Annotated in this window: 104 protein-coding genes, 2 pseudogenes, 3 riboswitches and 2 other annotated features (1 of these 111 running past the window's edge); of the genes and pseudogenes, 20 read left to right on the forward strand and 86 right to left on the reverse strand. The window is 42.0% G+C overall.

Going from position 1 to position 115,343, the window contains the following annotated elements; translation table 11 throughout:
• A protein-coding gene (locus tag FZC88_RS19045) for a hypothetical protein (RefSeq protein WP_148996053.1) crosses the window boundary here: on the forward strand, positions 1-1,783 show its 3' portion. It extends 293 nt beyond the left edge of the window; the window shows 1,783 of its 2,076 coding nt (coding positions 294-2,076); the start codon falls outside the window, past its left edge; the stop codon is at positions 1,781-1,783.
• Between the two features lie 172 nt (positions 1,784-1,955).
• On the opposite strand, the gene FZC88_RS19050 is transcribed toward FZC88_RS19045, so the two are convergent.
• From FZC88_RS19050 to FZC88_RS19130, 18 genes and pseudogenes are all read right to left on the reverse strand, one after another.
• A complete protein-coding gene (locus FZC88_RS19050; RefSeq protein WP_148996054.1) occupies positions 1,956-2,810 on the reverse strand; it encodes a malate synthase in 855 nt (284 codons plus the stop codon).
• A 448-nt stretch (positions 2,811-3,258) separates the two neighbouring features.
• Positions 3,259-3,498: pseudogene (locus FZC88_RS19055) on the reverse strand (substrate-binding domain-containing protein); the annotation flags it as partial.
• Between the two features lie 246 nt (positions 3,499-3,744).
• Positions 3,745-4,044: a hypothetical protein gene (locus tag FZC88_RS19060; RefSeq protein ID WP_148996056.1), complete on the reverse strand. Its 300-nt coding sequence runs from the start codon at positions 4,042-4,044 to the stop codon at positions 3,745-3,747.
• Positions 4,045-4,188: 144 nt separating this feature from the next.
• Positions 4,189-7,227: an efflux RND transporter permease subunit gene (locus tag FZC88_RS19065; RefSeq protein ID WP_148996057.1), complete on the reverse strand. Its 3,039-nt coding sequence runs from the start codon at positions 7,225-7,227 to the stop codon at positions 4,189-4,191.
• Positions 7,228-7,333: 106 nt separating this feature from the next.
• On the reverse strand, positions 7,334-7,705 hold the full coding sequence (locus FZC88_RS24590) for a sensor histidine kinase (protein WP_262371977.1): 372 nt from the start codon (positions 7,703-7,705) through the stop codon (positions 7,334-7,336).
• Complete coding sequence (locus FZC88_RS19070) at positions 7,696-8,682, reverse strand: sensor histidine kinase (protein WP_262371978.1); 987 nt, start codon at positions 8,680-8,682, stop codon at positions 7,696-7,698. Before FZC88_RS19070 ends, FZC88_RS24590 begins: the two co-directional genes overlap by 10 nt.
• The gene (locus FZC88_RS19075; RefSeq protein ID WP_148996058.1) at positions 8,675-9,352 is read right to left on the reverse strand and encodes a response regulator transcription factor; all 678 of its coding nucleotides are present in this window, start codon (positions 9,350-9,352) and stop codon (positions 8,675-8,677) included. Before FZC88_RS19075 ends, FZC88_RS19070 begins: the two co-directional genes overlap by 8 nt.
• A gap of 677 nt (positions 9,353-10,029) precedes the next feature.
• Positions 10,030-10,968, reverse strand: coding sequence for a ribose ABC transporter substrate-binding protein RbsB (gene rbsB, locus FZC88_RS19080; protein ID WP_148996059.1), 939 nt, complete (start codon positions 10,966-10,968; stop codon positions 10,030-10,032).
• A 10-nt stretch (positions 10,969-10,978) separates the two neighbouring features.
• Entirely contained in the window at positions 10,979-11,932 is a 954-nt protein-coding gene (rbsC, locus tag FZC88_RS19085) for a ribose ABC transporter permease RbsC (protein WP_148996060.1), read from the reverse strand.
• Complete coding sequence (locus tag FZC88_RS19090) at positions 11,925-13,415, reverse strand: sugar ABC transporter ATP-binding protein (protein ID WP_148996061.1); 1,491 nt, start codon at positions 13,413-13,415, stop codon at positions 11,925-11,927. The genes rbsC and FZC88_RS19090 overlap by 8 nt, the downstream gene beginning before the upstream one ends.
• A gap of 18 nt (positions 13,416-13,433) precedes the next feature.
• Positions 13,434-13,820, reverse strand: coding sequence for a D-ribose pyranase (gene rbsD, locus FZC88_RS19095; RefSeq protein ID WP_148996062.1), 387 nt, complete (start codon positions 13,818-13,820; stop codon positions 13,434-13,436).
• Positions 13,817-14,707: a ribokinase gene (gene rbsK, locus FZC88_RS19100; protein ID WP_148996063.1), complete on the reverse strand. Its 891-nt coding sequence runs from the start codon at positions 14,705-14,707 to the stop codon at positions 13,817-13,819. The genes rbsD and rbsK overlap by 4 nt, the downstream gene beginning before the upstream one ends.
• 6 nt (positions 14,708-14,713) lie before the next feature.
• Entirely contained in the window at positions 14,714-15,694 is a 981-nt protein-coding gene (locus tag FZC88_RS19105) for a LacI family DNA-binding transcriptional regulator (RefSeq protein ID WP_148996064.1), read from the reverse strand.
• A 245-nt stretch (positions 15,695-15,939) separates the two neighbouring features.
• Complete coding sequence (locus FZC88_RS19110) at positions 15,940-16,611, reverse strand: 5'-methylthioadenosine/S-adenosylhomocysteine nucleosidase family protein (RefSeq protein ID WP_148996065.1); 672 nt, start codon at positions 16,609-16,611, stop codon at positions 15,940-15,942.
• Positions 16,612-16,929: 318 nt separating this feature from the next.
• Positions 16,930-18,126 carry a M20 family metallopeptidase gene (locus tag FZC88_RS19115; RefSeq protein ID WP_148996066.1) on the reverse strand — a complete coding sequence of 399 codons (1,197 nt, stop codon included), beginning with the start codon at positions 18,124-18,126 and terminating at the stop codon, positions 16,930-16,932.
• 12 nt (positions 18,127-18,138) lie between these two features.
• Positions 18,139-18,975, reverse strand: coding sequence for a MetQ/NlpA family ABC transporter substrate-binding protein (locus FZC88_RS19120; RefSeq protein ID WP_148996067.1), 837 nt, complete (start codon positions 18,973-18,975; stop codon positions 18,139-18,141).
• Positions 18,976-18,986: 11 nt separating this feature from the next.
• Positions 18,987-19,649, reverse strand: a complete 663-nt coding sequence (locus FZC88_RS19125) for a methionine ABC transporter permease (protein WP_148996068.1) — start codon at positions 19,647-19,649, stop codon at positions 18,987-18,989.
• On the reverse strand, positions 19,639-20,664 hold the full coding sequence (locus FZC88_RS19130; protein WP_148996069.1) for a methionine ABC transporter ATP-binding protein: 1,026 nt from the start codon (positions 20,662-20,664) through the stop codon (positions 19,639-19,641). Before FZC88_RS19130 ends, FZC88_RS19125 begins: the two co-directional genes overlap by 11 nt.
• A 119-nt stretch (positions 20,665-20,783) precedes the next feature.
• Positions 20,784-20,888, reverse strand: a riboswitch (SAM riboswitch).
• 749 nt (positions 20,889-21,637) lie between these two features.
• Between FZC88_RS19130 and FZC88_RS19135 the strand changes: the two genes are divergently transcribed.
• Positions 21,638-22,870 carry a helix-turn-helix domain-containing protein gene (locus FZC88_RS19135; protein WP_148996070.1) on the forward strand — a complete coding sequence of 411 codons (1,233 nt, stop codon included), beginning with the start codon at positions 21,638-21,640 and terminating at the stop codon, positions 22,868-22,870.
• 395 nt (positions 22,871-23,265) lie between these two features.
• Here the strand turns inward: FZC88_RS19135 and FZC88_RS19140 are convergent, their stop codons facing one another.
• From FZC88_RS19140 to bla, 11 genes are all read right to left on the reverse strand, one after another.
• Entirely contained in the window at positions 23,266-23,574 is a 309-nt protein-coding gene (locus FZC88_RS19140; protein ID WP_148996071.1) for a hypothetical protein, read from the reverse strand.
• 22 nt (positions 23,575-23,596) lie between these two features.
• Positions 23,597-24,154 (reverse strand): DUF2812 domain-containing protein, encoded by a 558-nt coding sequence (locus FZC88_RS19145; protein ID WP_148996072.1) that lies wholly within the window; start codon positions 24,152-24,154, stop codon positions 23,597-23,599.
• A 12-nt stretch (positions 24,155-24,166) separates the two neighbouring features.
• Positions 24,167-24,475 (reverse strand): PadR family transcriptional regulator, encoded by a 309-nt coding sequence (locus FZC88_RS19150; RefSeq protein ID WP_148996073.1) that lies wholly within the window; start codon positions 24,473-24,475, stop codon positions 24,167-24,169.
• A 336-nt stretch (positions 24,476-24,811) separates the two neighbouring features.
• Positions 24,812-25,450 carry a DUF2599 domain-containing protein gene (locus FZC88_RS19155; RefSeq protein ID WP_187443696.1) on the reverse strand — a complete coding sequence of 213 codons (639 nt, stop codon included), beginning with the start codon at positions 25,448-25,450 and terminating at the stop codon, positions 24,812-24,814.
• Positions 25,451-25,596: 146 nt separating this feature from the next.
• Complete coding sequence (locus tag FZC88_RS19160; protein ID WP_148996075.1) at positions 25,597-26,196, reverse strand: DUF2599 domain-containing protein; 600 nt, start codon at positions 26,194-26,196, stop codon at positions 25,597-25,599.
• A gap of 80 nt (positions 26,197-26,276) precedes the next feature.
• On the reverse strand, positions 26,277-26,699 hold the full coding sequence (locus tag FZC88_RS19165; RefSeq protein ID WP_148996076.1) for a disulfide oxidoreductase: 423 nt from the start codon (positions 26,697-26,699) through the stop codon (positions 26,277-26,279).
• Positions 26,696-27,250, reverse strand: a complete 555-nt coding sequence (locus FZC88_RS19170; protein WP_187443697.1) for a DsbA family protein — start codon at positions 27,248-27,250, stop codon at positions 26,696-26,698. The genes FZC88_RS19165 and FZC88_RS19170 overlap by 4 nt, the downstream gene beginning before the upstream one ends.
• 434 nt (positions 27,251-27,684) lie before the next feature.
• The gene (locus FZC88_RS19175; RefSeq protein WP_222928949.1) at positions 27,685-28,272 is read right to left on the reverse strand and encodes a zf-HC2 domain-containing protein; all 588 of its coding nucleotides are present in this window, start codon (positions 28,270-28,272) and stop codon (positions 27,685-27,687) included.
• The gene (locus tag FZC88_RS19180) at positions 28,269-28,772 is read right to left on the reverse strand and encodes an RNA polymerase sigma factor (protein ID WP_187443698.1); all 504 of its coding nucleotides are present in this window, start codon (positions 28,770-28,772) and stop codon (positions 28,269-28,271) included. The genes FZC88_RS19175 and FZC88_RS19180 overlap by 4 nt, the downstream gene beginning before the upstream one ends.
• Before the next feature lie 277 nt (positions 28,773-29,049).
• Positions 29,050-29,832: a GNAT family N-acetyltransferase gene (locus tag FZC88_RS19185; RefSeq protein WP_148996079.1), complete on the reverse strand. Its 783-nt coding sequence runs from the start codon at positions 29,830-29,832 to the stop codon at positions 29,050-29,052.
• A gap of 807 nt (positions 29,833-30,639) precedes the next feature.
• On the reverse strand, positions 30,640-31,566 hold the full coding sequence (bla, locus tag FZC88_RS19195) for a class A beta-lactamase (protein WP_397541207.1): 927 nt from the start codon (positions 31,564-31,566) through the stop codon (positions 30,640-30,642).
• A 90-nt stretch (positions 31,567-31,656) separates the two neighbouring features.
• Between bla and FZC88_RS19200 the strand changes: the two genes are divergently transcribed.
• Positions 31,657-32,499, forward strand: a complete 843-nt coding sequence (locus FZC88_RS19200) for a sialate O-acetylesterase (protein ID WP_148996081.1) — start codon at positions 31,657-31,659, stop codon at positions 32,497-32,499.
• The gene (locus FZC88_RS19205) at positions 32,496-33,035 is read left to right on the forward strand and encodes a PadR family transcriptional regulator (RefSeq protein WP_148996082.1); all 540 of its coding nucleotides are present in this window, start codon (positions 32,496-32,498) and stop codon (positions 33,033-33,035) included. The genes FZC88_RS19200 and FZC88_RS19205 overlap by 4 nt, the downstream gene beginning before the upstream one ends.
• Positions 33,036-33,315: 280 nt before the next feature.
• Here FZC88_RS19205 and FZC88_RS24595 read toward each other — a convergent pair whose 3' ends face one another.
• The 14 genes and pseudogenes from FZC88_RS24595 to FZC88_RS19275 all read right to left on the reverse strand — a co-directional run bounded on the left by FZC88_RS24595 (position 33,316) and on the right by FZC88_RS19275 (position 47,536).
• Positions 33,316-33,549, reverse strand: a complete 234-nt coding sequence (locus FZC88_RS24595; RefSeq protein ID WP_262371979.1) for an NUDIX hydrolase — start codon at positions 33,547-33,549, stop codon at positions 33,316-33,318.
• A gap of 67 nt (positions 33,550-33,616) precedes the next feature.
• A complete protein-coding gene (locus FZC88_RS19215) occupies positions 33,617-33,895 on the reverse strand; it encodes a hypothetical protein (protein WP_187443699.1) in 279 nt (92 codons plus the stop codon).
• A gap of 185 nt (positions 33,896-34,080) precedes the next feature.
• A complete protein-coding gene (locus FZC88_RS19220; protein ID WP_148996083.1) occupies positions 34,081-35,352 on the reverse strand; it encodes a PucR family transcriptional regulator in 1,272 nt (423 codons plus the stop codon).
• 106 nt (positions 35,353-35,458) lie between these two features.
• On the reverse strand, positions 35,459-37,090 hold the full coding sequence (pruA, locus tag FZC88_RS19225; RefSeq protein ID WP_148996084.1) for an L-glutamate gamma-semialdehyde dehydrogenase: 1,632 nt from the start codon (positions 37,088-37,090) through the stop codon (positions 35,459-35,461).
• 39 nt (positions 37,091-37,129) lie between these two features.
• Entirely contained in the window at positions 37,130-38,047 is a 918-nt protein-coding gene (locus FZC88_RS19230) for a proline dehydrogenase family protein (RefSeq protein WP_148996085.1), read from the reverse strand.
• Positions 38,048-38,354: 307 nt separating this feature from the next.
• Positions 38,355-38,870 (reverse strand): MgtC/SapB family protein, encoded by a 516-nt coding sequence (locus tag FZC88_RS19235; protein ID WP_148996086.1) that lies wholly within the window; start codon positions 38,868-38,870, stop codon positions 38,355-38,357.
• 410 nt (positions 38,871-39,280) lie between these two features.
• A complete protein-coding gene (locus FZC88_RS19240) occupies positions 39,281-40,726 on the reverse strand; it encodes a spore germination protein (protein WP_148996087.1) in 1,446 nt (481 codons plus the stop codon).
• A gap of 66 nt (positions 40,727-40,792) precedes the next feature.
• Positions 40,793-41,212, reverse strand: a complete 420-nt coding sequence (locus FZC88_RS19245) for a CBS domain-containing protein (protein WP_148996088.1) — start codon at positions 41,210-41,212, stop codon at positions 40,793-40,795.
• Between the two features lie 15 nt (positions 41,213-41,227).
• Positions 41,228-42,376, reverse strand: coding sequence for a KdpD-like non-kinase potassium sensor (gene kdpDN, locus FZC88_RS19250; protein WP_148996089.1), 1,149 nt, complete (start codon positions 42,374-42,376; stop codon positions 41,228-41,230).
• 60 nt (positions 42,377-42,436) lie between these two features.
• Positions 42,437-43,012 (reverse strand): potassium-transporting ATPase subunit KdpC, encoded by a 576-nt coding sequence (kdpC, locus tag FZC88_RS19255; protein WP_148996090.1) that lies wholly within the window; start codon positions 43,010-43,012, stop codon positions 42,437-42,439.
• 21 nt (positions 43,013-43,033) lie between these two features.
• Positions 43,034-45,046, reverse strand: a pseudogene (gene kdpB / locus FZC88_RS19260) (potassium-transporting ATPase subunit KdpB); the annotation flags it as partial.
• 132 nt (positions 45,047-45,178) lie between these two features.
• On the reverse strand, positions 45,179-46,849 hold the full coding sequence (gene kdpA / locus FZC88_RS19265; protein WP_148996203.1) for a potassium-transporting ATPase subunit KdpA: 1,671 nt from the start codon (positions 46,847-46,849) through the stop codon (positions 45,179-45,181).
• A gap of 22 nt (positions 46,850-46,871) precedes the next feature.
• A complete protein-coding gene (locus FZC88_RS24770) occupies positions 46,872-46,949 on the reverse strand; it encodes a potassium-transporting ATPase subunit F (protein WP_148996204.1) in 78 nt (25 codons plus the stop codon).
• Between the two features lie 122 nt (positions 46,950-47,071).
• Complete coding sequence (locus FZC88_RS19275; protein WP_148996092.1) at positions 47,072-47,536, reverse strand: hypothetical protein; 465 nt, start codon at positions 47,534-47,536, stop codon at positions 47,072-47,074.
• Positions 47,537-47,900: 364 nt separating this feature from the next.
• Positions 47,901-48,043, reverse strand: a riboswitch (cyclic di-AMP (ydaO/yuaA leader).
• A gap of 240 nt (positions 48,044-48,283) precedes the next feature.
• Here FZC88_RS19275 and FZC88_RS19280 point away from each other — a divergent pair.
• Positions 48,284-48,652 (forward strand): Na-translocating system protein MpsC family protein, encoded by a 369-nt coding sequence (locus FZC88_RS19280; RefSeq protein ID WP_148996093.1) that lies wholly within the window; start codon positions 48,284-48,286, stop codon positions 48,650-48,652.
• Positions 48,653-48,877: 225 nt separating this feature from the next.
• On the opposite strand, the gene FZC88_RS19285 is transcribed toward FZC88_RS19280, so the two are convergent.
• The 4 genes from FZC88_RS19285 to FZC88_RS19300 all read right to left on the reverse strand — a co-directional run bounded on the left by FZC88_RS19285 (position 48,878) and on the right by FZC88_RS19300 (position 52,555).
• Entirely contained in the window at positions 48,878-49,924 is a 1,047-nt protein-coding gene (locus tag FZC88_RS19285; protein ID WP_148996094.1) for a DUF4030 domain-containing protein, read from the reverse strand.
• A complete protein-coding gene (locus FZC88_RS19290) occupies positions 49,911-50,426 on the reverse strand; it encodes an RNA polymerase sigma factor (protein ID WP_148996095.1) in 516 nt (171 codons plus the stop codon). Before FZC88_RS19290 ends, FZC88_RS19285 begins: the two co-directional genes overlap by 14 nt.
• A 368-nt stretch (positions 50,427-50,794) precedes the next feature.
• On the reverse strand, positions 50,795-51,625 hold the full coding sequence (locus FZC88_RS19295; RefSeq protein WP_148996096.1) for a methyl-accepting chemotaxis protein: 831 nt from the start codon (positions 51,623-51,625) through the stop codon (positions 50,795-50,797).
• A 115-nt stretch (positions 51,626-51,740) separates the two neighbouring features.
• Positions 51,741-51,825, reverse strand: a riboswitch (cyclic di-GMP riboswitch).
• A 151-nt stretch (positions 51,826-51,976) separates the two neighbouring features.
• Entirely contained in the window at positions 51,977-52,555 is a 579-nt protein-coding gene (locus FZC88_RS19300) for a GNAT family N-acetyltransferase (protein ID WP_187443700.1), read from the reverse strand.
• 278 nt (positions 52,556-52,833) lie between these two features.
• On the opposite strand from FZC88_RS19300, the gene FZC88_RS19305 reads away from it, so the two are divergent.
• Positions 52,834-53,580: a DUF2087 domain-containing protein gene (locus tag FZC88_RS19305; protein ID WP_148996098.1), complete on the forward strand. Its 747-nt coding sequence runs from the start codon at positions 52,834-52,836 to the stop codon at positions 53,578-53,580.
• A gap of 22 nt (positions 53,581-53,602) precedes the next feature.
• On the forward strand, positions 53,603-53,953 hold the full coding sequence (locus FZC88_RS19310) for a GIY-YIG nuclease family protein (RefSeq protein WP_148996099.1): 351 nt from the start codon (positions 53,603-53,605) through the stop codon (positions 53,951-53,953).
• A 124-nt stretch (positions 53,954-54,077) separates the two neighbouring features.
• On the opposite strand, the gene ileS is transcribed toward FZC88_RS19310, so the two are convergent.
• The 3 genes from ileS to FZC88_RS19320 form a co-directional block, all read right to left on the reverse strand.
• On the reverse strand, positions 54,078-57,170 hold the full coding sequence (gene ileS, locus FZC88_RS19315; protein ID WP_148996100.1) for an isoleucine--tRNA ligase: 3,093 nt from the start codon (positions 57,168-57,170) through the stop codon (positions 54,078-54,080).
• 51 nt (positions 57,171-57,221) lie between these two features.
• Positions 57,222-57,477: a binding site (T-box leader), on the reverse strand.
• Positions 57,478-57,759: 282 nt separating this feature from the next.
• Positions 57,760-57,849: a putative holin-like toxin gene (locus FZC88_RS24255; protein ID WP_219927342.1), complete on the reverse strand. Its 90-nt coding sequence runs from the start codon at positions 57,847-57,849 to the stop codon at positions 57,760-57,762.
• Between the two features lie 326 nt (positions 57,850-58,175).
• On the reverse strand, positions 58,176-58,658 hold the full coding sequence (locus FZC88_RS19320) for an Lrp/AsnC family transcriptional regulator (RefSeq protein ID WP_148996101.1): 483 nt from the start codon (positions 58,656-58,658) through the stop codon (positions 58,176-58,178).
• Positions 58,659-58,869: 211 nt separating this feature from the next.
• On the opposite strand from FZC88_RS19320, the gene FZC88_RS19325 reads away from it, so the two are divergent.
• Entirely contained in the window at positions 58,870-59,811 is a 942-nt protein-coding gene (locus FZC88_RS19325) for a DMT family transporter (protein ID WP_148996102.1), read from the forward strand.
• Between the two features lie 212 nt (positions 59,812-60,023).
• Here the strand turns inward: FZC88_RS19325 and FZC88_RS19330 are convergent, their stop codons facing one another.
• The 11 genes from FZC88_RS19330 to FZC88_RS19380 all read right to left on the reverse strand — a co-directional run bounded on the left by FZC88_RS19330 (position 60,024) and on the right by FZC88_RS19380 (position 69,699).
• On the reverse strand, positions 60,024-60,755 hold the full coding sequence (locus tag FZC88_RS19330; RefSeq protein ID WP_148996103.1) for a class I SAM-dependent methyltransferase: 732 nt from the start codon (positions 60,753-60,755) through the stop codon (positions 60,024-60,026).
• Positions 60,756-60,968: 213 nt separating this feature from the next.
• Positions 60,969-61,259, reverse strand: coding sequence for a helix-turn-helix transcriptional regulator (locus FZC88_RS19335; protein ID WP_148996104.1), 291 nt, complete (start codon positions 61,257-61,259; stop codon positions 60,969-60,971).
• Positions 61,260-61,500: 241 nt separating this feature from the next.
• Positions 61,501-61,932 carry a CBO0543 family protein gene (locus FZC88_RS19340; RefSeq protein WP_187443701.1) on the reverse strand — a complete coding sequence of 144 codons (432 nt, stop codon included), beginning with the start codon at positions 61,930-61,932 and terminating at the stop codon, positions 61,501-61,503.
• An 84-nt stretch (positions 61,933-62,016) separates the two neighbouring features.
• Complete coding sequence (locus tag FZC88_RS19345; RefSeq protein WP_148996106.1) at positions 62,017-62,502, reverse strand: hypothetical protein; 486 nt, start codon at positions 62,500-62,502, stop codon at positions 62,017-62,019.
• Positions 62,503-62,654: 152 nt separating this feature from the next.
• Positions 62,655-63,476, reverse strand: coding sequence for a sugar nucleotide-binding protein (locus FZC88_RS19350; protein WP_262371980.1), 822 nt, complete (start codon positions 63,474-63,476; stop codon positions 62,655-62,657).
• Positions 63,477-63,600: 124 nt separating this feature from the next.
• Positions 63,601-63,786, reverse strand: coding sequence for a hypothetical protein (locus tag FZC88_RS19355; protein ID WP_148996108.1), 186 nt, complete (start codon positions 63,784-63,786; stop codon positions 63,601-63,603).
• A gap of 216 nt (positions 63,787-64,002) precedes the next feature.
• Entirely contained in the window at positions 64,003-64,593 is a 591-nt protein-coding gene (locus FZC88_RS19360) for a YdeI/OmpD-associated family protein (RefSeq protein WP_148996205.1), read from the reverse strand.
• A 38-nt stretch (positions 64,594-64,631) separates the two neighbouring features.
• Positions 64,632-65,003, reverse strand: a complete 372-nt coding sequence (locus FZC88_RS19365; RefSeq protein ID WP_148996109.1) for an iron chaperone — start codon at positions 65,001-65,003, stop codon at positions 64,632-64,634.
• A 93-nt stretch (positions 65,004-65,096) separates the two neighbouring features.
• Positions 65,097-65,642: a GNAT family N-acetyltransferase gene (locus FZC88_RS19370; protein WP_148996110.1), complete on the reverse strand. Its 546-nt coding sequence runs from the start codon at positions 65,640-65,642 to the stop codon at positions 65,097-65,099.
• A 206-nt stretch (positions 65,643-65,848) separates the two neighbouring features.
• Positions 65,849-67,639 carry a YhgE/Pip domain-containing protein gene (locus tag FZC88_RS19375; RefSeq protein WP_316247542.1) on the reverse strand — a complete coding sequence of 597 codons (1,791 nt, stop codon included), beginning with the start codon at positions 67,637-67,639 and terminating at the stop codon, positions 65,849-65,851.
• A gap of 2 nt (positions 67,640-67,641) precedes the next feature.
• Entirely contained in the window at positions 67,642-69,699 is a 2,058-nt protein-coding gene (locus FZC88_RS19380; RefSeq protein WP_148996112.1) for an efflux RND transporter permease subunit, read from the reverse strand.
• Between the two features lie 159 nt (positions 69,700-69,858).
• On the opposite strand from FZC88_RS19380, the gene FZC88_RS19385 reads away from it, so the two are divergent.
• A complete protein-coding gene (locus FZC88_RS19385; RefSeq protein ID WP_148996113.1) occupies positions 69,859-70,425 on the forward strand; it encodes a TetR/AcrR family transcriptional regulator in 567 nt (188 codons plus the stop codon).
• Positions 70,426-70,627: 202 nt separating this feature from the next.
• On the opposite strand, the gene FZC88_RS19390 is transcribed toward FZC88_RS19385, so the two are convergent.
• Both FZC88_RS19390 and FZC88_RS24150 read right to left on the reverse strand, forming a co-directional pair.
• Positions 70,628-71,593 (reverse strand): quinone oxidoreductase family protein, encoded by a 966-nt coding sequence (locus FZC88_RS19390; protein WP_148996114.1) that lies wholly within the window; start codon positions 71,591-71,593, stop codon positions 70,628-70,630.
• Positions 71,594-71,868: 275 nt separating this feature from the next.
• Positions 71,869-72,021, reverse strand: coding sequence for a hypothetical protein (locus tag FZC88_RS24150; protein WP_187443702.1), 153 nt, complete (start codon positions 72,019-72,021; stop codon positions 71,869-71,871).
• A gap of 107 nt (positions 72,022-72,128) precedes the next feature.
• On the opposite strand from FZC88_RS24150, the gene FZC88_RS19395 reads away from it, so the two are divergent.
• Entirely contained in the window at positions 72,129-72,581 is a 453-nt protein-coding gene (locus tag FZC88_RS19395; protein WP_113969746.1) for a universal stress protein, read from the forward strand.
• A gap of 62 nt (positions 72,582-72,643) precedes the next feature.
• Here FZC88_RS19395 and argH read toward each other — a convergent pair whose 3' ends face one another.
• Positions 72,644-74,038, reverse strand: a complete 1,395-nt coding sequence (gene argH, locus FZC88_RS19400; RefSeq protein ID WP_148996115.1) for an argininosuccinate lyase — start codon at positions 74,036-74,038, stop codon at positions 72,644-72,646.
• Complete coding sequence (locus FZC88_RS19405) at positions 74,035-75,246, reverse strand: argininosuccinate synthase (protein ID WP_148996116.1); 1,212 nt, start codon at positions 75,244-75,246, stop codon at positions 74,035-74,037. Before FZC88_RS19405 ends, argH begins: the two co-directional genes overlap by 4 nt.
• A 210-nt stretch (positions 75,247-75,456) precedes the next feature.
• Here FZC88_RS19405 and FZC88_RS19410 point away from each other — a divergent pair, with 210 nt between their 5' ends.
• On the forward strand, positions 75,457-75,774 hold the full coding sequence (locus FZC88_RS19410; RefSeq protein WP_148996117.1) for a hypothetical protein: 318 nt from the start codon (positions 75,457-75,459) through the stop codon (positions 75,772-75,774).
• Between the two features lie 19 nt (positions 75,775-75,793).
• On the opposite strand, the gene FZC88_RS19415 is transcribed toward FZC88_RS19410, so the two are convergent.
• The 8 genes from FZC88_RS19415 to sppA all read right to left on the reverse strand — a co-directional run bounded on the left by FZC88_RS19415 (position 75,794) and on the right by sppA (position 83,687).
• Positions 75,794-76,633: an EcsC family protein gene (locus FZC88_RS19415; protein ID WP_148970923.1), complete on the reverse strand. Its 840-nt coding sequence runs from the start codon at positions 76,631-76,633 to the stop codon at positions 75,794-75,796.
• Positions 76,634-77,243: 610 nt separating this feature from the next.
• Positions 77,244-78,437 (reverse strand): acetate kinase, encoded by a 1,194-nt coding sequence (locus tag FZC88_RS19420; RefSeq protein ID WP_148970924.1) that lies wholly within the window; start codon positions 78,435-78,437, stop codon positions 77,244-77,246.
• 385 nt (positions 78,438-78,822) lie between these two features.
• Positions 78,823-79,809, reverse strand: coding sequence for a class I SAM-dependent methyltransferase (locus FZC88_RS19425; RefSeq protein ID WP_148996206.1), 987 nt, complete (start codon positions 79,807-79,809; stop codon positions 78,823-78,825).
• A gap of 131 nt (positions 79,810-79,940) precedes the next feature.
• Positions 79,941-80,441, reverse strand: a complete 501-nt coding sequence (gene tpx / locus FZC88_RS19430) for a thiol peroxidase (protein ID WP_148996118.1) — start codon at positions 80,439-80,441, stop codon at positions 79,941-79,943.
• Positions 80,442-80,570: 129 nt separating this feature from the next.
• Positions 80,571-81,053, reverse strand: a complete 483-nt coding sequence (gene ytfJ, locus FZC88_RS19435; protein ID WP_148970926.1) for a GerW family sporulation protein — start codon at positions 81,051-81,053, stop codon at positions 80,571-80,573.
• A 15-nt stretch (positions 81,054-81,068) separates the two neighbouring features.
• On the reverse strand, positions 81,069-81,779 hold the full coding sequence (locus FZC88_RS19440; RefSeq protein ID WP_148996119.1) for a DUF2953 domain-containing protein: 711 nt from the start codon (positions 81,777-81,779) through the stop codon (positions 81,069-81,071).
• A gap of 340 nt (positions 81,780-82,119) precedes the next feature.
• Positions 82,120-82,605 carry an RDD family protein gene (locus FZC88_RS19445; protein WP_262371996.1) on the reverse strand — a complete coding sequence of 162 codons (486 nt, stop codon included), beginning with the start codon at positions 82,603-82,605 and terminating at the stop codon, positions 82,120-82,122.
• Positions 82,606-82,676: 71 nt separating this feature from the next.
• On the reverse strand, positions 82,677-83,687 hold the full coding sequence (gene sppA, locus FZC88_RS19450) for a signal peptide peptidase SppA (protein WP_148996121.1): 1,011 nt from the start codon (positions 83,685-83,687) through the stop codon (positions 82,677-82,679).
• 160 nt (positions 83,688-83,847) lie between these two features.
• On the opposite strand from sppA, the gene FZC88_RS19455 reads away from it, so the two are divergent.
• Positions 83,848-84,648 (forward strand): NAD kinase, encoded by an 801-nt coding sequence (locus tag FZC88_RS19455; protein WP_148996207.1) that lies wholly within the window; start codon positions 83,848-83,850, stop codon positions 84,646-84,648.
• Between the two features lie 165 nt (positions 84,649-84,813).
• On the opposite strand, the gene rarD is transcribed toward FZC88_RS19455, so the two are convergent.
• The 6 genes from rarD to FZC88_RS19490 all read right to left on the reverse strand — a co-directional run bounded on the left by rarD (position 84,814) and on the right by FZC88_RS19490 (position 93,589).
• A complete protein-coding gene (rarD, locus tag FZC88_RS19460) occupies positions 84,814-85,731 on the reverse strand; it encodes an EamA family transporter RarD (RefSeq protein ID WP_148996122.1) in 918 nt (305 codons plus the stop codon).
• Positions 85,732-85,804: 73 nt separating this feature from the next.
• On the reverse strand, positions 85,805-87,406 hold the full coding sequence (locus FZC88_RS19465) for an amidohydrolase (protein ID WP_148996123.1): 1,602 nt from the start codon (positions 87,404-87,406) through the stop codon (positions 85,805-85,807).
• Between the two features lie 784 nt (positions 87,407-88,190).
• On the reverse strand, positions 88,191-89,774 hold the full coding sequence (gene mbcS, locus FZC88_RS19470) for an acyl-CoA synthetase MbcS (RefSeq protein ID WP_148996124.1): 1,584 nt from the start codon (positions 89,772-89,774) through the stop codon (positions 88,191-88,193).
• 1,166 nt (positions 89,775-90,940) lie between these two features.
• On the reverse strand, positions 90,941-91,144 hold the full coding sequence (locus FZC88_RS19480) for an alpha/beta-type small acid-soluble spore protein (RefSeq protein ID WP_044339433.1): 204 nt from the start codon (positions 91,142-91,144) through the stop codon (positions 90,941-90,943).
• Positions 91,145-91,229: 85 nt separating this feature from the next.
• Entirely contained in the window at positions 91,230-92,441 is a 1,212-nt protein-coding gene (gene thiI / locus FZC88_RS19485) for a tRNA uracil 4-sulfurtransferase ThiI (RefSeq protein ID WP_148996125.1), read from the reverse strand.
• Positions 92,438-93,589, reverse strand: coding sequence for a cysteine desulfurase family protein (locus FZC88_RS19490; protein ID WP_148970934.1), 1,152 nt, complete (start codon positions 93,587-93,589; stop codon positions 92,438-92,440). Before FZC88_RS19490 ends, thiI begins: the two co-directional genes overlap by 4 nt.
• A 342-nt stretch (positions 93,590-93,931) precedes the next feature.
• Between FZC88_RS19490 and brnQ the strand changes: the two genes are divergently transcribed.
• The gene (gene brnQ / locus FZC88_RS19495) at positions 93,932-95,272 is read left to right on the forward strand and encodes a branched-chain amino acid transport system II carrier protein (RefSeq protein WP_148996126.1); all 1,341 of its coding nucleotides are present in this window, start codon (positions 93,932-93,934) and stop codon (positions 95,270-95,272) included.
• Positions 95,273-95,337: 65 nt separating this feature from the next.
• On the opposite strand, the gene ezrA is transcribed toward brnQ, so the two are convergent.
• Entirely contained in the window at positions 95,338-97,032 is a 1,695-nt protein-coding gene (gene ezrA / locus FZC88_RS19500; protein ID WP_148996127.1) for a septation ring formation regulator EzrA, read from the reverse strand.
• A 657-nt stretch (positions 97,033-97,689) separates the two neighbouring features.
• Between ezrA and hisJ the strand changes: the two genes are divergently transcribed.
• A complete protein-coding gene (hisJ, locus tag FZC88_RS19505; RefSeq protein ID WP_148971034.1) occupies positions 97,690-98,478 on the forward strand; it encodes a histidinol-phosphatase HisJ in 789 nt (262 codons plus the stop codon).
• A 57-nt stretch (positions 98,479-98,535) separates the two neighbouring features.
• On the opposite strand, the gene refZ is transcribed toward hisJ, so the two are convergent.
• Positions 98,536-99,189, reverse strand: a complete 654-nt coding sequence (gene refZ, locus FZC88_RS19510) for a forespore capture DNA-binding protein RefZ (RefSeq protein WP_148970949.1) — start codon at positions 99,187-99,189, stop codon at positions 98,536-98,538.
• Between the two features lie 284 nt (positions 99,190-99,473).
• Between refZ and FZC88_RS19515 the strand changes: the two genes are divergently transcribed.
• Positions 99,474-99,959, forward strand: a complete 486-nt coding sequence (locus tag FZC88_RS19515) for a GAF domain-containing protein (protein ID WP_148970950.1) — start codon at positions 99,474-99,476, stop codon at positions 99,957-99,959.
• Between the two features lie 241 nt (positions 99,960-100,200).
• Here FZC88_RS19515 and megL read toward each other — a convergent pair whose 3' ends face one another.
• From megL to FZC88_RS19530, 3 genes are all read right to left on the reverse strand, one after another.
• Positions 100,201-101,382 (reverse strand): methionine gamma-lyase, encoded by a 1,182-nt coding sequence (megL, locus tag FZC88_RS19520; RefSeq protein ID WP_148996128.1) that lies wholly within the window; start codon positions 101,380-101,382, stop codon positions 100,201-100,203.
• A gap of 166 nt (positions 101,383-101,548) precedes the next feature.
• Positions 101,549-103,381 carry a sensor domain-containing diguanylate cyclase gene (locus tag FZC88_RS19525; RefSeq protein WP_148996129.1) on the reverse strand — a complete coding sequence of 611 codons (1,833 nt, stop codon included), beginning with the start codon at positions 103,379-103,381 and terminating at the stop codon, positions 101,549-101,551.
• A gap of 41 nt (positions 103,382-103,422) precedes the next feature.
• Complete coding sequence (locus FZC88_RS19530; RefSeq protein WP_148996130.1) at positions 103,423-104,031, reverse strand: hypothetical protein; 609 nt, start codon at positions 104,029-104,031, stop codon at positions 103,423-103,425.
• Positions 104,032-104,378: 347 nt separating this feature from the next.
• Here FZC88_RS19530 and rpsD point away from each other — a divergent pair, with 347 nt between their 5' ends.
• Positions 104,379-104,981, forward strand: a complete 603-nt coding sequence (gene rpsD / locus FZC88_RS19535) for a 30S ribosomal protein S4 (RefSeq protein WP_034765742.1) — start codon at positions 104,379-104,381, stop codon at positions 104,979-104,981.
• 654 nt (positions 104,982-105,635) lie between these two features.
• On the opposite strand, the gene tyrS is transcribed toward rpsD, so the two are convergent.
• The gene (gene tyrS / locus FZC88_RS19540) at positions 105,636-106,898 is read right to left on the reverse strand and encodes a tyrosine--tRNA ligase (RefSeq protein WP_148996131.1); all 1,263 of its coding nucleotides are present in this window, start codon (positions 106,896-106,898) and stop codon (positions 105,636-105,638) included.
• A gap of 53 nt (positions 106,899-106,951) precedes the next feature.
• Positions 106,952-107,161, reverse strand: a binding site (T-box leader).
• Positions 107,162-107,348: 187 nt separating this feature from the next.
• Between tyrS and FZC88_RS19545 the strand changes: the two genes are divergently transcribed.
• The gene (locus tag FZC88_RS19545) at positions 107,349-110,291 is read left to right on the forward strand and encodes a transglycosylase domain-containing protein (RefSeq protein WP_148970955.1); all 2,943 of its coding nucleotides are present in this window, start codon (positions 107,349-107,351) and stop codon (positions 110,289-110,291) included.
• Positions 110,292-110,572: 281 nt separating this feature from the next.
• Here the strand turns inward: FZC88_RS19545 and acsA are convergent, their stop codons facing one another.
• Positions 110,573-112,291 carry an acetate--CoA ligase gene (gene acsA / locus FZC88_RS19550; protein WP_148970956.1) on the reverse strand — a complete coding sequence of 573 codons (1,719 nt, stop codon included), beginning with the start codon at positions 112,289-112,291 and terminating at the stop codon, positions 110,573-110,575.
• Between the two features lie 253 nt (positions 112,292-112,544).
• On the opposite strand from acsA, the gene FZC88_RS19555 reads away from it, so the two are divergent.
• From FZC88_RS19555 to FZC88_RS19565, 3 genes are read left to right on the forward strand one after another with little or no spacing between them, the layout of a single operon-like run.
• On the forward strand, positions 112,545-113,177 hold the full coding sequence (locus FZC88_RS19555) for a GNAT family N-acetyltransferase (RefSeq protein ID WP_148970957.1): 633 nt from the start codon (positions 112,545-112,547) through the stop codon (positions 113,175-113,177).
• Positions 113,178-113,213: 36 nt separating this feature from the next.
• Positions 113,214-113,861 (forward strand): acetoin utilization AcuB family protein, encoded by a 648-nt coding sequence (locus FZC88_RS19560; RefSeq protein ID WP_148996132.1) that lies wholly within the window; start codon positions 113,214-113,216, stop codon positions 113,859-113,861.
• A complete protein-coding gene (locus FZC88_RS19565; RefSeq protein WP_148996133.1) occupies positions 113,858-115,033 on the forward strand; it encodes an acetoin utilization protein AcuC in 1,176 nt (391 codons plus the stop codon). Before FZC88_RS19560 ends, FZC88_RS19565 begins: the two co-directional genes overlap by 4 nt.
• The last annotated feature ends 310 nt before the right edge of the window (positions 115,034-115,343 follow it).

Consider the following 115,343-nt stretch of genomic DNA (forward strand, 5'->3'; position numbering starts at 1 on the left):
AATCCAACACCTTGTTCAATCCACAATTGTTCCTTATTATCACGGAAGGTTTGAGGTCAGTTTCTCAAGAGAAATTAGTTTCTTGCCTTTAGAGTTACGAATTTATATATATTCCAACCTATTGTCTATTGAAGCAAGTACAATTAGGCAGCAGTACTTAATGGACAGAATTGCATTAACGCTGCATAAAGCAGGAGAATCTTTCTTAGGTGATGTTGCAATCTTTATTTCATCTTGGTTAAAGTCGATTCTAAGCGAACTCACTTTCCGTCAAAAGTTATCAATCTCTTCATGCCTTGCAAGTGAAATAAAAAGTATTCATGAGGCATCAAAATTACGCGAAAGAATTCTTACTGATGCTCAAATGACCCCAGAAATTGCTGGGCAAGAGTTTTGGTATGGATTCAAGGGCTTTAGTAAATTGACGAATATACATAATGTAGAAGCTGCAAAGATATGCCTTGATATTTTTGCTGTATATTTTGAAGGATCATTCTCTGTAGTTAAAGAGATCCACCCATTACTAATTGAATATTATAAAACTCGTAATTCAACTAAAGTAGATAAACTAATTAAGCAAGAAGGCTTAGACGAGGTGACAATAGTTAGAAGATATTCGAAAATAGATTTAAATTCAAATACAGTTGAAGAGATGGAACTAGAGTATTCTAAGCAGATTGAAGATTACCAGAAACTTTATGTTGAAAAGGTGAATAAAAAATATAAGGAATTTAGTTATCTTTATATTAATCCTTCAAGTCCCAAAATATCCAAAAACACTTTAATGATTCCTGAAAAAATCTCTCAAGAAGAAGCTGTAATACACATCGAAAACCTGGAACATATTCTACGCTTTAAACGAATCACTTTGGCTAATTTTAGTGAATATATTTTAAACCTCAGCTCTTCTTTTATGAATTCTAATAAATGGGATTTAGGAACATTAAATATTATCATTGGATCTTTAAGTGATATATATGGCATGGTGTGGTTCCGAAATATAAAAGATTCCATTCCACTTCTAAGAATATTAGTAAAGATTTTAGGTACTAATACTGAGGACGAAATACATACTATGGGTACTGGATGGCCTGTTTCAATTATTATAGAAGATAGTCGTAATAGTACTATTACGACTAAAAATTTTATTATCTATAAATCTATGAATCAATTTATTAATTCTTATGTCGGGCTAACATATGTTTCTCAAAGTCCTTTATTAATGAGTGAAGATAGCATTGAAGATATAATAAGAATCGAGCAAAACCAACAAATTAATTGGGGAATAATAGAAAAAAGTACCTATTTAACAAAGTCAATGAGACAAAAAAGACTAAAAGCATGGAAAAAGATAAGAGATGAAAGAAATCGCATAATTACAAAACTAACTTCAATTGATCAGGCCCAAGAAATAATAAGCAATTCTAAATCTGAAAATATAACAGAGAAAAACATCGATACTCAAAATTCCTTTTGTCAAAATAAAAAAGTACAAGAAGATTTTTCAAACCTTCCTTATTTCGAAGGCTTCATATTCGAAGGTTTTATTGATAAGAAAAACAATCGATTCATTTGGAGGTATTTTATTAACCATAAAATTAATTTTATTAATATGAATAAGGCTAATATGAACAACCTTAAAGAATATGCTCAAGAGTGTCTCTTAACAGGGAGCCCTTTAATGGTGGAGGGGGATAAATCGAATGAATTATGGGCTGCTTCACACCCAATGCAAATAGAAACAGCATACGACGAGATTTCACAAATTATTAAGCAAATATAATCTATAGTAAATGAATACAAAAAGCAAAAACGGGGTCAGACCCCCAGCTCATTAGGTGTCCAAAAACCACTAAAAGAGACAAGGCGCCCGCCTTGTCCCTTTTTAACACTATTCACAGTGAACCTAACACACTCTCTCACCTTATATGTGCCAGTTCTCCCACTGTACTTATCTAAGCACGCAATAATGCTCCATTCGGCTCTTTTAACTCCTGCTCTACTATTTGATTCACCTTAGAGAAGTGGTCCAGAAATTGTTGTGCCAGCTCTTGTTCCTCCGTGTCACTTTTCAATGAAACGATGTCGCGCAAAATCTGAGCCATCCACGAATTATCAAAATAACGGTACTTACCTGTATTCCAAGTCGTTTTTTGAGGGGATTTTTCATTGACATAGTAGTTCCAAAAAGGCATCTGCTTCGATTCCTCGTCTGTAAGTTGGAGTCTGTAATGGGAATGGGCAGGAATATTTCCATCTTCACAAAGTTTACCGATGAAATTATCCTTTACCATATAGACACCTAATATCCGTCTGTCTTTTTCAAGCATGCCGGGATCGACCGCTGTCAGCAGGACCGCACTGTTTTGGTGTAAGCGACTGGGCTTGTTTGGCTTACCCTTATTATTACCACTTTTTATTTCACCAGAGGAAACCGTCCAATCTGAAAAGGAGCTACTCTGTTCTTCTGTATCGCACCTGTAAACCATCTGCGATTCGGGATGAAGTTTATGATTTTTCATAAGTTTTTCATGACCCACTCGAAGCTCTTGGTATTTTCTTTGCCGTTCCTTTTCCTCTTCCTTCTGCATTTCTTTCTCTTTGAGTTCCATTTCTTGCTCGTGTAAAATTTTTTCAAGTGAATTGGCAGCACTTTTATCATGTAGTTTCAAGTGTTGTCCAAATACATCCGGGTAAACAAATTTTTTATTTTCCGAGGCGAAATGTATTTCAACGACCGTATCATTATGTTTAACGATACTTCCCATACCAAACCGCTCATGTGTAACTTTCTTATTGATTAAATTCAATATATTAGTCCTCCTTGTATAATAACTCGGGTACTATTGCCTGAAAAGCTCACAAAAACTGTTTGAATTTCTCTTCGGAATAAATAAGGTATTTAACTAAACGTTCAATGTAAAAAATCACCAGATAATAATTATAGCATTTTTTTGATAAATATACAAATTCTTTGTTGACAACCTATTTTATTGCGAGGTAAAATGAAGTTTTGTTTAAACCTAAATGATTGGTACAATCCTAAGTTTATATCATTAAGCCGGTCAATCCCAGAATCATCAAATCCCTTTTTTACAGACATCCCTATCCAATAGTTATCTAAAAAACAAGGCGACCTCCAACTCATTTGGAGCAAACGCAAAGCAAGAAAAGCTGAATTCTTTTTGCCACTACTTTTATCAACAAATGAAAAAACCTCATTCGTACAAATGCACGAATAAGGTTTACCACCACAATTTATTCTGAAGAGTCTTCTATATTCTCCTCCGTCACCAACTTCAACGGCACCGGAATTTTCTTATCCACTTTCTCCCCCTGCAACACATCAGCCCCAGCCTGAACAGCCAACTGACCAATCTTCTCAGGCTGCTGAGCGACAGTTGCAGACAGATTACCATTACGAATGCTAGTCATCGCATCTTCATTTCCATCAAATCCAACGACTAACACGTCGCGACCAGAGCTCTGGATCGCCTGGCAAACCGGGGACGGTTCTTACTCTACTTTTTGGGTGAATTCCGGAGATGGTCGAAAGGAAAATGGTGGAATTCAGGCTCAATTGGCTCCATGATTGCTGTTATTATTTTCGGACTTATATTTATACTAATGCACGAAGGTACATTCGATTGGACAACTCTGGTTAGTCGTATAGTTTTTGTCCCTAATTATCTACTTTGTTTTAAATCTCTCAGCTCTAAATCTCTCACTTCCTTCCCTACCCCACTACCTCTCCCTAACAGGCACAAAAGAACCATAAACACCAATAAACGTCATTTCCTTCCCCATAAATCGGGTTGTATGAACAGAAATAAAAACATAATCATGATATTCTGAATTACGTTTAATCATTTTTTCCCCTAACGTCTTCAACGTTTTATTCTCTAAAGGTTGGTTCTCCCCAACTCTTTCACTGACAACACCTAACAGCCACTCTGCGTACATATCCTCTGTAGGCTTTGTCACATACATGCTGCTCAATAAAACCACCATCACGGCAACACTAACGATGATCCACTTCTTCATCACGATCCCCCTTTAGGAACAGGCAGAATGCTCATCCTGCCTGTTAGTTAATACATATATGTTAGAAGAACACTGGAGATGTATTCAATCAAGCCAACATCCCCCTCTAAAATGAAACATTCTGGCACTTTATCTAACTCATGTTTAAGATAACCTTCTCCATTTCCCTACTGCACTGTACAGAACGGGTATGAAGACAAGGGTGAGCAGTGTGCTGGTGGTCAGTCCGCCAATGACTGTGATAGCCAGTCCTTTTGATATCACACCTGAAGAGGATGTTGATAAAGCAAGTGGGACGAGTGCCAGGATCGTAGCAAGAGCCGTCATCAGAATGGGACGGAAGCGCGTTGTACAGGCTTCGACCACTGCATGCTCTAAGGCCATTCCGCTCATGCGATTGGCTTCTACGCGGTCCAGCATGACTACCGCATTGGTGACGACGATCCCGATTAGCATAAGCATCCCGATCATTCCACTCATGGATAGGGTTTCACCTGTGATCAGGAGGGCTCCCAGAGAGCCGATTGGGACAAATATCAATGATGAAAGGATCACAAAGGGGGTGATGACTCCTCCGTATGTGATGGTTAGCGTTAAGAACACCAGTCCTATGGCAATCATCATGGCCTGACCAAGGTCACGGAATCCTTCTGTCATCATGTCTTGTCCGCCACCGACTTCCCATTCGACTTCTTCTGAGATGGGGAGTGAGGCCACATCTTTTTCTACTTGTTCCGTGACGGATCCAACTTCCTCACTGACACTTTCTGCTGATAATGTGTAGGCAAGTTTGCCGTCTTTATGCTGAATACTTGCTGGAATGGACTGTTCCTGTATAGTTGCGAGTTCGATTAAAGGTTTTGGTCCCTGCGGTGTGAGGATCTCCGTATTTTCCAGTTCTTCTTTGTCACGGATGAGCTCGTTATATGTTACCACTACCTCAAGCTCTTTACTGTCAACCTCCATAATCCCCGCTGACAGTTCATTCATTTTTTCCTTTAGCTGCTGGTGGATACTATATTGATTGACACCTAGTTCAACGGCTTCATCTGTTAATTCCAATTTGTATTTCGTTTGAAGCTTTTGTGCAGAGCTGGACACATCCGTTAATTGGTCATTTTCACGTAAGGCACCTCCTACCTGATCGGCAGCATCGAGGAGAGCCTCTACATTCTCACTGTAGAGGGTGATGTCAATCGTCTTTCCAGATGGAGGTCCTTCCTGCTGTACCTCCTGCATTCGAACGGTGCTGTCTTTGTATGATGCTGAGACCAGTTCGGTTATTTCTTCTTCCAGGGCTTTTCGTTCTGTTGTCACGGTGTACCCATCTTTTAATTGAATAAAGAAGGTGGCTTTATAATCAGCCGATGCTTTTTGCTTTAATTGATTCGTGTTATTGACGGATCCTACAGAGCCTTGAACGTACTTTACGGATGCTTCGTTCAAGAGCATGTCTTCTATTTCTTTTGCAAGCGTATCGGTTTCTTCAAGTGTTGTGGACACTGGAAGTTCAATGTCTGCCTCTACTGCACTTGCCGGACCACTTGGCAGAAAGGACTTGCCGATGAATGGTACCAGGAAGAGAGCTCCGGCCAATAATACTGCTGCACTTACCATGACGATCTTTTTATGGTTCAGTGACCCTTTTAATAACCGGTGGTATGCCTTTTGAATCCATCCCTGCTTCTCTTCATGGCGTCCTTCTTTTAAAAGGGCCAAAGCCAAAACAGGGATGAGGATGAATGCCACAAGCAGGGAAAGAACAATCGATGTCACCACGGCAATCGAGAACGGTTTAAAGAACTCTCCTACAATTCCCCCTACAAAAGCCAAGGGCAGAAACACTACAACGGTAGCCACCGTAGAAGACGTGACCGCTCCGATGACTTCTTTGGTAGCGTTCAGAATGAGCTCCCGTTTTGACAGCTCTTTTTTCTTATGCATCCATTGGAACATGTTCTCGATGACGACAATACTATCGTCGACAATCCGGCCGATCGCCACTGCCATCCCTCCAAGCGTCATGATGTTTAAGGAGTATCCCAAATAGTCAAGAACGGCAATGGTCCCTAGAATCGAAATCGGCAACGATAATATGGCAATGAACGTGGCCCGAAAATTTCTTAAAAACAACAGGATGATCATGATTGTAAATAAGGCACCGAATCCGCCTTCCTTTAATAGGGAGTTGACGGATTTCTCTACCTCTTTCCCTTGATCAGTGATGGTGTATACTTCAAAGTCAAACGAATCATTGAAGTCTTCCACCTCTTCTTTTACAAGCTCAACCACCTCAGCCGTATTCGCATCCTGTGTTTTCGTTACATTTAACAAAAGTGCCGGTTTTCCATTATACCGGGTGATGCTGTTCTGTTCGTCAACTTCTTTGATTTCAGCCACATCACTTAAGGAAATGAACGTTGATTTCTGAGGCTGGGGCTGGTTCCCTTGTTGAGGGACAGGGATTTGGATCTTCTTCATCTCTTCAACGCTGGAAATGTCCCCTTCTATACTAACCGGGATCTTTCCTTCTTCATCTAGACTTCCAAGCGGCAGCACGTGGTTTTTCTCGTTCAAAACATTGATGATGCTTGTCACGGATACCCCGTTCTCCGCTGCTTTTTCTTCGTCTACTTCTACGACCAGCTTGGTTGTGGATGTTCCTGAGACTGTTACGTCACTCACACCTGCAATGGTTTGAAGCTGTGGTGCAAGACTATCCGTTACATCATTTTGTAACGCTGATAATTCATCATCTGCAAAGGCAATTTGATAAATAGGCTTTGCACTGGCTGATAACCGTTTATACGTAAGAGTGGCATCTTCAGGCAGCGTAAGCTTACTGATGGCCGATTGAATGTCACGTTCCCGTTCATCCATGTCTTCATCAAAGTCATAGCTTACTTGAATCATGGCACTGTTTGCCCCTGTTGTACTCGTTAATTCTTCATATGGGGCCAGTTTTTCAACCGCTTCCTCGATTGGCAGTGTGATATCCTGCTCCACTTTTTCGGAGGAATGGTTCGGATATCCCACCTGTATCATAAGGGTTGGAACCTCCACATCAGGGTAAGTTTCCAACTTAATCGTATTTGTTGATAGTAAACCTGCTGCCACCACCAGGATCGTTAAAACAAGGATGGCAACACTGTTTTTTAAGCTGAAATCAATCCATTTTTTCATATTCCGCATGTCCCCTTTCGATTATGATTTCACTATAAAAGAGAAATGTGCCCTGAATATGACCAAGAAACATAAAAAAAGGCAGACTCTATAGAAGAGTTTGCCGCTATTTCGGGAGGACGATATAAATAGAAGTTCCTGCTCCAACTTCACTTTTAATGGAGATTTGACCTTCATGAAGGTCAATGATTTTCTTGACAATGGCCAGCCCTAATCCACTGCCCTGGCCTGAACGGACCCTTGCTTTGTCCACCTTGTAAAACCGGTCAAAAATATGCGGAAGATCCTTTTCAGGAATCCCCATCCCCGTGTCGGAAAAATCAACGTGGATGTTGTTTTCTATCTCCCTTACCGCTACTTTAATTTCGCCACAGGGATTGGAGTATTTGATACTGTTGGTGAGTAAGTTATGCCATACCTGCTCTAATTGCAATCGGTCTGCTGTGATCTCTGCTTTTTCAACCTTTTCTAAATCCAACTCAAGTTTTTTTCAAGCCATTGGGGCTGATGGCTTAAGAAAACGTGCCTGATTTGTTGATCGAGGCGAAAGGTTTCTTTCTCCAGTAATGAATCCTTATTTTCCAACACGGACAGTTTTAATAAGTTCTCACTCAGCTTTGCAAGTCGTTCACTTTCTTTTTGAATAATGGTTAAGTAATGATCCCGCTGTTCTTTTGAAAACTCATTTTCCTTCAACGCAACAGCAAATCCCCTGATCGATGTCAAAGGTGATTGTAAATCATGGGAAACATTGGATATAAATTCTTTTCTCATCGTTTCCAGTTTCATCAGTTCCGTAGTCATTTTGTTAAAGCTTCTGACCAATTCGCCGATTTCATCTTTTTGCTGAATGGAGTTGATTTGCTTGAAGTCACCTTTTGCGATTTTGGTTGTCAACGCGGTCAGCTTTTTGATTGGATTGACTAATAGGTAAGCTGCCAGTAAATAAAGTAAGCTGCCAATCATCAACACATACATTAATACGGTAATCAGAGCCTCTTTAATAACATCAATGCGATCCATGATTCTTGGCTTGAGAAAAAGCGCATATCTCGTTTCCTCCACTTGAAATGGCAAACCGATTGTCACTTTCTTTAACAATCTTTTTTCCGTGGATTTCACTCGATACACGCCTCCATTCAGCACTTTCCGGACGTCTGAAGGGGCTGCCAATGGTTCATCCGTATGTTTTCCATAAACCTTCACTTCTCCATCATCTGAATAGAGGGCTATCGTCATGGCTGGTATACCCGCTAAATAGCCTTCAAGGTTCTCTTGTCCCATCGTTTTCTGTAACTGAATGATCCCCTTGCCAGCCTGGATCATTTCTTCCTCCAACTCATTTAACACACGTTCTTGATAATAGCTGAAAGTAATAAAGAAAGCGGCTGTCAAACTTATTCCTACAACCAAAATAAATGTGACTACAACGCGAACATATAACGTGTTAAACATCCTTCGATACCTCTAAACGATAGCCCAGTCCCCTGATTGTCAAGATATCAAAAGCCGTTTGTTGATTTAATTTTTTTCTTATTTTCTTAATATGTGAATCGACGGTTCGATCAAAGCCTTCAAAATCACTTCCCCAAACTTCTTCTATTAACTGGTCTCTTGAGAACACTTGACCAGGATGACTGGCAAGTTTGTACAGGAGTTGAAACTCTTTTAAAGGAAAAAGAACAGGCTCATGATTAACGGTCACTTCCATCCTGTTCGCATCGATGATGACATTTCCAATGGATACTCTATCTGCCGTATTGATTTTGTATCTCCTCAACAGCGCTTTAATCCGCATCATTAACTCATGTGCATCAAATGGCTTGACAATATAATCATCCGTCCCTTGCTGAAAGCCTTTTACTTTATCTTCGCTCTCACCCTTAGCCGTAACCATTAAAATCGGCAGGTCATATAACTCCCTTATTTCCTTACAAAGCTCCCAGCCATTTTTATTTGGCATCATCACATCAATGATACATAAATGAACGGTACGCTCAGATAAAAGATTCGCAGCCTCTACACCATCGTTTGCTTCTACAACTGTATATCCCTCTTTTTTCAAATAGATTCCGATCAGTTCCCTGATGAAATGATCATCATCTGCTACTAAAATGGTGGCCAAGATAACACCTCATTCTAAAAAATATCTTTATGTACAACCAGGAGTAAGAAATTTTATATCGATTGTCACCATTATAGTATAGGTGATGAGATAAAAATAATATCACTGCATATTCTTCATTTGCTTTATTGCGCACTCAACACAATGTCTGATTCATCTGCATGAGGAACGTTTTCCTATATACAATAGAAGTTTTTATTATTTTTATGGTACATCGGAAATGTGACGTGAGTATGACCCACTAAATCTAAATGTAGTTGTTTCATTGCGCAGGAAGATTCTACAATGACTGCTCAAAATCGTGTATCGAGGGTTTGACCCCAAAATCTTCAAATGATGAACTGCCACTAATTTTTTATCATCGGGATGTCTGGTCGAATGTCAATGTATGAAACAGTCCAGTAATCATTCTCATCGTAAATTCCTCAGGCGTTTTCGTATGTATCATCAAAAATCCCCTCCTCAAAAAAATTATTAATGCAATACCAGTTTTTCATTCTATCTGCATTATTATAAATTCCTGAGTTGTTCATCTTTTTGCATCAAATCCGATAGATAAATATCTATTTGGTTGCGAACCTGATTACAATTGATGCCACGTACCAAGGGTCTAACTCCATTATCCAAAAGAAAAAGCCCCTTCCGCACAAACACATGAAAGGGGCTTCCCACCTAGTTTATTCTTCTGATGCCTCTATATTCTCCTCCGTCACCAACTTCAACGGAACCGGAATCTTCTTGTCTACTTTCTTCCCTGACAACACATCAGCCCCAGCCTGAACGGCCAACTGACCGATCTTCTCAGGCTGCTGAGCCACAGTCGCAGACAGGTTACCATTCCGAATGCTAGTCATCGCATCCTCATTTCCGTCAAATCCAACGACTAATACATCACGACCAGAACTCTGGATCGCCTGCAGTGCTCCCAATGCCATTTCATCATTATGAGCGAACACCGCTTTGATATCTGGATTCCCCTGGATCAGGTTTTCCATCGTATTCAACCCCTGCGTACGGTCAAAGTTCGCAGTCTGCTTGGCTACGACATCCAGCTTTTCATCAGCGATGTTGTGGAACCCGGCTCCCCGCTCTCGTGTGGCCGATGCTCCAGGGACACCTTCAAGTTCTGCAACCTTTGCTCCTTCACCAAGCTGTTCGACCAGATATTCTCCGGCCATTTCGCCGCCTTTTTCGTTATCCGAGCTGACGAGTGTGGCAACGTCCCCTTTTTCTGCGGAGCGGTCAAGGGTGACAACAGGAATACCTAGACTGTTGGCAGACTGGACGACTGTGGAGATGGCCGCTGAGTCCGTCGGGTTGATGAGTAAGACGTTGACGCCCTGCTGGATGAGGTCTTCTACGTCATTGATTTGCTTGGCGGCATCGTTTTGGGCATCGACGACGACGACTTCCATCCCTTGTTTCTTCGCTTCGTCCTCTACCCCGTTTTTCATGGAGACGAAGAATGGATTATTTAGGGTTGAAACAGATAGTCCGATCTTGATGTCTTCAGGATTGGAGCTTGTATTTGGCTTTGCCCATTCCGGCGGCTGCAGGGAGCAGGCGCCGAGGAATAGGAGTGACAAACTGATTAGTAGTAACCATGCTTTTTTCATAGTATCCCTCCTACGCTGCTTTCTTTCGGTCGATGAGAACCGCGATGATGATGACGACACCCTTTACGACCATTTGGAAGAAGGATGACACGCCGAGCAGGTTCAGACCGTTGTTTAACGTTCCGATGATGAGTGCACCGATCAATGTTCCGACGATCAGTCCGCGTCCGCCTGACAGGCTTGTCCCGCCTAGGACGACGGCGGCGATGGCATCGAGTTCATAGGATGTACCCGCTGTCGGCTGTGCTGAATTCAGGCGTGACGTTAGGATTGCTCCTGCGAGTGCTGCCAGTAAGCCGGCCAGGGAGTAGATCATCACTTTAATGCGTGGTACTTTGATACCTGAGATCAGGGCTGCTTTTTCATTTCCGCCGATGGCATATGTTTTGCGGCCGAACGGGGTTTTGTGCAGGATCACCCACAGGATCGCGAACGTCAGGATCATCGTGACGGCCGGTACTGGGATTCCAAGGAAGTATCCTCTTCCAAACAGTTGGAAGGCATAGCTGTCGCCAAGTCCCGTGATTGGATTTCCGTCAGTATACACAAGCGTCAACCCACGGAACATCGTCATCGTTGCAAGTGTTGCGATGAATGGCGCCATTTTACCTTTTGTGATCAATAGTCCGTTGACCATTCCCATCAGAGCACCGAGGATACAGCCGATCAGGATCGCAAGGATCGGGTCGATTCCCGATACCATCATCCCTGCCATCAGGGCACTGGATAAGGCGAGGATCGATCCGACGGATAAGTCAATTCCCCCGGTCAAAATGACGAAGGTCATCCCGTAGGCAATCAGGGCGTTGATCGCGACCTGTCGTAATAGATTCAATAAGTTCAAGGGTTCTAGAAAACTAGGATTGATGATAGATACGGTCGCAATCAGCATAAACAGTCCGAGTAGTGGACCGAGCTTTTGCATCAGATTGCCGACGTGATTCGTTTTGAGTGCGTTATTCATGTGCGTGGCCTCCTGTCGCCAATGTCATGATTTTTTCCTGTGTTGCTTCCTCCTTTGATAGCTCTCCTGCGATGGTCCCTTCATGGACGACGAGGATGCGGTCGCTCATCCCGAGTACTTCTGGCAGCTCGGATGAGACCATTACGATCGCGACTCCTCGGTCAGTGAGCTCGTTCATCAGTTGATAGATTTCCCGTTTTGCCCCGACATCGACTCCTCGGGTCGGTTCGTCAAGGATGAGCACCTTCGGACCGATTCCGATCCATTTGGCGATGACCACTTTCTGCTGGTTCCCGCCGGACAGGTTTCGTGCGTGAGTCCGGGCTGATTCGGTTTTGATCGTCAGCCGTTTGATGAGCATTTCGACAAAGTCCTGTTCGCTTTTATCATTGATCAAGCCTTTCTTAGTGAAGCTGTAGAGGCTTGGAAGGGCGATATTGTCCTTCAGGGAAAAGTCGAGGACGAGTCCTTCATCCTTCCGATCCTCGGTGATGAATCCAAGACCGAGCTTCACCGCTTGATCGGGTGTTTTAATGGTGACCGGTTTCCCGTTCACGAGGATCTCGCCATCATATCGTCCGTCGAGTCCGAAGATGGTTCGCATGATTTCCGTTCGGCCTGCCCCCATCAATCCTGATACGCCGACAATTTCTCCTGAGCGGACTTCGAAGCTGACACCTTCAAACAGTCCCTTTTTGGTCAGGTTCCGTACTTCAAGCATCGTTTCGCCTGGATTTGGATCTCGTGCCGGGAAGCGGTCCGTCAATTCACGTCCGACCATTTTCTTCACGACTTCATCGAAGTTCGTCTCAGGGATCGGCGTCGTATCCACCGTGCGTCCGTCCCGCATGACCGTGATGGTGTCACAAATCGTGAAGATTTCTTCCATCCGGTGGGAGATGTACACAATCGACACGCCGGCTTTTTTTAACGAACGGATGACGGTGAAGAGGGTCTCGATTTCCCGGTCCGTCAATGCTGCTGTCGGCTCGTCCATGATGATGACTTTTGCATCCGTCATGAGAGCTTTAGCGATTTCAATCATCTGCTGCTGCCCGACTGAGCACTGTCCTGTTTCTTTTGTAAGAGGGATGGAAATGTTCAGCTTTTCAAACTGCTCATTCGCAACCGCTTTCATTTTTCTCATATTGATGAGACCAAATTGTGTAACCGGTTCCTTATTGATGAAAAGATTCTCAAGGACAGTCAACTCAGGCCAGACGTTCATCTCCTGATGGATAAAGGCAATGCCGAATTCCTCTGCCTGCTTCGGATCATCGAACGTCCTGTCCTTCCCGTCGATGGTGATTGTTCCCTGATCCTTCTTGTGAAGACCAGTCAGTATGTTCATCAGGGTCGACTTTCCTGCACCGTTTTCTCCCATCAGGGCATGGACCTCCCCGTGCTGGATCTCGATGTCCACTCCTTCAAGAACTTTGTTCGAACCAAATGCTTTATGGATATTCTTCATGCTGATCTGCATGCTACTCACCCCTTTGTTTTAAAAAATGACTCCCGCGTGAAGGATACAATTCGCATACGGTGTGACTTCCCCCGTGCGGATGACGGCCTTCGCCTTATGGGTTTCTTTCTTGAACTCTTCATGGGATACATAATGGGTCCCGTCAAACCATGAGGTCATCTGTTTATGAACCCCTGCATTCGTTTCTACTTCTTCTGCCAGCGTGACGGTTTCGACAACCATTTCTTCCATTAATAGCTCGACCACGTCAAGGAAGGACGGCTCTCCCGGTTTCAATGCCAGATCGATTTTTACAACGTCTGACGGAATTGGGAGACCGGCATCGGCCACGACAATCGTATCCGTGTGGCCGAGATCGGCTAATATTTTCGCAATGTGACTGTTCAAGATGCCATGTCGTTTCATTCTGCCAGCTTCCTTTCCACTTCGTCTCTTGTTGGCATTCCGCCCTGTGCCCCGAATCCGGTTACTGAAAGGGATGCAGCACGATTCGCAAATCGGAGGCTTTCTTCCATTGACTGTCCTTCAGCCACGGCCGTACCGAATGCGGCGTTGAAGGTATCACCGGCCCCTGTCGTATCGACGACTTCTACTTTGAAGGAAGGAACGAGAATTTCTTTTGTTCCGTTATGGTAGCGGACTCCCGCTGCTCCTTCGGTGATGATAACTTTGTCAGGATATTGTTTCAGCGCTTCTGACGGCTTCATTCCGTTGAAGAGCACATCTGCTTCATGTTCATTTGGTGTCAGATAGCTGGCACCATCGATGATTTTTTGTGAAATCTTACGTGCTGGAGCTGGGTTAAGTAGCAGTGGAACTTCAATCTCGTTACACAGGTCTGCCACATACTCGACCGTTTCCTCCGGGATTTCCTGCTGGATCATGATGAGATCGCATGTTTTGAGGAAATCGGCTGTTTTCTCTACGTACTCTGGTGTCACAAGATCATTGGCCCCTTTGACGACGACGATGCTGTTGTCTCTTTCAGCAAGGATGATATGGGCCGTTCCTGATTTCGCATGTGTAACCGGTTCCACATAGTTCGTATGAACACCGTTGCTCTTAAAGTTTTCCAAAATCTCTTGGCCGTACGGATCGTCCCCGACACATCCAATCATGTAGACGTCAGCCCCAAGCCTTGCTGCTGCAACGGCCTGGTTGGCTCCTTTTCCGCCGGGTACCGTATCAAAGCTGTCGCCCAGTACAGTTTCCCCTGCACCGGGGCGTTTCGCTGATATCACTACCAGATCCATGGATGAACTGCCGATTACGGCAATTTTCGCTTTTTTCATCTTCCTTCATCCCTTTCGAGTTGTGTTTCGTTGTATGAGTTCAACCGGAAGCTGAACAGTTGTATCGATGTCTTTTTCTTTTTTTATCAGTTTAATCAGAAGTGCCGCGGCCTGCCTGCCCATTTCGTATGCCGGCTGCCTGATCGTGGAGAGCGCCGGATAGGAAAGACTGCTCTGCGGGATGTCATCATAGCCGATGATCTGTACGTCTTCGGGTATCTTCTTCCCAAGCCTCAATGCCTCATGGAGAATGGCGATCCCGACGATATCATTGCTCGCGATGACCCCATCCGTATCAGGATAGGTGGCGAATAGTTCCTCTGCCCAGCCCTTTGCGTCTTCAAAGGAGAAAGACGTCGTGGACATCACCGTGAAATCGACGTCTGCCCCGCTTAAGTACTCCACCGCTCCACGGAATCGGTCCTGTGCCGGCTTGACGTGTGCCGGCCCCTTCATGACGGTGATCCGCTTCGCCCCTTTTTCAACTAAGGTCTTTGCCGCCAGGCGTCCCCCTTTACGGCCGTCCGCATAAACAGCCGGATAGTTGTCCGTGGTCCGGTCAAGGAGGACGAGTGGGAGATTCAATTCGCTATACAGCTGGTCATGCTCCACATGATTGGTCGCGGAAATCATGCCAACGACATTGTTCTGAACGAAGGTCTGGATATAATCCAGCTCCTTCTGGATGTTCTCGTCGCTGTTTCCAAGAAGTAGCCTGAACCCAGCCTCACTCACTTCATCCTCGACCCCTCTCGCCAGCTGCGGGAAGTATGGGTTCGTTATATCCGGAAGGAGCAGTCCGATCAACCTCGACTCCCGTTTGAAGAGGGAACGGGCCACCTCATTTGGACTATAATTCAGCTTGGAGATTGCCTCCATCACTTTTTTCCTCGTCTCGGCTCCTACATAGCCGTTATCATTGAGCACCCGCGAGACCGTCGCCACCGACACCCCCGCTTCACTCGCCACATCCTTGATTGTTACCACGTACGTCACTTCCTGTTCGTTTTGGTTGTTTTATGTAACCGGTTACACATAAAGTAACACATGTTTGTAATCGTTTGCAACACTTTGATAGGAAAACTCATTAAATTAGCATTCTTGTTGACCTAGTCTCTCAGTCATGTTTTTGACAAGGCTTCCTAAAATACTTATTTTATAGAACAAAGGAGACTCCATTAAAAGAAAAGTTTCATCTATAATCACTATCTTTCTATTAACTTCAAATTTATTTAAATAAATCTCTTTAAATATTCGCCAAATATTTTTTTCATAACTATGGGGGTGTTTTCTACATAAATATTCATTTGTTCAGTGTTCGATTCGAATTGATCAGAGTTACTTTCTTCTGTTGGAAAATCAGATATTCCTTTTATAATAATGCACTCAACATCATTCTTCTTACAGATATAAGCAATTGCACCCGCTTCTGTATCGGCTATTGTTATTTCGTTTTCTTTAAGTTCTAAATAGTCCTTCCACATAACCACTGCTTTATCAGCGGTGCCAATTATTCCGGTATAAAAATCATTTCCATAGTTTGATAGATCAATATCGACTATGAAGGATTGTTTAATAAAAGGCTCAATTTCTTTTACTGTGCAATCATATTGAACGGCTTTATCAGGTACAAAAATATCTAAATTACTGAACGTATCATCTATTCCTGCACATGTTCCAGCAACGATTACTTTCGTTAAATTAAATTTAGAAATCATATACTGATTACCACCAACACCATTTACTTTTCTTACACCGGTACTATAAAAAACAAGCTCAGTATCATTCATTGTTCTCATGAAATACTCGCCATAAGGATAACCGAAACGTTCGTTTTCTTTTATGCCAAAATATTCCAATGTCGCTTCAAATTCCCACTTCGTTGCTATACTTATTCCTATCATTGACATATCCCCTACTTTTTGCAATTAAAGAACTTTATTATCCATTAACACCGACTTCTTGCAAATCCATCATTATATAGGTTTTTAAAGCTAACCCGCACTATAATCGAATATCCATTATTTACAATTGTATCATACCAACACTATTACGAAGAATAGGGTCCAATGTCATTCTCCTTTCTTTGGTCTCTACGATACAATCTCTCATTTATTCAATATCCTTCTAGTATTTTTGTTTAACATTGGAACATTCTCCATTAAGCGCCGCATATCTTTCACACAAAAAAAGACAGCCCTAATTTGACTGTCTTTTCATCCTTATTTACTTGAACCGAACTCTTTCCATATTCCCTCTAAAAGCTGCTTATCCGTCAGCAGTTCATACCCCGTCAGCGCAAGTGCCTTTGCCCCGATCACAAGGGCACGGTCACCCTCGGTGGATTTAGCCGCTTCCCTGAATTCGTTCGTGTGGACGACGAGAGATTCGGGGCCTATTTTGATGTAGGGGTGGATGGTGGGGACCACACGGCTTACGTTTCCGGCATCGGAGGAGCCGAGTCCCTTTCGTTCCGTATCGTCGAAGTATTCCCCTAGTGACTCGATGGAGCGCTGGAATACTTTATCGAAATGGCGGTTGAGCTGAAAGTGATCGACTTCATTTTGGATTTTGATGACATTCAGTTTCGTCCCCGTGACAAGTGCCGATCCCTCAGCTATCGCTTTCACTTTCTTCGTGACTACATTGCATGCTTCCCTGGTTGCAGCGCGTATATAGAAGCGGGCTTTTGCATAGTCAGGGACGATGTTCGGCGCGTCCCCGCCGTGGGTGATGATTCCGTGGATCCGTACATCATCGGTCACGTGCTGACGAAGGGCGTTAATGCCGTTGAACAGCTGGATCACACCGTCGAGGGCATTGATGCCGTCTTCAGGGGAAGCTGCCGCATGGGCAGACCTTCCTTTAAATTCGAAATCAAGGGGGTCCACTGCAAGGGTTTTCCCTGTCTGCGTTGTCCTGTTGAACGGATGAACCATCATGCATGCATCCACTCCTTCGAACAAGCCTGCCTTTACAAAACTGCCCTTCGCACTTCCGTTCGGACCTCCTTCCTCGGCAGGAGTCCCGAACACCACCACTTCCCCTCCTGTTTCATCGAGTACGGACGACAGGGCGATGGCCGCCCCGCAGCTTGCCGTCCCGATGATATTGTGACCGCAGGCGTGACCGAGTCCAGGCAGTGCGTCATATTCCGCCAGGTAGCCGATGACCGGCCCTTCTTTCCCTGAATGTTTGCGTGCCACAAAGGAAGTCTCATGACCCGCCACTCCCCTTTCAATGGAGAACCCATTGGCTGCAAGGAGGGTGGTCAAGGTCTCTGAAGCAAAGAACTCTTCGTTTCCGATTTCAGGTTTGTCGTGGATCTGATGGCTGGTCAACACGAGTTTCACAGCCAGTTGGTCCACTGCCGAGACGATGTTGTTTTTACGATCGGCAATCGCTGCTGGTTGACTCATCTCTTTTCCCTCCTAATGCAATTCACTGACCGGCACGAATGTCGGGATCAGGGAATCTTTGTATGTTTTCTTGATATGTTCCGCTACGTCATCTTCCTGATAGAGCTCCACAATCTTTTTATAGGTTTTATTGTCTTTCTCTTTTTCCTGGGCTGCGATGATATTGATGAACGGCTTGGATTCCGCTCCTTCGATATAGATGCTGTCATCAACCGGTACGAACCCTGCTTCAACAGCCACACCATTATTGATGATCGATGCCGCAACATCCGGCAGTACCCTCGGTGTCTGGGCAGCGACGACCGGTGTGAATTCAAGGTTTTTCGGGTTTTCTTTTATGGCTTCGAGACCCTGCGACTGATCAAATCCTTCTTTCAGTTGTATCAAACCTGCTTCCTCCAGTAGGAGAAGGGCACGGCCAAGGTTCGTCGCCTCTTGAGGAACGGCTACTTTACTGCCTTTCGGTAAGTCTTCTACCGATTTATATGTTTCCGAATAGATTCCCATCGGCGCGATGATCGTCGAGCCGATCGGTACAAGGTCCAGATTATGTTCTTCAACGAAAGAATCAAAATACGAAATCGTCTGGAAGGCGTTCAGGTCGATATCCCCATCGGCCAGGGCCTGGTTCGGTCTCACGTAATCGGCAAACTCCACAATCTCGATTTCAATCCCTTCCTTCGCAGCTTTCTCCTTCATATACTCCCAAATCGGCACCCCAGATCCATTCACTCCGACTTTAACGACTTCTTTTTCACCTGAGCCGGCTGCGCTGTCTCCCGAGCAGCCGCTCAATATAAGGGTGATTAATAGAATGGCGATACTCGCCAGGCTGATTGATTTTTTCATATTCCTCTCTCCTAACGTCTCCTGATGATTTTTGATAAGGTATTCCCTGCTGTCTGCAGTCCCTGCACCATCACGATTAAAATGATGACGGTCACGATCATGACGGATGTTTCAAATCGCTGATAACCGTAAGCGATGGCCAGATCCCCGAGGCCCCCGCCTCCGACTGCCCCGGCCATGGCCGATGCACCGACAAGGCCGATGGTCGCGATCGTGATATTCAGGACCAGTGTACTCAATGCTTCCGGAATGAGGATCCCGAAGATGATCTGCCACGGCCCTGCCCCCATGGACTCCGCCGCTTCAATGACACCCGGTTCCACTTCAAGGAGCGAGCTTTCTACCAGTCTTGCAATATACGGTGCTGCAAATACGACAAGCGGTACTACGGCTGCCGCCGTTCCAATCGATGTGCCCACTACCAATCTTGTAAAGGGGATGATTGCCACCATCAAGATGATGAACGGGATCGAACGGAACACGTTGATGATGCTGCTCAATATGGAAAAGACGATTTTATTTTCAAGTAAGTGCCCCTTCCTCGTCACCACGACGATGATGCCGAGGGGAAGCCCGATCAACGTTGCAAACAGGAGGGAGAATGACACCATCGCCACGGTATCCCACGTCGCTTCTATAATTCTTGGCCAGAATAATTCCCAGTTAACTTGCACGCTTCTCCACCTCGCTTACGAATAATCTGTTCTTCCAATAATCCAGGATCTCTTCCGTTTCTTTCTTGCTGCCAATGATCTGTACGATGAGATTCCCGAACGGCTTACCCTGGAGTTCCGTGATCTGGCCGAATAACACATTGATGTGGGCATCGAATTTCTTTGCCGTTTCGGAAAGGATCGGCGTGCCCGTCGAATCCCCCTTGAAAATGAGGCGGCAGATTCGCCCTTCTTTGCTGTCATTCAATTTGTCGAGAACCGATGCCGGCAGCTGATCATTCATGACACTCTTCACAAAATTTTTCGTCGTCCGGGTCTGCGGGTTGGAGAAGATATCGAAGACGCTTCCCTCTTCAACGATTTCTCCATTTTCCATGACAGCGACCTTATCACAGATTTCCCGGATGACCCCCATTTCGTGGGTGATCATCACAATCGTAATGCCATACTCCGCGTTGATTCTCTTTAATAAGTTCAGAATCGAATCCGTCGTCTGAGGATCAAGTGCGGATGTTGCTTCATCGCAGAGCAGAATCGAAGGCGATGTCGCCAGGGCTCTTGCTATCCCCACCCTTTGCTTCTGCCCTCCTGACAGTTGATCCGGATAGTGCTTCGCTTTATCTTCAAGTCCGACAAACGCGAGCAGCTCCTTTACTCTCTCGCTGATTTTTTCTTTTGGCCATTTTGCAAGTTTCAGAGGATAGGCGATATTCCCTGCCACCGTCCGGGATTGAAATAGATTGAAATGCTGAAAAATCATCCCGATGCGGTGCCGCTCTTTCCTCAGATCGATTGCCGACTGATCTTTCAGGCTGCGCCCCTCTATGAAAATATCACCCGATGATGGTTTCTCTAAAAAATTGAGACAGCGGACAAGCGTGCTTTTTCCCGCTCCGCTGAATCCGATCACACCATAAATCTCTCCCCTCTTCACATCGAAGGAAACATTCTTCAAAGCGGTGAATGGGCCATCCTTCGTCTCGAATACTTTCGTAACATTCTGAACTCTGATCATACAGGACTTGCTCCTTTCGCTATGTATTCTTCTTGAAGGCTGTGTTTGAAGGACATGGCTGAAAATAAAAAGTGCCCCCCTTCATAAGAAGAGAGGCACAAATATGTATATGTCCACTCTTCTCATCTTTCAAGTCATATGACTTGATGGAATTGGCACGGTATTCATAAGAACCCGTTGCCGAGGTATCGCAGGGCCAGTCCCTCCACCTCTCTGGATAAGAAGATATTGCTTTATTAAGTTAAAGTTATGATGCGTTTAAGCATTAGGGTTATGGTAAAGGATTTCAATTGGTTTGTCAATCCTGTTTTTGAATTAATTGTATTACGGAGGACTAATCAAATGGGGCACTTTAACCAGTTTTCAACTAGTTGTTGAACTTTTTTACCTTTTTACTGGGATGTATATTGATGATTGACACAAAAGACCATATAAACGTTGTCCGGCTCTCCATTAATGTCCCTTTTTATTGAAGATGGATATAACTTTATTCATTCAGTTTTATGAGGGCATAGTATGTATCGTGTAAGAACTCATTATTTTCATCATTAAGTAACTAACTTTCACCGTCTTTTTCGAAGTGGAGTCCACCCATGGTTTGTTTCCAGACCTTTATATTCCACTCATATTCCTCCTTTTCACACGAATTACATAGGCTAAAACAACCATATAAAAAATTTCACCCTACTCGTCGCAAGATATTAATGTTGAAAAAATTAAAGGTTTTCCCCTAAATAATCTTCATTTTTCTTATTTTAGTTTCAGGCATAATACCATTCTATTCTATTGATTCTACATAGCCTAAACGTTCATTAGCTGCAGGAAAATGTAAGAAAAAATACTTGTTTTAAAGCACTTAAAAAGTTTTTGACGCTTCTCTCAACCAGTCTTGTAAATTACATTTTCACACAAAATGTTACAAATTCTGATAATATGTAGGTAAAAGGAGGTGTGAAATATACAAGAGTTTACTTTGGGAAGTCGAATTAAATTCGAGAGAAAAAAGCAAGAGATCCCTCAATCCGCTCTGGCCTATGGGGTATGTTCAATATCTTATCTTAGTAAAATTGAAAACGATAAGATAAATCCGAATCCTGAAATCGTTTCTCTTATTTGCGATAAGCTAAATATACAGAACATCCAATCAGATGATCCTAGAAAGCTAATTCCAAGATTTAGAGATGATATCGAGAGGTTATATACTGCAATAAAATATTCTGGAGAAGAAGAAGTCGTATCCTTATTCAACAGGATTGAGAAAGATTATGAATCACTTACTCTCCCTTCATTCTATCTTGTGAAGAAACTATTTTCATTAAGAATCGACTTGCTAAGGGGTCTAGTTGAAAGGTCTGAACAAACCTATTCAGAAATCCTGAATTTAACTGAATATCTCGACCCATTTTCATTTGATTTTTATCATAGGTTCTGTGGATTATATAACTACATGCTCGGAGACCTAAAACTTTCTCTCCATCACTACAAAGAAGCAGAACTATCATTGGAGAGACAGGACATCGAAGAGGTATATTACCAGATGGGCCTGGTATATACTAAACTTGAAAATATATCTTTATCGACCTATTACACAACCATGGCTCTCTCTCGATATGAGAATATATTGAATTACAGATTATGTAAAAATTGCAATCTTCTCCTGGCAGTAAACTATCGCAAAATGGGGGAAAACGATAAAGCTTTAGCTATGTACCAGGCCATCTTAAATGGATTAGACAATAATTCAGATGAAAAATTAAAAGCCAAAGTATTTCACAATATGGGTCTCATACATAACCAAATGGAGAAGTATATAGAAGCGGTAAAATATTATAAGAAATCTATTTCTTATAAAGGGGAGAGCGGGGACCCAAGTAATACCTTGTACCTTTTAGCTAAAACCCATTTACATCTGGATGAATACAGAGAGGCTCAGGAAATCGCTTTAGAAGGTCGTAGATATTCTTCTAATAAAGAAAACACCGAATATCTTATCAAATTTCAAGTTCTTCAATTTTTCATAGAAAAAACTGAGAAGTCCGCCGCTTTTGAGGAATACATGCAATCAACCGCTTTACCACACTTTAAAGCAAAAAAAGATCGGGCAACCGTAGTTGAGTTCACTCAATTATTAGCTGATTATTACGAAAACAACCACAAGTACAAAAGTGCTTACCTATTACTTAAAAACCTATCAAAGGAGAAATGAAAATGAAACTCAAATTAAAGTCTTTATTTATTACTACACTCTTATTACTAGTCGGCACTACTGTTGCAACATCCACATTTGCTGACGATGAACTACCAGATCCTCGAGTGGGCGATATTAATACAATGACGGTCAACACATCTTCTTCAAAGTAATCTATCGTCATAAATATTAAGCAACCTCCCCTAAGCCATATTAATGAGGAGGTTGCTTTTGTTCAATTCAGCCTTTATATGGAATCAAATAATTAAACCCCTTTGATTATTAGTGGTAAGAAGTTCGTTCGAGAGCGAAAAAAAGCCTATTTGCAGTTGATTTTTCGATGCCCAATAAACATTGTTTTGAGCTGTAAGCCCTAATACAATTAAAGTGCTTATTCCCCTGAGTTACTATCATTATCTTTTTTTGTTATATACAATTGCAGTAATTACATTAAGTCCTATAGTTACTATAGCTAGTAGGGATGAAAGACGGACCACACCTTTAGAAGTGTCCATAAGCGCTGACCAATCCTCTATTCTGACTAAGTAATCATTGTATAAAATTTGAAAAATCAGGGCTACTACACAGGCACTAATACTTACTATAGAAAATATAACCCAAGTATTGTTATTTTCTTTATTGCGCTTTGCCAGACTTGCAATAGGCAATATCCATGCAATCAAACCTAACAAAAGACTACCGATATTTAAGAAACCATACATTGTCATGTCTCCTTTCTAAATTTTAATTTTCTTCAATTATTTTCTTAAGTTTGATAAAGCCCGATAAATACTTCGTTGAGTAAAGAGTTAGCATTAATCCTCCAAGCGATACCAGCGATACAATGAAAATGATTCCTAATGGGAAAAATCTATAATGAAACATATTTAATGCTAATACACACGAAACTAAAACGGAAATGACCGATAGCGGGATAAGTTGAACTAACTTACGTTTGATAATCTTTCTGCACATAGCGATTTTCGTTTCTCGATCACTGAATATTTTCTCTTCGCTACACTGTAGAGCAGGTTTTGAAAAATAAAAGCTACCGTCTTTTTCAGTGATGAAGTCCCATCCAAAATCAGCAAATAATTGTACATATTCACTTTTACGCTGTTCTTTAGGATTAAAGTCAATCTGATAGGTAACAGCTTCTTTATTGCATTCTTCAAAAAAGTATCTCTTACCTTTTATATCAGTCAATCTCCATCCTGCATCGTGTTGGGATGATAAATATTCTTGCTCCTCCTCAAAATCTGAAATATAGAAATTCTTTCTGATTGATTTCTTCTTAAGCATAATAATATCCCCCTATGCTCTAGTGTTTTTGTATAATCTCTCAATACGCATGATTTCTATGTCTAAGATTTCACGTCCTAAATCAGTGATTTTATAAAACTTTCGCTTGCTCTCTGTTTTCACAAAAACAATTAGTCCATCTTTTTCCATTTTGGACAAACTAGTATAAACCGTCCCTGCACCTAAAGCTATTTCACCATCTGTAAGATCTTTCACATATTTCATGATACTATAACCATGCATTTCATTTTGCAAAGCAAACAGAATATAAAAGCTAGTTTCTGTCATTGGCATATAAAATCTACGTATTCTTTTGTCCAATTAAACACCACCTTTTTATATCGTAGTATGATATAAAAATTATATCGTACTACGATATAATTGTCAAAACCTCATTTGCGACAAAAGCTTGCTGCAAGCACTCCCACCCCAAGGTAGTAACGGACACGTTTTTTTGCTATTACTGAAGCAGGGGAACAGCAAAAAAGTACCCACCCTAAGTTGATGTGGCGCTAATAGATTGAGTGGTCGGTATTACCAAAAAAGTGCTCCTATAAATAGGAACACTTTTCTTATAGCTTTGTATAAGCCATCTACCGGGCTACCTTTCTTAAGTGAAAAAGTTGTTTTTACCAAAAACGTATTTATTACATTTAATTACTCTGGATTGCAACGTGATGTAAACATTTTCGTTCCAGAAACAATCGGTCTACCCACCTCTAAATCCCAGCTTCCTGCTACTGCACCAAAAACATCATAATCCCAGTGGCATTTATATTGGTTCCATAGGCTTCCGTTGTCGTTGCGGATACCATAATAATTTCTTCCTAATTCATCCCAAGCAGCCTCCATTGTTGGTCCCCAAAGTCTGACGGACCACTTTGGTTCCATTGAATATGTCCAATAATCACCACGTTTATGATACCATACGTCATTAAAGTATTCGTCAAGATTTCCGCTAAGACTTGCGATTTGCACCATAGAGTTATCGCTAAGACTTGCATTTTTCACCATAGTGTTATCGCTTAAAAGACGCTTAACTACATCATTTTGCTCCTCTTCTGGAAAGGTTTCTAAATAAGCTTCCAGTCTCTCTCCAATTTCATCAATCCATTCACGGTTATCTTCTTCGTATTGAGTTCTTTCCTCAGAAGGTACAGCGTCAATTGTTGCGATTGCGTCCTTTAAGTACTCAAATTCATTCGTTTCAGTTGCTGCGGAAGCGGGAGTGAAATTGCCCAACACCATCAGTGTAGTTAATGCGATGAAAATCATTTTTTTAAATTTGTTTTTCATTATTGTTTCTCCTCTCATAAAAAATAATTTGTAGTTTTTCATTCAGTTTTTTAAGTTTCAATACTTTATTGCCCGTCGGTTCTTCAAAATGTTGCCTCTCTCAACCGACTCTCGCATTTAGTGGGTAAAGGGGGTTATTTCTTTTATTATGGATTACACAAAGCAGCAATTGTCTTAATTAAACCTACATCTGGTCGCCCTTGTTCAATATCCCAATCTGATTCAATGAACGCTTCAAAATGGCACCAATATTGATCTTCCAAACTATTTGTATCAATGTTTGAATAATAGTTTGTCAGTTCAGTCCATCCAGCACTAGCATAAGATCTCAACAATCTAGTAGATGTTTTTGGCCACATACTATAAGTCCACATACCATTTCTTTTGTGAAAATAATGATCGTTGAAATATTTGGAAGAGACAGCCATTGTACTAAATTGATTATCTCCATCACGTAAATTTAACAATTCAGCTTCTTTTTCATCTTCAGGAACACTAGCCATATGAGCATCAAGTCTGTCGTTTACGTCAGCAATCCACTCTTTATTTTCTTCGTAAAAACTCTCTAGTTCATCAGGGCTTACACTTTCAATTTTTGCAATATCCTTTTCCAGTTTATCAATTTCCGTTTTCTCTTGTTTCAGTTGATCAACATTCATATTTCCTTTAGTGTTCTCAGCGGCGAAAGCAGCAGACGTACTTAGACTCATAATTGCTACAAAGAACAAAACAATTAACTTCTTCATCCAATTTCCCCTCTCTGTTTTTAGTTATGTACAGAATGTCGAATTTCTAAGTCCCTACATTTTTCTCACCCCTTTCAAATTCACCTAAGCGGTTTGATTGATAGCAGAATGGCTATTGTCATAAACGCAATCATTGCTAAGAGCGGTATTGTAATAAAACCCCACATGTTTATGTATTCCATATTGCAAGGAACCCCATAATTGCAAGACTCTACCTTTAATCCTGGAACCTTCTGATGGAGATAATGATAGAGTGATAGGAGACTCCCTATTATAGCTATAGGCAAAACATATCTTTTAACCGCAGAATCTTTAAAAAATGTACCTATACCCAGAATCACTATTAAAGGGTACATGAGAATACGTTGGTACCAACACAAATCACATGGGACAAACCCTCTAATTTCACTAAAATAGAGACTTCCAAGGGTCCCGGCTATGGATACTAACCATGCAAGGTAGAGCAACCAATTCGACGATGCTTTATCCTCTATTTCTTTCATGTCCCTTCTCCGTGCCCATTGATCGCTTTTTCAATCTCTTCATAGTCAAATGGGTTTTCTAAAAGTGTTCCATTAATCATTAGAGATGGTGTTGGAGATACTCCATGCTCTTTAATTAGCTTCTTATCCAACTCCAACTCTCTTGCGAATTCAGGCTTTTTCATATCTTCATTTAGATCCTCTATTGCAATGTCTGTGTGTTTTTTTATAAGTTCTTCTATTCCTTCTTGGTCTATTTCTCTTTCTTTTTTAATATGACGGAACAAGTTGTCATGAAACTTCCAATAGGAGCTGGGATCTCTCTTGTGTACTACCTCTGCAGCTAAAGAAGCTAGTTCCGAATCATCATGATAGAGCACATTTACGAAAGAAAATTTTGCTTTCCCTGATTTTATATAGTCTTCTTCAATCATTGGAAAGACCGTTTCATTCCACGTCTGACAAGCCGGGCAAATAAAATCTCCAAACTCTACTATCTGAACACTTACCTCCTCATCTCCAAGAGTAGGCTGGTCTTTAATTGAGTTTTCATTGAGTTCAACCTCTACCACATCTGTACTATCCTTATCTTCATTCGTGGTTGCTGTACTCGGTGTACTATTAAAATTAAAAATAACAATGCCACAAAGGACAATTAAAAATGTTGTAATGATAACTATGAATTTATACCCTTTAATAATTATTCCCCCTATATGAACAGAACCGAGTAGAGTTTATGTTCAATTGTTTATGATTTCCAGTATTTCTTATACATTAAAACTAACAAGTAGCATAAGGAATGTATATGTATTATTGTTGAGAAAATCGAAGGTGAATTTATAACAGAAAATTAAAAATGCCTAATGTTTTTTCAATATATATTTAGAGCAAAATGAATCACTATTATGTACAATATTAAGTCTATGGATATTTTTAATTAAGATAAGAAACACAAAAAAACTTGTAGAGGTAGTCCCCCTACAAGTTTCTAAATCTTAATTGCCTTTTACCGATGTATTAACTTCTTTACAGTAAATATTAGAATTAAAAGAACTAAGCCTACATTTACCCAACGCATATACAGCCAGAACCATCCACCAGAAGCCTGAATTACGTTTCCACCATAGTCATCTGCATACACACCCAGATTAAAGAATAGTTTCAAAGAAATTATTATAGAAAACAAACTTGCTATTAAAACCGTAATAAGAAACGATTTATTATTCATATTGCCCCTCACTCCTTCATTTTTAGTTCTAATCACGAAAAACAACAACGCAATACCCAATACAACTAGCGATAGCATTAGGTTAAAGAATACTAAGGAACCAATGAAAACACCAACTAGCAAAGACAACAATATAAGGTTGTTCATTCTTCGTTTAACACCGTTCAGTAGCTGCTGATCGGATTTATCGTCAATTGAACCTGTTGATTCGTCTGTTGGCAGAACCTTTTCAATACCCTCCAAGTAATCCTGACATTCTTTACATGACTCCACATGATCCTCAATAAATTGGTTTGTTTCTTCACTTGTAAGATCCTCTTTATACATCGGAAGTAAATCTTTAACTACACTACATTTCTTACTCAAGTTTCTACACCTCCATCAAGAATATTTGACAACTTACCCTTAGCCCTATAGAAGTTAACCCTTGCCCATAAATCAGTTTTATCAAAAATGTCACCGATTTCCTTAAAACTCAATTCATTATAAAAACGTAAAATCATGATTTCTTGTTGCGGTTGTTTCAGCTTTTTTATTGCATTCATTAAGCGGATAGATTCTTCTTTTTTTTCATATATTTCCTCAGGTGTTTGCTGGATAGCCAAACTCTCTTGGATAGTAGCGGGATCTATATTTCTATCGATCTTCTTATTCTTCCTCATATAAGTATAATATGTATTCTTGGCAATCTGGAATAACCAAGTAGACACTTTGCTTTTGCCTTTAAAACGATGTATTGACTTAAATGCTTGAAAAAATGTCTCTTGGGTCAACTCTTCAGCGAGATGTTTGTTTCCAACTAAATAAAATAAGTATTTATAAATCTGTTTTTCATGTTTATCGTATAATTGTTTAAATTCATCCAATAATGTACCTCCTTTCAGTGCTGTCATATGTTTAGTAACTTCAAAAAGAAAAACGTTACACATTTATGAAAATTATTAAAAACCCAAAGAATTTACAATTCCGTTTAAGGAGAGAATACCTTATCATACCCAAATTAGCATCAGGAATAGCAGTGTGAATAACACTGTATTTAACAGTAATAACCCAGGCCAATATGACTCTGGGTTTTTACGTTTTTATTAACTTCTTATTCTGTTAAAGTCCCCTTTAGTTGAAGATTGACTCTATGTATAAGCATCACTTACCTATAAACGCATAGACTTGAAAACTAGAATTAGTAATAAAACCTACTTTTTCGTAAATAAGTTTGCCAGCTTCAGTTGCGTGTAAAATACAATCTGAAGCACCTTGTTGGGAAGCGATTTGCAATATACTTTTTAGATAGTTCGTTGCCAGTCCCTTTCTCCGCATATTATGGGCAGTGGTTATACAATACAAACCTGCAATCCCATCATTCATAAACAAAGATCCTACCACTGCTGGTTTGTTATTAAAGTAACCTATATATAAGTGATAATGATCCTGGTCACTGTTCATAATTTGCTTATACCGATTATAAAGTGCACTTTTATAAGCAATTGGTTTTTGGTACCCTTCTACATAAACATCAATCCACTCTTTTAATTCAGTTTCAGAATTAACTCGTTTGATATCAAAACCTAAACGTTTTTCGTTTTTTGACTTAGTGCGATTTACACTTAAACCCATCCCAGTCCATTCTTGGTAAAGGTTAAAATTCTCCTCTAAGAAAGATTTATCTGTGTCTGAGAGTTTAGTAGAAGGACCTATAATCCACAATAGAGGTTCACCTTCGTTGTGTAGTAGCTTTTTCAATTCACTTTCTTCTATTTCAAGTTGATTTGCGTATAACACACGATTATAGGGGTTCGCTGAAACATGTTTAAAATAGTCAGAATCAATACTTTTACTCCCTTGAGTGCTTTTAAAAATCATCCAATGCTTAATTAAATGCTCTTCAGTAAATTTTGCTATGTATTCTTCTTGAGATTTAACAGTCATTTATATCCCTCCATATTGAAGAAGTTACCTGATACTCATAATTCCAACAAGCAAAGTTTGTTGCTTTGCCTGACGCATTCCATTATAGAAAAAGCATATCACCTCTAAGTTTGAAAATATAATGAACTTGATTGTTGAGTTCTTCAATTAAACTGCCCGTTAATTTAATACCAATTATTTCAAAATATTTTAAATTAAACAATCTCCTTATTCAAATAACTGTCCCTTTAACGGAATAATCATCAAATAAATAACACCGCCTCCGTCCATTCTCTAAGAAGCCGTGACATTTTATTCCGTTAACACCCCATCAAATCACCGGCCCCTCATACGGAGCTTTCGGTATCCGGTGAAAATTGTATGTCGCCAGTTCCGCTGTCCACATACTTGCCTTCGTAATCGCGGATACCCAACACTACATCCGAACGCCTTAAATGCCTCAGGTCATTGCGGAATACTTTCCGCCTTCATTCTTTGATCCAAATTCAAGATGTCCGAATTGATGAAATCGTGCGGAGAAGATTTCTGACACATACGGATTCGTATGAGGGATTGTTCAAGTCTTTGTACCCGATCAACTTGTTCCTCACTGAAGAAGGGACTTGCAATGAATACTCTCATGTTTCTGATGCCTTTTTAAATAGTAATGCTGAGTTAAGCGGAATTTTTCCGTGTATCTGTCAGCTCTGGTAAGTAAGCGCCACGGGGACAGGCACCACAGCTCCTATTCAAAGAGCCAATGGACCTGTCCCCGCGTCTGAAGGAATAGTAATGCCAAAGAATGCAGTTACTATTCCTCTTGGAAAATCACTTAAAAGAATTCAGTACAACCTTGGCCGCCTTTGCTATAAGTTCATTATGATAGGTGGCGTTCTCAGTATCACGGCTGGATAGAATCGTGATGATGATGGGATCTCTATTCGGCGGCCAGACGATAGCGATATCGTTTCGCGTTCCGTAGCCTCCCGCTCCGGTTTTATCGCCTGCCTCCCATCCTTTAGGTACAGACGCACGGATCAGTTCATCTCCAGTAGTATTCCCCTTCATCCAATCTGTCAGGATTGTACGCTTATCAATCGGGAGCACGTCGTCGACCGTGAAAGCCTTCAGGTTAATGGCTAGTGCTCTTGCTGTACTGGTATCACGGATGTCTCCTGGGATGGCACTGTTCAAATCCGTCTCAAAGCGATCAGCCTCGGTGACATGATCGCCGATTTGCCTCAGTGCATTTTCGAAGCCGTCAGGTCCGCCGATTTCCTCTAATAGAAGGTTCCCTGCGGTATTATCGCTGTACCGGATAGCCGCATCGCAAATTTCTCTAAGGGTCATCCCGGTATCCACGTGTTGCTCAGTAATTGGGGAATACGTGACGAGGTCATCTTTGGTGTAGGTGATGACCTCGTCAAGTTCTTCAATTGAGTTTTGCTGTAGTACTGCCCCTGCAGCCAAAGCCTTAAAGGTGGATGAGTACGCGAACCGTTCATCAGGTCGATAGACCACCGTGCGATTTGTACCGGTGTCAATAGCATAGACGCCGAGCCGGGCATCAAACTTTTTCTCGAGTTGCATGAACTTATGAGCAGTCCCATGACTTGTACCTTGTGATTGTTCTCCTTTTTCTTTTGCCTCCGTCTGCTTTAATCCGTTTCCAAAGAGGCTTAGACTGATAAGACTTAGAACGAATAGACCAACACACATCCGAATTATTAACATTCTGACACTTTTCAACATCATCAGTCCCCTCATAGTATATTGACAATAGTCTAATTAGACTCTATACTAGCTTAGTCTAATTAGACTATTGTGTAAAGGAATGAAACTGTAATGATAAAATCTTTTTTAATGGTAGGACAATCGAATATGGCCGGTCGTGGATTCTTGCATGAGGTAGAACCGATCTATAATGAAAAAATAAAGATGCTTCGGAACGGACAGTGGCAAATGATGACTGAGCCAATTAATTATGACCGTCCTGTGGCTGGTGTTAGTCTGGCAGCCTCTTTTGCCGACCTGTGTTCGAAAGCCAACCCGGATGATGAAATTGGATTGATTCCTTGTGCGGAAGGTGGCAGTTCTTTGAATGATTGGCACCCGCAAGATACTCTTTTTCAACATGCTTTGTCAGAAGGCCGCTTTGCTCTTGAAACCAGTGAAATTTGTGGCATCCTTTGGCATCAAGGTGAGAGTGACAGCCATCAATCTCTACATGAGACGTATTATGAAAAGTTATCTCTTATCATTGAAACGTTACGTAACGAATTAAACCTTCAAGATGTCCCACTAATCATTGGTGAGCTTGGTCATTTCTTAGGGAAAGAAGGTTTCGGAAAGTACTCATCAGAGTTTCAAAAAATCAACGAAGAATTACGTCGGTTTGCACATGAGCAGCCAAATTGTTATTTTGTATCGGCAGAAGGTCTAACTGCCAATCAGGATGGTATTCATTTGAATGCCGTTTCCCAACGCAAATTCGGTTTTCGCTACTTCGAGGCATTTTCGAAAAAGTGTCATATCTCAGGGCCTCTTGCAGATGAAAATCAATCACTAAAGACAAACCATACCTATTCAAAAAATGAACAAATCTATATTCACAGTATGAATTTGGCTCTGGGCAAAATCACATACTCTGAATTTGAAGCACAGATGGCGAAGGTAATGCACCCTTGATTCCCTTACTTATCCTTGGCTTACTTATTCAAAACCCCGGCGCTCATGGATACGAACTATTAAGTTTAATGGAAAAACGCCATTACAAATATATCGTAAACTATACAAAAGGATCATTTTATTACAATTTGCAACAACTTGAAGAGAAAGGGTTCATTGAAGAAACACATCAAGTACGTCCAAACAACAATCGTGATATTCATACCTTTAAGATCACGTCTTTAGGAAAAGAAGAATTTGATAAATTAATGGCCAAATACGGAACGAAATCCGAGTATGTAAACTTACCAGTATATGGGGCAATACTCTTTGCAGATGTATTCGATCAAAACAAATTAGTAGCATTAATCCAATCCCAAATTGATCAAACTGAAGCAAGAATTGCTCTCCTCGATGATTATTTAGCTACCATTGAGGAATTACCTGGTGAAATTGATTATTTTCGTCGCATGAACGAAAATTCCCGTTCTCACCATTTAGTGAACTTAAAATGGTTTAAAGAATTGAAGGCAGATATAGAAGAAAGTACTGATTAAATAAAACTAAAATCACCTGTCCAAAAATCGACAGGTGATCTTAATAACCAGCGGGAACCGAACCGTCCCTCTGCATTATTTTATTAAATAGGCGATTGCTTAATATGATCAGCATGACATTCGTTTTAGCCCTTAAAAAGTTGCTCATTCATTACCCTAATTGAATAGATGTTTTCTTCTAATAAGTTATTAATTATTTGTTTTAGTACATGCGGTTCTCGTAAATCCTCTTTTTCAAATGCTAAAAGGTCATTTGTTTTTATCCATCTGCTGTCTGTAATTACATCTTCTTCAAGATGTAAGATACCTCCAGTAACCTCACCAATAAAATGACTTGATTGTTCGTATTACTAATAAAATTATATCCCCCTGTCGTGCCAATCAGTTTTACATCTAAACCCGTTTCCTCTTTGGCTTCCCTCCTAGCTGAATAAAGAATATCCTCTCCATACTCTATATGCCCACTCGGAAAGTTCCACTTATGGATGGCATTGGGTTCATTTTCTTTTAACATTAAGACTTTATCATGATTAAAAATTGATATACTTGCCAGTATAACGGAATACTCAAATTTAAGATATTCAATATAAACTTACTGTGGATTCGTTAGTAAATCCGAGTATTTGGTATGAACCTTTGGGTACTTGATGACCTATCTCTGTCTTTGTAGCCGGTAAATCCTTAACCAACCACAAGAATCCATTTTGAAGTAAGTCTTTATGAATAGTCAATGGACTTTGAAGAGAAGTTGCCATATCTATGATTTCTCTAGGAACAATTTGCTTTTCGTTTATTTTTCCTTTATTCAAATGGAGATAACCCCAGTATGCTAACTCTCTGGTTGATAAATACATATTCATTTTGTCACCTTCAATGCTATCACTAGTCCTCCAATCTTCATCCCCTTCATATAAGTTTCTTTGTTAAATCGACCTTAGTAAAATGGCTCTTCACACCTGTTGGTTTAAATAAGGTATATCCTACATTTACATCCTTCTTCACAATACATACCCCATTGAAATATTTTTTTACCAGGCTATGATGTTCAAATTCCTTTCAAAGCATCCTTATACCGCTGATAATACGCTTCCACATTATTCAACAACAACAACTCCGTATACAAATATACCTTCATATTAAAGTCATTAAAATCAATCGTAGTCAGTTCCTGTATCTTTTTGATCCGATAATTCAACGTGTTCGGATGGATGAACAGTTCATTAGCGGTCTGTTTACCCTTTCCGTCATTTGCCAGGTACACCTCAAGTGTCTTAAGAAGGTCTGTCTGTTTCTTCACATCATTCTTAATCAATACCAACAAGTCATCACTGTAATAGTCCTTTGATGTGTTTTTCTCATAGAGCGTTGGCAAGTATCGATAAATGCCCAATTGAGCAAATTCCCGCGGCATCGATTCAGGACGCGGACTGATAAAATTAGCCGTCTCAATGACTTCTGACGCTTCCAAGAAGCTCTTTCTCATTTGAGATAACGTGGTGTATTCCTTTCCGACCCCGATCAGGAAATGGTAGAATTCTTCCTCGCCTGTTTGCTCCTTCACTTTTTCAACTAGATCTCTGGCTAATTCCAGGGAAGAAGACGGTGTATCTGCTTTGCCGTAGAGAACGAGGATCACCTGGTATTCCGTTCGTAGTGAATAAATCTTTGTGTTGAAGCTGGATTCCTGGACCAGCTTCTCCAATTGGTCGAGCATAGGCTTATAGTCCGACGATGCGATCGAGTACACCGCTACCGTGAACCGTCCAGGCAGGGTCAACTTAACGAGTGATGCATCATGGCGGAGCTGGCTTTCACTTCCGTACTCGTGCTGTAGGAGATGCCACAGTACTTCTTCTTTTCTGTCCTTTTTGATATTGACCTTTGCGAACATATCATTGATCAGGTTTCCAAGATGAGCGGAGATTTCTTCAAGGAAAGCGAGCTCTTCATTTTCGAGAAGACGGTTGGATTCCTGAACCCAAATATACCCCATCGTGTTTCCCAAGTACTTGGCGGCAATGACGACGCGCTGGTGAAATCCTAACTCTTCCATCGCCTGTACCCGGATCGGATCCGTATGTTTCTCGAGCTGATGGACGATGCCCTCTTTTTTCAGTCGATCGATGATGAAGACCGGACATTTTTTCGTGAGGATTGTCTTTAGCTGTGTTTGATCGAACTTATTAGAAGAGGAACTGTATGAAATCAGTTCGAAATTTTTGTTTTCAATGATGACGGGATTGCCCAATTTTGAGCTGATCAATTCCGTTGCTTTATGAATATCTTCTGTTTGGAGGATGATATCAAGTGCTTCCATAGGAATCTTACCTTTCCACGAGTGTTTGTGATTCCTATTATAGCGTTAAATCCCTCAATAAAAAATGAAAAGCTCCCCCATGTCGGGAGAGCTTTTCGTGTTCGATTTATTCCTCATCCATAAATGGATAGGTAATGTCTGTTGTTGGAGCAAAGTTTTCTTTGATAATACGAGGACTGGTCCAGCGAATCATATTGAAAATAGAGCCTGCTTTATCGTTTGTACCAGAACCGCGTGAACCGCCGAATGGTTGTTGGTTGATCACGGCACCTGTTGGTTTATCGTTGATGTAGAAGTTACCAGCTGCACCGGATAGGCGGCGTTCCAAGTGCATGATCGCTTCACGGTCTTGTGCAAAGATCGCACCCGTTAAGGCATACATGGAAGCAGTATCCACTGAAGTCAGTGTTTCTTCTAATTGTTCGTTTTCATATACATAGATCGTTAAGACAGGTCCGAAAATTTCTTCGGTCATTGTTTTGAAGTTTGGATTTGTTGTCACGATGACAGTCGGTTGAACGAAGTATCCAACAGAATCATCATACGTACCGCCGGCAATGATTTCAGCTTCTTCAGAATCAGCCGCATAGTCGATGTAGCTTGTGATGGAATCAAAGGCAGGTTTATCAATGACCGCACCCATGAAGTTCCTGAAGTCTCTGACATCCCCTACTTTAAGCTTAGCCGTTTCTTCCACGACACCATTCTTCACTTCTTCCCACATGCTTGCAGGGATGTAAGCACGGGAAGCTGCTGAACATTTTTGACCTTGGTATTCGAATGCACCACGAACAAGTGCAGCGACTACTTTGTCTGCTTGAGCTGTTTCGTGAGCGAAGACAAAGTCTTTACCGCCTGTTTCCCCAACTAAACGAGGATATGATTTGTAGTTTGTGATGTTTTCCCCTACTGTCTTCCAAATCGTCTGGAACACGCTTGTTGATCCAGTGAAGTGGAATCCGGACATGCGTGGGTCTGTTAAAACGACCTCTGACACTTGTGAACCGCGGGATGGGACGAAGTTGATAACGCCTTTAGGCAGTCCAGCTTCTTCCAGGATACGCATAAAGTAGTAGTTTGATAGTAGAGCCGTTGTAGCCGGTTTCCACACAACTACGTTCCCCATGATGGCAGGAGCTGACGGCAAGTTTCCACCGATGGCCGTGAAGTTGAATGGAGAAATCGCTAGTACGAAACCATCTAAAGCACGGTACTCCAGGCGATTCCAGATGTTCTTCATGCTGTCCGGCTGCATTTGATAGATTTGGTTTGCATAATCCACACCAAAGCGTAAGAAATCAGCTAATTCTTGTGCCGCATCGATTTCCGTTTGGTAGGCTGTTTTGGATTGGCCTAACATTGTAGCCGCATTGATGACATCACGGTATGGACCAGAAATTAAGTCAGCCGCTTTCAAGAAGATAGATGCTCTGTGCTGCCATGGCATATTGGACCAAGAATCCTTCGCAGCCATTGCCGCTTCCACTGCATCGCGAAGCTCTTTTTCACCTGCTTGTGAATAGGTAGCCAATACATGTTTGTGATCATGTGGCATCACTACTTGCTTCACTGTATCTGTCTTGATTTTCTCACCATTGATGATGACCGGAATCTCAACCTCGATACCAGCTTGGCGCTCTAATTCAGCTTTTAACGTTTCTCTTTCTTTCGTACCTGGGGCATATGTATTGCCAGGCTCATTTGTAGGTGTTGGGATGTTGTAAATTCCGTTACTCATTCTCTTCACATTCCTTTCTGATTACATTCTGTCTGGATGTTACTTGCTGAAGATTCCTTTTAATGCAAATGCGATGTTCGCCGGCCGTTCCGCCAGACGTCGCATGAAATACCCGAACCAATCCTCGCCATATGGCAGGTAAATGCGGACAGTATATCCTTTTTCTAACAATTCGGATTGCAGTTGGTTCCGCATTCCGTAAAGCATTTGGAACTCGAAGCGGTCATTCGGAATATTATGTTCTTTCACTAATCCGATGGTGTAATCGATGATCGCTTCATCATGGCTTGCGATCGCTGTATAATGGCCGTTCAAGAGCTGCTTCTTGATAAGATGCTTCAGATTGTCATCCACTTTTTTCTTCTCTTGGAACGCCACTTTACCCGATTCATTATATGCACCCTTCACAAGCCTCAAATAAGGGGAACACTGATTGAGATCATCCACATCCCTCTCTGAAACATAGAGATAAGATTGGATCACCGTCCCCACATTGTCGTACTTTTGACAGAGCTTCTTGTAAACGTCAAGGATGGCATGGCACCTCGAGGAATCCTCCATATCGAGAGTGACCGTGATTCCGCTTTCTTTTGCCTTCGCAAGAATCAACTCCATACTTTCCATGACAAGATCTTGACTGATATCCAATCCCAGGGAAGTCAGCTTGACAGAGATTTCAGTCTCCAGCCCATGATAGGCAATGGCACTGATACTCTCAATACATCGTTGGACATTCTCCCGCACCACCTCTGTGGAATCGACGAACTCACCAAGATGATCGACCGTAACCTGGAATCCCTCTTCGTTCAATTGCGTAATCAATGGAATCGCCTGTGCAAAGGTTTCTCCCCCTACAAGCTTGTTAGCCCCAAATCTTGATCCCCACCGTTTGGCCATCTTATCCAACGCCTTATTGTGAGAAAGAAACAAGAAAAAACGCTTACTGATTGCTTCCATGATTACAACACCTCCTTATAGTGACTGTTACCTCAAGACCGGGGTGATTAAACGAAGAATTTAAATCTTAAGACAATTATATCGATAAGCATCGACACGAAACAACGTGCTAAAACCACAAACATTTCAGTGCTGATTTATGGTGTAAACACAAAAGGGGTGATGTAGAATAGGTAATCAAATGAAAAAACAACTAGCTTGACGTGGAAACTGCATTCGAAATACAGAGGAAGAATCCCTGTAAAATTTCTCATATCCCCATCAAGTAGTTGTTGATCTCTAACACCTATCCATTTCAACCCTACATTTATTCCTCATTCTCATCATTTTTCTTCCGCAGTTTCGGCAGACTCATCGCCTTGATTTCCCGTTCTTCAAAGAAGTTTCCGATCCTCGTCATGATGAACGTGACGAGAGTGGCGAAGATGACAATCGAGTAAAACCCTGCGCCAATTCCGATTCCTACACCCCCCACGTAGAAAATCATCGCCGCAGAAGTGAGGCCCTTCACCCGCAGACCGTCTTTCAGGATCACGCCTGCACCTAAGAATCCGAGCCCTGATACAATCTGGGCAGCCAGACGGAAAGGATCCATCATTTTTCCGCTATCCGGCTGACTGAGCATCTCTGCGCCTTCGATCGATACGATTGTGATCAACGTACATGCCACTGACACATACGTATAGGTTTTTAATCCAGCGGGCTTGTTCTTCGCGGATCGGTCCCATCCGATGATGAATCCCAAGACCGCGCTCACCACAATCCGGAAAAAGATGTCATGCTGCCAGAAGAAATTCGTTGCTTCATTTATATAATCTGTCATCCCGCCATCCTCCTTATATGAAAAAGAGACCCCTCCACGAAACGAATGCAGATTTTCTCCTCCTACTATGAAAAAATCATACAGTTCGCTTCATAAGTGTCTCTACTATACCTTCTATCAGGATTCGTTTCTAAGAATATTCTTTTTATCGTACACTCATTTTTCACTCTTTTCAATGAATAAAGTAAAATTTCTGTAAAATGCCGGTTTTCGCAGAACTAGCCTCATTTCTTTATTGCCGTGCTAACATTCATCCCAATTTAGCGAATCTATGAGAAGAGAAAAATAATAAACATCCAGCATCCCAATAAAAAGACTGGATAAAATGACCGTGATCTATTATTGTGCCCTGACCCTCGGTACATTAATTCTCCACCGTGCCGAGGGTCAATACTTGCACATTGCTACAATCAATCACCATCTTCAGTATAAGAATGCTTGCTATTAGTAAGCTTCTGTAAATCTTCTCGATAAAACGTATCCTTCAATTCCTGCATCTTAAAAGGAATGATAGGTGAAAGATAAGGAACACAGACCGATTTCAGACTCACCATATACAAAATTAGAATGGTTGTCCCAATGATGATTCCATTAAATCCAAAAAAATTAGCCGTTATCAAAAAAAGTATCCTTAAGGTGGAATCAGGTTCCACCAGTCCTCTGTTAGCTCCCAAGAAACTGGAAAGAGCGGTTATCCCTATGACGATCAGACTGACTGGGTGGATCAATTTGGCGGTGACCGCCGTTTCGCCAATGACGATCGTCCCGATTAATGACACCAATATGACCGCGCTTTGCGGAAGACGAAACGAAACATCTACTAATATTCTTACCAAGAATAAAAGAATGGCGATTTCCCAAAAGGTTGGCAATAGTTCATCGTCAGAAATGATTACTTTCGAAATCTTGTTTGGTAAGTCATCTTTATGAAAATTTGCTAACGCTATGTAAACCGCTGGCAGGTACACTCCTAATAGAAAGGCGATAAAACGGATGATTCGGCTCGTAAATTTGCCCATTGATATGTGATAATCATCAGGTGCTTGAATAAAATCGATAAATAAAGCAGGAGCTATTATGGCGAAAGGGTACCCGTCCACAATCACTACCACTCTTCCTTCAAATAAGGAAGAGACTGCCCCGTCAATTCGTTCTGAATGTCTTAGCCGGGAAAAAATAGACCTTGGATTTCCTTCTAATACATCCTCCAATACTCTTTCACTAAGGACATACTTTAAGTTTAGACTATTTAACCTGTTTTTGACTTCTTTTAATATCCCTTTATCGACAGAGCCTTCTATATATAAGATGGAAACAAATGTTGGTGAAGTGGTGCCAATTTCTACTGTTTCCACACACAAATCCGGCGTTTTTAATGAACCTCTTATCAAATTGATATTTGTCTTCATCTTTTCTGTTAATCCAATTTGTGGACCTCTTACCGAACGTTCTCCGATTGACGCTTCGACGCTTCTTTCTGCCCACTTCGGAGATGGTATAATGATGCCTTCTTGAAACCCGTTTATCAGTAATACGGTACTTCCTTGTACGATGGCATCGATCAATTCTTGATACTGAGAAGTGGTTTTTACATCTGCAGATTCAACTATTCTTCCAATGATTTGATCGATGAGTGTTTCATTAAAATCTATTGCCTTGAATGATTCTAATAACGGTCCTACCACATAATCCTGAATAAGATCTGTATCGATAATTCCGTCTAAGTAGACAATATTCATTTCTAGGGAACCCTCGCAGCCAGACTTTATATTTCTTACGATAAGGTCAGATGTCTCGTGAAAGGTATTCTTTATGTTTTCGATGTTTTCTTTTAGGCACATTTCTATTTTAGGCATCCTTCATCCTCCCTAAAGTTAGTATGAGGAGTTGTCAAGATACTATACTTTCCGAGAAAATCACTTTCACAACTTAAGTTCGTCATTCAACATCTGCCTGAAACAATAATCAATGATTTCTCTTCTTCTGATGATCCCTATAAAGTGATCCTGATCATCGACTACCGGAACAAAATTCTGTTCCATTGATTTGGAAATGATATCTTCCATCTCCGCATCTATATGAATAGGTTGTTGCTGCCTGTGCAAAGGAATGTCAGAGAGCATTACTTTACTGGTATTTTGAAACGTGAGTCCGGTGGTGTTTTTTATTTTCCATAGGAGATCCCCTTCTGTAAGGGTCCCTGCATATTTCCCATCCTCACTGATCAGCGGGACTGATGTGTAACGATGATACTCCATCTTTTCGAGTGCCTGCCTCATAGTCGATTCATATTTAATATAGGCAACGTCCCTTTTGGGAACTAAGAAAAAAGCGATATTCAAATTCCGTCCTCCTCTTTATCTTCCATCCGCAACGATGTGTATATCGATATTCGTTGTTTCCCTCATGATCATGTTGACGATAGATCCTTTTCTTATTTCCTCCCATCTGGTTCTGGCAGACTGCCCTAGTAAGATTTGGGTGACGTTATATTTTTTGGCGACTTCGATGATGACAGCAGCAGGCTTCCTGTTTTGTTGTTCTTCGAAAATCAATGTGGCATTAAACTGTTCGGCAAGCATTTTCCATTCTTTTATTTTTTGCTCTCTAACATGATCTGCATGGGATAATCTCTCTGAAGTAATGTTCAAAATATATAATTCTGCCTTCAGGCGATGTGCCATCCTCCAGCCTCTTCTTATCAGCTTTTCTGCCGTGGGTCCGTAATGGATACAAACCAGTATTTTCTCGTTCACTCCGATGGGTCCATGCTGGAGATCACCGCTTATTTGTTCGATTCTCTCATCAACATCATTTGCAATCTCCCTTAATGCCAGTTCACGAAGTGCTGATAAATTTGTTGTGGTGAAGAAATGGGTTAAACTTTTTTCAATCTTCACGGGAGCATAAATTTTGCCTTCCCTCAGCCTCTTTCTTAAGGCTTCAGGTGTCACATCTATCAGTTGGATTTCAGCGGCCTTTTGGACAAAGGTATCCGGCACTCTTTCTCTTACTTTCACACCTGTTATGTGCTGGACGATATCGTTCACGCTTTCCAGGTGTTGAATATTCACAGCTGACAGGACATCGATTCCGGCATCGAGGATCAAAGCTACATCTTCATATCTCTTTGAATTGATGGAACCTGTTATATTCGTATGGGCAAGTTCGTCAACAAGGACAATATCCGGTTTTCTCTCAATGATTCCTTCAACATTCAGTTCGTAAAATTTCTTTCCTTTATAATTCATGATCTTTAACGGTACCTGCTCAAGATCTTTCAGTTGAGCTTCCGTTTCTGCACGTCCGTGGGTCTCGATGAATCCAATCACCACGTCTTTTCCTTCCTTTTTTAAATCAGCAGCGTCCTGAAGCATTTTATAAGACTTTCCCACTCCAGGTGCAGCACCGATATATAATTTCAATTGCCCTCGTGTGGATTCTGTGATTGTCTGGAGAATTTCTTCAGGGGTCCTTCTCCTGAAATAAGGATGATCCGTTTCCACTCCTGTTCACCTCCAAGCAGGATGAGACCCCGACCAACAAAATTGTCAGGGCTCTTCCGTTTATAAAATCTCCTGCAGGTCGAGATTAAGCATGAGCACATTGACACGCTCTTCTCCGAAAATCCCCCATTCCTTCCCTTTGGTGTTCTTTTCAATCAATTCCTTCAGTTTCTCCTTCGAAACACCAGTCATCTCTGATATTCTGTTCACCTGCGCTAGTGCACCTTGAACCGAAATATGAGGATCAAGACCTGAGCCTGAATCTGTCACGAGATCGACCGGAACTTCACTGATCGGTGTGTCCGGATTAGCTTTTTTCCACACTTCCAATGATTCCTCTGTTCGGTTGATCATATCCTCATTGGATGGGGCATAGTTATTGGATCCAGAACCTGAAGCATCGTATTCGATGGCGGACACCCTTCCATGAAAGAAGGTTGGATCACTAACGTTTTGCCCGATCAATTCCGATCCCACCACTTCATTTCGATCATTATAAACTAAACTCCCATCCGCCTTATCCGGCATGATGGCCTGTGCTATCCCTGTTGATGCCAGTGGGTACACCAGTCCCGCGAGCACCATGATGGTAAAGCTTGATCTGATAATCGGACCGGCAAGTTGGCTATGCTTCATTTTAATCTCCCTTTCTCTCATTTATATAAATAATGAAATCGTCATATCGATCAGTTTAATTCCTATGAAAGGCACCAGGACCCCGCCAAGACCATAGATCGTCAAGTTCCTTCCTAATAATGCATTGGAACTCATCGGCTTATATGCGACTCCTTTCATGGCAAGTGGAATCAACAATGGAATGATGATGGCATTAAAGATCAGTGCTGAAAGGATAGCCGATATCGGCGTTGACAGCCCCATTACATTCAATGCTGTCATCTCTGGGATGGCGAGCATGAACATGGCAGGGATGATCGCAAAGTATTTCGCGATATCGTTGGCGATACTGAACGTGGTCAGCGCCCCCCTGGTCATAAGCAATTGTTTTCCGATTGAAACCACTTCAATGATCTTTGTCGGATCCGAGTCCAAATCAACCATATTCGCCGCTTCTTTTGCGGCTGTGGTCCCGCTATTCATAGCAAGCCCCACATCTGCCTGGGCGAGTGCAGGGGCATCATTCGTACCGTCACCTGTCATCGCCACCAATTTCCCTTGTGACTGTTCATATTTGATCACTTCAATTTTGTCTTCTGGTTTACATTCAGCGATAAATTCATCAACCCCTGCTTCCCGTGCAATCGTCGCAGCCGTCAATGGGTTATCCCCTGTTGCCATGATGGTTTTGATCCCCATTTGACGGAGTTTAGCAAACCGTTCTTTCATTCCCGGTTTCACGGTATCTTTCAGGTAGATCAATCCATAGATTCGCCCTTCCACCGCTACGGCCAATGGGGTACCGCCTTCACGTGCGATTTCTTTCGCCCCTTCATCCAGACTTGCCGGGATTGTACCACCTTGCGCTTTCACCCACGCCTTTACGGAATCGACAGCCCCTTTACGTACCTGGCGACCGTCTGTCAGATCCATTCCGCTCATCCTCGTCTCTGCTTTAAATTCGATGAACTGAGCGTCTACTGCAACAGAAGCATCGAACTTGCTTCCTTTCTCTTTCAGCAGTTCGATGATGGAACGTCCTTCTGGTGTTTCATCTTGTAACGAACTGATTCCCGTCCAGTAGAAGAGCTCTTCTTTTGATGCATCCCCAACCGGTATAAATTCACTCGCCATACGGTTACCGAATGTGATGGTACCGGTCTTATCCAGAATGATGGTGTTGATATCCCCCGCGGCTTCCACTGCCTTCCCTGACATGGCGAGTACATTGAACTGAGTCACACGGTCCATGCCCGCAATCCCGATTGCTGACAACAGTCCCCCGATGGTTGTCGGAATCAAACAGACAAGCAGCGAAATCAACACAGGAATCTCCAGGGAGAACCCCAAATAGTCCGTAAAGAATGGAAGAGTGACGACAACAATCATGAAAATCAGGGTCAAGCTTGTCAAAACCGTATTCAAGGCTATTTCGTTCGGGGTCTTTTGACGCTCTGCCCCTTCCACCAATGAAATCATACGGTCTAAGAACGACTCACCCGGATTGCTGGTGATTCGGACTTTAATCTGGTCACTGACGACTCTTGTTCCACCGGTGACGGAATTGAAATCGCCGCCGGCTTCCTTGATGACAGGAGCAGATTCCCCCGTGATGGCGGACTCATCCACCGAGGCAAGCCCTTCAATGACTTCACCGTCACCGGGAATCATTTCACCTTGGTAGACAACGACTACGTCCCCTTTTTTGAGAGAGGTAGAAGCCACGCTTTCTGTTTTCCCATTCCCTTTAAGAAGATTGGCCGACATTTCCTGTTTTGACTTTTTCAATGAATCGGCCTGTGCCTTCCCTCGCCCTTCTGCCAATGCTTCAGCAAAATTTGCAAACAGCACTGTAAATAAAAGAATCAGGCTGACTGTTATATTGAACCATGGTGCCACATCACTGTTGCCGAATGCATCAGGTACAAAACACAGGATCAATGTAATGATGAATCCAATCTCCACTACAAACATGATCGGGTTCTTCACCATGATTCTAGGGTCGAGCTTGATGAATGAATCTTTCAGGGCCTTCATGACCATTTCTTTATCCATCATGTTGTTTCCGTCCTTCTGTTCATTTTGATTGGAATGCTGAGGAGGAAGACCTTTTCGCTCTTTACCTGGAAACTCAGCAACCTTATGTGTCTCTTTCAGTAATGGATTTGCCATTTCTTCCACTCCCATCTACAATGTCAGATATTCTGCTACCGGGCCCAATACAAGTGTCGGGAAGAACGTTAGCGCTCCGACTATAAAGAACGTTCCAATAAGGATCACACCGAATAACGACGTATCCGTTCGGAAGGTTCCTATGGTCTCGGGTACCATTTTCTTGGATGCAAGCGACCCGGCAACAGCAAGCATCGTGACTAGTCCAAAGAATCTTCCAATATACATGACGATTCCTGTCGAGATGTTCCAGAATGGAGTGGCATCTCCAAGTCCTTCAAAGCCCGAACCATTATTGGCAGCGGATGACGTATACTCATAAACCACTTGGGAAATCCCATGAAAACCGTTGTTAGAAATGCCTTCCACCCCAAGAGGAGTGTAAAGGGCAAGAGCAGATGCCCCTAATATTAAGAGAGGATGCATGAGCATCGTAATGGCAATCAGCTTCATTTCTCTGCCTTCGATTTTTTTGCCTAAGAATTCCGGTGTCCGGCCAACCATCAATCCTGAAAGGAACACAGCGATCATGGCGTACATGACCACATTGATGAAGCCGGCCCCCACCCCTCCGAATACTGTGTTCAACAACATATTGGAAAGGGCAAGCATCCCTCCGATAGGGGTTAATGTATCATGCATCGTATTCACTGCACCTGTTTCCGTTGCTGTCGTGACCATGGCATAAAGGATCGATTGACCGGTACCGAACCGCACTTCCTTCCCTTCCATACTCCCTTGATCGGTCTGGATCCCCATGGCATTCAGTGCCGGGTTTCCTTGAGATTCATAGAATAGGGCCGTTGAAAGGAACACAACGAAAACCATAACCATCGATACAAACAGGACACGTCCTTGCTTTGGATTCCCGACCATCTTTCCATACGTAAAAGGCAGGGCGGATGGAAGCAGGAACATTAACAGAATCTGAATAAAGTTGCTGATGGCATTCGGATTCTCAAAGGGATGGGCGGAATTGACGCCGAAGAATCCTCCACCATTATTCCCAAGTTCTTTAATGGACAAGAACGTTCCTACAGGACCACGGGCGATTTCCTGGCTACCACCTTCAATCGTGTTCACTGTAACCGATGGCTCCAACGTTTGTGGGGTCCCTAACGCTATGAAAATAAAGCCAGTGACAAAGGCGATCGGCATGAGAACACGAGTAATGGCCCTGAATAAATCGACAAAGAAGTTACCGATTTCAGCACCTGTCAGCCCTCTTACAAAGGCGATGGCTACCGCCAAAGCCGTTCCCGGTGCGGCGAACATCATGAAGAGAATACCGATCATCTGTCCAAGGTAGGAAAGACCTGATTCCCCGCTGTAATGCTGAAGATTTGTATTGGTCATAAAACTGATCGCTGTATTAAAGGCAAGGGTGGGATCCATTCCAGGATTGCCACTGGGATTCAATGGCAGGACCCCTTGCATTCTGAAAACAAGATAAACAATGAAAATCATGAAACCGTTCGTGAAGACAAGCTCCAATGCGTATTGCTTCCAGGTTTGATTTACTTTTTTTATTCCACTGACCTTGAAAAGTAAATGTTCAAATGGACCAAAAATTTGGTCTAAAGGCGTATGATTATAGTCGAACGCCTTTGCCAAATAGACTCCGGCCGGCTTTGCAATCAGAATCATTGCCGCCAATGTAATGATGATGGATAGAATGGTCGTCATCACCTGTGATACCCCCAACTAATTAGAATTTTTCAGGATTGAATAATACATAAAATAAATAAAGTGTAATAACTGCCGTTACACCAAGTAAGAGCATCATGAGTCCTTACCTCCTCGATCCACCACAGTGGAGGACCAATTGGCAACCCCCGACATTAAAACCGGGAGAAGGAAGAAAAAACCGATCATTATGAGATCCAACATGTGTAAAACCTCCTGATATTATCTTAGAAAACACGAAACATTCCTGCTTTTTGTATACACGACATATCTTGCACCGATTGACTGATAAAGGCGCACTGGATAACCATGGACACCCGTGACCACTATGATTGGTGCGGACGTACTGTTTTGAATGATTTTCATTATCGATAACGTATCTGAAAAGTGACTTTCAAATACGATGACCTTATTGAAATGATTTCGATGATCGAGAAATTCTTCATATTGACCTAGCCTCATGACATCTTGAAACCCTCGCCCCTTCAGAACTTCGACAACTTGTGGAATGGATGAAACAAAACAGCAAGCATGGGATCTATCTAAGCAATCCTCTATTTCCTGCAGCATTTCCCAAGTGGGGATATAAACAAGCGTTGTACCCTTTTGCCGTTCTTGAATGAACACATTAATCCTCCTTCCAAATGCAGTCATCACACCTCTACCATTCCTTACTACAGAGATCATTGAGGCACACCCTAGAAAAAGACATGGACGGTCATCCAAAAGATCCCCTTACAGGAAGAAAGATCCACCTTCAGAAAACAAAAATAGACCAATGCTCACTTTTCCCCCAGTATGACAGGCAAGAGCAAAGATGAATCAGCATCCTGAAAGAATGCGATCCTCTGACATCTCTTGTTCATCTGAAGAAAAAGTACACATTGGTCTACTTAACGCCTAGCCGGCTGTTATAGCCTTCTATGCATTCTGTCTTCCATGTTCACTTCTTCAAAATAGGCATAATAAAAAGACCTACTTATTAGTCAAGCTGCCCCTTTTGCCATTATGAAAACAACAAAAAAAGCCCCCTGAAAAAGGTGGTCTTTATGACCTCCTTCGCTTTAGCCGACGAAGTTAGCTGACGGGTAGGATGGCGAAAGAGTTTTAATCTCATCCCTTCTACATACGTAGAATTAACCCCACTTGATTGGGTCCTCCGTTCTCGTTTCCGAGACTAGGCCGAAATATTGAGCTGTGCTTTACAAGGAATATATTACTCCCGGCTTATTGAATTTGTAAATTATTAAAAATCTCTAAATCTAGCTAAATAGGTTTATTTTTCTAACGAAAATCATCAAATACTCTAAATCTCTAACTGATTCGAATTATTTCAGCTATTTTATTCTATGAAAATTAATGATTGACAACTTTTAACACGTCTGAGTAAGATAATCCTTGAAATTGATCTGATAGTGGCAAGGGGGAGAAAACGTGAAAATCTCTAAACGGCGATTAGAAGCTGAATTAAGCGAAGCCTTCATAAAAATGCAAAGAGAACTGATCGGCCGCGGTCCACAGGAAACCCGAACATACATCTTAGAGGACATGGTCATTGCAAGGTTCAAGGGCGTGTTAACGGTTGAAGAAAAACACCTTGTCGAGCACGATAAAGGTAGAGTCCTCGTGAAACAAATGCGTCAGGTATTGCGGGAAATGTACAGCCAAAACATCGAAGAGATAGTAGAACAGCATACAAAATGCAAAGTCCTGTCGAGCCATAGTGACATCAGTACGAAAATGGGAGAGCGTATGGAGGTATTCGTACTCGATAAGAATCTTGAAAAGCAGTTAGAAAATTAAACAACTGAATGTATATTTATAAGTAAATTCGAAAGTTTCTATTATCTCTTTATAAATATAGGAAGCCCTGAATCTATCGAGCCGCATCCTCAAAGATTCAGGGCATTAAAGATTGTTACCCTTACACCGGTGACTGAAGAAGCTAGGGAACTCCAACCCCTTACTGTTGAATCTAATTCCACTATCCCTACATGCCACCTTCGCTCAGAGGGTCTGACCTCAATTTCAGCTTGTGATTTCCACAAATGATTCTCCATTCTTTAATAAGAATTGAATGGTATACTCGTCATTACGAATTTGCTCTTTCGTTTCTGGTAAAGCTAAATATTCTTGTACTGCTTTTTCAATTTCTTCAATATGTTCTTGAGAAAGTGGTTCATCCAGATCCGTTTTTATCCATACATAAGAGTGTCCTTTCTTCACATTGTACGATAGTCCTGCCAATTGATAAGTCGATTTTCCTGCCATTGCGTCATATATATCAGATGAAATAAAGGACCAACGATTATCTTGCTGACGATGTTCTAAGTTGAAAGTATTCACCTCAATACCTTTCACATCTAAATTTTGTAATTCTATTTCTTTTTCAATATCTGCAATAATTTCCTTTGACTCTTCAATATGGTCGGGCATATCAATTGTGACGATTGTTGTAGCGTCAGTTCCCTTAATTCCCGCTAACTCATACTCTGCCTCTTCGGCATATCCATAGGATGCGAATACTTCCTTCACAATCTCCCGTACCTGGTCATAAAGTTTTTTAGAATCTTCGCCTCGCTCATTATTGGGAACTTCAGGTGCTTCGATAATCTTTAATTCGTACTCGTCATACCCATTTTCATATAGATAATTTGTGATCTTAGATTCAAGGTCTTCTTTTGCTTGCTTTAATGTAGATTCTTTCAAAACGAGTGAAATTTCAATGGTGAATGGAGATGGTGTTGTCCCTACGGAATTAACAGTGTATCCTTCCTTTTCGACTAATTTAAAGAGCTTAGATGTTAAATCAGGATTCTGTTGTCCATCTGACACATTAGGAGTGATAGAAATTGGTAACACTTTCTCTACAATACTTGCCATCGTCGTTGAGTAGAACGGAGATATGACAATAAAGAGCATACACGCTGCTGCAATCCAACCATATTTTTTAAAATGGCTCTTTTTATTTTTATATGTACTCTTCATTATTTTACTTCTAAGTTGTTCTTTCGATTTGTCTGCTATCTTTAATTGGTCTTCTAATTCTTTAAATTGATCATTAGAGTATTTCATCGATTATCCCTCCTTTACTCAATACCTTCTTCAATTCAACTAGCGCCCTTTTTAACGTCATTTTCACTTTACTTTCTGACCAGTTTAAAACAATAGCTGTTTCTGCTGTTGAAAATTCTTTTAACTTCCTTAAAATGATGACATGCCTATAAGAAGTTTTTAATTGTTGAATGGCTCTATATAATTGTTCAGATTCGAAATTCATTTCTACGATTTGTTCAGGTAGCGGCTTGCAGTCTTTCTCTTCCATTGTTAAGCCCAGATAGTGTTTTAACGGATTTTTCTTTCTAAAATAGTCCTTTGTTACATTATGAGCAATAGCAAATAGCCACGTTTTCACAGATGATTTCCCTTCAAATTGCTGTTGACGCCTATATGCTTTAAGAAAGGTCTCCTGTGTTAAATCCTCTGCTTGTTGATAGTCTCGTACCATTAAAAGTATGTAAGTCAGGATTGACTCTCCATATTGATTAAACCATTCATTTAATTCTTGTTGCTCCAAAACTGTTCCCCCTTTTCTTATACACTTAGACGCAAATGAAAATAAATCGGTCACGTTTTAAATAAATTTATAAAAAGAAATAGAATCCATTAGGAATATCACTTCATAAAAAAAGCATTTATCCCAAGTTGGAACAATGCTAGTTCATCTTAAATAAATCATTAAAATCCAAATCTAAAATTGGGTCAGTCACCAACCCTTTAATCCATCACCGTGCAGACAGAGTGGGGACGGTTCCGTCTTAACCTTTCCCTTACGAACGTCCCCGGTTTGCATGGGTTGCATTTAAAGAGCCTATTTAACCATAGTTGTTCAGAACACGCTCTTTATATTCTCCTAATATGTAACACAGCACCCGCTACCTACACTTACTCTTTATTTGTAGTAAGGTTTTCTAACTTGTTAATGGTTTGATCAATTTCATTTTTAGATTCTGTAACAATTCTTTGTAAGTCTTCTGAAATTTGATTAACTTTTATTAGTTCATTTGTAATATTTTCAATGTTAGTATTAACCTCTTTAATGGCATTATCAGCATTCACAGAGAGCTTCCTCACTTCCTGGGCTACTACATTAAATCCTCTTCCGTGTTCACCCGCTCTGGCTGCTTCAATCGCCGCATTTAAAGAAAGCAAGTTTGTTTGAGAAGAAATATTTTTTATCGATTTCGACGTTTCATCAATTAATTTAATTTGTTCCCTTAAAGACTCTAACGCTTCTACTTTTTCATTAGAATTGTCCATAACTGAGTTAACTAGATTATTCGGCATGCTCTTTAATTTGGAAATGATCTCTATCGTTGTAGTTTCCCTTTTTGTAATGTCTGTGGCAATTTTCAGGACTGCATGGACAGAACCCTTTCCATCTAAAATAGGAATATATGTTGCTTCCAGCCAAAGTTTGTTTCCCTGTCTATCAACTCTTTCAATTTTTTCTTGAGATTTTTTCCCTTGCCGGAGGTTGTCCCACAACTCTGTATATTCTTTGCTTTGGCTATATTCCATCGTGCAGAACTGTTTGTGATCCATCCCTTGCATTTCCTGTACCCGGTAATTCATTGCATCGGCGAAGTTATCATTTACCCAAATTACCTTTCTGTCTAAGGAGAACTCTATCATAGCCAAATTTGTTTCAAGAGCTAATAGAACATCCTTTATATCTAAAACTTGGGTGCTTGCCTTACTAGTTAATTGGTTCATATACGTATCCCCTTCTTTTGAACATTTGCTTATGTACTTCATTATTCATTCATCTTTAGGTTTCTGGGCATAGAAAGTAACGTTCAATAATAAAAAAAAGCTAATCAAACAGTAAAGTTCAATTAGCCGGTTGCGCTAGTTGCTCCCCGATTATCCAAGCGCCCACATACAGATAACCATTCATCGCATCTAAATTAATATATTTAATATATCGACACATTCAAAAATATATTTAGACTACAAATAGGTGAAGAAATAGATGATGGTAATTATGGATACAGTGGGGACGGTTCCGTCTCTACTAGATTCCCGAAAAGTGGAGTAAGAACCGTCCCGGTTTGCGCAGACACTCTAAGATGTCATTCCAAACGTGCCTCTTTTCCGGACAGTCTTGAATCCTATTCGTTCATAAAGCTTTATGGCTCCGGGATTGTTTTGATTCACGTGGAGGACGACGGATTGCATACCATCTTGTCGGAGGTCTTCTAAGCATTTACAAGTCAATACAACAGCGATCCCTTTTCCCCTCCACTCCGGAATCACACCCACTTGAATGATATACCCGATTGTATCAGTCTCCTGATCGGTTGCAATGAAACCTACCGCCTGGTCATTGACAGTTACGATATAGGACCGTTCCGGTAGAAAATCAGAACCGGACGATATCCACTCCACCCACTTCTCCCTGGGCCACCCTGGAAAACCGGGACGGTCCTTGAATGAAGCCTCGTAAACTTCATAAAATGGCTCTTTCAATGATGGTGACCAACTTTTGAAAATAAATGGAAATGGTGTTTCGATTTTAGGGATGTCCGTTAAGGAGTGTTCCATCACATATTCTTGGAATACCAGCTCATAGCCCTTTTGTTGGTATTCCTGAATGATATCATCTGTTATGTTTTCACATTTAATGTTCGTCACGTCGTTCATCCATTTCGGCCTCCGTTCCATTACATACCTTGATAATCTGAAGATACCACGCCCGTTGCATCTGGTCCAGACTGTGATTGGATTTTTGGGTAAGTCTGCTGATCGATCTATTTGGAGTCTGTGATCACCTAATACTTAAATGGATGAACATTAACATTCTATTTGACAAATAACAAACAATTTTATATTATGTTTATAAATTAACAAACATATTTTAAATACGTTTATATAATAATAATTAATTCGTTAAAGATAAAAAGAATAGGATGTGTTAAGGAATGGAGCTTTCCAACTTGTTTTGGAGTGCCTCTTTGGAAGAAATGAAAAGGGGGTTTATCGAAGAAGAAGATTCCTTTATTTGTCTTATGTGCGGAGAGATCATTGAAAAAGGCATGGTCTATCCTTACGAAGATAAATTTTACCTTGCTGAAAAATATATGGGTGTTCACATTGAACGTACGCACCTGTCTGTATTTGATTATTTAATTGGAATGGATAAAAAGCTCACGGGTCTGACCGATCACCAAAAACGTTTATTGACCCTCTTTTATCAAGGGAAAAATGATAAAGAAATCAAAGAAGAACTGGATATCGGAAGTGCGTCCACTATTCGGCATCACCGGTTTGCTTTAAAAGAAAAGGAGCGTCAAGCCAAGACCTTCCTGACCATGATGGAATTGCTGAAAGAAAAAGACGAAAATGCCCCGACGTTTGTCCCTGTTCATAAAACAGCCACCATGGTAGACGAACGGTACAATATTACACAGACCGAACAGGATCAAATCGTGAAGAAGTACTTCTCTGACGGTGCATTGACGAAATTCCCCCCAAAGGAAAAGCAAAGGCTGGTCATTCTTCGTGAGATTTCGAAACAGTTAAAGAAAGACGATGTGTACGAGGAAAAAGAAATAAATCAAGTATTAAAAGGCATTTATGACGATTATGTGCTCATCAGAAGATATCTCATCGAATATGGGTTTATAGACCGTAAATCAGACGGAAGCAAGTACTGGTTAAAGAAGTAAAGAACTAACAGGAGGTCTAAACATGGATCGAAAAAGAGAGTTAAAACAACAGTATAAAGAAACACCGGTTGAAGCAGGTGTCTTTCAAATCTTGAATCAGCAAAACAATAAAATCTATATCGGAAGGACGAAAAACCTGAAGACCCTGAACGGGATCATGTTCATGCTCGAAAACAATGGATTCACCACCAGCAAAGCGTTACAAACCGAATGGAACCAGTACGGGAAAGACGCTTTTACATTCGAGCTGTTGGAAAAACTGAAAAAGAATGATGATCCATTTGTCACTGAAAAAGAAGCTCTGGATGAGTTGGAAGAAAAGTGGTTGGAGAAACTGCAGCCGTATGGAGAACGAGGGTATAATCAGAAGTAGGTACGATGATCACAATATATTCAGCCAGAAAAGCTCAGAATATTTGATCTCTGAGCACTCCATATTCTCAAGACAAAATAAGGGCTTACCCAAACTCGGATAAGCCCTAAAATGGTTATGTTAATCACACTTCTACAAATATCCTTACGCAGTCACCATCAATCTCGACTGTCTTCATGCTATCTCTTTTCTCAAACACCATGCTTTTAATTAAGAGACTGCTTTGCAGTAAATCTTCGAATTGTTCCACAACTTCTTTCATTGATTTATCAACATCCAGCACAAGATTCACACGCTCTTCCACAGCAAGATTCAATTCTTTTCTGTATTGCTGGACGGCGCGAACAAGCTCCCGGGCCTTCCCTTCTTTACGCAAATCCTCTGTGATAGTTGTATCCAGGAAAACACTGAAGGTTGTGTTTGAAGCCATTTCCAACCCTTTCTGTGTTTTTTTATGAACGATGAGATCATCTTTCTCGACTGATACCTTTTCCCCGGTTGGAGACTCAAAGTCAAGATCCCCTTGTTCTACAATCTTGCTTGCTTCTTCATGATCTAACGATTGTAAATGTTTCTGCACAAGGCCCACGAGCTTACCGAGTTTCGGGCCGGCAGTCGGGAAGTTCAGCTTTAATTCATATTGCACGGAATCTCCTGCTTGGTCCTGCAATTGTACATTCTTTACATTGATTTCATCTTGAATGATGTATTCATACTTCCTAAGTAATTCCGTATCTTCCATCTCTCCCACTACCGTTAGCCTGGATAGAGGCTGCTTTGTTTTGATATTCGTCGTATTACGGGCAGATCGGGCAAGTTCGACTACTTGTAAGACGCGATCCATTTCCGTTTCCAATGCTGGATTGATGTCTTCTTGATTTTCTTTAGGAAAATCAGCCAGATGGGCGCTTTCATTGGTCAAGTTTTTGTGGATATCCTCTGCAATGAACGGAGTGAATGGTGCCAGCAACCGGCTTACACTGACTAATACTCGATTTAATGTGTGGTATGCTGCCAATTTATCTTCATTCAACCCTTCGCTCCAAAAGCGTTCACGTGATCTGCGGATATACCAATTACTCACCTGATCAACCAGGATGGATAATTCTCTTGCTCCTGCGGTAAAGTCATATTGATCTAAATGGTCCGTTACGTTTTTGATAACCGAATTCAGTCGTGATAACATCCACTGATCGAGTAGAGACGGGGTTCCAGCCTCGTGTTTATGAGGATCGAACCCATCGATCACTGCATACAGGGTGTAAAAGGAATGAACGTTATTCAGCGTGTCCACAAGTTTCGATTTTGCCTGGCTGACGACGTTTTCTGAGAAGCGTTTGTTATTCCAAGGGGCACTATCTGCAAGCAATGCCCATCTGAGAGCATCTGCCCCAAACTTCTCAACGAGATCCATTGGATTGATGACATTCCCTTTACTTTTAGACATTTTACGTCCGTCTTCATCCAGTATGTGCCCGAGTGATAGAACACGCTTATATGGAGCTTTCCCTGTGAAGAGGGAGGAAACCGTCAACAGACTGTAGAACCAGCCCCTCGTTTGGTCTACTCCTTCGGCAATCACATCTGCCGGGAATTGTTGATCAAATAACTCTTTGTTTTCAAATGGATAATGATACTGTGCAAACGGCATCGAACCACTGTCAAACCAGACCTCGATGACTTCTTTCGTCCTGTTCATTTCATGGGAACAGGACGGACATTCCACGATGACTTCATCGACATATGGTTTATGAAGTTCAAGATTGTCCTGCCAACCCCTGATCGCATGTTCTTTTAGATCCTGAATGCTTCCCGGGACATACTGATGATCACATTCCCCGCAAACCCAAACGTTTAGTGGTGTTCCCCAATAACGATTCCTTCCCAGGTTCCAATCCACCATATTTTCAAGGAATTTCCCAAATCTTCCTTCTTTCATATGTTCCGGATACCACTCGACGGATTGATTGTTCTTTAAGATGGTCTCTTTTATGGCCGTTGTCTTGATGAACCAGCCTTCCATTGCGTAATAGAGGAGGGGTGAGTCACAGCGCCAGCAGTGTGGATAGCTGTGTTCATACTTCTCCTTGGAAAAGAGAAGATTGCTATCCGAGAGCATCTTGATGATCTTCACGTCGCTGTCCTTTGTGAATTCTCCTGCAAGAGGCGCGAATTCGTTGGTATAACAGCCTTTTTCATCGACAATATTGACAAAATCCAATCCGCTTTCTCTGATGGCATTATAATCATCTTCACCGTGAGCGGGAGCCAGATGAACAATCCCGGTTCCGCTGTCATCGGTCACAAACGATGCCGAAATCACTTCATGCCCGCGTTCAAGCGTGAGATTGTTGAACGGCGGCTGATACGAAACCCCTACAAATTCGTGCCCTTTATGCTCACTGACCATTTCGAAGTCGTCTCCCAACACATCGTTCACAAGGTTCTTTGCCAGGATATACGTCTCTTCACCCCGTTTGGCTTTCACGTAATCCACGTCTTCATGGACGGCGAGCGCAACATTGGCAGGAAGCGTCCAAGGTGTTGTCGTCCAGCCCAGAAAGTATTCATGCTCTTTTCCTTCCACCTTGAATTTAGCTGTCGCGGATAAATCTTTTACATCCTTATATCCTTGAGCTACCTCATGGGAACTGAGGGAGGTTTGGCAGCTCGGGCAATAAGGAGCGACCCGATGCCCTTGATAGAGCAACCCTTTCTCATGGATTTTTGAAAGAATGTGCCAGACACTTTCGATATAATCATTCTGAAGGGTTACATAGGGATCATCCATATCAACCCAGTATCCAATTGCCTCCGTAAAGGTGCGCCACTGCCTCTCATAATCGAACACACTCTTTTTACATTCTTCAATGAATTTCTCAACACCGTATTCCTCGATTTCTTGTTTACCGGACACGCCGATTTTCTTTTCGACGCCCAATTCCACAGGGAGACCGTGTGTGTCCCAGCCTGCCTTACGTTTGACTTGATATCCACGCATAGTCTGATACCTTGCGACAAAATCTTTGATCACACGCCCCAGAACGTGACCGGCATGTGGTAGCCCATTGGCAGTCGGAGGTCCTTCATAGAAGACGAACGACTTTTGCCCTTCACGGTTTGCCACTGACTTTTCAAAAATATGATTCGAATTCCAGAAATCCTGGATCCGCTGCTCTCTTTCGACCGACTTTTCGTTTACATTCACCTTTTTCATGTCATCACACCTCTATTTTTTTGTAAATAAAAAAACTCGTCCCTAACCAATGTTAGGGACGAGTTTCAACCCGCGATACCACCCTGATTCTATCCATAAACTCGATTTCAAGTTTATTTGACAGCGCTCATTCAACGTACAATCATACGCGTTCCTTTTAACGGCGGAAACCCGTCAAAGCTTAAAGTACCTTCAGCTTTGCTTCTCGGAGAGGATATTCAATATGATCTGAACGTTGACTTCCACCAAATCGTCAACTCTCTGTAGAACAGATTCCATACCTACTCGTTCTCGTCATGGAATGTAAGTGATCCAATATATGTTAGAACAAATGTAAATGATACAAGTTAAATTTGTCAATATTTTTATTTTTTTATTATAGACGGTGCTGCATCCATTTATTCACTATTCTTTACTAACGTATTAACTTATGTATATAATAAAAATAGTTAAGTACACTAAAAAAGGAGCCTGACGGCAATCAGGACTCCTCCACAACATAAACTGCATCGAAAGTGCAGCGGCTCACTTTAGAGTCAATCGAAACGAAGTAATCATCAATGATCCTCATGAGCGGTGGGGACGATGGTTACTTCTTTTTTTGTGTAACCGCGACAATTGCTACAATCAATGTTCCAAAGGCAATCATGATTTGTAATACATCTCCTACAGCAATCATTAGCGTATCACCTCCCTTCACTCGGGAGTGTGAGCCGCTACCCCATCTTCCGTATTATGTTGTGTACTCTCATTATATCATAGGCATTCGATTGATTACGCCCTTCCGAATGGACCAGTCCGGAAATTCGTAAGGGGGCCATGCTCGTCCTCTATTCTGTTTATAAAGGTAATAGGACAGAACGACAAAGAAATCGGTAGATCGGAATGAGTGGAGAAGCTGCAACAAGATATATGATCCAACCTCATCATAAACGGCCGGGTCTGCCCCACAGCATTCCGCCAATGGGCTGTGTGGCAGACCCGTAACCATTTCCTCCCGGGATTTTAGCTTTCCCTCTGTATCGGCAACACCGTAGAATCCTTGATCTCCCTTAACGCAAGGCTCGTCTGAATCTTCGTGATCCCCATTTCATTCAGCCTTCTGATGAAGAGCTCCAACCCCTTGCGATCCTTACTGGCCACCTTTAAGAGATAATCATATTCCCCGGTCAAACAATGACATTCCAGGACTTCTTCCATGGATTCCAATGTCTCTTCCACTGCTTCCAACTTTTCTGTTCGATGTTCATTCGTGCTCATAAATACGAAGCATAATAAGTCAAATCCCAGTTTTTCATGGTTTAGAATGGCTACCTGCTTTTTGATATATCCTTCCATTTCCAACCGTTTGATTCTTGCGTGTACGGCTGGCGCTGATAAATTGACCCGCTTCGAAAGTTCCAGATTACTGAGTTGCCCATCCTTTTGAAGCAAATCCAATAGCTTGAGATCCATTTGGTCCAGAACCCTGCTTACAACCGTCTCCATGCTCCATCCACCCTTTTCAATTGTTCCAAAAACCACTGATAAAACGATGTATAAATGAATTTTCATAATCTAAATAGCTATTAAACTTTCAATTTATTCGATTAATACTAATTATACAATATGTTCTTTTGTATTTTCAGTAAAATGTTAAAATTATTCTTATAGACAATGTCATTGTGCACAATGGCTCTTCGAAAAGGGGCTAAATGACGTGAAATATTATTATCTGTTGTTACTGACAAGTCTTCTCTGGGGAGGCAATTTCATTGTGGGGAAAACCCTTGTGGAACATGCATCCCCGGGAACGTTGACCATATTAAGATGGGCCATCGCCGTCGTCTGCCTGTTCCCGATTGTCTGGTGGAAAGAAAAAAAACTGGTTCCACCCATTCAATCGATCCTGCCGTTATTTTTCATGGGCCTGACAGGGGTAGCCCTTTTTCAGGCACTTCAATTCATGGCGTTGGAAAAGACATCTGCCACCAATGTGGGCCTGATCTCCACGTTAAATATGTTCTCCATTGCCGGGATCTCTTTTATTTTTCTGAAGGAAAAGATGAACGCATTTCAACTGTCATCCATGTTCATCTCGCTCTTTGGCGTGTTGCTTGTCCTGTCCAAAGGGAACGTGGAGATGGTCTATTCCTTGCAATTTAATGAAGGGGATCTCTATATGCTGGCTGCGGTTGTGATGTGGGGGATCTATTCCGTTTGCAGTAAGTGGGCAATGAAGACCGTCACTCCCATGATGTCCATTTTATACTCCGGACTATTTGGCCTGCTCATCCTTCTTCCTTTTAATCTTTCTACTTTCCGGGTGACCAGTATAGACGCCTCTTTCGTGCAGTCAATCTTATATACCGGCGTGATTTCCACGGTTGTCTGCATGGTCTTATGGAATATCGGGGTGAATAACCTGGGGCCGAGTACTTCAGGATTGTTCTTGAACTTCAACCCTGTATTCACAGCCTTATTGGCCTTCGTCTTTTTGGGAGAAAAGATGAATGGTCTTCAAGCTGCCGGCAGTGTCATTGTCATAGCAGGGTGTGTCTTGTTCTCTCTTTTCAAGTCCAAGCCTGGCATCATCATCAAAGAAACAGGGATCGGAGTCCCTTCAAAAATGGTATCAAGTGAATCTGTCAAGACTTCATAGAAAGAAGCGGTATGGGGGTCCTTTTTGAGGTACTAAAGCCAACCTTCAAGGCTTTAATGATATACTGACAGCAAATATAAGCAAAGAAGACTCGTCAATTGACGAGTCTTCTTTGCTTAAAGGGAAGAAAGCTTGCATACCGCCTTCCGCTTGAAGACACTGTAGGGGAAGGCGAAAATCCCCCCTACATTCCGTAGGAGCGATGAGATGCATTACTTTTCAGCTGAGATGATCAAGAACATAGGTCTGCGGAGTTCATCTTTCATTTCAGGTGCACTTTCTAACATTTCATCAGAGGGAATCGGTTCTTTCAATTTTCTTATATTAAAGCCTTCATTTAGTAAGTCATTGACATAAGTAGAAAATGTACGGTGATATTTTACAACATTTTCGGTCAGGAACGTTGTTTCACGTAGACCTTCTAATTGGTAATGGTCAACGGGCCAATGTAACCGATTCCCTTGGTCATCACAATACCAATCTTGTTCCTGTCGGGAAGTGAACATTGGATGTTCAACTGAAAAGATAAAAGAACCTCCCGGCTGTAAACTATCATAGATCTTTTTACAGATTGCTCCAAAGGACTCAATATAGTGAAAAGCCAGTGAACTGATCACAACATCAAATTGTGAATTAGAAAAATCAATGTCTTCAATTGGCATCTTAATGTAAGAAATGAAAGGATCATCGGTCATTTCACGGGCTTGTTGAAGCATGTTTTCAGATATATCTACTCCGATAACAGACTTTGCTTGCTGTTCCCGAGCATATCGACAATGACAGCCAAAACCGCACCCCAAATCAAGTACACTCTTATTTCGGAGTTCGGGTAAAAGCTCTTTTAATACGTGCCATTCTCCCGCACTTTCAAGACCTTTAACGGAACGTTCCATATTTTTATATTCAGAAAAAAAGTTCTCATCATCATACTTATTTTGCTTCATAATATTTCCAACCCCTACTTAATTAGTTAGCCTCCAAAATTTAATACAAATCAAATTGAGGAGGCAATCTATATTCTTCTAACCATCTCTTTCTCCTCGTTTAGTAGTACTTCAACTAAAATGACAGCCGGTATATTTAAACACATCAGAGACGCAGCACCATCTAACATCCTCTATATATGAGTGTATAATGACTATTGCCACCTGTACAATTTATGATTGTTTATCATCATAGGTTTTATATACACCATTTAATGCAGTGAGCAGCAATTCATATTCTATATCATTAAATAATCCTGTACTGATTTTGTATTCCTCAAGAATTCCATAGCCGCCGTTCGAACCTTTATATGAAACAATCGGAATACCCGCCAGGTTAATTGAATCGATATCTCTTTGAATCGTCCGTACAGAGACCTCGAACTCTTCGGCTAGCTTTTTTGCCGTTATTCTATTGGTATTTAATAACTTGATGATAATCGCCAGTAATCGTTCCACTTTCATGTTTCATTGTTCCATTTATTTATGATTTGATTAGGTTTAAAAGTATATATTCTATTCTTAGGTTACTTATTTCCCGATAAATCTTGCTATATTAATAATTTAACACATATACCCTGGCCCTTATCGTCCTAATCCGTCAGTTGTCTTTCATTCATTCACGGAACCTCGTATATCTAGACACCGACTATGCACTATACACCTTTCGATTTCAAAATCATATAAAGAATAAAATAGTGTTTCACTATATGCCCCTGCTTAAATATTTCTTAATCTGCCAAGCAAAAATCAGATTGACTGTTAAGACGCAACAATAGAAAACATAAGAATAGGATGTCTTCCACGTTTTAAATTGAAAAACGTCAAAGTATTCTGCTGAAATCCATTCGAGCCCAACAAGAAAGAAGCCATACAATAAAATATAAACAACCTTGTTTGGCTTCCATTTTCGATAGAAGTGAATGAAAAGGATGATCGGGATGGGGTATACGACTATTTGCAGAATGGAGTCAAAAAATTCCCCATGCCCATAATCGAGTGTGTCGTATAAATCCAGTGGTGGTTCTGCCAGGATTCGATCTCCTATTGTTCCAAGTAAAATGTTAAAACAAACAAAGCTATGATTTCTGTTTGCAGTAGGTGTGGCTCCAGATGATGGACCAATACCAAAATACACACGCATAGGACAACAATAGAAAGGACAAAAATTTCATTTTCATCGAATGTTTTAGGTGTCAGAGGCTCTAGAATCTTTGGTATGTTAGTCAACAAAAACGAGCTCCTTTTTTAAAATAAAGGCAAAACGAACCATGAAAATATACGAAAATAGAAGAATTCCAGCCGTGATACACACATCTACTATTGGGTACCATCCAGCAGTCTCAGATTTCAACATCCCTATTTGTAATAAAAAAGATTTTGATCCAACATCAATCCCCATCCAGACCATGGCAATCATAAGTTTAAAAACCGTTGGTATCTTTGAACGGAAGAAATACAATACCCACATTAATAAGAGCGGCAGTAATAATCCATAATGAAGATAACTTACTACTCTGGGAATGATCTCTTCTTTAACGGAAAGTCGATCATATGCAGAAAAGATTTTGAAATTGATGTGTTGGCATAAAAAGGAATTGAATAAACTGAGGATCATTACCTCGATCGCCCTCAATCTATTGAATAATCCCTTTAGAGAGTACAACAATACGAGTGAAAATAATGCCGTGAATAAGATCAGTATCATTTTCCTGATCACCCCTTCTCGTATTAGACTTCCCGCTTTTTGGCTTTTTATTGTTGTGAATGTAATTCTCTATCAACTAAAAAAAGAGGGAGAATAACGGAAGAGATCACCTCTGATCTTTTCCGTTATTTCCCCTCCTGCACAAGACTTCTTCATGATGAACCAACTACATTGGCTATCATTTCACTATTCGTCTTCAACAAACTCTCCGGAAGATCGTTTCGAATGCTCTTCAATCCAAAATAATATGTATCCGGTGTATCTTGAAGCAAACGATAATGAACTTCTATTTCTTTATCCGTAAGAATGCTGACTAATTCTTCAATAAAACGATCTTGAGACATCATATCGACTGCACCCAGGTGAAAAACTCCTGAAAGTTTATGGAGGATGATGTATTTCAGCTGTTTGGCAAGGAATTCATCCGTTAGATGATTACACTCCAGATTGCTGTATGCATCGATCGAGTTATTCTCAATTCCACTTCTGATTTGATCCAATCTCGGAGACTTCTTCCCCCATATTTGCGGAATCCGTATCATGACCGCACGTTCCTTTAAAACTTCCTGCAGCATATTTTCACACTCAATTTTGAACTGTCCATAAGGGGATGCAGCGTTAGGAGTGTCTTCTTCTGAATGATGCTTCGTGAAATCCCCATCAAACACATTTGCCGTTGAAAAATAATAGAGTACGCTTTCTGTGTTTTCGATTTCCAATGCCAGCTCCCTATGAAATTCAAGCTGTTGGTCAAAATCACCTCTTAGACAAGAAATGATGCTATCGGGTTTGATGGACTGAACGATTTCTTTCATCTTATCCATATCGCTGATTTCTAATTGAAATTGTTTTTCTTCAGGGAGATCTACTGGTCTGGTTGCATATGTACCATATACATCAAAGGAACCTTTGCACTCTTCCACCAACGCTTTCCCCACTAATCCACTTGCGCCGAACACGAGCAGTTTTCTCAAGAAACATCCCTCCATTCACAGAAATTGTATTCTCACTTTTCATATTCTACTAAACTCCTGTGAAAACCCTTTAAATGTCCATAAAAAAACGCAATCTCCTTCATTGCGTTTTCCTTGAGGGGCGTCACTTTTTTAAATAGAGGAACATAATCAGGAAGATGATTAGTCCAATAAATAAAAGATATCCCAACCCCATGCTATACACGAAGTAAACTTTAACGTGAAGGATGATCCGGATGATATGAAAGATAAGGATGCAAAAGAGCAATACAATGACGATATTCACAAGTCTATCTCTATTTCGATACATAGAATCAGCCCCAATCCAGAGCTCAGTACAAAATGGAACTTGTACCAACAGTCTTTCTATATACCTATTTTGCCTTCGTCCTTATTATTCATGGGATCTTCTTTTTCACTTGTTTTGTTTGTTAGCCTTCGCATTATTTCCTACAATCCAAGCCAATGCGAGAACGGCACCTGTTATGATTATCGGTGTTAATAGAGTCATTTAGTCTCCTCTTTTTTAATCATTCAATCCCTTACCCTCAAGAATATGCTCCATATATTTTTCAATCCTGGATTCGCGGGTTTTGGACTGTTTTGCTTTAGAGAAATAAAGAATGTAGGCTCGTTGCCTTCCAGGCGTCAATTCTTCAAAAGCCGTCTTCAAGGCAGGGACTTCGTCGAATTTAGTTTGAAGTTCTTCAGGAATGGTGTATTCTTCCGTCTTTTTTAATTCCACTTGCAAACCGGCCTTTTCCACTTCAATGGCTTCCTGGATATACGCTTTCAAGATTGGCTTCATTTCTATGATTTCTTGAACATTCGTGAACCGGATCTGGCGCGCTGCCTGCACATTCTCCGTTTGTTGGATGAGAATCCCGTCGGGGTCCTTTAATAAGGCGCCTTTGTGAAACAGAAGAGCACAATAGTCTTTGAATCCATGCATTAATACAATGTTTTTACCCTCTAGCGTGTAACAAGGATGCATCCACTTGATTTCTTCGTCCAACTCCTCAAAGCCAAGAAGGATGCTTCTCAACCTCTCAAATTCTTCCTTCCACGTCTTGGTTTTTTTTATAAATCCATCAACCTTACGATTCGGCTTTATCATCATGGAACACTCCTTCTTATATGGACTCTAAGTGTTATCTACTTCCGCCAAAAGGCTGTGTATTCTGCTTTATCCTGAATATTATATGTAATCATATCCTCAAGCAATTTGTAATCCACCGGGTCTTTCCACTTAATTCGAAACAAGCCCTTAGTGGCACTGTAGCCGGCTTGTTCAATCCTTTCGGCAAACTCCGTCATGGTTACCGCCTCAGGTGCTACGCTTACATGATGCTTCGCTGCGTCAATACCGAGGATAAATGTGCCGTGATCGGTAAACATAGGGGTATTCCATTTCATCACTGGTTCCATTTGCGGGAATTTCTCCATAACCCACGTCAGGATTTCTTCCAATCGATTGCGGTGATCGGGATTATCGATACCTGCTAAATATGGAGCAAAAACATCCATCTTGTTCCCTCCTATTTTAAAATGATGCCGTTCAAGATAAACCTTATCTGATTACAACTATATATTTTCAAGCCTGGATAGTCAAAAACTCCCCTAACCACAGCGTTGACTTCGTAAAATCGTGATAAATCCGTCCAGGATATCATGAGAAATTGAGAACCCTTTACGCTGATAGAATTCCAATGCCTCTTGATTCCCATTCGATGTAAAGACAAAATAATCCTCGACATCCTCGAATGTTTTCAACCAATCCATAGACATGTTAAAGAGTCTGGATCCCACACCAAATTGTCGATACCCCTCTTTAATATAAAATTGAGATAGACAACCTACGTTCCCTCTCTTAACCGATGAAAGATCGAAAAATGTGGCAAAATCATTCGAATACGATTCCTTAGGTGAAATGTTGGTATACACATAGGCGACAATTTCGTCATGTTTATGAGGATCCTTCACCACCACTATGTAATTGTGTAAAGCACTTTGGATCGATGGCAGCATCCTGGTATCAAAATTCATGCTGTCAAACCGTTCAGGTGTAATGGATGCCTTTGACTGTTGAAAGTCCATCAATTCATTGCACAGATCCCGGCAGTATTCTGCCTGTTCTTCCGGAATCACTTCATATATAAGATTCATCAATACGTCCCCCATTAAATGAATGACTGTCCCGCTGACTCTTGAAACAATTAATTCTACTCTATTACATTTTAGCTTGAACTTAGATTGTAAGGAAAGCTATTACAAAATAAAAAACTTTTAAATTGACACACAAAAAATGACACAAAAGTAAGATTGGTTACTAAAACCAGCCACCTTTGTGTCATTCATCAAATACTTTCAGTTTACTTAAACAAATCCATCAGCAGATCCCAAAATCCTTTTTCTTTCTTCGGCTCTGCTTTCTTCGTTTCTTGTTCTTCTTTTTCGATGCTTTCTGTCTTGATCACAAATTGCACGGAAGATACTTTTTCGTTTTTGGAGGAAACGAAGGATACCGGCTTGAAATCCGATTTATCGTATTCAGCCATCATCTTATTGATTTCCTCTTGCATTTTGTCAGGAAGGTTTTTCGTTTCCTTATGCAATTCGCTCGTTCCACTGTGAAGGTCTGCGACTCCACCTTCCAATTCGTTTGTTCCTCCAGCCAGTTCAGCAATGCCGGAATGAAGCTTCCCGTAAGAAGTGGATAACTGACCTACGCCTTCTGTATAGCGGACCAATCCGGAGTGGAAGTCGCCGTAGTTGGCGGACAATTCACCCAGTCCTTTTTGCAGCTGAGCAAACCCGCTCATATCCGTTTCTTTCAATGATGCAGACAGATTATTCGAGATGGAAGTCAGCTGTCCGCTCATCTCGTTCACGGAACCACTCACCTGATTCAAGGTCGGTTCCACGGCCGCGAAGGCTTCCTTGACGCTTGCATAGGTCCCCTTCACTTTTTGCGCAGCTTGATGGGACTCCACCAGTTTATCCACTACCTGCCGGTCCGCTCCGCTTTCATATAATGCGGCAATTTCTTCTTCCGAAAGCTCGGAAGAAGGGATTCCCGCCATAGCAGCGTCCAATGTTGCGTAGGCTGAAGAATAGTTTTTCTGCAGGGTCGATAACCCATTCGCGGCTTGTGTCAGGCCATCTGCCAATTGCGTTAAACCAGCCGGCAGCTCATTCAAAGCTGATAAATCCATTTCAGCAGGATTCGCAGCCAGTGACTGATTGATGGTTCGCAGTGCATCGACGATAGAATTCGAGGCTCCGACAATTTGAGACGAAGAACCGTTCAATTCATTGATGCCATTTTTATATTGAGCCGAACCGTCACGCAGGCTCGATGCCCCATCGTTCAATTGGGACACACCATTTTTCAGGTCGGCCACCCCGGTATTTAACTTCCCGATGGCATCTGATAGTTCCGACATATCATCCGTCATACCTTCTGTTCCCGTCGTATCGATTGGGAGTGTGGAAGGGACCGCCGCGATTTGAACACCCTCGAACTCAAAGTCCGATACATCCGCTTCCACGCTTAGCTTTTTCTCTTTTCCAGGCATGACGGTAAAGGTGATTTGCTTATTCTTCCCAGCATTCGCCACCATTCCGTCTGTCGCTTCGATGTTCTCATACGTATTCGGCAGGTTCAGGGAAACCTGCAATAAATAGTTCTCATAGAAGACAGTACCTGCATTCTTATTTTCAGCAGTATCGATGTTGATTTCGAGGTGTCCACTTTTACCTGCAAGTTGTGATGGATCGATTTTCTTCCCATCCAAGCTATACGATACCGTCACATCCCATGGTAACTTTGTATCTTCTTTCATGTTTCCTTGATACGTGAACTTTCCTTCTGGGGCATCCATTTCAATCTTCTGCCCCTCCAGCTCAAGCTTCTTCAGATTCGTCAGATTCTTGACGCTGCTGAATTCCCCGTAATCGAGGATCTTTCCGGCACGAGCTACCTCGAAGGTATTCACGACATAGATAGAATCCAGGTCTCCAGCTGCGTCCAATGTCACGTACACGACTTCATCCTTTGAAGTGACCTTTCCTTCCGATGCCGCTTGGGCTGGTACACTAAGAAATGAAGGCAAGAATAGCATCAACGCGAGTGCAGAATAACGTAATTGTTTTTTTCTCATCATCATTTCTCCTCATAATAATTTGCTTTATAGGTTGTTTTCTTAATGACTTTATCGAATACCAGGAGCATCGCCGGCAGGACCAAGAGGACCATGATAAAAGCTAGCAGCGCCCCCCTGCCCATCAATAGACCGATGGATCCAACGATTGGATTGGAAGAGGTGATCCACAGAATAAAGCCGACACTCGAAAGGATCGCTGCCGAAATCGAAATCGAGAATGTCTTCTCATCCAGGGTTCTCACCATTGCTTCTTTAGCAGGCATTTCCTTGCGATAATGGGTATAGGCCTCAGTGAATAAAATCCCATAATCGACCGTCGCGGCAAGCTGTACCGTACTGATGATCAAGTAGCCTACAAATACGAGTGGTGTATTCGTGAAATATGGAATCGATAAATTGATCCATACGGCTGCTTCAATTGTGATGAGCAGCACCACCGGAATCGTAATCGATTTAAAGCTGAACAGAAGCACAAGGGCAATCGTCACGACCGTCAGCACATTCACGACCACATTATCCTTATTGACGGTATTCTTGATGTCATAAAGCGTCACGCTCTCCCCCAGCGCCAGAGCTTCATCCCCGTAATAATCCGCCGCCGCTTCTTCCACCTTCTCTACGATGGCAAAAGGAACCGCTCCTTCTGTACCCTGATTCGTATTAATGACGATCCGGCTGTAATTTTCAGAGTAGAATTCATCCGTGATCGATTTATCCAGGTATTCAGGGGGGATCTCAGAGCCAACCTGATTCACATACGCCATGACTCCAGTCACATAATCAAGGGATTCGATGTCCTCCACGAGCTCCTTTTCTTTGGCCGTATCTCCTTTTGGAACTAAAAGAACGATGGGTGTCGTTTCACCAAATGCCTCTTCCACCTTCTTGAAGTCACTCCCGACACGGGTGTTTTCCGGCTGCTCACCTGACCCGTAAATGAATGACGTATTCGTTTGCCCCAGGAAGGCAGGGACCAGAATCGCAAATACAAAGATCAGGCTCGGAACCTTCCATTTCAATACCTTGTTCCCGATACCCGTGAAGCTCGGAACAAAGCTCTTATGTTTCGTCTTATCCATCCATTTATAGAAAACAAGCGTCAATGCAGGCAGGAACACCATCACACTGATGAAACTCAGGACGATCCCCTTCACCAGGTTCACCCCGAGATCCGACCCGATCTGAAACTCCATGAACGTAAGGGCGATAAAACCGAAGAACGTCGTTGCCGCACTTGCCGTGATCGCAGGAAAACTCTTCTTCATCGCCAGCTTCATCGCTTCTTCAGGATCATCCGTCACTTTCCGGTAATCAGAAAAGCTATGAAGCAGGAACACCGCGTAATCCAGCGATACCGCCAGCTGCAGGATCGGGGCAACCGACTGGGTGACGAAGGAAACCTCCCCAAGGAAGATATTCGTTCCCAGGTTGATGAGAACCGACACCCCGATCGCCGTCAGGAAGAACAGCGGTTCGATCCACGAAGTCGTTGAAACGACCAGAATCAAAATAATGAGGGGTACCAGTAACATCCCTGCATACATCGATTCACTTCCGGCCATTTTTTGAGAACTTGCCGTATTGGCCGCTTCACCGGCAATCGCACCATCACTACCGATCAGCTCATAGATTACATCGGTGATCCGGACCTCATCGCCGGTAGCGACACTGATGGAATACAGCGCATTCTGATCACTATAGTAATTCTCGACCGTCTCCTTGTCCGCCACTTCCAAAGGCGTTTTCAGGTCGACCATATCATCCAGCCACATCACATCCGACACTCCGTCTATGGCTTCCAGCTTTTCTTTAAATTCGAGTGCCTCCTGTATCGTCACACCCGTAACCATGACCCGCGTATCAGGAACGTCACCCGTGAACTCCTTTTCCATGATGTCCATGGCCTGTGTCGACTGGGCATCATCGGGCAAATAATCGACCATATTATAATTGACCTTCACAAAAAACTGCGCCGCCGTTGACAGCACCGTCACCAGCATAAACGCAATCAGAACAGCTTTCTTATGCTTTATGATCCAAGATGCAATATTTATCATCTTTCATCCTCTCTTGTCTCTTTCACATTTTCACATTATCATTATAATAAACACCGTGTTGGATATTCAACGGACAGTTGCATAAGGAATGTTCAATACTCAACACATCTTTCGCGTATGTTGGATAACTCAGAAAAAGCAGGAAAGGAACGCTGATCTTTGAACTCAAAAATGGACCGACGAAAAAAATATACACGCATGGTTTTAAAAGAAAGCCTCTTAAAACTACTGCAGGATAAATCAATTTCAAGCATCACCATCAAAGAAATCTGTGAAACAGCAGACATCAACCGATCCACCTATTATGCCCACTACTCAAACCAATACGAACTGCTCGAAGCAATCGAAGAAGAATTCATCGAGGACCTGACCGTCACACTGGGTAAGTATAACTTCTCAAAAGAAGAAGAAGCCCTGCAAATGACCGAAAAACTATTCGAATACATCGCCGACAAAAGCGATATCTGCGAGGCCCTTCTCAGCGAGAACACCGATATGTACTTTCTAAAAAAAGGCATGATCATCACCCACGAATTCATCTTCAAAAACTGGATCACCGAAAGCCGGATCGATCAAGAAACCTATGAATACATCAATATGTTCATGGTGAGCGGAAGTATTCATGTCATCAAAAATTGGGTCGAGAATGGAATGGATAAGACGCCGGAAGAGATGGCGGCGATATTGCACCGGTTTATTAATCGGGGGTTGTCGGGGGTGAGGTAGGGATATTGTTCACAAAAAAAGCCCACCCGAAGACGTTGTTAGATTACGCTTTTGGGTAGGGTCTTTTATCTTTATATTAATGTGGATGCTAATATTCAATTCTGCGTTCATAGAATCATATACCCTTTCATTCAACTACCGCTTCCGCTATTTCAAGGGCAACGGTGTTCTCTTAATCTGAGAAATCGTTCTCAGAAAGGATCTATACCTTAATCAACACTTTCCCCTCATAATCACGACTCTCTATCATTTCATGCGCTTTTGCTGCATCTCTCAATTCAAAGATCTGTGCGACGGGCAGGATGACTTTCTTGGAGGCAAATAACTTTATAACCTGATCAGCAACAGGAGCTAAAAGATTCGGTCGATGTTTCCTGGTCGTTCCCAAGCTGAAACCTTTTACATTCCTGCAGGAACTATGCACATCGCTTGTTTTAAAGGTACCGGCTTTTCCACTGCTGTTGCCGAATTGAACAAGGGTTCCATATAGACCCAAACACTCTAGACTCCTGGAAGTGACTTCACCTGCTACTGAATCAAAAATTACATTTGCTCCTTGATCAAATGTGCTCTTAAGGACTTCCTCTGTAAACGAGTCGTATGTACAAACGAGATCTGCCCCTAAGTTCTTCACATAGTTTTCTTTCCGAATGTTCCCCACTGTTGCAATGATCGTTTCTACCCCAGCAAGTTTTGCTAATTGTACAAGCATTGAACCAACGCCACCAGCCGCACTATGGATGACGATCGTATCGCCCTTTTTTACTTGACCGACTTCATGTAAGAGAAGGTAAGACAAGATTGATACGGTCGGCATGGCAGCAGCCTGTTCAAGAGGAAGACTGTCTGGGATCTTGAATACCAATTGTTTATTTGCCTTCACATATTCTGCGTATGAGCCACCTATGGGAAAGGCGATGACACGGTCTCCGACGGAAAATGCAGACGATTTTCCAACTTTCTCAATGGTTCCCGAAACATCCAATCCAAGAGTGAAGGGGAAGTTACCCTTCACTTTAGTGCCTTTCCGTGATTTTATATCTGCATAGTTCACACTGGTAAATGCGGTTTTTATCAACACTTCATCTTCATTTATTTCCGGGCATTTCACATCCGTGAACACAAGTACATCTGAATTTCCGAACTCATTTTGAATAACGGCTTTCATTATTGCAGCTCCCTTATAAAACAAAGTGGAATCTCCTGCATAACATATTTTCCCATAATTTACTTTTCATTCTACTGTAAAAAGGGGCATTCGAATAATATGAAAACTGAAAGGACATTCATAACATTCTCTTATTGATATAAGAAAAATCAGTCCATGACAGCCAATAAAAAAGCAAGCAGGAAAATATCCTGCTTGCTCTCGACTGCCTTTATTCAGCTTCATATATATTACCCTAAGCATGGAAGCTTGTAGAAAATAGGTATCTTTACTGCCTACTTCTCATTCTCTTCATTCTCATACGTGCCATATTGACCATTCTCCGTATCAATGACTCCGCTAGTATAAGAATCCATGATCTGCTGGCTCACCTGTTCATTTGCCTGCTCATCATACGAAAACTGCTCTTTCGGATCCCTCTTCTTCATGTCGATTCCCCCTTATACTAAGTAATCTATTCCCTTATATTGTTCGAAAATTGGCTACAGATATGAGTGGAAAAATATAGTATGATAATGGTAAGGAGGGGATAACAGTGAGTTTAAAATATCAGAACATATTAGTAGCTGTAGATGGATCCAAAGAAGCGGAATGGGCATTCAAAAAAGGGATTGCCATCGCTAAACGGAATGATGCTATTCTTTCATTGATACACGTAATCGATACCCGCTCCTTCGCGGCAATCGAATCCTATGATCGGACGGTAGGAGAAAGAGCTATCAAGTATGCTGAAGAATTGTTAGAAGAGTACAAAGCAGAAGCTGCAGAAGCAGGGTTAACAAAAGTGAAAACCTATGTCGAGTACGGCTCCCCGAAAGTGATCATCCCAAGAGAAGCAACAAAGAACGTAGGAGCAGACCTTGTCATATGCGGCGCAACCGGACTCAACGCCGTTGAACGATTCCTCATCGGAAGTGTGTCAGAGCATATCACACGTGCTGCCCATTGTGATGTTCTTGTTGTAAGAACAGAAGAAGTGGAAGAGTAATTTCATATAAATAAGAGAGCCGTTGAATGTAGATTGTCACTACGTTCAACGGCTCTCTTTTTCTACACTGATTGAGCTGTAAGGTATTTCAAATGAGCTTTCCCCTTCTCAATCTGAACCTTCACTTGTTCAAACCCGGTACCACCATACGACTTTCTTCTTTCAACAGCAGAATACGGAGTCAAAATCGAATAAATATCTTCTTCAATCAAGGAAGAAAATTCACCGTACTCCTCCAAAGAAACATCCTTCAGATAGCAGCCTCTTTCAATACAATAGAGAACCAGCTTCCCGACGATTTCATGGGCTTGTCTGAACGGAATGCCTTTCGTCGCCAAATAGTCTGCAAGCTCTGTCGCGTTGGAAAAGTCGTTCCCTACCGCTTCCTCCATTTGTTTCGTGTTCACTTTCATCGTAGAGATCATTCCCGTAAAAATCTTCAGGGATCCCACCACCGTTTTAACGGTATCAAACATACCTTCCTTGTCTTCCTGCATATCCTTGTTGTACGCAAGAGGCAAGCCTTTTAAAACGGTGAGTAGAGAAATGAGATTTCCATTCACTCTTCCTGTCTTCCCTCTGACAAGCTCCGCCATATCCGGGTTTTTCTTTTGCGGCATGATGCTGCTGCCTGTCGTGAAGCTGTCATCAAGCTCGATGAATCGAAACTCTTCCGTGGACCACAGAATCATTTCTTCCGCTAAACGGGAAAGATGCGTCATCATAATCGAACTGTTGCTCAGGAATTCCAGGATAAAATCACGATCACTTACGGCATCGAGACTGTTTTCATAGCATGAACCGAAGCCGAGAAGATCAGCTGAATATTCCCTGTCGATCGGGAATGTCGTCCCAGCCAGTGCACCTGCGCCTAATGGAGATATGTCGATTCTTTTAAGAGAGTCAACGAGACGCTCCTTATCCCGATTGATCATCCAGAAATAACACATCAGATGATGAGCGAAAGAGATCGGCTGGGCACGTTGAAGATGAGTATATCCAGGAATGATCGTTTCTACATTTTTTTCCGCCTGAAGGATGATCGCCTCCTGAAGGTCCTCAACGAGTTTCACGATCTCCTCTACGCGTCTCTTTAGAAACAGATGCATGTCGGTCGCAATCTGGTCATTTCGGCTTCTGCCTGTATGAAGTTTACCGCCGACCTCGCCGATTAAATCAATCAGCTGCTTCTCCAAATTCAGGTGGATATCTTCATACTCGACAGAAAACTGAAGTTCATTCTTTTCGGCTTTTCCGTACAGCACATGAAGTCCGTCAAGGATTTGATCCGCTTCACTGACAGTCAAGATCCCGCATTTCTTTAACATTTTCACATGGGCGATGCTGCCTTCTATATCTTCTAGAACGAGCTCCTGATCGAAAGAGATGGATGCGTTGAATTCATCCACCCATTCTTCCGGCTTCTTTGTGAAACGTCCTCCCCAGAGCTTGCTCATAGAGTCACTTTCTCCTTCTTCTCAGCGTTGACCATTGCTGAAACCTTTGTCGGCAGACCCCATAACTGAATGAATCCAACGGCTGCATCATGATCGAATTCATCTGCTTTTGTATACGTCGCAAGTTTTTCATCATATAAGGAATTCGGTGATTTTCTTCCTTCCACGATTGCATGGCCCTTGAATAACTTCACGCGTACGACACCATTCACATACACCTGAGTTTGATCAAGGAATGCTTTCAGTGCTTTATTCAGTGGTGAAAACCATAATCCTTCATAAATCAACTCCGTCATTTTCTTCTCGATCACAGGTTTGTAATGAGCAAGCTCTTTCACAAGCGTGAGGTCTTCAAGTTCCTTATGTGCCTTTAACAGCGTGACGGCAGCTGGACACTCATACACTTCACGTGACTTGATCCCGACCAGGCGGTTCTCCACATGATCGATACGTCCGACCCCATGCTTACCAGCGATGACATTCAGTTTGGAAATGATCTCATGCAGCGGATATGCGACATGATTCAATTCAACAGGAACACCATTAGAGAATGTAATCTCTACCACATCAGCTTCGTTTGGTGACTCTTCAATACTGGAAGTTAAATCATATGCATCCTCAGGTGGAGCGGCCCATGGATCTTCAAGAACACCACATTCATTGCTTCTTCCCCATAAGTTCTGATCGATGCTATAAGGAGAATCAAGATTGATTGGAATAGGAATGCCCTTGTCCTTCGCATATTCAATCTCTTCCTCACGTGACCATTTCCATTCGCGAACCGGTGCAATCACTTCTAAATTAGGATTCAATGCAGCGATGGATACTTCAAATCTCACCTGGTCATTCCCTTTCCCTGTACATCCATGTGCGACCGCAGTAGCATTTTCCTGCTCAGCGATTTCCACAAGTTTTTGGGCAATCAAAGGTCTTGATAGAGCAGATACCAGTGGGTACTTTCCTTCGTACAGGGCGTGACTTTGTAATGCAAGAAGGGCATATTCATTCGCAAATTCTTCCTTGGCATCAATCACAAAGCTTTTTGAAGCTCCTACTTTCAGCGCCTTCGCTTGAACAAAATCTAAATCTTTTCCTTCCCCGACATCCAGGCAACATGCAACCACTTCATATCCTTTTTCCTTTAACCATTGAACCGCGACTGACGTATCTAAACCACCTGAATAGGCTAATACCACTTTTTTATTCATCCGTATCTCCTCCTGTTGATTTTATATAAAATGAATATTTATTCTTTAAGATGAATTTATATTAGCAGTTAATGAGAGATACATCAATACTTATTCATAAATTTGTATAAATATTTTATCGATGGAATGTGAGATTCCCTTTGTACTGGGCTTGTCGGTTCATTTATTGTAGGATGAAAGAAGAATGAAACGTAAGGAGAATCCATATAGATGAAAAACGAATTTTTTTCATATAATTCAAGACTTGGAATTCATCTTCCCCGGGTCTCGAAGGATTGGCCCTCTTACTCTCCTGAGGAACAGGAAATCATTCTTCTTGAATGGGAGCGCGTTAGGGGAATGATTCCTGACCGGATCCAGGAAATAGAAGAGGAGATTGAAAGACTGCAGGCGAAGTTAGCCCAGGAAGACAATTTCGACAGATCCTGCATGATCAACGGAGAGATTTCCGAGAGAGCTTCAGAGATCAATGATTTATGGATCTGGTATCGGAACACTCCGGATAAAACACAAAGGGGAATGATGTGAGCACATCATTCCCCGTCGTTTATTGGTCATTTTTCTTTTCGCGTAAATAGCGGTACTGATAATATTTTTCCGCAAAATCGGTAATTTTTCTGGAAAGCTGATAATTCGAACCCGCTCCGATGGCGATGCTGACAAGGGGCAGACCGGACCACTTCTTCCCTTTGAACATAGTGATGGCCATGGCTTTAAGCGCCTGTTTCATGGATCCTTCCAGCCACGTGTAGTCCGTCAGCTGCTCCGATCCATCATAGAAGTAATTGGAATCCTTCTTATTTAAATCCTCCATCAGATCTTCCCACGCAAGGGCACGGAGCCTTGCAGGAAGGGTCGCTGCATGAAACACTTTCAGTGACGTCATCATTTCAAATGGGGTCTGCACATCAAATCCATAGGTGATGGCAATGAGCTGCACCGAACGAAGATTGATGACGAGCATGGCAGGCAGATCAGAACCGATCGCTACTAGGCCGCCGGTCCCCGTCACCCCTCCTTGTAACAGGGAGTAGATGCGATGTCGTCCCGCATGCTGTTCCGCTATGTAATGAAGCTGATCAATCGTTAAATAATGAAGATCCTCGACCGTCTGAATGTCTTGATTAAAGGCTCGTGCCGTCACAAGGATGCGCTCACGGGCGTCATTTTGCATCTGTGAACCTTGAATAAGAGAGTGCATGTGGAACAACCAGCCATCCAGCCGCTGGAAAAATTGAGCCTGAACATCTTCAGGGATGGATTCAAATGCGTAATCCAACCATTTCACATATGTATGCTCCAAATCATTCGCTTCGTATTCAAATAATTCTTCTCTCCACGCTTTAATCGACTGCCATACCTGATTATCTCGTTCTGACCAATTCACTTCTCCCACTCCTTTTACATTCGTTAAATTACGTATAGTATACCATATCTAGGGAGGACAATCCTTTTGTTATGAGTAAGCGTTTGGAATAGTCAGTAAAGTTAGTCACTTAGTGAAATGCTTGTGGGACGGCACATAGACATTTCGACAATGTGGCACGATTTTTTAAAATCCCGCACGATAATCGCTAATCCGGAATGATTCCCATCATATCTCGCATGATTTTTCGTGGAAGGTGATCCTCACTAAAGAATCCTCTAGCTTGTACAGCATAATGCCCCTATCACCAGAAACAAACCTACATGAAATAGTGAAAATTCCATTACAAATTGGACTATAACAGGGTGATCAAGGTCATTAAAAGCCTTCACACATTTAACCAGCATGATCCAATCCACTATAAGACCCTCTGTTTAGATATATGAACCGGTTTTGACAATTTTCGAACCGGAAATCTGATATATGAACCGGTTTCGACAACTTATGATCCAAGATTCTCATATATGATCCGCTTTTCAATTTTATGATCCTTTTGTCGAAAATTATCGTTTTCTACGACTAGAAAGTAAAAAAACAGGATCCCCCCGAAAGGCGATCCTGTGTAAGTTTATTAGATATTTCCTTTTTCCACTACATCACGTGCAATCATGACTTCTTCGTTTGTCGGAATGATCATGACTTTTACAGGTGAATGCGGGTAGTTAACGAATGCTTCTTTACCGCGGACCTGATTACGTGCCGGATCCCAGTATACGCCCATGAATTCCAAGCCTTGAAGGACTCTTTCACGGATTAGCGTACTGTTTTCACCGATACCTGCTGTGAAGACAATTGCGTCTACACCGTACATGCGGGATGCATAAGAACCGATGTATTTATGGATACGGTTGGCGAACACTTCAAGAGCCAGTTCCGCACGCTCGTTACCTTCAGAAGCCTGTTGCTCGATATCACGAAGGTCACTTGAGAACCCGGATACACCAAGCATACCGGATTTCTTGTTCAGGATGTTCAATACTTCATCAGCCGTTGATCCCGTTTTCTCCATAATGAACGGGATAAGGGCAGGGTCGATATTACCTGAACGAGTTCCCATGGCAACACCGGCAAGTGGAGTGAAGCCCATGGATGTATCGATTGATTTACCGCCTTCGATCGCTGCGATACTTGCCCCATTCCCAAGGTGACAAGAAATCAAGCGGACTTGCTCTTTCGGACGGCCAAGCATTTCCGCAGCACGCTCGGATACATACTTATGGGAAGTACCGTGGAAGCCGTACTTACGGATTCCGTAATCTTCATAGTACTCATAAGGAAGGCTGTATAAGAACGAGCTTTCCGGCATGGATTGGTGGAACGCTGTATCAAAGACAGCAACCGCAGGTACATTCGGCAATACATTATGGAATGCCTTGATACCCGTCAGGTTTGCCGGGTTATGAAGTGGAGCCAGATCAGAAAGTTCTTCAATCTTGGATACTACTTCGTCCGTGATCAGAACGGATTCATTAAAGACCTCGCCACCATGTACGACACGATGTCCGATCCCGTCGATTTCATCAAGTGAATCGATGATGCCAAAGCCTGTCAGCTTTTCAAGCAGCATTTTAACCGCTACCTCATGGTTCGGAATATCTGTCACTTCTTCACGTTTCTCATCATTAACCGTTATATTAAATACCGCATCATTCAGTCCGATACGTTCAATAAGACCTTTTGTAATAACCGTTTCTTCAGGCATATCAAAAAGCTGAAACTTTAAAGAAGAGCTTCCAGCATTAATTGCAATCACTTTTTTTGCCACGTTGTATCGCTCCTTTTGTTTTCGATCTCTTGACTCTTATTTATTCTGTTCATTGAATCATTTTTTATCTCTCAATTCCCCATTAAATCACTGACTCCCCCCTATTTCAAGAAAAAGCTTGAAATGACATCGTTTTCATGTTAAATTAAATATTTTCACAAAAAACAGAATTCGTGGTGATAAAAAGATAGTAGCGTGGAAGCGGGAGCTTGGAGGTCCGCAAATTTTGTCGGATTGTGTAGAACGGTCGATATATCCGATTAAAGGTTGATAAGTCGCAAAAACGGTCGATATCCCAAAATCGAATGCCTCGTTTCCTTCATACCCGTAACAGATGGAGAGTAAAACACAAAAAAAGACCGCCAAAAGGCAGTCCAGTAAAATTTTATTGTTTATTCTGTGCAAGCCACTGATCGATCTTAGACATGATGTCCTGCAGGGCTCTTTGATTCGATAAGCTTGGCAGCTGGGCAAGCAATACTTCTTTAGGTGGCTTCAGGCCATCTTTTTTCTTTTGAAGGATCAGAATGCTTTTCGCTGAGTTTTTGTTTTTGAACAGGGAAAGAGGCAGCTGTAAGAAGCCTTGGATGTCTGCCTTTTCTTTCAAATACGTTTGCAGCTGTGCACTGTATGGAGATTCGAAAAGTCCATTTGGCACGATGAAGAAAAGGTATCCTCCGTCTTTCGTGTGCTTCAGGCTTTGTTCCATAAACAGATGGTGGGCATATGAATGGCCTTCTTCTGCTTTCAGCTCATAGTCCTGTGCACGTAAATCGTTCGGGTAATAGCCGATTGGCAGATCACATAACACAAGGTCTACAGGGTCGATGAACAGTGGTTCGATTGAATCCTGATTAAAGAGCTGTAGTGGATGTTTTTGAAGATCGGCTCCTACGTATGCAAGTTTGATCAATACTTCATCAATTTCAACCCCGATGGATTGTGTTTCTTTTCCTGGCATTTGATTCAATACCGTCGTCAGGAGGTTTCCTGTTCCGATCGCCGGATCCAGGATGGTTAGTTTGTCCATGCCCCGGGTGAATTTATTGACTAAGTAGCTGATAAATAAGCCAAGTGAGTCAGGTGTCATCTGATGATTCGGCTGTACGTTTTCTTTCATTCCTTTTAGTATCGCAAATTGAAAGGCTTTACGGATATTTTCATTCTCCAGCTGAGAAAGTGTCACTTCATCGTACTTTTTGTTCAAACGTTTCTTGGTCAGTTCACTTACTTCTTCTTGCAGGACGTCACCCTGAAATAGGTTTTCCCCTGTTTCGGCAACGGCTTCTAAATAGCTGCATGCTAATTCCTCTTGCAGCAGTGTAGCAGTTTCATCGATTATTCCAAATAATGATTCGACTGGCGAATTAATCATCGGCACTCATTCCTTTATCACAATTTCATTCATCTATTTTACCTCTGTCCATAACGTTTGTAAAAAAAACAATGCTGACCATGGAAAGTCAGGTCAGCATGTCTAAGCATTGTTCAGTTGGGACGGAATTATTTAGCATTCTTCACTGCTTCAACGGCAGCGTCATAATCCGGGTGGTTCGTTGCTTCGCTTACATATTCCACATATGTCACTTCATCGTTGCTGTTTACCACGAACACAGCACGTGCAAGCAGACGAAGCTCTTGGATGTGTACGCCGAATGCTTCACCGAAAGAAAGATCGCGGTGATCGGAAAGCGTTTGAACGTTTTCGATACCGTTTGCTCCACACCAGCGCTTTTGAGCGAATGGAAGATCCACGGAAATCGTCAATACTTCTACATTATCAAACTTGGTTGCTTCTTCATTGAATTTTCTTGTTTGTGCATCACAAACACCTGTATCGATGGAAGGAACGACACTGATCAAACGCACCTTGCCTTTGGAATCATTCAGTGTGACTTCCGATAAATCATTAGCTAATACTGTGAAGTTAGGAGCTTTGTCCCCTACTTTTACCTCATTACCTAATAGAGTGACAGGGTTATTCTTAAATGTAATGTTTGCCATTATTTGTTCCTCCTCCATAATAATATGTACATGTTTATAGTACAGAAAAACGATACGGTAAAGCAAATAATAGGGGTTCTTTTCAAAAAAAAGATGAGCTCACTCATACTCGAGTAAGCTCTCTATCTTTTACAGATCAAGTTTTTGATTGTGATTACCCTGACTGTTATTGTCCTGCTTGTTATCGTCCTTTTTCATCATGCCCTGAATCTTTTCGATGGCACCGGGAGCTAAGTCCAGCAGGCGATCGATCAGATGAGTGCTTTCATCTAAATGAAGCATCTTGATTCCTTTTGAACTAACGATCAAGAAAGCGATCGGGGTGATGGAGACACCGCCCCCGCTACCTCCACCGAATGGCTGCTGCTTCTGGGATGATTGATTGCTTCCGCTATCTCCGCCTTTTCCGCCACCATCATCTTTTCCTTTACCACCATCAAGGATGAATTCACTTCCGCCTGCAGCAAATCCAAAGCCAACCTTTGATACTGTCAGGATGACACTTCCATCGGGTGTTTCAACGGGATCACCGATAATCGTATTCACATCGATCATTTCTTTTAAATTTTCCATTGCCGTGGTCATTAGACCTTCAATAGGATGTTCTGACATGTAAAGACCTCCTTATTAAACTGAATGTTTTTCTCCAGAAAGTGTGGAAAGGGGCTTTGTCTTGAACTTAGCCATACCGCCTCTCCAGTACCGAAGTATCTTGAAACCTACTAGGATAGCATTCCCTATGCGAAACTGGATAATACATGAAAATTGCGTTTGGATCACAGCATGCTGGAACGTCGGAGTCACCTCTATGACGGGCATGGACTGAAGGCGCATATAACCGCTCAGAATCCCGATGATACTCCCTTTCATCCCCCAGATTGTCCCTGTCAACGTCCCTGTTGAAGCTGCATCGCCAGTGCCGAATAACGTTTTCCAATGCACATGATCCAGTTTGACTTTCTTGAGAAACGACCTGATGATTCTGTGAAGTGACTGGACATGTATGATGAGCTGCTTCGTATCATTCAAACTATCTATAAAATCATTTGGAGTGATTTTCTTTTTAGAAACTTTTTTATTTGATGGATTGCTTTCATTGCCTTTTTTCTTTTCTTCCTCATACACGATATTCGGACCATCATCATCGAGTTTGACTAACGGGATATCGATTGTATATTTTAGCAAGCCAAACCATGCCCTCAGCTTCACCTTGAAATGGTCATTATCATTTCCGTGGTACAACGTGAGAGTAACAGTAAGCTTCGTAATAATCAGAAGAAATAAGATCAACAAGATAAGTGCCATAACGATTAGTAAAGTCCAAATCCACCAACTCATATTTTCACACCCTTCAACCTCTTATTATGGCCTTTGCCTGGGAAATTAAACTAGGGAGGAGAGATTTTGTATGGGGAAAAGAGAAATATTTGAAGAATATTGCGGCACTTGAGGGGAATCTGAACGTCTGCTTTTTAATAATTGCGTCGTTTCCCATTGGAATTGCGTCGTATTTTCATTTATTGCGTCTTTTCCAGCGTTATTGCGTCGTTTTTCAATTAATTGCGTCATTTTTAACGGTTATTGCGTCGTTTTACATTTAATGTAAAACCGAAATACTTCTCTCAATTAAAAAAAACCAAACCCATATAAACAGGTTTGGTTTCAAAACAACAATTATTTAAAGAGCAGGCTTAAACTCCAGCTGCTTCTTTTCCTGAACAACCGTAGTATCAGCGAACAGATCATGTATTCCTTGTTTTTTATTCGTAAAGGCTACAACCACGTAGAGAATAAAGATCGTGGTAGAGATAAATCGGCCGATCAGCTCTCTAAATATAATCGTTCCCCACGAAGGCTTCCTTCCTTTTAAATCGATGACCCTAATGCCAAACACCATTTTCCCGATCGTTTGGCTGAAGTATTTCGTCATCAAAATAAAGTAGCCATAGAAGACGATACTCGTTAATATTGAAATCGGTGCAAACATGGAGCCTTCTGAAAGTGAAATATCCAATAGTTTAAAGACTGGATTCACTACTAATCGTGTAATGCTGCCAATCACGATTAGGTCCAGTAAGTACGCCCAGAACCTTATCCAAAATCCTGCTAAGTAATGTCCATCGTGATTCACGGGCCTTGATTGATCAGGAGAAGGGGAATCGATTTCGATCCGCTCCCGCTCTTCATCATGTAGTACAGAACGATCTTGTGTGTCACTCACTTCTTTCACCTTCCTTATTCAGAGTATAGATACATTAATCGCGGAGAATTCGGCTTAGATAGCAGCTTCATTAATGCCGCTGCTTCCATGTCCTGCCCTATCATTTTCTTTGCACCCATACTGAAGAATTCGGAGAAAGGATCGCCTGCAGTATATTCAAATACTTGAGCACCTTTTAACTTATAATCTTTCTTCATGGCTTCAATGGTATCCTCTACATAGCCGAATTCGTCAATCAGATTGACTTCTTTGGCCTGGATTCCATCATATACTCTTCCGTCTGCGATTTTCTTGACCTCTGCTTCTGACATATCACGGCCACTTGCGATGACATCGACGAAGCCTTCATAGGAATTATCGATCATGGATTGAAGAATCTTTCTCTCTTCTTCCGTCATTTCACGTGTCGGGCTCATGATGTCTTTGTACGGTCCGCTCTTGATGGTCACGAAATCGACTCCATATTTCTCTGCGAGTTCCGAATAGTTGATGCTTTGCATGATGACACCGAGTGAACCGGTCAGTGTTTCTTTGCTGGCGAATATTTTCGTAGCCGGTGCAGATATGTAGTAACCTCCGGAAGCTGCCGTGCCCCCCATCGATACATAAATCGGCTTTTTCGCTTTATCCATGATTTCTACAAGCTTCGAATGGATCTGAGCACTCTCCACTACGCCGCCACCAGGGGAATTCACTTTTAAAATAATCCCTTTGACAGATTTATCTTTTTGAACCGCATCCAGCTTATCCATAAAGAGTTCATGGTTGTATCCCGGGCTTTCAAATAGAGAATTAGCGCCACCCGTATCCTGAATGACACCCTCTACTTCCAAAACAGCGATCCGTTTCTGGGCATTCCCCTCATCAATCACTTCTTCTGAAAAAGGGTTGTCTGTTGCGCCAAGCATGTCTTCAAAGGCTTTATTAAAATCACCGGTCGCCGCAGATGTAGCGAAATTGACTAAAATAGAAACAAAGAATAACCCAACAGCAATCCCTAATGCCGTCCATCTTTTTGCATTCATCTTGTATATTCCTCCCTTGTTTACCCTATCTTATGTAAGGATATAAATATCATTCTCATGTAAAAACATGATAGAATATTCACTAAGTTAGATTCTAGCAAAATTTCATGGAAATGGGAAAAATTATCTTATTTTTTATTTCAGGGAGGTACTACATATGATGAATAACCGTCGAAATATTTATTTCTATGCCTTAAATGAAAAAGGGATGCAAACAAAGCTGGACCGATTATACGAGCTTGCCACCCGTTATGATTTCAACATTGTCGATTCTCCAAAGACAGCGAATATCATCGTCAGTATCGGAGGGGATGGAACGTTTCTTCAGGCCGTCCGCCAAACCGGCTTCAGACAGGATTGCTTGTATGCAGGCATTTCTACAGGTGGCACCCTGAGTATGTATTGCGACTTCCATATTGATGACACATCCAAAATGATTGAAGCGATGACAACCGAGCAAATCGAGGTACGCAAATATCCGACCATTGAAATTACCGTCGATAACCAAACCTCCTTCCATTGCCTGAATGAATTCAGCATCCGCTCCGGCATCATCAAAACCTTCGTCATGGACGTTTTCATCGATGATAATCATTTCGAAACGTTCCGGGGAGACGGGATGATCATAGCGACTCCGACGGGAAGTACCGCTTATAATAAATCGGTCAGCGGAGCAGTCGTGGATCCGATGCTGCCTTGCATTCAAGTGAGTGAGATGGCGTCCTTGAATAATAACCGCTACCGTACGCTTGGGTCTTCCTTCATTCTTAGCGATAAGCGCCGCCTGGTTCTTAAGATCGTTCAGGACGGTAATGACTACCCTGCAATGGGGATGGACAATGAGGCCCTTAGCATTCAACACGTAGAAAAAGTCGAAGCGAAGTTAAGCGATAAAATCATTAAAACCGTGAAATTGAAGGATAATTCGTTCTGGGAGAAAGTGAAGCGTTCGTTCTTATAAAAAAATGGTTCCGAATGGGTATCAGAACCCCATTTTCCTCTCTGTTGTGCCAAAACCAGCCAAACTTGTGCCACTTTCCCCGTTTGTTGTTCCAAATTGTGAACAAAACCAAGGTCCGTCCCTATACAAAAAGCTCCAGCACATGCTGGAGCTTTTCGCATTTTATCAAGCGGATAATCTCGCTTCCCGTCTTCGCTTTCGGGCGTATTGCACTCTTGAAGCTGTGAAGATGGTTAAGGCGAGCCATATGAACATAAACGAAATGAGATGGGTGAATGAGAATGTTTCGTTATAGACCCATATGCCGAGAATCAATGTGAGGGTCGGTGCAATGTATTGCAGGAATCCGACCATATAAAGCGGGATTTGTTGAGCACCCTTTGAAAAGAACAATAAAGGGATGGCGGTTACCGCCCCCGCACCCATCAATAAGAGGTCCGTCCCTAACGATACATGGAATAGGGACATGGAACCTTCATTGTACATGTAGCCCAGGTAGAGTAGGGACACTGGAGCGATGGTCAGGGTTTCCAGGGTCAGGCCGATGGATGATTCGACTTGGATGAGCTTTTTGGCTAATCCGTATAACCCGAAAGAGAATGCAAGACCGATAGCGATCCATGGGAAATCACCGTAGGAAATCGTGAGAATCAGAACCCCGATCGCGGCCAAACCAAATGAGACCATTTGAGCTTTTGACAAGCTTTCCTTCAGGATAAATACCCCTAACAATACGCTCACCAGGGGATTAATATAATACCCCAGGCTCGCTTCCACCATTTGATTTGTATTCACGGCCCAAATATAAATGAACCAGTTCGTACTGATCAATAAAGAAGCGAGTAGTAATGCAAACAGCTGCTTCTTTTTCGTAAGAGATGTTTTTAAATATAAGGAAAAGTCCTTCCAGCGTTTACTTACGAATAAAAATAGTAGCATAAACCAAAAGGACCAAAAAATGCGGTTAGCGAGAATTTCATAGGCGGAAACATGATTCAACCATTTCCAATAGATCGGGAGAATTCCCCATAAAAAATATGAAAAAGCTGTGTAGATGATTCCAGCTTGATCGTTTTGCTTCATAAAAACACCCCCAAAACTATTTCTATTTCCGAAATATCTCCATTATATCCATGAAAAGTTTTGGGGGCAATGATTATTTATTTTTTTTATAAACGATGGTCTCGTCTACCACCGTCATAGCTACTACTTTGTTTAACAATTGATCGGCATCCACTTTGAACGGATCGATGTCTAAAACGGTAAAGTCCGCCGTAAATCCTTCACGTATCTGCCCTCTGTCACTTTCATGGTGACAGGCATAGGCACTTCCCTTTGTAAACAGGGAGAGGGCTTCATACATCGTAAGCTTTTCTTCAGGGCGATACTCTGTTTTGTCAGGATCCAATGGATTCGTTCTCGTAACCGCCGCATGAATTCCCCAAAGCGGATTAATCGGCTCGATTGGCGCATCAGATCCACCGGCACATGGGATGCCTTCCTCAAGAAGTGTTTTCCACGCATAGTTATACTGCATGTTTTCCTCTCCAAGTCTCTCGACTACCCAAGGGAAATCCGACGCAACAAACCTTGGTTGAATATCAAGAATTAACGGAAGATCCTTTATCTTCTCGATCAGCTCTTTACGGAGGATTTGGGCATGAATGAGTCGATCCCGTCTTCCAAAGTGAGATGGCACTTTCATGATGCTATCGAGTACATTTTCAAAAGCCTGATCTCCAATCGTATGAACGGCAATCGGAAGATCATACTTTCTAGCCTTCTTCACAAGTTCAAGGAGTTTTTCGTTTGTATGGATGCTGACTCCGCTTGTGCTTGGGTCATCGGCATATGGATAGCTTAATAGGGCAGTCCGGCCGCCTAAAGCCCCATCAGCAAAGATCTTCATGGCACCGAATTCAATAAATTGATTGCCGCTGAGGAAATGGTGACCATCTTCCTTCCAATCTTCAATCACTTCATGATGAACCAATAGATGAGCCCTGAATTTCTTCTTGCCCTCGGTGATTGTTTGTACAAATGCATCATACGTTTTCTTAAAGTTTCCATAGTAGCTTAAATCTTCTGTATGTCCACCTACCAGTCCGTGCTCCCAGCAGCTTTCGATTCCTTTCGTCAGGGCACCTACAAGATACTCAGAGGAGATGGCCGGTAATGCATCGATCATCAGATCCTGAGCCTTATCCTTTAACAATCCGTTTAATTCACCAGCTTCATCCCTCTCAATCAATCCACCGGAAGGATCGGGAGTCCCCTCATCGATACCTGCATTTTTTAAAGCGGGTGAATTCACCACCATGGCATGACGGCAAATGCGTTTCAGGAGTACAGGATGATCCGGTAAAACTTCATCAATTTCCTGCTTGGTTAAAACCGCCGCATCACTCCAGAGGTTTTCGTTCCAGCCTTCGCCAATGACCCATTCACCTTTCATGAGCCCATTTGCTTTTTCTTTTATTGCCTCTAATACTTCCTGCTTACTATTCATACTGGAAAGATCCAGCCTCATTAACGTTTCGCCATGCCCGATCAGATGCATGTGACTATCGACAAACCCGGGAAACATCACTTTTTGTCCAAGATCTACTTCGGACTCAATCGTGAATTGTTCATTCTTCACCAGGTCTTCAGATGAGCCCACTCCTTTGATGACCCCATCTTCCGTGTAGACGGCTTCAACGTGATGTCCTTCTTCTTGCATTGTATAAATGATTCCGTTTTTCCATAAAGTGCCCATGATGTTTACCCCTTCTTTACAAAAAAATTCTGTTTTTCAAATGTACCATATTATAGGAGGAATCTGAAAGAGAAAGCTTTTTCATAAGGTTCTTTTCATAAAGATTGTTGTATTCTAAAATAGTATCTGCGAGGGCTCTGTCAACCAGTTTTTGCTGGATGGTGAGGGGAACTGCTCCGCTTTCCGCGGACGTTCGGCCGAGCCTCCTCAGCTTCGCTTCCGGGGTCTCGGCACGTCCGTACTTCCGCAGGAGTCTACGCAGTTCCCCTCACCATCTTTAACAGAATTTTCTTGACAGAGCTTCAAGGTGTGCAAGAAAACAAAGTAACTAAAAAAATTCTTCTTCCTTAAAAGGTAAATCAATCTCTACATACCCTTAAATGAGATTGTTTACTAAAATTCTTGTTTTAATTGTTTTCCATTAAGGATTCATGCTCAGAAAGTTGATTGGAGCGGAAGGATGATCGACTCCTGCGGGAATAGCTGGACAGTACGAAAAGCGGAGGGGCTTTGCCTTGGGGCGACAAGCATAAGTCGAGTCTGCCGGAAAGGCGCTCTTTGCCTTTTTGGCAGACTTGGCTTATGACCTCGAGCCCCTAAGCCCCGTAGCTGGACAGGTGAGACCCCGCAGGCGCAGCCGAGGAGGCTCACCGCCAGCCCCGCGGAAAGCGAGCATCCTGTAGCGGAAATCAACTATTACTTTCTCCATCTACAATAAGCAACAAACTTTACAAAAAAAGCCTTTTCATAAAAATAGAGAGCCCTAAAGGCTCCCTATCCCTGATTAGTTTTTAACTGAACTCATTTCTTTTTGTCTCAGCTCGATTCTTCTAATCTTTCCTGAAGTTGTTTTCGGCAATTCTCTCACAAATTCAATTTTACGCGGGTATTTGTACGGTGCTGTTAAGTCTTTTACATGCTGCTGTAGAGCAGGAATCAATTCGGGATCCTCTTGATTCACATCATTTCGCAGTACGACAAAGGCTTTCACGATCAGTCCCCTTACTTCATCGGGACTTCCTACAACGGCACACTCCTGAACCGATGGGTGCTTGACTAAGGCATCTTCCACTTCGAATGGTCCAATGGTATATCCGGAGCTGATGATGATATCGTCTCCTCTTCCTTCGAACCAGAAGTAGCCATCTTCATCCTTTTTCGCTTTATCACCTGTAATGTAATAATCCCCTCTGAATTGCATCGCAGTCCGCTCGGGATCTTTATAATAATTTTTGAATAGAGCAGGTGTTTCTACATGAACCGCGATATCCCCGACTTCTCCGACTTCACATGGATACCCTTCCTCGTTAATGATTTCCACTCTGTTTCCTGGAGTTGGTTTCCCCATTGAGCCCGGTTTCAGCTCCATGCCTTTCATGATACCGACGAGGAGCGTATTTTCGGTTTGGCCATAACCATCACGGACTTCTATATTAAAATGTCTCTTAAAGGCGTCGATGACTTCCCTGTTTAATGGTTCTCCAGCCGATACTGCACTATGTAATTGATTTAGTTTATAAGATCCGAGATTATCCACTTTGGCCATCAGGCGATACTCTGTTGGTGTACAGCACAGAACATTGACTCCATTGTCCTGAAGCAATTGAAGATATTTATTAGGGTCGAATTTACCTTGATACACAAGTCCAGTGGCTCCGGATCCCAGTACAGACAGGAACGGACTCCATATCCACTTCTGCCACCCCGGACCTGCAGTAGCCCAAACCGTGTCTCCCTCATCAATGGATAGCCATTCACGGGCTGCCGTCTTCAAGTGAGCGTATGCCCAGCCATGAGTATGGACAACTCCTTTAGGGTTTCCAGTCGTACCTGACGTATAAGAAAGGAACGCCATATCATCACGCTTTGTATCAGCGAAGGATAATTCTTCAGAAGCTGTTTTCATTTCATCCTCTAATGCAATCCATCCTTCTTGTTTGTCCCCCACAACGAACTTTTGGAGATTTTCCATTCCTCTTACGTTTTCAAACTGCTCAACAAATGGAGAGTAAGCTACAATTCCTTTCACGTCACCGTGGTCGATTCTGTATTCAAGATCCTTTGTTCTAAGCATTTCTGAACTTGGGATCACCACGAGCCCGGATTTAAGAGCAGCAAGGTACACAGCGTACGCTTCGATTAAACGTGGAACCATCACAAGGATGACATCGCCTTTTACCAGGTTCGAACCCAAGAAAACGTTTCCAATTTTATTTACATTGTTCAATAATTCCCGGTAGGTGATTTCTGCTTTCGTTCCCTCTTCGTTTTCCCATTTAATTGCAAGCTTCTGTTGATCACCTGCGTACTTCTCTACTTCCTCTACTAAATTGTACTTTTCTGGTGCAATAAGTTCTTCTCTCTTCATTCTGGCTCCCCCTTGTTTGTCGATTCTCCTCTATTATACAAAATAATTCAAATTTTTTAAATTATTCGTTTATATTTTTCCTAACTACAAATTATGAGGATTTTCGACAAAAGGGTCATAAATCAGGGGTGATTTACAAAATCCGATCAAAAAATAACATCAACTTTCAAAGAAAAAGGCTCTTGTCTTAAAGTTTCTAGCTATCTTAAAGAAGAAAGTAATAGTTGATTTCCGCTACAGGATGCTCGCTTTTCACGGGGCTGGCGGTGAACCTTGTATCTTCTGAATGAGTTGTAGTGTGAAACCTTGGACCGTTCCTTTCCGCTCCAGGCACTTGCTTTCCGCGGGGAGGAAGTCGAGCCTCCTCGACGTTCCGTCTGTGGGGTCTCGACCTTCCCTCTATCTCCCGCAGGAGTCAAGTGCCTTCCGCTACAATCCACTCTGTGCTTCTTATTCCGGCTACCTAATTGCGTTTTGAAAAACACCAGAAAGCTCCTATTGTAGATATTTTTACGATTTTTCCCAGAAACAAACTTAACGGCATTTAATCGATAAAACCAACCTTTATAATATTGAATATGAATGGTAATTCTACACCCGTTATCAATTACATAGTGATTCACGGAAAATCATAGAGAACAATAAAAGCATTAAAAATTATTTCATTATAGAAGTTAGTTGAATAACACCCTAAAGAGGCTGGGACTAAAGTGTTTTAGTCTAAGAAAAACACGAACAGATCTGCTGGCTATTAGGCATATTTATTCGGTCTATTATTTATTTTCGTACATTTAATTTTAGCTATTTCCAGCGGTTTATTGGAGTGCAAGACGAAGACTCCCTCGGGAAAAGTAACTTATGTGAGACTTGTCCAGCTATAGGGCTTAGAAGCAAGTGTCATAAGGCCTCTGAGCGAAGCCCCTCCGCATTTCTCCACCCGCAGGCTTGCCGAGGAGGCTCACGAGCTACCCGCGGAAAGCGTAGTCTTGCACGGAAATCATTAGCGGTATTAAGACTACCTATTGTTCGTCTTTATATCGTGGTTTTTTAGTTTTGTTCCAGCCTCTTTCATCATAGTAAAAAACAACATTAGACTTTAATAGAGCCAAAAAGAAAAAATTAAAAAGGAGCGAGAGAATCTCGCTCCTTGTAGCCATTGTATTTAATTATTTTGCGTATCCGCCACCGATTTGTTGTTCAGCCATTTGAACTAAACGTTTAGTGATTTCACCACCTACAGAACCGTTAGCGCGTGCTGTTGCATCTGGACCAAGTTGAACTCCGAATTCTGAAGCGATTTCGTATTTCATTTGGTCGATTGCTTGTTGAGCTCCTGGAGCTACTAATTGATTTGAACTTCTGTTTGCCATGTGTTTTCACCTCCTTGTGAGTATAGATTGTGTAAAAACACATGGCTTCATGCAAAGAAAATTGTTGGTAAATAATCCTAAATTTTTAGAGTAGTTCGTCAAAGGTTTTTTCTACATTTGAACCTGTGGATCCATCAATGGTGATGGTTTCCGTACCTTCGACGGCTTCTTTAATAAGAGTATCAAAATCAACAAAGCTTTCATAATACGTCACTTTATCTTTTTTAGGTCTTGTTTTTGGAGCAGGTGGCGTGAAGATGGTACAGCAGTCTTCATATGGAAGAATCGAGATATCATGTGTATCGATCTTTTGAGCGATATCAATGATTTCAAGCTTGTCCATGGCGATGAGCGGTCTGAGTACCGGTGTATTTGTCACATCATTAATGGCCTGCATGCTTTCTAACGTCTGACTCGCTACCTGTCCAAGACTTTCCCCGGTCACCAGGGCCAATCCTTCATTCTTTTCACGAATCTCATCAGCAATTCGGAGCATCATACGTCTCGTTGAAGTCATCGTGTAATTTTCAGGAACCTGATCATGAATCGTTTGCTGAATTTTCGTGAACGGTATGATATGCAACTTCACCTTTCCACTGAATGCAGACAGTTTCTTGGAAAGATCGATCACCTTTTGCTTTGCCCGCTCACTTGTAAAAGGTGGGCTGTGAAAATGGACCGCCTCTATTTCGACGCCTCGTTTCATCGTTAAATACCCGGCAACCGGACTATCGATGCCTCCTGATAGCATGAGCATCGCTTTTCCGCTTGCGCCAACCGGCATCCCCGTTGAGCCTTGATAAATTTCAGAGGAGAGATAGACACCCTCTTTTCTAACTTCTACATTAAGGTTGATATCTGGATTTTTCACATCCACTTTTAATCCATCCATATTTCGGAGGATATAGGATCCGACTTCGTAATTCAATTCGTTTGTATCCATGGAGAACTTTTTATCCGCTCTGCGGGCAGACACCTTGAACGTTTTCCCTGGTGTGAAACTCTTTTGAACGAGGGCTAATCCTGCTTGGTTGATCTCCTCGATATCCTGAGCCACTTTTACAACCGGACTGAAGGATTGGATTCCAAAGATTTTCTCCAATCTTGGAATGATTTCTTCCCCGTTCTCTTCCCCTAATTGGATATGCAATCGATCCCGGCTTGCTGAAACTGAAATCGTGGGAAAATCTTTCAATGCCTGCAGAATATTTTCCCGTAACTTGGCCGTGAACATCTTTCGGTTTCTGCCTTTTGTTGAAATTTCACCGTATCTGACTAGTATGCGATTATAATTCATCGTGATCTCCTCATTGTCTTTTGTAATTGTTCTATTTCTTTTTTTAGTAACTGTATGAACTGACGGCACTCTTCCATCGTATTGTGAAAAGATAGACTGATACGAATGGAGCTGTTCGCCTGGCTCTTTGAAACACCCATCGATAGAAGGGTTCGACTTGGCTTACTTTGCTTTGATGAACATGCACTTGTTGTGGACACGAACACCTCATGCAAGTCCAATGCGTGAACGACGACCTCACCTTTGAAATCTTCTATAGAAAAGTTAAGGATGTGAGGAGCATGGTGCTCCACTGGTGTATGAACGGTCACACCTTCCATTCTTTCCAGTTCTTTTCTTAAATATCGCTGGTTTTCCTCCATCATAGGAAGCTGTTGTTTACTTTCCGTAAGGTGCATCCTTAATGCCTTTGCAAATGACACGATTCCACCTGTGTTTTCCGTACCGCTTCTGAGATTCCCTTCTTGCTCCCCACCTGAAATGATAGGGGATAGCTCAAGTCCGTCCCTCACATAGAGCATTCCAGTTCCTTTAATGCCATGTATTTTATGAGCGGAAATGCTGCATAAATCAATATGCCTTTCGTGGAGAATAAGGGGGACCTTCCCGCATGCCTGAACAGCATCAACATGAAAAAGGATCTTTGGATAGTCAGAAAGCAGCATCCCTATTTCCCTGATCGGCTGAACACTCCCGATTTCGTTGTTCACCTGCATGACAGAGACGAGAATGGTGTCTTCCTGGATCGCGTCTTTTACTTGTTCAGGTTGAATCCTTCCTTGCGCATCGACATCGAGGTATGTCACTGAATACCCGAATAACTCTAATTGTTTAACGGCACTCCGGACGGAAGGGTGCTCTATATTCGTGGTAATAATATGTTTCCCTCTGTGCCCGTATTGTAAAGCCGTCCCCTTTATCGCCAGGTTATTCGATTCTGTTCCACCAGAGGTGAAGAATACCTCTTTCTGCTTTATATCTAATAATGAGGCCACTTGTTCCCTGGACTGTTGAATTAATTTTTCAATACGCCCTCCAAAGGAATGAATCGATGAAGGATTAGCATAAAAGTGTTCATTCACTTTAAGAAATGTATCCAATACTTCCTTATATGGCTTGGTTGTTGCACTATTATCTAAATAAATCAAGATTTCACCTTCTTTTACTTATGGTGACCTGCGGATTTCACAGTAATATATTCAATCATTAATCTTACCATAAATCATTCTGAACCCAAATCTTATTCAACATGCATGGCAGGATATTATTGTAGCAATACTAATTTTCTAAGATCATTCGAGAATTTTTAGCAATTTCCAAAAATAATCATTGAAAAATGACAGAATTTTTGCGAGAATCATAAAGGAAATAATCGCAAAAGTTATTTAAATATACTAAATTGTAAGACTATTTAGTATTTCGACATTTTTCTACAATCTTATGATAAGATAATTTTGCTTATGATAACGATTACAAACGGAGGGTTATATATGAATGAGAAAGCGCTGTCATTCAGCCAAATCTTTACTATAGGATTAATGCTCTTTGCTCTTTTCCTCGGAGCAGGCAATATGATTTTCCCGCCCTTTTTAGGTCAGCAGGCCGGGGAACATGTGTGGACCGGTATTTTCGGATTTCTCATTACAGGAGTAGGACTTCCTTTATTGGGTGTTATCGCCATCGCCAAATCTGGAGGAGATCTTCAGACACTTGCAAATCGAGTTCATCCTTTATATGGACTAGTCTTCACCATTGTGATGTATTTGGCCATCGGACCATTTTTCGGGATTCCTAGAACCGGTACAGTTGCCTATGAAATCGGAGTGATCCCATTTTTACCTGAAGATGTTGCAAAATACGGAACTCCTTTATTCATTTATACGATCATCTTTTTTGGATTAACCGCATGGCTTGCGATGAATCCTTCAAAGCTCGTGGACAGAATCGGAAAGATTTTAACACCTTCCCTGATCGTGATCCTTACGATCTTAGTGGTCAAGAGTATCGTAACTCCTATGGGAGATTTCGGAGCACCTAACCCCGCTTATCAGGATGGAGCGCTGTTCAAGGGATTCATTGAGGGGTATCTGACGATGGATACCATCGCGGCTCTAGTATTCGGGATTGTTGTCATTAATTCCATTAAAGACCGTGGTGTGACGAGTAAAGCAAACCTGACTCGGATAACGATCATTGCAGGGGTCATCGCTGCCATCGGTTTAGCACTTGTTTATTTATCTTTAAGTTACATTGGAGCTACAAGTACAGATTCCATCGGTACCCAAGCTAACGGTGGTGCCATTCTATCAGCGGCAGCAAGTCATTTATTCGGTTCTTCAGGAACAATCATCCTGGGACTGGCGATCACGTTTGCATGTATTACTACGTCAGTCGGACTAGTTTCTGCATGTTCACAATATTTCGCAAAGATTCTCCCTGTATCATATCCGAAGCTAGTGATCATCATGTCTGTATTTAGTATGATTATTGCCAATATTGGGTTGACTCAGCTGATTGCTGTATCATTACCGGTACTCATCTTCATCTATCCATTGGCCATCGTATTGATCTTATTGTCGTTCATGCACAATGGATTTCACGGATATTCTCTCGTCTACGTGGGAGCCCTGATTCCAACAGGCTTGATCAGTTTAATTGATGGGATTAAAACCGCCGGGATTGACGTGACTGCCATCAGTCAATCGCTTGAATTCCTTCCTTTCTATACACAAGGGATCGGCTGGTTAGTGCCTGCTATGATCGGTGCAATCATTGGGTTCGTAATTGCCGCACTTGCGGGGCAGACAAAGCGTACGATTGAAGCCAGTTGATTACATGAAAAAAGGACTGATTTAGAAATTCATTCTAAATCAGTCCTTTTTATTTATGATGATTATTATTTTTCCTTAATATCCATCATTTTCTCGATTTTCTTAAGAGCACCCGGCTCTACTTTTTCAATCGTTGTTGCCGCTTCTTCCAATGCTTTGCGGTAATCGTATTGACGGAAGGATTCTTCAGCAGACTGAAGACCATCCCTGACTGAACTATACTTACTGCGGTAGCGATTTCCATATTGAATAATTTTCTCGGATAGAAGTACGTTTTCGATCAGATCTCCCGTCTTCGTGTAAAAATGATCGACAGTGTCTTCTGCTCCAAGTAGTGTTTCTTGAACAAACTTCATGTTTAAAGGCTTTTCGGTTAAGCTGGCATTCACTTGCTCAATCTTCCGATGGACCTCATCGAGAAGATCCTTGTAATCAGCAGGTAAGCCGGGTACATTACTCTTTGAAATCATGCGGCTCGCTTCAGCCACCTTTTTCTTAAGCTCCTGGATTTTTTCGCGGGTTGCCAGTTCATCCTTACGCAAGTTTTGTAAGTAGATGGAGAACTCACTCTGTTCACGATCCAATTCTTCCAGGCCGTTTCGGATTTCTTTCAGCTCATCACTTAGTGAGGAGTACGCAGTTCCATTCGATTCTTCTTTATTCATCAACATTTCGTGACGCTTTGAAAGCTGAATGATCTTCGTCTCAATTTCGTACGGTGTATCAAGGTCCGCATCTTGAAGATGGTAGCCTTGTTTCACAAGCGTTACTTCGGATTGAATATCTTCATTATCTTCCTTTGCCTTGATCAATCCTTCAGTCGTCTGATCTTTATACTGTTGGACAAAATGTTTGGCATGTACTTCTTTTTCCAGTAAATCATAAAGGTTCTCGACCTTTACTTTAATTTCCTGAATTCCTTCTTCTACCTCTTCTACCTTCAGTTCTTCAAGATTTTTATTAAAGTGGAGCAAGGTATCCTTCAGGGATGCAACCTCATTCTCTACATCAATATGATCAAGCTTGTATCCTTGACCTTTCATCTCCACGTATCCCGCTTCAAGCTCGGACAACTGTGTAGGCAGAAGGTTTTCACAATCGGTGATCAGTTTCGGTACCGTCTCCATTTTGTAGGAAACATCCTTCATTTCCTGTGCCAGACTAAGGACTATTTCTCTTGCATCCAGATAATTCCCCTGCTCTGTTAAGTCATTGAATTGATCCATCTGTTCAGAGAGCTTATCTAAAATGTTCTCTATGTACTTAGCGGTTTGACCATATGTATGACGATACGCAAGTAACTGCTTTTTACTATTTCGATAGTCTTCTTGAAGAGATTGAATTTCTTCACGGTTCTTCTCTTCGCTGCCGATCAGTTCATTTAACTCTGTCAGAATTTGCTCGATTTTCTGTTCGGTCTCAGTCAGGACCTTGTCGATTCGGGATAGGATCTCTTTCGTTTTGGTAAATCGAAATTTATCGGTGTACTCTTCTGCATCGAATAGCAGTTCTTCAACATCAGGAAGCTGCACCGCAACAATCTCATCCCATCCTTGTCTCCAACCGTCAAACAATTCTTCTGTTTGCCCCGTCATATTCAGTTGCTTCACTTTGGAGAGTTCATCTGAAACCGGCTTGTTCATAATATCTATTTTCCAAGCTTCATAGCGATCAATTTCAGCGTAATATTTTTTTCTAGAGATAAATCCGATAAGGAATATGATTAAGATAAGTATTATTCCAGCGATGACGTATTGCATCTTAAGCCCCCTGTTCAACTATTCAGTAGACATCTATATCAATTTGAATGTTTCATTAATAAATTCTCATTGCTATAATGATACCATGTTAACGACAATTTTTGACTATTAATTTCTAATTTTTCAGTGATAAAAAGTCATTTTCAGCAAATTCAAGGAAAAATAGACTTTTTTTATGTATTTTTAATATTACTTTTTATTTTTCAGGCTGTTTTCGTTAAAAATTGTGTTATTTTTTTGAAATGAGTGGTGTATGAAAATTGGGACCGTTCCTTTCCGCTACAGGCACAAGATTCCCCGGGGAGGAAGTCAAGCCTCCTCGGGCTTTGCCCTGCGGGGTCTCGACCTTTCCTCTATTTCCCGCAGGAGTCAAGTGCCTTCCGCTCCAATCCACTCTGTGATTCTATATTCTTACTGCCTAATTAAACCAAAAAGGAGCGGAAATAACAGTAGATTTGGGTCGCCCTTATCGTTAAGAAAAAATGAAACAGTAAAGAGAACGATAAAATAAACCAAATGACAAAAAATGGTTTTAATTACCATCGAGCACACACTGGTTAACAGATCATTTGCAGGTCCTATGTTATAATTCACACTGTTTAAGAAAAAAGCCTTTTTTAGAATTAATCACTATTTACAAGGAAGTGAAGACTTTTGGTGAAAGTGGACGGACATATTCATACCCCTTTTTGTCCTCATGGAAGTGCCGATACATTTGAAATGTATATTGAAAGAGCGCTCTCTTTGAACTATTCTGCTATAACTTTTACGGAGCATGCGCCACTTCCCCAGAGCTTTGAAGATACAACCCCGGACAAGGATAGCGGAATGGATCCATCACATCTTTTGGAATACTTTCAAATCCTGGATATCCTAAAGGAGAAATATAAAGGTGAAATCACGATTCTTTCAGGGTTAGAGGTCGATTACATTGCAGGCTTTGAAGAAGAAACCGCTGAATTTTTAAATACTTACGGACCCGGATTGGATGATAGTATTCTTTCCGTCCATTTTTTAGAGCACGGAGGAAAATGGGATTGCCTTGACTACAGTCCTGATGTATTCCATTCTATGATTGATTATTACGGATCCGTCGATGCGATTTACGAACACTATTATGATACGGTAATAAAGTCTATCAAAGCTGACTTGGGACCCTATAAGCCTAAGCGGATCGGCCATATGACCCTCGTAAAGAAATTTCAAAGGCTGTATCCGGCTTCCCGTGCCTTTTCAGATAAAACTTCTTTGATATTAAAAGAAATGGCATCGAGAAATTTGGAACTGGATTATAATGGGGCAGGCCTGGTGAAGCCCTTCTGTGGTGAGCCCTATCCCCCAACAGAAATCATCCAACAAGCTCATTCTTTAGGAATCAAAACCGTTTATGGCTCCGATGCCCATACAGCTGCAGGTCTCGGTCAAGCTAGAGCAGAGATGCTGTGATAAAAACAAAGAACTCTTCTATTAACTTCGAAGAGTTCTTTTGTTGCTTTTCACTGCTTAGATAATGAGTTCTGTCTTCATGATTTCCTTCGCTTCAGAAACGAGAAGTAAATCAATCCACTGATCGATATTTTTATAGTATTGATCGATAAAATAATATTCCTGAGGGAACATTTGCCACACTTCCCTTAGTTGCTGGCTATTGAGAAACGGCATCGTCAGCATGGATTTGAGCTGAATCACCAAAAAGCTGACAGGTTGTTTCTTCAGGGCATGATCTTTCATCCCTTGTTCAAACAATCGCTTCATATAGTGTCTTTCTTTCATTAAATATGAAGAAATGATTTCACGCACAACCTGCGAATCAATCGAAACTTCCCTCCAGATGAACCTGGATAATTGATGATGTTCACTTTGGAATTTCAAGATTTTGTACACTGCCCGCTTTAAGCATAAATCCGCACTTACATAGTTCAAGGCTTCCACTTCTTCCTGAAGAAAGCGCAGATACTGTTCAAAGAAATGAGTGAAGCACGCTTCCAGCACACCCTGCTTTCCTTTAAAATAATAGGAGATGGTAGCGGGGTTAACATTCGCTCTTTTTGCTATATCCCGGACAGAGGTCCCATCAAAGCCATGATCATAAAACAAATACACGGCTGCTTGAAAAATGGCATCTTTCGTCGATATGGAGGTATCTAGTTTTTTCATATTTCCCCTTCTTTCAAATATGATAGGCGTATGAAAAAAACAGTGACAAGAATTCAATCTATTAAAAATCTTTTGATGAAAAAATCTAAATCATTGAAGGTTTCGATGAATTATGCTAAAAATGGTTCAATAGATGTTTCTATTATAGTTTGTTTACACAAAGAATTCGTGTTTTCATGTGGATTTCCTTTAAGTATTTCTCGACAGGATTTGTTGTACAGAGGGCTTGGGGAAACAAACGGACATGAAATAACGCACATTTTGTAGAATTGGGGGAGTTGTTGGTGTTTAAAGCAGAAAAATATCAAGGTACAAAGGAACAGGGCTTTGGTCTTGTGACGAAACAACTGAAAGCTTTATTAGAAGGCGAACCAAATCAAATAGCGAATCTAAGTAATGCTTCTGCCCTCTTAAATCAATTTATGGACCGTATTAACTGGGTAGGATTCTATTTATATGAAGAAGAAAGCAATCAACTGGTGTTAGGGCCATTCCAGGGACTTCCTGCATGTGTAAGGATCCCACTTGGCAGAGGCGTTTGCGGTACATCTGCAAGCGAACAAAAAACGCTTTTGATCGATGATGTTCATCAATTCCCCGGACATATCGCATGTGATGCAGCCTCTCAATCAGAAATCGTCGTCCCACTTGTGAAAGATGGAAAACTGATCGGTGTTCTGGATATTGACAGTCCTGAAAAAGCCAGATTTGACGAAGAGGATCAGAAGTACTTGGAGATTTTTGTGGAAGAACTATTACGCCACCTTTAAACTCCATTCTGATAGACCCTGCCGACAGGGTCTGTCTTATTATTTTTTTGCATAGGATTGGTCCAATTGGAGGGGTTGTTGTGCCACTTTGGCAGGTTGTTGTGCCACTTTCGGCATTTGTTGTGCCACTTTCAGCATTTATTGCGCCAAATTGTGAACACCAGCAGCTCACTAATCACGATTATTACCACACATCACTAAAAAGGAAGGAACCGACCAGCCCGGTTCCTTCCTTTTTTACTTATGCCTTATCCAACGCCTGAGCTAAATCATCCCAAATATCCTCCGGCGCTTCCAATCCTACGGAAAGCCTTAGGAGTGTGTCACTGATTCCCATGCTTTTTCTTGACTCTTCGGGTACGACTGCATGAGTCATGGTAGCCGGATGCTGGATTAATGTTTCTGCATCCCCCAGACTCACGGCGATCTTGATCATTTCTAGATCATCCATCAGCTTCTGTGCCTCTTCCTTCGAACCCTTTATCGTAAAGGAAATCATTCCTCCGGCTTTCTTCATTTGTTTCTTCATGACCTCATGTTGAGGATGATTGGAATGGCCCGGGTAGATGACAGATTCTACTGCCGGATGTTCGGCTAATAGACCTGCAATCTTCTCTGCACTTTCACAGTGACGGTCCATTCGCACGGCTAACGTTTTTAACCCCCGCAATAATAACCATGCGTCAAAAGGAGAAATGATTCCTCCAATATCCTTCTGAGTCGTCATGCGAATTTCTGCCACCTTCTCCTGTGATCCCACAACGAGCCCCGCGACCACGTCTCCATGACCGCCGATATACTTCGTCGCGCTGTGGATGACAATATCGCATCCAAGTTCCAACGGTCGTTGTAAATAAGGAGAACAGAATGTATTATCTACCACTACAGGAATTCCCTTTTCACGTGCGACCTTCACGACAAGCTCAAGATCAATTAACTGCATAGTCGGATTGATGGGTGTTTCTACATAAATACAGCTCGTTTGTTCAGTGATTTTCTCCCGGATTTCCTCTTCTGTTCTCATGGAAGAGAAATCATGTTGAATGGAGAATTTCTCTTGAAGCAGCTGAAGTAAACCGAACGTACAGCCATAGACCCCTTGAGAGCAAAGAATATGATCTCCTGATTTGGTTAAGGAGAATAATACGGCGGATACAGCTGCCATGCCGGAACCGAAGGCAAGGGCAGACCCGCCCCCTTCCAATGATGCCATCCTGTCTTCCAGAATCGATACTGTCGGGTTACCCAGTCTTGAATATATATATCCTTCCTCTTCACCGGCAAAGCGATTTTCCCCTTGTTTCGCATTTGCAAAGGTATAAGTAGAAGTTTGATATAAAGGCGGCGCTAAACTATCAAAGTGCTGAGATGATGCATACCCCTCATGAATCACCCTTGTTTCAAAACGCTTCTCTTCTTTCATACAGTATTCCTCCCAGTATTCCCTTTAAGTCTAAGTAACTACTATTCTAGAATATGATAACCACAACAAAAAAGAAAGCGGTTACACTAAAGTGATAAAGGAAAATGTCCAACAAAGAAGAACCCGGAAAAGCCACGGCGGCTCATTCACGGGTTCGGGAACTCTCTTATTCCAGGATGATTCCATCACAGTCTTTCACAACCTGGTTCTTACCGTTATTCTTCGCATGATAGAGTGCTTCATCTGCTTTCTTTACTAATTCCTTTACAGACTTGGGACACTGTTCGTCCCTTACTCTCCATGTGGATAATCCACAGGACAGAGTCACTGAAGGATCTGTATTCACAGGAATCTCCTCGACAATGCATTGAGCAATGTCAGAACCGGCCTCATGGTCAAGAGAAGGCAGATAGACCGCTAATTCTTCTCCTCCCCATCTGGCAACAAATCCATCTTGACCTACGATATCTTTAATCAGGTTCGCCACTCCGATAATGACTTCATCACCAATTTGATGGCCGTAATTATCATTTATCGACTTGAAATCGTCAATATCGATCAATAGTAAGGTTCCCACTGAATCCTTGTTCATCGAAGATTCCATTTCATCATCTAGATAATTTCGTGCGAATAATTTAGTCATATGATCGGTAATGACCATTTGCTCCAGTTTCTCACGAAGGGTTGCATTGGTGATTGCCAGGGTCGAATGATGGATAAACGACTGAAGCAGCTTGTACATGTCAAATGAAAACATGTATGGTTCTTTATGTAACACTATGCAAAACCCCAGCAGAGCTTCATTTTGAATCATGGGCACGGCCATAACGGAAGGAAAGACCGCTCCCTCCTCGAATCGATCGCTTACATCACCTAAAAAGATGGCGTCCCGTTCCTTCTCGATTCTCCCCATAACATAGGAGATATACTTCTCACCTTCTTCTTCAAAAAAAACAGAAGAGCTTTCTTCCAGTATTTCACACTCCCCTTTTTGAAGGAGAACAAATCCGATGGCTGATGCCTGAAAGGATCGTTTTATCTGTTTCTTTAAAAACAAGACCGTATCCGTTAATCGTAAATTCAAATTTAACTGATGGGAGGTTTCATTTATAAGCTGCAAATCGGTAATGAGCCTTTTAGACTGTTCATAAAGTTTGGCATTTTCAAGGGCATTCCCTGCCGTATAGGCAAGCAAGCGAATGAACTCGATCTTCTGTTCGGTAAAGGTGAAATGGGCCTTTGACTTCACTTCGAGCACGCCATAGATTCCCTGTTTTCCTTTTAAAGGTGCATACAGGACATCCTGTTCCTTCACTTCGATACTCCCGTTGACAAATGCCTGCATGGCAGACTCGTTGGCAAGATCAAAGTCAAAATTTTTAATGGGGAGTGTCCCGAATTCATACCTGTCGTTAGACAATAACAAGTGGAATTCATCGATTGGAAATACCTGCTTCAACGTTTCAATGATCTGCACCAGAAGCGTATGGACATCTCTTGTGGAGTGAAAGATCTCCGTTACTTTAAATAGTTCCCTGTACCGTTTTTCATCTTCTAGTACGGTCTGGATTCCACCTGTATGCTGTAAAAACTGATTGCTGGCTTCCCAAAAGGAATCGAGCCAGCCACCGTCTGCTGCTTCTTTACATTCATTTCTTTTTACTAAAAGCATCGCCAGAGGACTGCCATCTTTATTCGTAAAGTGAAAGCGGATGGTGCAATCATCCGCTTCTTCAACCATTACAGGACGAAAAATGTATTTCTCCTTTGTTTCAGCAAGAGTGAGGGGAACCTCCTCATTGTCACTGGGGTGATATAAGAAATAGGCAGACTCGCTATAAAAATATAAAAATGCCCGATCAATTTCAAGGCAGTCTTTAATAATTGCCAGCCACTTTTGCAAATGAGCAGAATGCCCCAATTCAACTGACATTTCTTCATAGATTAAATCAAACAGCTTTGACTTATATTCAAGCAATGAATTATGAACAACGTACATTTTCCTCACCCACACCTAAAAGGTTTGTGAAACTATTAACATCATTGACCTTGAGCCAGCACCAGATCTTCTTGTAATACCACGAGCCATAAAGGCTGATCCACCGATAAGGAATGGACTTCCACGGGTTCAGCTTTATGATCTGACAAATCCAGTTGTATTGGGTCTTCTTTCTCTATAAGGGAAATGTCTATCAACTGATGATGCTCATCATATTTAAAGGTTTTTTCACTTGAGAACACTGAAGATGGAGCATCCTTCTTCTCTTGTAAAACCTCTAAAGATTTCGAAAATAACACCCATTGCTTCTTATCTAATTGGACCCATATTCCATCTTTACCTTTGGTGAGTCCTATCTTTTTCACTCTTTTCTGTAACGACACACTATGTAATACCTTAAAATAATACTGATTGCTTCTATCAAGTTCATATATAATAAGGACAGGCTGATCTCGAGCCATCTTTGCTACGGCGATGACGGGGTTCTGCTCTCGACTTCCTGCAGTTAATACCTCCGCATGGATCGATTGTCCGGACTCATCTACTTGTAATGAGGAATTGGAAGAATAAACAAACCCTCCGAAAACAACCAGGGCGCACAGACCGATCAATACAAATCGAAGGGTCTTTTCTCTTTTTGATTCTTTCAACGACATTCACCTATTCAACATATTTTCCAACTTTTATTATATCACAAGAAATGACTTTTGGACTATTTTGTTTAGAGAACAACACTCGCAAGAATCTATGAAACCTATTCATCTTAAAATACTTCCTTGACTTCTATTCTCTCCCGTCATATAATATTCTTTGTGTAAAATAATGCAGCTTCAGTGAAGTCCTTTATGATCGTATTTTGTTCCTCTACACTTTGAGGTGTATCTTGTAACCCTCTGCTGCTAGGGCGAAGGTACATGAAAACAAAATACACATAATTGTTTATTCACAGGTGTTTTTATTTTACAACAAAATAAAAACAATAAAGGAGGAGTCATTCATGGCTCGATATACTGGCCCAAGCTGGAAATTATCTCGTCGTCTTGGAATCTCTCTAAGCGGTACGGGTAAAGAATTAGAAAAGCGTCCTTACGCTCCTGGACAACATGGTCCTAACCAACGTAAAAAAATCTCTGAGTACGGTTTACAACTTCAAGAGAAGCAAAAACTTCGTCACATGTACGGAGTAACTGAGCGTCAATTCCGTAACCTATTTGACCAAGCTGGCAAATTACAAGGTAAACACGGTGAAAACTTCATGGCGCTACTTGAGTGCCGCCTGGATAACGTTGTTTATCGTTTAGGTTTAGCTCGTACTCGTCGTCAAGCACGTCAACTTGTTAACCACGGTCACGTAACAGTGAACGGATCTCGCGTAGACATCCCTTCATTCCGCGTACTTCCTGGTCAAACAATCTCAGTTCGTGAAAAATCACGTAACCTTGACATCATCAAAGAAGCGATGGAAGTGAACAGCTTTGTTCCTGAATTCCTAACTTTCGATGCTGACAAATTAGAAGGTACATTCACACGCGTTCCTGAACGTTCTGAATTACCAGCTGAAATCAATGAAGCTCTTATCGTTGAGTTCTACTCTCGTTAATCTTTGTAAGAAAGACACTGTCCATTTTATGGGCAGTGTTTTTTTGTTTATAGTTTTTTCTTTTTTAATCGAATTGCAGGAATGTTTTCCCGTATGCCCTGAAAAATTCTAAATCTATGTCCATGCCTGCACCTGAAAAATTTATGTTTTTTTGGTGAAATAGATTCAATTCTACGATTTTAAGGTTGGGAGAGGATCTGGATGTTGTGATTGGATGGCATATGTAATTGTGATTTTATACTCTCGTGCCCGTTTTTATCCATAACGATCTAATATTTAGGGTTATGTGCGAGGTTTATCTCTTTTTGAATGCCCGTAATTTGATTTATGAACGGATTTCAGCTCTTTATGATTGAGCATCCCGATTTATGAACCGGTTTCTGCCATTTATGATCCGGAATCCCGTTTTATGCACCGGTTTCGTCTATTTATGAACCGGAATTCTGATATATGAACCGGTTTACTCTATTTTTGACCCGAAATCCACATTTATGAATCTTTTGTCGAATAAACACGACTAAACCCTACTCACTTCTTCCTGTACATTCTTCCATACAGCGCACCTCCTAAGGAGCACTACTTAAAGATAAAAAAGCACGGTACCCGCTCCACAAAAGAGAAACGGATACCGCACTGTCAGATTCAATAATAATATTATACGTACTGAATTCTAAAATATTTCTTCTTTCCGCGGCGAATGATGGTAAATTGTCCTTCGATCATGTCTTTTTCACCCATCACATGCTGAAGGTCTGTTACACGTTCACCGTTAAGGTATACTGCACCATTTCCGACATCTTCACGCGCTTGTCGCTTGGATGGTGAAATTTTCGCATTCACGAGAAGGTCGATCAATCCGATCTCTTCTCCTTTAGACTGCTCGAATGAAGGAACATCTTTGAATCCTTCTAGGATTTCAGAAGCTGATAGAGATTTAATCTCACCACTGAATAATGCTTGTGTGATGCGGATCGCTTGATCCAGTGCTTCTTCGCCATGAATCAGTTTTGTCATTTCTTCAGCAAGTGCCTTTTGCGCCTTGCGAAGGTGAGGTTCCGTTTCAACTGACTGTGCCAAAGCATCGATCTCTTCGTGTGAAAGGAATGTAAAGTATTTCAAGTATTTCACGACATCTGCATCAGCTGCATTGATCCAGAACTGGTAGAACTCGTAAGGAGATGTCTTCTTCGGATCCAACCAAATCGCGCCACTTTCGGTTTTACCGAATTTACTTCCATCCGCTTTCGTGACGAGTGGAATCGTGAAACCAAATGCCTTCGTTTCTTCTTCATGGGTACGTCTGATCAGTTCAAGGCCAGTCGTGATATTCCCCCACTGATCGCTCCCACCGATTTGAAGCTTACAATTGTAGTTGTCGTATAGATGATTGAAGTCCAGGGCTTGCAAAATGGTATACGTAAATTCAGTGAACGAAATACCAGATTCCAGGCGAGACGCGATCGTATCTTTTGCCAGCATGTAATTTACACCCACATGCTTACCGAAATCACGAAGGAAAGTGACAACATCCATCGCTCCGATCCAGTCATAGTTATTCACCATCACTGCACCATTTTCCCCTTCGAAATCAAAGATGCTTTCCAGCTGCACTTTTATGCTCGCTACATTCCCCTGAATCGCTTCAATTGTCTGCAGTTTACGCTCTTCATTTTTACCACTTGGGTCACCAATCAAGCCGGTTGCCCCTCCCACTAGCACAAGTGGACGATGCCCTTGATTCTGGAAGCGTCTTAATGTTAAAAATGGGAGCAGATGCCCGATATGCATACTGTCTGCTGTCGGATCGATCCCGCAGTAGATGGAGATGCTTTCTTTATTCAACAGGTCCTTCAACCCTTCAGCATCCGTTTGTTGATACGTGATTCCACGCCATTCCAAGTCCTTTATCAAATCCATGTTCTTTTCCTCCTTTTTTGTAAAACAAGACAACAAAAAAGTCCCTGCATAAATGCAGGGACGCTGTCGCGCGGTACCACCCAAATTAAGGAATTACATCCTTCACTCATTAAAGATAACGGCTTTAACCGTTTGCTGCTACTTAGGGTTCACAGCAAAAGCTCCAGGATGTAATTCATCGGCCATTTGTGTCAGTTCACAGCAACCACTGACTCTCTTTATAACAGGGAAGGCAGACTACTTATTCCTCTCATTGCGATCACACGTTCAATTTTTTGTAAGTAAATCCGACTGTGTGCCGGATCGTCATTCATTTCGCTATATAAGGTTTTTACCATATTCTAAAATATTAGTCAACTAAACGCATGATAAAAGACCATTTTATTTGACTTTTTACGACAGCCTTCTTGTAAATATGCTATAATGGGAATGTTCTGGGGGGAATGATATATGAAGGAAAAATGGAACAAATTACTCGAAAAACTAGACCCTGCAATCAGGTTCTTTTCAAATACTGGAGTTCAAAAACGAGCAAGAATTACATACGGAGTATTCTGGAATCTGTCGTTGATCCTGGTCGTGATCTTTGTACTGGGATTCGCATTTGCAGGAGGAGTCGGAGCGGGATATTTCGCTTCTCTCGTCAAGGAAGAACCGATCCGTCCTTATGACCAAATGAAAAAGGACATTTACAACTACGAAGAAACATCGCAGCTATACTTTGCCAATGATGTATATCTGGGTAAACTCCGAACAGACTTGGAGCGGGAAGAAGTAAAGCTCAAAGATGTTTCTGAAGATCTGCGAAATGCTGTTATTGCCACGGAAGATGAATACTTCAAAGAACATAACGGTGTTGTACCGAAAGCGATCATGCGTGCCGTACTACAGGAATTCACCAATTCCTCCACTCAATCAGGTGGAAGTACACTCACACAACAGCTAATCAAAAACCAAATATTGACGAATGAAGTGTCATTTGAAAGAAAAGCAAAGGAAATACTCCTCGCCCTTCGCTTGGAACGTTTCTTTGAAAAGGACGAAATTCTGGAAGCGTACCTGAATGTAGCGACACTTGGACGTAATTCATCCGGTCGAAATATCGCCGGGGTCCAATCTGCTGCCCAAGGGATATTCGGAGTCGACGCCAAGGACTTAACCTTGCCTCAATCTGCGTTCATTGCAGGACTTCCACAAGCCCCATTCTCTTATACTCCATTTACCAATAGCGGAGAAATGAAAGAGAATCTGGAAGCTGGAATGAGCCGAAAAAACACTGTACTCTACAGAATGCACCGAGAAGGTTATATTACGAAAAAAGAGTACGATGATGCTGTTGCCTATGACCTGTCGAAAGATTTCATCAAGCCTAAGGCATCACCGAGTGAACAATATCCTTGGCTGACTGCCGAACTTGAAAGCAGAGCAGTGGACATCATGACGGATGTACTTGCCGAAAAAGACGGCTATTCAAAACAGGATCTTGAAAATAATGATGAACTTGAAGAAAAATACCGAACGCTCGCGGACCGCAATGTTCGTCAAAGCGGTTATCAGATTCACTCAACCATCGATAAAAAAATCTATGACCAAATGCAAAAGACGAAAGATGCCTACGAAATGTATGGACCTCCGAAATATGTAGCGGGAACGGACCCTGAGACAGGAGAAGAAGTTGAGGTGCAGGAGCCGGTTCAGGTCGGAGCGATCATGATTGAAAATAAAACAGGGCGCATCATCAGTTTCATTGGCGGCCGTGACTTTAAAACGGAACAAATCAACCACGCCACCCAGTCACTGAGATCGAACGGGTCTACCATGAAGCCTTTACTTGCTTATGCCCCGGCACTGGAATACGGATACATTTCACCTGGATCCCCTATTCCTGACGTTGGTGTCAATATCAATGGCTGGACGCCTGAAAACTACTCGCTTAATGAACGTGGACTTTTCCCTGCAAGATATGCACTTGCAGAATCATTGAACTTACCTGCTGTAAGAACATATGCCAATATCTATAACCGAAATCCATTTAAAGAATTCCTTCTGAAAATGGGCTTTTCATCACTAAACAGCAGATATGATAACAACCTGTCACTTGCACTGGGAGCCACCACAAGTGGTGTAACAGTCGAAGAAAATGTAAATGCCTATACTACTTTTGCAAATGGCGGGAAATTCATAGATGCCTACATGATCGATAAAATTGTCGATCAAGATGGCAATGTGGTGTTCGAACATAAAGTAGAACCGGTGGATGTATTCAGTCCACAAACGGCTTACCTTGCCATCGATATGATGAGGGATACCCTGGATCATTCACTTGGGACAGGTCGCTATGCGAAGAAATTCCTGAACTTTGGTTCTGACTGGGCCGGGAAATCCGGAACGAGTCAGGAATACAAGGATCACTGGTTTGTCGCATCCAATCCGAGCATTACATTCGGAACCTGGTTCGGATACGATACACCGTCATCATTAAATACAGCAGCATCGAGAGCACAATATGGACATTATGGATTGCGAAATATCCGCCTATGGTCATACCTATTGAATGATACGAGAGACCTGGCTCCTGAACTGATTGATCCCGAAGGTTCGTTCACAGCACCGGAAGGCATTGTAAGAAGATCCTTCTGCTCCATTTCCGGATTGCTTCCATCAGAAGCATGCAGTCAGGCCGGGTTAGTGAAAAGTGACTTATTCAACGCTAAATATGTACCAACCAAAACAGATGACAGCTTACTCATGAGCCGTTATGTCATGGTAAACGGAAAGAAATATTTAGCACTGCCTAATACGCCGGAAGAATTTTCACAACCGGGAGTGATCTTGAATCCTGACTTTGTGAAGAATGTATTTGGTTCTGTACCTGGAGATCCAAATAAACTCATTCCAGAAGGTGACAATCGATTCAAAAATGTTCTGATTGCAGAAAACAAAATTTCTGACGACGGAGTTGCTCCAGGGACGGTTAAAGCGAGTGCTAATGGTAATACCATCACTTGGACCCCTTCTGCAAGCGGAGATGTCGTCGGATATCGTGTATATAGTAAATCTGGCGGCAAGGTCGGCAGTGTCAAGTCTGGCGGGAATTATTCAGTTTCCGTTGGAAATGGTGATTTCTATGTGGTTGCCGTTGATGTAGCTGGAAAACAATCTGCAGCTTCCAACACTGTACAAATCGGAAAACCAGAGCCAAAACCGGAACCGAAGCCTGAGAAGCCGGCAACGGATCCGAAACCGCCTGGTGATAAACCGGCTGATCCCCCCCCTAAACCAGACAAGCCTGAGCCACCACCTCCTGCTGATGATGGAGGCGGTGACGGCGGCGGTGGCGATGGAGGAACCGAGCCACCAACCGAACCTGAACCACCTGCTGAGCAGAATTAGATCGCAATATAAAAAACGAGCAAAAGTATTTACTTTTTGCTCGTTTTTTTATATTGGATGAGGGTGTAGGGCTGGATTTGGACTCTCCCCTTAATCTTTCATGCCATTCTGGAGATTTATCTGCCGTATTTTTATTTTATCTGCCGGTTATTCAGTTTATCTGCCATTTTTTTAGTTTACCTGCCACTTCTCATAAATCGACAATTTCCACCACCCTCGCCTCCCACACCCCAGACCACAAAAAAACCCCTACTCACCAAGAGCAGAGGTTCTTTCATCTATTAATCTTCCATTGTACTTAAATCACCGGTAGGAAGGTCTAATTCCCATGCCTTCAACACTCGACGCATGATTTTCCCGCTTCGTGTTTTTGGCAGCTTGTCTCTGAATTCGATTTCTCTTGGAGCCGCATGGGCAGCTAATCCTTTTTTCACGAATTGGCGAATCTCTTCTTTCAGCTCATCTGTCACTTCGTATCCGTCGCGAAGAGCGATGAATGCTTTGATGATTTCGCCTCTAACCGGATCAGGCTTTCCAATAACGCCTGCTTCGGCAACTGCCGGATGTTCTACGAGCTTGCTTTCTACTTCAAATGGACCTACTCGTTCTCCAGACGTCATGATGACATCATCAATCCGGCCCTGGAACCAGAAATATCCGTCTTCATCCATATAAGCTGAATCTCCCGAAACATACCAGTCACCAGGCATGAAGTATGAGTCATACTTCTGTGGATTATTCCAGATCTGGTTCATCATGGACGGCCAGCCTTTTTTGATCGCTAGGTTCCCCATGCGGTATGGAGGCACTTCATTTCCTTGATCATCCACAATCGCCGCTTTCACTCCGGGGAATGGTTTCCCCATGGATCCCGGCTTGATTTCCATGCTCGGATAGTTACAGATCAATTGACCGCCTGTTTCCGTCATCCACCATGTATCATGGATGCGCAGATTGAATACTTTCATTCCCCAGCGGACAACTTCCGGATTCAGCGGTTCTCCTACGCTCAGGATATGGCGAAGCGAGCTTAAGTCGAATTGTTTCACGACTTCATCCCCTGCACCCATCAACATCCTGAATGCGGTTGGAGCACTGTACCAAACCGTTACTCCATAATCTTCGATCGTTTTATACCAGTTCTCCGGCTTGAAGCGTCCCCCTACAATGACGTTCGAGGCACCTGTCAGCCACGGACCGAAGATTCCATATGAAGTCCCTGTGACCCAGCCCGGATCAGCTGTGCACCAATACACATCCTCTTCCTGAAGGTCGAGTACCCATTTGGAAGTTTGATAATGTTGGATCATAGCGTTATGGACATGAAGGACTCCTTTTGGTTTTCCTGTGGACCCTGACGTATAGTGAAGGATCAACCCATCGTTCCGGTCTACCCATTCCACTGCCAGTTTATCGCTAGCTTCAGCAAATTTGGACATAAAGTCAACATGGACATCGTCCTCCTGTACCTCATCCCCAATTAAGAAAACATGCTTTAGGTTTGGAAGTTCACTTACCGGGACCCTCTTCAAAAGCTCAGGGGTCGTGATCAGTACCTTAGCTTCACTATCCTCCAGACGATCACGAACGGCTCCCTCCATGAAAGCTTCAAACAGAGGACCTACGATGGCACCCAGCTTGATCGCACCCAATACGGAGAAATACAATTCCGGTGATCTCGGCATGAAGATGAAGACACGGTCACCTTTTTCAACATCCCCAAAACGTTTCAATACATTTCCTGCTTTGTTCGACATCTTCTTCATATCAGAGTACGTATATTTTTCATCACGTTCTGCATCTCGGTAATAAAGAGCGACTTTATTTTTCCTGAAAGATACTGCATGTCGGTCGATTGCTTCATGGGCCAGATTGACACGTCCTGTTTCCGACCATGAAAATTCTTTTTCGACATCTTTCCAATCAAATGATTCATACGTATTTTCATAGCTTTCAAGATTATAGTTTCCCTTCGTTACTGGTAACGCTTCCACTTTCATATACCGCATCCCCCTTATGTAAGAAATTACAATCTTATTATAGTATAAATTTAATATTTTCTCAATTTTTTAAAAAATCTGCCACTATGACCTCTTAGCTGTAATCAGAATAAAAACACTTCAAACCCCTGTCCCAGATAGGTATTGCAGAATAATATCACCGCTTCAAACGTCTGAAAATTTTGTGAAAGCGCTATACATTTTTTAATTTCATGTATAATGGACTTGAGGAATATCTTTAGGTGGTGTCCAGATGAAATTGAAAAAAACCTATAATGCAACAGAATTGAAAACAACAAAGGGAAATATCATTATTGAAGGTCCGATTTCCGCTGAAGAATTATCAAGGCTTGACTTTCACGAGGACTTGGTCGCTTTCAGACCCCCTGCCCAGCAGCATAAAGCCCTTGTAGAGATTGCCAGTTTACCAGAAGGACGAATCCTGATCGCGAGAGATCATCATACGATTGTCGGATATGTTACATATTTATATCCTGATCCCCTTGAACGCTGGTCTCAGGGGAAAATGGATAATCTGATTGAGCTTGGAGCAATAGAAGTCATTCCTAAATTCCGCGGGGCTTCAGTCGGAAAAAATCTATTAAAGGTTTCCATGATGGATGATCATATGGAAGACTACATCATCATTACGACTGAATATTATTGGCACTGGGATTTAAAAGGGACCGGCCTGAACGTGTGGGAATATCGTAAAGTGATGGAAAAAATGATGAACGCCGGCGGGTTGGAATATTACGCAACGGATGACCCTGAAATCAGTTCCCATCCAGCTAATTGTTTAATGGCGAGAATCGGTACAAGAGTGGACCCGGATTCCATCCAACGATTTGATCAACTGAGGTTTATGAATCGTTTTATGTATTAATGGAATTCTGACAAGTTTTCTAAAGGGGTGGAGAACGTGATTGTAGAAGAAATTATGAAAACGAAAGTCGAAACTTTAAAGGCAGACGATACAATTGAAACAGCCATAAAATTAATGCGGGAGAAGAAGATCAAGCATATCCCGATTACCAATCATGATATGGAAGTGATCGGGATCGTGAGTGACCGTGATGTAAAAGACGGCACCCCATCTATTTTTCATGATGAGTCCCCTGGCAATGAAATGCAGAATCCGCTTGAATTGATCATGAAGAAAGATGTGATCACAGGTCATCCTCTCGATTTTGTTGAAGAGGTTGCGGCTCTCTTTTATGAGCACCGGATCAGCTGCCTCCCAATCTTGAAGGAAAAGAAGCTGGTCGGAATCATTACTGAAACCGATCTGCTGTACACGCTCATTCAACTGACGGGAGCCCATCAGCCCGGCTCTCAAATCGAAGTGAAAGTCCCACATAAAGCGGGCATTCTTTACGAGGTAGCAGGTATCATCAGAAGGAATAACTCCAATATTCAAAGTGTACTTGTCTATCCGGATAAAAAGGACGAGCAGTTCAAAATCCTTGTGTTCAGAGTAAGAACGATGAATCCGATGAATGTGATCAATGATCTAAAGAAAGAAGGATATGACGTGTTATGGCCAAACATGCCAGGAATCTCCTCATGACAAAAGATGCTATTTTCATCTATTCAGACGAACTCCTCGGGTATCGGTTCTCTGATGAGCATCCCTTCAATCAAACCCGATTGACCCTGACGATGGATTTACTCAAAGAAGCAAATGCTCTTCAATCAGATGAAATCGTTCCACCACGAATGGCTACCGATGAAGAGTTATTTCTTAATCATGATCCCAATTATGTAAACGCCGTCAAAAGAGCGAGTGTCGGCCAACTCTCTCAAGATCAGGCAGAAGGGTTTGGAATTGGTACTGAAGATACCCCGATGTTTCAAGGAATGCATGAAGCGAGTGCTTATTTGGTAGGCGGTACGTTAACGGCCGTTGATCTTGTCATGACGGGAAAAGCGAAGCATGCCCTTCATCTCGGTGGTGGTCTGCATCATGGTTTCAAAGGGAAAGCATCAGGCTTCTGTATTTATAACGACAGTTCGGTGGCGATCCGCTACATGCAGGAAAAGTACGGGGCCCGGGTCCTATACGTGGATACAGATGCCCATCACGGAGATGGCGTTCAGTGGTCCTTTTACGATGACCCGGACGTGTGTACCCTTTCCATCCATGAGACGGGCCGCTACCTCTTCCCGGGGACAGGCAATATCAATGAGCGCGGTCACGGAAAAGGATATGGGTATTCGTTCAATATCCCCCTCGATGCCTTTACAGAGGATGAGTCGTGGCTCGAAGCTTACGAAACGTCCTTTCGTGAAGTCATTGAATTCTTCAAACCCGACGTCATTTTGACTCAAAACGGGGCAGATGCCCATTATTATGACCCACTCACCCACCTTTCGGCTACCATGAATATATACCGGGAAATCCCTCGTATCGCCCATGAGCTTGCTCATGAGTATTGCGATGGTAAATGGATTGCCGTTGGTGGTGGCGGTTATGACATTTGGAGAGTCGTCCCAAGGGCTTGGAGCATGATTTGGATGCAGATGACCGGTCGAATGGACCTCGCCACTTCCTTCCCTGGGAAATGGACAGAACGCTGGCAAAGTAAAGCAGGGGTCACCTTGCCAAATGAATGGTGGGATAGACCTGACATTTACAAGCCGATTCCGAGAAAAGGCGAAATCACTGAGAAGAATAAACAAACCGTAGAGAAAGCCCTTTATTCCATTCGGCAACAACTGAGGCAAAAGCCTGGCAGCTAAACAGAAAAGCGGAGGCGGCTCGCTCAGACCCGACAAGCATAAGGCGAGAACATCGGAAAGGCGTCCTTTGCCTTTTTGGTGTTCTTGACTTATGACCTCGAGGGCCTAGCCGCCGGAGCTGGACAATCGAAAAGCGGAGGCGGCTCGCTCAGGCCCGACAAGCATAAGGCGAGAACATCGGAAAGGCGTCCTTTGCCTTTTTGGTGTTCTTGACTTATGACCTCGAGGGCCTAGCTGCCGGAGCTGGACAATCGAAAAGCGGAGGCGGCTCGCTCAGGCCCGACAAGCATAAGGCGAGAACATCGGAAAG

The sequence above is a fragment of the Rossellomorea aquimaris genome (assembly GCF_008180865.1).
In the GTDB taxonomy this organism is placed as follows: domain Bacteria; phylum Bacillota; class Bacilli; order Bacillales; family Bacillaceae_B; genus Rossellomorea; species Rossellomorea yichunensis.

Excerpts from the sequence above, each read along its gene's own strand:
- FZC88_RS19060 (WP_148996056.1), bottom strand. The coding sequence starts at position 4,044 with ATGAAGAAGTGGATCATCGTTAGTGTTGCCGTGATGGTGGTTTTATTG.
- FZC88_RS19065 (WP_148996057.1), bottom strand. The coding sequence starts at position 7,227 with ATGAAAAAATGGATTGATTTCAGCTTAAAAAACAGTGTTGCCATCCTT.
- FZC88_RS19070 (WP_262371978.1), bottom strand. The coding sequence starts at position 8,682 with ATGTTTAACACGTTATATGTTCGCGTTGTAGTCACATTTATTTTGGTT.
- rbsB (WP_148996059.1), bottom strand. The coding sequence starts at position 10,968 with ATGAAAAAAGCATGGTTACTACTAATCAGTTTGTCACTCCTATTCCTC.
- rbsC (WP_148996060.1), bottom strand. The coding sequence starts at position 11,932 with ATGAATAACGCACTCAAAACGAATCACGTCGGCAATCTGATGCAAAAG.
- FZC88_RS19090 (WP_148996061.1), bottom strand. The coding sequence starts at position 13,415 with ATGCAGATCAGCATGAAGAATATCCATAAAGCATTTGGTTCGAACAAA.
- rbsD (WP_148996062.1), bottom strand. The coding sequence starts at position 13,820 with ATGAAACGACATGGCATCTTGAACAGTCACATTGCGAAAATATTAGCC.
- rbsK (WP_148996063.1), bottom strand. The coding sequence starts at position 14,707 with ATGAAAAAAGCGAAAATTGCCGTAATCGGCAGTTCATCCATGGATCTG.
- FZC88_RS19110 (WP_148996065.1), bottom strand. The coding sequence starts at position 16,611 with ATGATAGGAATAAGTATAGCAACGAAGTGGGAATTTGAAGCGACATTG.
- FZC88_RS19115 (WP_148996066.1), bottom strand. The coding sequence starts at position 18,126 with ATGAGTCAACCAGCAGCGATTGCCGATCGTAAAAACAACATCGTCTCG.
- FZC88_RS19120 (WP_148996067.1), bottom strand. The coding sequence starts at position 18,975 with ATGAAAAAATCAATCAGCCTGGCGAGTATCGCCATTCTATTAATCACC.
- FZC88_RS19130 (WP_148996069.1), bottom strand. The coding sequence starts at position 20,664 with ATGATCAGAGTTCAGAATGTTACGAAAGTATTCGAGACGAAGGATGGC.
- FZC88_RS19140 (WP_148996071.1), bottom strand. The coding sequence starts at position 23,574 with ATGTATGGTTTCTTAAATATCGGTAGTCTTTTGTTAGGTTTGATTGCA.
- FZC88_RS19145 (WP_148996072.1), bottom strand. The coding sequence starts at position 24,154 with ATGCTTAAGAAGAAATCAATCAGAAAGAATTTCTATATTTCAGATTTT.
- FZC88_RS19155 (WP_187443696.1), bottom strand. The coding sequence starts at position 25,450 with ATGAAAAACAAATTTAAAAAAATGATTTTCATCGCATTAACTACACTG.
- FZC88_RS19160 (WP_148996075.1), bottom strand. The coding sequence starts at position 26,196 with ATGAAGAAGTTAATTGTTTTGTTCTTTGTAGCAATTATGAGTCTAAGT.
- FZC88_RS19165 (WP_148996076.1), bottom strand. The coding sequence starts at position 26,699 with ATGAAAGAAATAGAGGATAAAGCATCGTCGAATTGGTTGCTCTACCTT.
- FZC88_RS19185 (WP_148996079.1), bottom strand. The coding sequence starts at position 29,832 with ATGACTGTTAAATCTCAAGAAGAATACATAGCAAAATTTACTGAAGAG.
- bla (WP_397541207.1), bottom strand. The coding sequence starts at position 31,566 with ATGATGTTGAAAAGTGTCAGAATGTTAATAATTCGGATGTGTGTTGGT.
- FZC88_RS19200 (WP_148996081.1), top strand. The coding sequence starts at position 31,657 with ATGATAAAATCTTTTTTAATGGTAGGACAATCGAATATGGCCGGTCGT.
- FZC88_RS24595 (WP_262371979.1), bottom strand. The coding sequence starts at position 33,549 with ATGTTAAAAGAAAATGAACCCAATGCCATCCATAAGTGGAACTTTCCG.
- FZC88_RS19215 (WP_187443699.1), bottom strand. The coding sequence starts at position 33,895 with ATGAATATGTATTTATCAACCAGAGAGTTAGCATACTGGGGTTATCTC.
- FZC88_RS19220 (WP_148996083.1), bottom strand. The coding sequence starts at position 35,352 with ATGGAAGCACTTGATATCATCCTCCAAACAGAAGATATTCATAAAGCA.
- pruA (WP_148996084.1), bottom strand. The coding sequence starts at position 37,090 with ATGAGTAACGGAATTTACAACATCCCAACACCTACAAATGAGCCTGGC.
- FZC88_RS19230 (WP_148996085.1), bottom strand. The coding sequence starts at position 38,047 with ATGGAAGCAATCAGTAAGCGTTTTTTCTTGTTTCTTTCTCACAATAAG.
- FZC88_RS19235 (WP_148996086.1), bottom strand. The coding sequence starts at position 38,870 with ATGACAGATTATATAAATGAAGCAACGAATTTCTTCTGGCAGCATGAC.
- FZC88_RS19240 (WP_148996087.1), bottom strand. The coding sequence starts at position 40,726 with ATGCCTAAAATAGAAATGTGCCTAAAAGAAAACATCGAAAACATAAAG.
- kdpC (WP_148996090.1), bottom strand. The coding sequence starts at position 43,012 with ATGAAGCATAGCCAACTTGCCGGTCCGATTATCAGATCAAGCTTTACC.
- kdpA (WP_148996203.1), bottom strand. The coding sequence starts at position 46,849 with ATGACGACCATTCTATCCATCATCATTACATTGGCGGCAATGATTCTG.
- FZC88_RS24770 (WP_148996204.1), bottom strand. The coding sequence starts at position 46,949 with ATGATGCTCTTACTTGGTGTAACGGCAGTTATTACACTTTATTTATTT.
- FZC88_RS19275 (WP_148996092.1), bottom strand. The coding sequence starts at position 47,536 with ATGATCTCTGTAGTAAGGAATGGTAGAGGTGTGATGACTGCATTTGGA.
- FZC88_RS19285 (WP_148996094.1), bottom strand. The coding sequence starts at position 49,924 with ATGAAATACTCTAATGATCAATTTAAAGAATTAGAAGACCAATTAAAG.
- FZC88_RS19295 (WP_148996096.1), bottom strand. The coding sequence starts at position 51,625 with ATGAACCAATTAACTAGTAAGGCAAGCACCCAAGTTTTAGATATAAAG.
- FZC88_RS19300 (WP_187443700.1), bottom strand. The coding sequence starts at position 52,555 with ATGAACGACGTGACGAACATTAAATGTGAAAACATAACAGATGATATC.
- FZC88_RS19305 (WP_148996098.1), top strand. The coding sequence starts at position 52,834 with ATGGAGCTTTCCAACTTGTTTTGGAGTGCCTCTTTGGAAGAAATGAAA.
- FZC88_RS19310 (WP_148996099.1), top strand. The coding sequence starts at position 53,603 with ATGGATCGAAAAAGAGAGTTAAAACAACAGTATAAAGAAACACCGGTT.
- ileS (WP_148996100.1), bottom strand. The coding sequence starts at position 57,170 with ATGAAAAAGGTGAATGTAAACGAAAAGTCGGTCGAAAGAGAGCAGCGG.
- FZC88_RS24255 (WP_219927342.1), bottom strand. The coding sequence starts at position 57,849 with ATGATTGCTGTAGGAGATGTATTACAAATCATGATTGCCTTTGGAACA.
- FZC88_RS19320 (WP_148996101.1), bottom strand. The coding sequence starts at position 58,658 with ATGGAGACGGTTGTAAGCAGGGTTCTGGACCAAATGGATCTCAAGCTA.
- FZC88_RS19330 (WP_148996103.1), bottom strand. The coding sequence starts at position 60,755 with ATGAAGCAAAATAAGTATGATGATGAGAACTTTTTTTCTGAATATAAA.
- FZC88_RS19335 (WP_148996104.1), bottom strand. The coding sequence starts at position 61,259 with ATGAAAGTGGAACGATTACTGGCGATTATCATCAAGTTATTAAATACC.
- FZC88_RS19345 (WP_148996106.1), bottom strand. The coding sequence starts at position 62,502 with ATGATACTGATCTTATTCACGGCATTATTTTCACTCGTATTGTTGTAC.
- FZC88_RS19355 (WP_148996108.1), bottom strand. The coding sequence starts at position 63,786 with ATGTATCGAAATAGAGATAGACTTGTGAATATCGTCATTGTATTGCTC.
- FZC88_RS19360 (WP_148996205.1), bottom strand. The coding sequence starts at position 64,593 with ATGATAAAGCCGAATCGTAAGGTTGATGGATTTATAAAAAAAACCAAG.
- FZC88_RS19365 (WP_148996109.1), bottom strand. The coding sequence starts at position 65,003 with ATGGATGTTTTTGCTCCATATTTAGCAGGTATCGATAATCCCGATCAC.
- FZC88_RS19370 (WP_148996110.1), bottom strand. The coding sequence starts at position 65,642 with ATGAATCTTATATATGAAGTGATTCCGGAAGAACAGGCAGAATACTGC.
- FZC88_RS19375 (WP_316247542.1), bottom strand. The coding sequence starts at position 67,639 with ATGAGAAAAAAACAATTACGTTATTCTGCACTCGCGTTGATGCTATTC.
- FZC88_RS19380 (WP_148996112.1), bottom strand. The coding sequence starts at position 69,699 with ATGATAAATATTGCATCTTGGATCATAAAGCATAAGAAAGCTGTTCTG.
- FZC88_RS19390 (WP_148996114.1), bottom strand. The coding sequence starts at position 71,593 with ATGAAAGCCGTTATTCAAAATGAGTTCGGAAATTCAGATGTACTTGTG.
- FZC88_RS24150 (WP_187443702.1), bottom strand. The coding sequence starts at position 72,021 with ATGAAGAAGAGGGATCCGAAAGAGCAGTTTTCGTATGATGAGCAGGCA.
- argH (WP_148996115.1), bottom strand. The coding sequence starts at position 74,038 with ATGAGCAAGCTCTGGGGAGGACGTTTCACAAAGAAGCCGGAAGAATGG.
- FZC88_RS19405 (WP_148996116.1), bottom strand. The coding sequence starts at position 75,246 with ATGAATAAAAAAGTGGTATTAGCCTATTCAGGTGGTTTAGATACGTCA.
- FZC88_RS19410 (WP_148996117.1), top strand. The coding sequence starts at position 75,457 with ATGAAAAACGAATTTTTTTCATATAATTCAAGACTTGGAATTCATCTT.
- tpx (WP_148996118.1), bottom strand. The coding sequence starts at position 80,441 with ATGGCAAACATTACATTTAAGAATAACCCTGTCACTCTATTAGGTAAT.
- ytfJ (WP_148970926.1), bottom strand. The coding sequence starts at position 81,053 with ATGTCAGAACATCCTATTGAAGGTCTAATGACCACGGCAATGGAAAAT.
- FZC88_RS19440 (WP_148996119.1), bottom strand. The coding sequence starts at position 81,779 with ATGAGTTGGTGGATTTGGACTTTACTAATCGTTATGGCACTTATCTTG.
- sppA (WP_148996121.1), bottom strand. The coding sequence starts at position 83,687 with ATGAATGCAAAAAGATGGACGGCATTAGGGATTGCTGTTGGGTTATTC.
- FZC88_RS19455 (WP_148996207.1), top strand. The coding sequence starts at position 83,848 with ATGAATAACCGTCGAAATATTTATTTCTATGCCTTAAATGAAAAAGGG.
- rarD (WP_148996122.1), bottom strand. The coding sequence starts at position 85,731 with ATGAAGCAAAACGATCAAGCTGGAATCATCTACACAGCTTTTTCATAT.
- FZC88_RS19465 (WP_148996123.1), bottom strand. The coding sequence starts at position 87,406 with ATGGGCACTTTATGGAAAAACGGAATCATTTATACAATGCAAGAAGAA.
- mbcS (WP_148996124.1), bottom strand. The coding sequence starts at position 89,774 with ATGAAGAGAGAAGAACTTATTGCACCAGAAAAGTACAATTTAGTAGAG.
- FZC88_RS19480 (WP_044339433.1), bottom strand. The coding sequence starts at position 91,144 with ATGGCAAACAGAAGTTCAAATCAATTAGTAGCTCCAGGAGCTCAACAA.
- thiI (WP_148996125.1), bottom strand. The coding sequence starts at position 92,441 with ATGAATTATAATCGCATACTAGTCAGATACGGTGAAATTTCAACAAAA.
- brnQ (WP_148996126.1), top strand. The coding sequence starts at position 93,932 with ATGAATGAGAAAGCGCTGTCATTCAGCCAAATCTTTACTATAGGATTA.
- ezrA (WP_148996127.1), bottom strand. The coding sequence starts at position 97,032 with ATGCAATACGTCATCGCTGGAATAATACTTATCTTAATCATATTCCTT.
- refZ (WP_148970949.1), bottom strand. The coding sequence starts at position 99,189 with ATGAAAAAACTAGATACCTCCATATCGACGAAAGATGCCATTTTTCAA.
- megL (WP_148996128.1), bottom strand. The coding sequence starts at position 101,382 with ATGAAAGAAGAGAAGCGTTTTGAAACAAGGGTGATTCATGAGGGGTAT.
- FZC88_RS19525 (WP_148996129.1), bottom strand. The coding sequence starts at position 103,381 with ATGTACGTTGTTCATAATTCATTGCTTGAATATAAGTCAAAGCTGTTT.
- rpsD (WP_034765742.1), top strand. The coding sequence starts at position 104,379 with ATGGCTCGATATACTGGCCCAAGCTGGAAATTATCTCGTCGTCTTGGA.
- tyrS (WP_148996131.1), bottom strand. The coding sequence starts at position 106,898 with ATGGATTTGATAAAGGACTTGGAATGGCGTGGAATCACGTATCAACAA.
- FZC88_RS19545 (WP_148970955.1), top strand. The coding sequence starts at position 107,349 with ATGAAGGAAAAATGGAACAAATTACTCGAAAAACTAGACCCTGCAATC.
- acsA (WP_148970956.1), bottom strand. The coding sequence starts at position 112,291 with ATGAAAGTGGAAGCGTTACCAGTAACGAAGGGAAACTATAATCTTGAA.
- FZC88_RS19555 (WP_148970957.1), top strand. The coding sequence starts at position 112,545 with ATGAAATTGAAAAAAACCTATAATGCAACAGAATTGAAAACAACAAAG.
- FZC88_RS19565 (WP_148996133.1), top strand. The coding sequence starts at position 113,858 with ATGACAAAAGATGCTATTTTCATCTATTCAGACGAACTCCTCGGGTAT.